The organism is Mesobacillus jeotgali, assembly GCF_014856545.2.
Lineage (GTDB): Bacteria > Bacillota > Bacilli > Bacillales > Cytobacillaceae > Mesobacillus.
In genome coordinates, this window is the sequence record NZ_CP109811.1 from 360,344 (window position 1) to 475,686 (window position 115,343).

Here is a 115,343-nt window from a genome sequence, read left to right on the forward strand (position 1 = left end):
AAAATCAATTTCATTGGCATCCGTCTCGATAGCGGCGACCTTGCTTACCTTTCAAAGGAAGCCCGGAAAATGCTTGATGAAGCCGGCTTTAAGGATGCAAAAATCGTTGCATCCAGCGACCTGGACGAGTATACGATCATGAACCTGAAAGCACAGGGTGCAAAAATCGATACTTGGGGAGTCGGCACCAAGCTGATCACTGCTTACGAACAAGCTGCCCTAGGTGCTGTTTATAAAATCGTCTCAGTAGAGAGGGGCGACGGTACGATGGAGGATACCATCAAGATTTCCTCCAATCCAGAAAAAGTAACGACGCCAGGCATTAAAAACGTATACAGGATCATCAACAAAGCCAATAATCGCTCTGAAGGGGACTACATCACGCTTGAGGGTGAAAATCCGCAGCAGGAAAAACGCCTGAAGATGTTCCACCCTGTCCATACCTTTATCAGCAAATTCGTCACCAATTTCGACGCGCGGGATCTGCATCACGATATTTTCAAGGAGGGCAAGCTTGTGTACACCCAGCCGAGCCTGGAAGAAGTCCGAAAGCATTCTAAATACTGCCTTGGCGTTCTTTGGGAAGAATACACACGTATGCTTAATCCCGAAGAATATCCAGTCGACCTCAGCCAGAAATGCTGGGACAACAAAATGCGCAATATAGAAGAAGTGAAAGAGAAGGTCATGGAGATGACTGGAGAGAAGATGGAATAGTGAGGGCTGCTTTCCTTTGGGGGAAGGCAGTTTTTCTCTTTTTAATAATAATTACCTGTTTTTTACCAAAGGAATTATCATAATTGCAAAGAATTATTAAGGAACGAATCTTTTCTAAGGGTGTTGCCGTGTGAATGACCAGTGTAGCGCAGTAGATTATGAACAGTTCATACCAAGGGAAACAGGCTTCATATTTAAGTTCATAAAAAAAGATAACCAATTCATCCATACTTTTATTGAAGGTAAGCTCATAGAAAAGGTAGGTCTTTGTCCGGATTTAGTCATAGGAAGGTCGTTGATGGAATTTTTGCCGCCTGACCAGGTAAAACGTAAAGAGGTTTTTTACGAAAAGGCTTGGAATGGTGAGCAGGTTAACTATGAGGGAAGTATTGGCGGGATTCATTATTTGGCGGTTCTGAATCCAATCCGTATAAATGGTGAGACGGTTGAGGTCATTGGGACAACCATCGATATAACGAAGGAAAAAATAAGGGAGAAGCAGGCCCAGCAAATGGAGAAGCTTTCTGTAGTAGGGGAGCTGGCAGCAGGGATTGCGCATGAAATCAGGAATCCGCTCACCTCGCTAAAAGGTTTTGCTAAAATCGTCAAAGAAAGCGTAACGGATCAAAAGTTAATTCCTTATCTAGATATCATGCTCGATGAAATGGACCGCATCAATCAAATCGTCAATGAATTCATGTTCATTGCCAAACCGAATGAGAATGTTCATTTTCAATTTATGAATTTCAGTAAGCTGATTACCGATTGCATTCACTTCATGGAACCCCAGGCCAATCTTAAAAGTATTAAAATAGAGTTTGATGTTAAAGTGGAAATTATTTTGGATTGTGACCGGAACCAGATGAAGCAGGTGCTGATCAACCTTCTCCAGAATGCGATTGAGGCGACAGAGGACAATGGCCATTTTATCAGCGTAAGCCTTGATGAAGCGGGAGGGGAATCGGTCATGGTCACCATTCGTGATAAGGGCTGCGGAATACCAGAATCCCGGTTGAAGCGCCTGTTTGAACCTTTTTATTCAACGAAGGAAAAGGGTACAGGATTGGGTTTACTTACCTGCAAACGGATCATCGACCTTCACCAGGGAAGCATTGATATTGAAAGCCAGCCTGAGGAAGGCACGGTCATACGTATTTTGTTACCTCGAGTCCAAAATACAGGTACATTGTTGATCGCAGAATAGACGGAGCCATGCTTCTTTTTGAAGCATGGCATTTTTGCTGTCGTTCGCCGGGGGTTATCTGTTAAAATGAAAGAATATACCCCAAAGTTCCCCCACATTTTCTCACTGAAAGGAGCCACCTCGTTATGCTGCAAAAAGCCCATGAATTATTGCAAAATCATTTTGGTTATTCCTCATTCCGATTGGGACAGGAACAGGCAATCTCATCTGTGCTTGAAGGAAAAAACACGGTCTGCGTCATGCCGACTGGAGGCGGTAAATCGATCGTCTATCAAATCCCGGCACTCGTGCTGCCTGGGACAACCATCGTCATTTCTCCGCTGATCTCCCTGATGAAGGACCAGGTCGATACGCTCACGCAGCTTGGCATTCCGGCAACATATATCAATAGCTCGCTGACTGCGGGTGAAGCTGCCGCTCGAATGGATGACGCCAGGAACGGAAAGTACAAGCTATTGTACATCGCGCCCGAACGGCTGGGATCCTGGGAATTCATCGATGACCTGCAGGACATGGAAATACCGCTGATCGCCGTCGATGAAGCACACTGTATTTCGCAGTGGGGACATGATTTCCGGCCGAGCTATCTGCAGATTTCTGATCTGGCCGATCGATTGCCGCGCAAGCCGATTGTGCTCGCCTTGACGGCAACAGCAACTCCTAAAGTACGGGAAGACATTTGCGCGTCTTTAAAAATAAACCCTGAGAATACAGTGATTACCGGGTTTGAGCGCAGTAACCTCAGTTTTTCTGTGGTAAAAGGGCAGGACCGCCAGGCGTATCTAAGGGATTTTATCAAAAAGAACGAAAAGGAAGCCGGCATCATTTATGCGGCGACAAGGAAAATCGTCGATCAGCAGTATGAATGGCTGCAGAAGGAAGGATTCGTTGCGGCGCGCTACCACGCAGGTATGAACGATGAAGACCGGAACAACGAACAGGAACGTTTTTTACAGGATGAAGCGACTGTGATGGTTGCGACATCGGCATTCGGAATGGGAATCGATAAAAGCAATATCCGCTATGTTCTCCACTTCCAGCTGCCGAAGAATATGGAGAGCTACTATCAGGAAGCTGGCCGTGCCGGTCGTGACGGCCTGGACAGCGAATGTACCGTGCTTTATTCGTCGCAGGATGTCCAGGTTCAGCGTTTTTTGATTGACCAGTCCGCCGATCGCGAACGAATAGGGCCCGAGCTGGAAAAATTGCAGCAGATGGTCGGTTACTGCCATACCGAGGAATGCCTGCAATCCTATATCCTGCATTATTTTGGCGAGACAGAGACAGAGCCTTGCGGACGCTGCGGCAATTGTACGGATTCCCGTGAAACAGAGGATGTCACCAAGGACGCGCAAATGGTCCTGTCATGCATCATCCGGATGGGCCAGAAATACGGCAAGGCGATGACGGCCAATGTTTTGACCGGCTCCAGAAATAACAAAGTCATTGAGTTCCGCCTTGATAAATTGCCGACTTACGGTCTGATGAAGGATCGGAATGCCAAGCAGGTCAATGACTTGATTGAGTTTTTGATTTCTCAGGAGCTGATTGGCGTCGAGCATGGGACCTACCCGACGATTTATGTGCCGGAAAAAGGGAAGGACGTTTTGCTCGGCAAGACAAAGGTTTTCAGGAAGGAAGCGGTGCGGGTCAAGCAGGTTTCCAACGATGATCCATTGTTTGAAGAGCTGCGTGAGTTGCGTAGAGAGGTTGCCGCTGCGGAAAAAGTGGCGCCATTTATGATTTTCTCCGATTCCTCTCTGAAAGATATGTGCCTGAAGCTGCCGCTGACGGATGCGGAGTTTCTAAATGTGGCTGGTGTCGGGGAACACAAGCTGCAGAAATATGGAGCTCCATTCATACAGCGGATTATCGAGTTCTGCGAGGAGCATCCTGAGCGCCAGCCTGTGAAGAATGCCGTGGCGGAACCGGTGAGGAAACCGGCGAAAAAAGCCGTCGGGGATTCCCATCTTGAAACCTACAAACTGCATCAGGAGAAACTGTCTGTAGCTCAGATTGCCGCGAAGCGCGAGCTGGTCGAGAGCACGGTCGAAAATCACCTGATCCAGTGCATCCAGCAGGGAATGGAAGTTGACTATGGGTTGCTGATTCCTGCTGAACATATTGAGGACCTCGAGCAAGCCGTGGAAGAAGCCGGACGTGACAGGCTCAAGCCAATAAAAGAATTGCTGCCGGATGAAGTCAGCTATTTTATGATCAAAGCATTTCTGTATATGTCGAAAAAGAAGGTCCATTAAGAAGAAGAGACGAAGCCCGCGGGCTTCGTCTTTTTCTGCTTCAATGTACCTGTAAAATGGTATTTTTTCAGAATGTCGTCAAATACTCGATTTAATGTACCCACAAAAGAGCATCCCTCGAGGTTATCTTCACAGAACCAGTATGAATGTGCCTGTGGATAGTGTTTTGTGCCCGTGAAAGAGAAAAACGAGAGAGCACTGTCACAAGAAGGGGAACCATGTGCCCGTGAAAGAGGAAAACGCAAGAGCACTGTCACAAGAAGGGGAACCATGTGCCCGTGAAAGAGGAAAACGCAAGAGCACTGTCCACCTTACTTTCCCACCTTTGCCTGATATAAAGGTCATGAGAGCACGGTCACAAGAAGGCTGAACTTATGCCCGTGAAAGAAGAAATTGCAAGAGCACGGTCACAAGAAGGGTGAACTTGTGGCCGTGAAAGAGGAAATCGTTAGAGCACGGTCACAAGAATGGGAAACATCTCCAGTTTATCATCACATAACCTTCTCTATTTTCCATCTCCGGTTGAGATTGAATATAAAAACTAAAAAAATACTTTTCTGAAAAATTAAAAATGGTAAAATATAACTAGTGTCAAAAAAGACTAGAATTCGAGATTGGGAGAAAAGTAGTTTGTTGTTGTATCTTTGCAGCGTAATAGTTCAATAAAATACAGTCCATCAGGAGGCTTCATGGTTTATTTTAAAAAGGCAATCGAGCAGTTTGTGTTATGGGTCGTCTGCGTATTTTTGTTTATTGGGATATTGTTTTTGCCGGCTAAGACGAATTTTGAGACGGGGCAGGGTGGACAGTTCAAATCCGCGAGCTACGATTATGAATTGGACACGCATATCAAGAATATCAAGGGTTTCTATGCATTTATAAAGGAGAACCCTGACCTCGGGGAGTTTGTCCCGGGCCAGTCGTATGGAAATCGGATAGCGGGCAAGGCGTGGAAGAGCTTGCTTTTGATTGTTCCAACCCTGATTTTGGCTTATATTCTAGGAGTCTTGAAAGGAATCTTTGATTTCAGGATGCAAAGGAAAAAGCTGAACTTTTTAGGGAATGGGACGACGTGGCTCTTCATCTCGATGCCGGATCTCTTTTTTATCATCGTCACCCAGCTTGGTTTGATGTATTTATATGAAAAAGGTCTGTTTTTCCATGTTACATTATACGGAAGTGAAAAGCTGGAAACCTATGTGGTTGGGATTCTATTTCTGTTGATTTATCCAGTGTTCTACCTTGCGAACATCACTAATGTAAGTCTGCAGGAGCAACAAGGGAACGATTACATTCGGACTGCGCAGTCAAAAGGAACCGCAGGCTTGAAAATCCTGTTCATACATATCTTGAAAAATTCGTTTCCGAGAATTTTGGCTCATTCGAATACCATCACACTTTATGTGTTATCGAACCTATTTATTGTTGAAAAATTAATGAATTTCCAAGGAGCGGCTGATGGCCTGTATGACGCGGTGCTGAGGGGCACAGGCTTCACGATTGGTCTGGAAATCATGGTGGACGGTATTTCGGCAGTCGGTTATACGGTCTTTTTTGCATCAATCATTTTGGTTTCGAATCTGGTCACACAGATTTTCAAAAGTCTTGTCACCCCGGCTTCACAGGAGATGAATCATGAATAAATCACTGATATTTGGCTTGATCATATTGTCTTTTCTAATGGTCATTACATTTATAGCACCATATCTTCCGTTCGTGGATACTTCATTAAAAGATACGGTCATGAGGCAAAAGGAAGGTGGAGGCTTTGAACTTCCTCCGTTTGCGCCATCGGCGGATTTTCCGATTGGATCGGACCATAACGGTGTTGACCTATTAAGCAGGCTGCTGCTGGGGACGAAAGAAACACTGTTAACCATTCTTGCAATCGTCCTGATCCGGTATATCATTGCGCTTCCCTTGGCGATGGCGAGTTTTTATTCGCGATTCTTTCACAGAATCTTGATCCTCTGGAACCGCTTGTTTTCATTCATGCCTCCGATTTTCTTTGTCATCTTAATCATCGGGACCCCGTTTATCCTTTTTTCGGATAATCGATACCTGTGGATTTTGATTGTGCTGGCCATGATTGAAGTGGGCAGGGTAGCGGATATTTTTTATCAGGGGATGGTGGAAATTTCAAAAAGGCCTTATGTGGAAGCAGGAATTGTCGCGGGCTCGTCGCCGCTGACAATGTTGAAAAACTACTACTGGCCGCCACTCCGGCCTTCTTTCATCGTCCAGTTTTTCTCGGATTTGGGGAGAACGCTGTTTCTTATCGGCCAGCTCGGAATCATCGAAATCTTTTTAAGTGTCGAATTCGTTTCCCAGCTTAGTGGAGGGTATAAGACATTGAACACTTCCAATGTGTGGCCAACCTACTTTGTGGATATCACTCAACATATCTGGTCGCATCCGTGGCTTCCAATCACCGGAACCCTTGCCATCGGTTTGACTATTTTTGCTTTTTCAATGACCAGCAGCGGCTTGCAGCAGTATTATGATAAAAAGTATAAAAGAACTTAGGTGAGGGGAGAAGTGGACAGACACTTCTCCTCCTTTGTTTAAAAATGGGTGATTTAGTTTATCTATTTATGTAACCTTTTGAACGGTTCTCCTGACAAATAGATAAAGAGTTTATTCAACAGGAGGTTCGGAAGATGAAAAAGTTATGGATGATATTGCTGCTTGGGCTGCTGATCACTGGTTGTGGAACGGGAAACCAGGTTTCGAATAATGATGAGGATAAGGGAGGTGCCGGAATCGTGGCGGGAGAAATGGCTGCAAGTTTGACAGAGGAAAGCCCGCTGATTTTTCAATATGAAGTGAAGAATCAGACGGAGGAAGAAGTGACTCTAGAATTTACGAGTTCACAAAGATACGATTATTCGGTTAAAACGAAAGATGGCAGTGAGGTGTTTTTGTTCTCAAGTGTTGCGGCCTTTTTACAGGTACTGGGAGAAGAGAAGTTGAAGCAGGGGGATTCGCTGACATATGAAATAAACCTCCATGAATTGTCGCTTGAAAAAGGAGAATATATTCTTACTGCGTGGATGACACCTAAGAACGGGAAGAAGTACGAAGTGACGAAGGAATTCACGGTACAGTAAAAATAATGTACAGAAAGCGGATGGATTTTTCCTCCGCTTTTTTCATCTCAGAAATTCAAATAAGGCAATGACAATCGAAATCGTACTGATTCCCGTTCCGACAATCCACTTGATCAATTGTACCTGGCTTTTGCTTAAGCTTTTTTCCATATCCGGGGCTGTGACAAAGTCTTTTTCGTTTAAGATCTGTTCCATTAAAGTTCGTACATCATTGTTGTCCAGCTGGTTCTGGATTGTTTCCTGGAAGTTTTCCTGCAGGCTTTCCAATTCCTCGATTTTCATCTCTAATTCTTTTATTTTAAGCTCGATTTCCTTCATGCTCATCACCCCCCTTTAACAAATATCCTATTCATAAATTGAATTGAAGAGATGGTAGTTTACCTAAGTGGCTGCCCAATTTCATCTAGAGTGGGCAGGTTACCCAAACCATTTGCCCAATCTCACATAGGGTGTTAGAGGGACATAATAAACACACTTATTGAGAGGGGACAATTTACATGTATATGTATTCACATAATATGCCTTATTATCATGATTCCAGATCATATGAAACTGGCGCTGCCGGAACTCTGGCTGCTGGTTTATTAGGGGCTGGGATAGGTTATCTGGGAGGACAATTGCTTAATGGTCCTGGGTATGGATATCCAGGAGGAGGCGGTTTTGGAGGGTACGGTTATCCGGGTGGCCCGGGATATGGAGGTTACGGGTTCCAGGGTGGCCCGGGATATGGCTACCAAGGAGGTCCAGGGTATGGATTCCAGGGCTCTCCAGGTTACGGAGCTTATGGTTACCAGGGAACACCGGGCATTGGCGGATATGGATACCAGTCGACACCGTGGTCTGGAGGGTATTGACCACAGGGTTGGTAATATTTTTTGAAAAGGAGCAAAACGGCTCGGTCGTTTTGCTTCAGTATTTTGAAAACAGGTTGATGCGTTTCGCAATCCCCCAGGCAATATGATAAAATCTGACTTAGCTAATTCACAGCAAAGGACTTGAAATGATGAGTAAAACAATCCCGGTTAAAAAGAACGATTTTATAGATGTAGTATTTGAAGATTTGACGCATGACGGAGCGGGTGTGGCCAAGGTTGATGGCTACCCGATTTTTGTCCAGGGCGGACTACCTGGCGAAAAGGCAAACATCAAAGTGACCAAGGTGAACAAGGGTTATGGCTTTGGCCGCCTGATGGAGATTCTTGAAAGAAGCACCTTCCGTGTTGAGTGTCCGGCTGAGGATGCCCATAAATACGGTGGCTGCCAGCTGCAGCATATCAGCTATGAGGGGCAGCTGAAGTATAAGGAAAACCAGGTGAAGCAAGTGCTGACACGGATTGGCAAGCTTGAGGATGTTGTGGTTCATCCGATTTTGGGAATGGACAACCCCTGGCATTACCGGAACAAAGCACAGGTGCCAGTTGGCGAAAAGGACGGGAAGCTGATCGCAGGCTTCTTCAAGCCGCGCAGCCATGAAATTGTCGATACAGACGAGAGCCTGCTCCATCTTCACGAAATCAATGAGGCGATCAAGATGGTAAAAGAAATCGCCAGCGAGCTGGGCATTCAACCTTATAATGAGGAAAAACATAAAGGTGTGCTTCGCCACATCATGGCCCGTTACGGAAGACAAACCGGGGAGCTGATGGTTGTGATTGTGACCAGGACAAATGAGATTCCTCAGCAAAATAAGCTGGTGAATGAAATCGTCGCAAGGCTGCCTAAGGTAAAATCAATCGTCCATAATATTAACTCGAAGAAAACGAATGTGATCATGGGAGACAAAACAGAGATCCTCTGGGGCAGCGAGGTCATCTATGACTATATCGGTGACATCAAGTTCGCTATTTCCGCACGCTCGTTCTATCAGGTGAATCCTGAACAGACAAAGGTGCTCTACGACAAAGCGCTTGAATACACTGAGCTTACTGGCGAAGAGTCCGTTATTGACGCCTACTGCGGCATCGGCACGATCTCGTTATTTTTAGCGCAAAAAGCAAAGAAGGTATTCGGCGTCGAAATCGTCCCCGAAGCCATTGAAGACGCAAAGCGAAACGCCGAACTGAACGGCATCACCAACGCCGAATTCGCAGTAGGGGAAGCCGAAAGAGTTATCCCGGCATGGTATGAAGAAGGAAACTCAGCAGATGTGCTAGTAGTTGACCCGCCGCGCAAAGGCTGCGACGAAGCGCTGCTGCAAACCATCATCGACATGAAACCAAAGCAGGTTGTGTACGTATCATGTAACCCGGCCACATTAGCCAGGGATTTGCGGTTCCTAGAAGATGGCGGGTATAAGACAGTTGAAGTACAGCCAGTTGACATGTTCCCGCAGACGACGCATTGTGAAGCTGTTGCGAAGATTGTATTAGCATAAGCAGGAGAGCCTTATCCTTTGTCGGATAAGGCTTTGTTTTATTTCCATCTTTTGGTGTGTTATATTGGTATGGTCTTAAAAGCCCTTGAAGGAAAGGGTTGAATGGGAGTGAAATGGATTGGATAGTATAATTTTTGATTTAGATGGAACCATCTGGGATCCAATAGACACTGTACTTAGTGCCTGGAATAACGTTATAAGAAAAAGTAATCTCATAAATGTTGAATTAACCCGGAAAGACTTTGAAGGTACGATGGGTTTACAGATGAATGAAATAAGCAAGAAACTCTTCCCTGCCTTAAATAATAAAGAACGGGAAAAATTAATAATAGATTGTTGCGAAGTAGAACAATCTATCTTAGGAAAAAATGGAGGGGTTCTTTTTCACAATGTAGAGAATGTCCTAAAAGAGCTTTCTCAAAAATACAAACTATACATCGTCAGTAACTGCCAAGATGGTTATATAGAAGCTTTTTATAAGTTTCATAGGCTTGATAAGTATTTTTTAGACTTCGAAAATCCAGGTAGAACGGGTCTATCAAAAGGTGAAAATATTAAATTAGTTATTGAGAGAAATAACTTATTGAATCCAGTTTATGTGGGTGACACACAAGGTGACTTGGAAGCAGCCAGATTTGCTAATATTCCCTTTATTTATGCTGAATATGGATTTGGCCAAGTAAGTGAATATGATATGAAGGTTAAGAGTTTTGAAGAACTTTTAAGAGTATTCTAGTGGATGATGAGCAAATATTTGAAGGTAAACATTATTTAAATCTGTACATAAAGGAAGGTTAAAATATGAGGGGAATCCCTTTTATTGTTTTAATATTGGCTTTGCTGGTCATGGTTGGAGGCTGCTCACAGACTGAAGGGAAGAGCGATTCGTCACCAACAAACGAGGAAGAAAATCAAACTGTCTACACTGAATTAGATGACGATAATGGAGAGGAAGCGCAATCGTCTGAAACAGATGTTGCTTCAGATGAACAACTCTCAGAAAATATGAATATCGATGAGTACCTGAATGCGCACTACAAGATTGATGGGACGCATTATGAAACGGACGTATGGGAAAGCGACTCAGGAATGACCAATTATACAGTTAAATTGCTGCCAGATACGGAAGAGTATAGTCAGGAAATCAATAAAAAACTCCAAGATGGACATAGGGAAAATTATGAGGAAACTGAAATGATGTTCGATATGGCTAAACAAATCATGGATGAAGTGCCGGAAGTTAAAGATAAGAGTCGCGTGGATTCAGTCAGTTGGATCTCCTATGATGGCAAATTCAAAGTCATACTGATCCAGGATTTTGTAAACAGTGAAAATCAGTCTGACGGGGAGGCGCTTTCTAAATATACAAGTAATCAAATTGAATACGCTCGAGTTTGGCTGCAACTGGCACCCAATCAGGAAATCGATGAATTGATTGTCCGGCACATTCCAGCGGGGGAGAAACTGAATCCTGACGATGAAACAAGTGCCAGTTATCCTGAGGATGTCATCCAGTTGGCAGGTTCTCGTTTGGTGGATGGTTCCGTGACTTATAGTGATAATGGAGACGGCACGATCAATGTGTACAATATCCCTTTGCGCTGGGATGGTCAATATCCTGCAGGGAAAGATTTTTATGAAAAAATCATTCAAAAAACAAAACTCGTCCATATTGATACTGGGGACGATCAAAAGGTCATTCGGCTAATCAAATTGCTGAATGTCCATTAAGCTAAATCGGTCATTGTGTATACAGCCTGTAATATGGAAGTGAGTGGGATTATATGAGAGTAATCGGAATCGATTTATCAGGGCCAAGAAATCATAAGGATACAGTTCTCACTATTTTTAAACAAGAGGGAAGACATCTGCAATTAATTAAGTGGGTAAATCATTTAAGTGATCAGGACATATTGCGAGAGGTTTTTGAACAAAGTCAGTTGGATGAGTTGGTTATCGGGATTGATGCTCCATTATCCTATGAGGACGGGGGAGGAGATAGAAAAGGTGATCGGGAACTAAGAAAATTCATTGTGAATTTAGGGATGAAATCTGGGTCAATCATGCCGCCAACCTTAAATAGAATGGTGTATTTAACATTAAGGGGAATAAAACTTAGTAGAGAAATTGAAAATTTAAACTCCGCGTATCCAATTTCTTTAGTGGAAGTCCATCCAGGCGCTGTAATTGGATCGAGACTGTCCAAACACAATATTGGATATGTGTTGGCTTACAAACAAGAACAATCAGCTAGAAGTTATATTCGGAATTGGTTTATGGAGCAGGGGCTTACACAATTACCTATTGAAATTGAAGCAGAGAGCCATTCTATCGATGCATGTGCCGCTGCGTTAGGTGCATGGCATTGGAAGGATCCTTCGTATAATGCAAAGTGGATATTCCCCGCTTGTCATCCGCTGCATCCTTATGACTACTGCTGTTAAGTAGGAGTTGGACGAAAGTATTGGAAATACACTTCAACCATAGTCGTCACAAATAATTGTTTTATTTACCTTCGGACTAATGTTCGGGGTATTTTTTATACTCAAAGCTATTTTTCACCCAGATCTAAGAAATTATAATAACTCCCCAGTAGGAAATACTGTAAAAATAAAATGTAAAATGGGGGACAAAATTATGCCTGAATTGCCAGAGATGGAAACATATAAAACATTACTGGGGTCATTGATAGGCGGGCAAAAAATTTCGCATGTTGAGATTGGGCGGGAAAAGTCTATTAACATACCGGTTGACGGGTTCACTATGCAAGTATCAAATCAAGCCATAAAAACGATTACTAGAAGAGCAAAATATTTAATATTTCAATTACAGGATGGAAAATGTTTATTATTGCACCTGATGCTTGGCGGATGGATGTTTTTTGGCAAAGAGGAAGATAAACCAGACAGGACCATTCAGGTAAAGCTTTCATTCGGGGAACAACATTTATTTTTCATTGGACTGCGATTGGGCTACCTGCACCTTTTATCAGCTGAAGAGGTCGACGAAGAGTTGAAAAAACTGGGACCTGAAGTGCTTGATCCTGATTTTACATTGGATGCCTTTCATCAATTAATGGAAAAAAGAAGAGGAACAATTAAAACAACATTAATCAATCAAGAAGTGCTGGCTGGAATAGGGAATGGGTATTCTGATGAAATACTCTGGCATGCAGAGATTCGCCCTGATAAAAAAATTAATGATCTTGAAAATCAACAATTATCACGGCTATATCATTCGATTCAATTCATCCTTAAAAGAGGAATTCAACAAGGTGGTTATATGGAAGACCCGCTATATAAAGGAGATGAAAAAACAGGAGGGTATCAATTTTATGTTTATGACAGAGAAGGTAAAGAATGTTCTCGCTGCAATGCTTCCATTATAAAAAGTGAAATCTCTTCACGGAAGACTTACTTTTGTCCTAATTGCCAGCAATAAATGATAATCCTGTAACATCCCAGGGTAGCCAAATAAATACTGCACATCGTGAAACTCTTGCAAGGATTGTACTTGCATACATATGAAAGCCTTATCCTTTGTTGGATAAGGCTTTTTTGTATCCCAAGACATAAAACTGCTCACTTTGATTTGTAGAAGGACTTGAGGGGATGGAGTTTTAATTCCACCCTTTTTGAAAAAATTAAAAATAACTTCAAATCTTATCCTTCCTCTACGCTTTCGCCACGATTTTATTCTAAGGCAGGTGTGGAATTTCCCCGTGAATTCTGGCTTTTATACAAATAGTCCAATCCTCTTATTAAAAATATCCATAAGATATTGTGTTCTCAATAAAAAATAAGGGAGTGAGATTATTGAGAGATAAAGAGAATCACAATAAGGATTTTTCGGCGAATATTAGCAATTGTTCAAACAGAAACGTAGTACCAGACGTGAATTTTGATGCAAGGATAAGCAAGGTACCTGTAGTTTTAGCTGAAATTGAAGTTAGTACCTCAGTTAAAGCTGACATTACTTTTCCGGAAGATGTACTAGAAATCAAGGATATAAAAAAACGAGTAGTCCTCGTTCAATGTCGCCTTCTGGTGCCAACCAATCAGCTGTTCATTAAAGGATATGTAGAAAAAAATATCAGATACGCTGCTGCACCAACGGGATGGAAGCGGAAGTCTATAGACTCAAATATCCGATCTCTTACCGTGAAAGCTCCTTTTGAGTGTGCCACTCCAATTAGGGAGTTCATAACTCGTCCAGTAGACGTTCGGTTTAACGAGCGCAGGGAATTTGATTTCTTGCTTACCGAACCTTTATCGGAAGGCTATCCAGAAAAAGATGAGCTGCTAACGAGCGACCCTTCGAGATATCAGCAAGCCAGTACCCAACACTATAATGAACTTCCATACTGTGATTTGGTCTCCAGTAATATTGTAGAGTACGATGAAGCAACAGACAGGATGCCTTTACAAGAGGGAGCAATATTTGAAGGAACCTTTAGGAACATCGTGGAAAAGATGATCGTCAAGTTTACAATCAAGCTTCTTCAGAAGCAACAAGTTCCAATAGGTGGAGGAGCTCCGGGACCGACTGGGCCAACAGGGCCAACCGGACCGACGGGACCGACCGGGGGAATCGGGCCTATCGGGGACACCGGAGCGACTGGAGCAACAGGACCAACAGGGCCGACTGGACCAACGGGACCAACAGGACCGACCGGACCAACAGGGCCAACCGGACCAACGGGACCGACCGGACCAACAGGACCAACAGGACCGACGGGACCAACCGGACCAACCGGACCAACCGGACCAACAGGGCCGACGGGGCCGACGGGACCAACAGGACCAACAGGGCCAACAGGGCCGACGGGCCAACGGACCAACCGGACCGACGGACCAACAGGGCCAACAGGGCCAACCGGACCAACAGGACCAACGGACCGACCGGACCGACGGGACCAACAGGACCAACAGGACCGACCGGACCAACGGGACCAACGGGGCCAACAGGGCCGACGGGGCCAACGGACCAACAGGACCGACCGGACCAACAGGGCCAACAGGGCCAACAGGACCAACAGGGCCGACTGGACCAACGGGACCAACGGGCCAACAGGACCAACAGGGCCGACGGGGCCAACGGGACCAACAGGACCAACCGGACCGACCGGACCAACAGGGCCAACCGGACCAACGGGACCAACGGACCAACCGGACCAACAGGGCCAACAGGACCAACAGGGCCGACCGGACCGACGGGACCAACCGACCAACAGGACCAACAGGACCGACCGGACCAACGGGGCCAACAGGACCAACAGGGCCAACCGGACCAACAGGACCAACGGACCGACCGGACCGACAGGACCAACAGGGCCAACAGGGCCAACCGACCAACAGGACCAACGGGACCGACCGGACCGACAGGACCAACGGACCAACGGGGCCAACAGGACCAACAGGGCCGACTGACCAACGGGACCAACCGGACCGACCGACCAACAGGACCAACAGGACCAACAGGGCCAACAGGACCAACAGGACCAACAGGACCAACAGGACCAACTGGACCAACAGGGCCAACAGGGCCGACGGGGCCAACGGACCAACCGGACCGACCGGACCAACAGGGCCAACAGGGCCAACGGGACCAACAGGACCGACCGACCAACAGGACCAACAGGACCAACAGGACCAACAGGACCACAGGACCAACAGGGCCAACCGGGCCGACGGGGCCAACGGACCAACAGGACCGACCGGACCAACAGGGCCAACAGGGCCAACCGACCAACTGGACCGACCGGACCAACAGGACCAACAGGACCGACGGGACCAACAGGACCAACAGGACCGACGGGACCAACAGGACCAACCGGACCAACAGGGCCAACCGGACCAACAGGGCCGACCGGACCAACCGGACCAACAGGGCCAACAGGGCCAACAGGACCAACAGGACCAACAGGGCCAACAGGACCAACGGGGCCGACCGGACCGACAGGACCGACCGGACCGACAGGACCAACAGGGCCAACAGGGCCAACAGGACCAACGGGGCCGACTGGACCGACAGGACCAACAGGACCGACGGGACCAACAGGACCAACAGGACCAACAGGACCAACAGGACCAACAGGACCAACGGGACCAACGGGACCAACAGGACCAACAGGACCCCAAGGACCAACAGGAGAATGTGATTGTCCGGATATTGGATGTATTTGTACAGAACAAATAAGAAATCTTTTAGAACAAATTGTAGAAATTAATAATGATGGTGACGAAAATAATGATATTTCTATAAATATTAGAACTGAAAATGACGCTAGTACTGGAGCAGGATTCCCAGTTGAGATCATTGGTAATGGTGCAGTAAGACTTGAAGGTCCAGGAGGTCAACTTGTTGCTATAGTAAATATTTGCGAAATTGTTGCCATTATACTTCAACAGGGTACGTTTACATCTAACGGCCTAGAATTCCTACCGTTACCAGAGCCGGAGCCTCCATTAGGTTGTGAAGAGGAATGTGAAGCAGCAATTAGAACAGCACTAAGTTCTATCCTAAATCAAGCAACTTCTATTAATGCCGGTGGAACTACTTTTACTGGTACGGTTGAGGGAGTATTTGTTGGTGCACTTAATTTAGGTGATGATATAGCAATAGCGACTTGTCATATAGGATATATTAGTTAAGGGTTAAGGGTTAAGGGTTAAGGGCTATGTTAAACTTGCTTGATGATTTCTCTCGTCGCTTGCTTCGCTTTCACTGGAGGCGTGGAGGTCTTCAAGTTCATTGACTCCCCTCGCGCCTTCCGCTTTAATCAACGTAGTTTTAGAACAACAATGAGTTCTGACATAGCCAAAAATTTAGAGGGAAGAGTTTAATCTTTCCTCTATTTTGTTTTTTTATAAACGTTTGTATTTATACAATTCGAAAGAAAAATATTAAAAGATTAATTTTTAAATAGGCTGGCTCAAACCTAGAGCAATTGTACACATTTAATGATTTTGGGATCAGTTATTATTTGAAATAAACCGTTCATATAAAATGTTAATCTTAACCCTTAAAGAATTAATAAAAGAAACATTTAATTAGTGAAACATAAAGTAAATTATACTGCTTTCTTTAAAATCAAAATCACTTACCTCAAAAGGAATACCTTTCATGGTAATTTGGAGGTGTTTGCTATTGTTCCAAGAACTCAGAGCAAATGAATTCAATAAACGGTTAGCACGTCTTCCTTATGCTGAAAAGCAACACTTAACTCAAGCAAGGAAAAGCAAGAAACAACAGCTCCATATTGTCTATGCAATGACCCTTGTAGCGATTTCGGGAGGAGTAAAAGTCATAATCGAACACGCAAATAAACTGACCAAAGCAGGAGCTAAAGTAACGTTGGTATCCCATTTCCAGAAGCCGAGCTGGTTTCCGATTGAAGCGGATTATATCCAAGTTCCCTTTGATCTTGACCTGGCAAAAGGGATTCCAAATTGTGATGTGATTGTCGCGACTTATTGGGACCATATTCAGGCATGCATTGAAACGGGAATTGCCCCTGTTGTTTATTTTGAACAGGGAGATTTTCATCTTTTTGACTATGAAACAATGAATTCCACGCTCAAAAACTTCATTCACAAGCAATTTGATATCGTTCCGTTCTTATTCACAGTTTCTAATCAAGCATCAGAATTGATCGGGGATGTTTATAGGAGAGAAGCAGAGGTTTTTCCGAATGCAGTAGATGACAAAATCTTCTCAGTTCATGGAGAAAAGGTGATTGGAGAACGTCCGTATATATTGATGGTGGGCGGTGAAAGCTCCTCATTTAAGCGGATACCAGATATTATTGAAGCTTATGAAAAGGTAAAAAAAGAGGTGGATATTGACCTTTATTGGATCACTCCAGAACAGCCATCTGACAAGATGAAAACCAGTGTCGCAAAGGTTTTTGTCAATCCTCCTCAACAAATGATCGGTAATTTATATAGAGGTGCGGATTTGTACGCATGCGGATCGTCTTATGAAAACTTCCCGCTTCCGCCTTTAGAGGCGATGGCATGTGGGTGCCCCGTTGTGACCACTAATAATCGGGGATCCCTGGAATATGCAGCTCATCAAAAAAATGCGTATATATGCAATATGAAGGACCCAGAGGATATGGCTGCCAAGATTCTCGAGGTTTTAAAAAATGATGAGATAAAAGAGAGTTTAATAGCAAATGGATTAACAACGGCAAAACAGTACCATTGGGATACCATCATCCAGGACATCTACGCATATTATAAACAGATTGCATCCCACGACATAGAGGGAATGCATGATGACTGGGAGATGGCTGTCCAGCCTGAGGATTTTATAAATCCCGGGGATTATGATAAATTGAGAAAGTTTTTAAGAGTGACGAATGCCGATCTGGTTAAAGTGCCTGTCCTTCATGAGATAGAGAAAGTACCTCGAATAGCCAGGTGGGAGGTAATGGCTCGCCGAAAAAATGGAGAGCAGGGCCTGACAGAGGATTGTTTTTGTCCTGTGAACGCGGTAAATAAGCTGCAGTTGCTGAATTACCCCGGTTACAGTTCATTTTTAGTAAAGGATTATGAAAAAGGGCTGGAAGAATTCCAGTCTCAATACGAACAGGGGAATGCGGTGGAAAAGGCTGTTGCAGCCAGATGGATGATCCTGTCTCTCATGAGGCTGCAGAGGAAGCAAGAGGCTAAGAAAAGATTGAAGAGTTTAAAGAAGCTTTATCCTTACAATGCTGATTTTTACTTGCTGGCAATGTTAGTCACCGATGAAGAAAATGAGAAGGATTCCAATCTTGAATATCTTAAAGTACTCGGAGATGCAGCGTCTTACCCGGAATTCTTCTTTGATATTCAAAACTATTAAAGTGCTAAGCCCTGCAGGAATTGCTGTGACCTGCAGGTTTTACTCAATCTATTATGGGGTGTTTAGATGATTAGTGTAATTCTGCCCGTATATAATGGGGAAAAGTTTTTGAAGGATACACTAGAAAGTTTATTGGTTCAAACGGTAAAAGATTTAGAGATTATTATAATAAATGACGGTTCTACGGATCAAAGTGAGCAAGTGATCAAATCATTCGATGATAAAAGAATCCGCTATTTCAAGCAGGAAAATAAGGGGGTGGCCTCCGCTTTCAATGTTGGTCTAACCCACTCGAAGGGTGAGTTCATTACCTTTCATGGTGCCGATGATCTATCTTTGCCGAATCGATTTGAACGATTGCTAGAAGGGCTTTGTGATAAAAATATCGGCTATTCCCATTCTGATATGCTGCTGATTAGTGAAACAGGTCAGCCTTTTGGTTATTGGCAATCCTTTAATATTTCTCCTGATGATATTTATCCCTTTTTTCTAAACGTCGGTACGCCTTTCAATAATGCCAGCATTCTTTTCAGGAAGGAAGCGGTAGAAGGCATCCTGTACGATGAATCTATTAAAGTAGGCTCTGACACAGATTATATTGTAAAGGTGGCACAGGGCAAATGGATTCCTTACCATATTCCTGAACCATTGTACCTGTACCGAAGGCATCAAACGAATGTTACGAACCAAAAAAGCCAGGAGGTACTTTCAAGGCATGTCAAACTGAATATTACGGATGAACACCTTGAAGCACTTGGCGAATTAAACGCAAGGGGCGAAGCAGACTATCAAAAATTATTTGCGGCTAAATTGATTGCAGGGATAGCACTTTCAAGACGCTGGATGATGAATGAAGCTTACGCATTATTCTACGAAGCCATTCCTTTGATTAAAACGGACCGGGAACGGGTCTTCTATGAAGCGATGAAGGGGCTGATCGAGAAAGACTACCAGCGGACAGTGAATCATTTTACTAAAATTCAAAAGCGTAATCATTTAGATGAAAACTACCTAGGGGAAGCCTTGCTTTCGATGAAAAAGTATGACGAAGCGTACCGGCATTTCATGAAGGCTCTCGAAATGGAACCCTCGTATCGTTCACCTATGCAGAACATTAAAGCAGTCGGGATGCTGAAAAGCCTGAATGTCATTGATAAACATATGTACAGATATAAATAACCCCCAAGTGGTAAGGGGGTTTTTTGCTGCTTATTTTACGCCAATGCCTTTATAGGCCATGCCTAGAGTTTCGATTTCTTTTTTATCAAGGACATTCCTTCCATCCAGAACAAGCTTGCAATTGTCAAAGCGTTTAAAGTCAAAGTGTTTAAACTCATCATGGAACGCTTGCAGGATGATGATATCAATTTCATCTGGTTTTATTTTTGAAAAAGGCATTACATTGAATGATGCGATCTCCTCGTCAGTATATAAAGGGTCTTCCACATAAATAATCGCATTTTTTTGCTTAAGTTTTTCGATGAGCAGCAGAGTCGATGACTTGGTATGTTCTTTTACATTTTCTCGAAAGGAAAGGCCAAGGATCAGGACTTTTTGCTGCTCCAATGTATGGATACTTTCCTCAATGCCCTTTACGGCATAACTGGCCATATTATCATTGATTTCTCTTGATAGCGTCACCAGGCCATTTTCCAAACCATTGTTAATAAAGAAGTAAGGATATACTGGAATGCAATGCCCTCCTACTCCGATACCTGGTAAATGGAGGTGGGAAAAAGGTTCGCTGTTGGCGGCTTTGATCACTTCTTTTATATTTACGCCTAATTGGTCTGCATAAACGGCCAGTTCATTCACTAATGCGATATTCACATCCCGGTAAACACTTTCGGCCACCTTGGTGAACTCAGCTGTTTCCAGACTGCTGACCTGTAAAATATCACAATTTAGAGCGTTCTTATAAAATTCTGTCGCCAGCTTAAGACTTTTCTCATCGAGTCCGCCAATCACTTTCGGGTAAGCGGCCAAATCTTCGATAATTCGATTGGAATAAACCCTTTCCGGACTATAACCCAGATAAAAATCAGTTCCCATTGTTAAGCCTGAAATTTCTTCAATTCTTTTGCCAAATCGATTCCTTGTATCACCTGTAGGCAAAGTCGTTTCAAAGATGACCAGGGTTCCCTTTTTAATTCCTTTCCCTATTTCCTCTACAGCGGAATCAATATATTGATAGAGTACCTCATCTCGGTCATTAATTAATACTGGCACTATAACAATGACGATTTCTGATTTCGATACAGCTTCTGCTGTGTTAGTGGTGGCCATAAGGGTCTGTTTTTTATGAGCCTCCTCTACCAGGCTTTCCAGCCCTGGCTCATTACTGATATGGGAAATTCCTTTATTCACTGTTTCAATTACCTCTTCTTTAATATCCGCTCCAAACACCCGGTAATGACCGCTGTTTGCAAAAACGGCAGCAAGTGTCAGGCCGATCTTGCCTAATCCCACAACCGTTATATTTTTCATAATCACAGCTCCTTTAAATGACTAATTAAACATGGCTGAATGCCATCACTTTTTATATTATGCATACCATGCGGGAGGAGTACTTTTAACTTGCAGGCAGATGAAGGGGACGGGATAGAATCTGGTGCCGCAATTAAGAAAAGGCTCAATAACGTTTAACTTTTTGCAGATATTTTCATAGCTTAATATGAGGATTTTCGTATGAGCATAGTTTGAAAGTTCGTTTAAGAAAAGAGGGATTAATTTGAGCATTCCTGAAAGTGCGGCTATTGGGAAGAATGTTGTCATAGAAGACAATGTCCATATCGGAGAGAATGTGACGATAGGCCATAATACGGTCATATTGGAGGGCACCTATATTGGTGATCACGTAGCAATCGGATCGAACTGCGTCTTAGGAGTTAAACCAGCAGGCAATAAAAAAATGAGGAAATCGGACGGTTCCCTGCAGCCGTTACGGATACAATCCTATACCCGAATTGGCAGCCTCGTGTCAATCTATTCCAATACAGAGATACATGAGCATGTTTTTATCGGAGACCATGCCAGCATCAGGGAAAATTCGTCAATCGGCAGCGGTTCCGTGATTGGCAGAGGTGCGATCGTTGAATTGAATACGAGTATCGGGAAGAATGTCACCGTCCAGACTCTTGCGTATGTAACAGGTGACACCATTTTAGAGGATAATGTATTCCTTGGTCCCTGTGTTTCGATGTCCAATGATAAATACATGGGTGCGAGGAAATTCACTTTAAAGGGTCCCCATGTTAAAAATGGAGCAAAAATCGGCAATAACGCTTCACTGCTTCCAGGCATTACGGTAGGAGAACAAGCTATTGTAGGGGCTGGCTCTGTCGTCACAAAGGATGTTGCCGGCCATACCGTTTCTGCAGGGGTGCCTGCAAAAGAAATGACTCCCCGAGGTACGGAGGGGGGAGGGATTTCATGAGGATTCCAATGGTGGATTTAAAGAAGGAATATGAACTATATGGTGAACCGATTAAACAGTCTGTACTAAAGGTCTTGGAAAGCGGATCCTATATCCTGGGTGAGAGGGGAAAGCAATTTGAAGACGAACTTGCCAAGTACCTAGGCTGCCGGTATGCAGCAGGAGTAGCAAATGGGACGGATGCCTTGCTGCTAGCGCTCGAGGCCCTTGGAATCGGAGCAGGCGATGAAGTGATCACGACACCTTTTACCTTTTATGCGACGGGGGAAATGATTGCACGAGCGGGTGCTGAACCTGTTTTTGTGGATATAGAACCGGAAACGTATAATATAGACCCTGATAAAATTGAAGCGGCCATTACGGAAAAAACGAAAGCCATCATTGTCGTCCATTTGTTTGGAAAAGCTGCAGAAATGGATGCGATCATGAAGATTGCTTCCTCTTATAATCTTAAAGTCATTGAGGATGCCTGTCAGGCAATAGGGACGGAGCATGAAGGGAAAAAGGCAGGTACTATTGGAGATATTGGCTGTTTTTCATTTTTTCCGTCAAAGAATCTTGGCGCATTTGGCGATGCTGGGATGACGGTGACAAATGATAAGGATATAAACGATAAAATATGCCAGCTTCGGAATCATGGAAGCAAGGAAAGGTATATCCATTGTGATATCGGAGTCAATAGCAGGCTGGACGAAATCCAGGCTGCGGTCCTGATTGAAAAAATCAAGCTCCTGGATCTGTTTTTGTTTAAGAGGATGGGAATTGCCAACACTTATACTCGCGAATTAAAGGAGCTGGTGAAGACTCCTCCTTCCCGAAGTGACAGGGAGCATACCTACCATCAGTATTGTATTGAGAGCGATAACCGCGATAAACTGTCTTCTCATTTAAACGATATGGGCATTGCTACTGGAATCTACTATCCTGTCCCGCTTCACTTGCAGAAAGCTTTTAGCTATTTGAACTACAAAGAAGGCGATTTTCCTGTTGCTGAAAAAGCTGCAAAAAAAATACTTGCCCTGCCGATTAATCCGACCATGACTGTCTCGGACCAGGAGTTCATTATCTCCGAGATAAAAAAAGTGGCAGGTGCATCCCGGTGAAATTGATCCGTATAGGTGTTGTTGGGACAGGAAAGATGGGGACGTACCATTGCCAAAAGTTGAAACAGATGAAAAATGTCGAGTTTACAGGGATTTACGATAAGGACCTTGAAAAAGCTGGGAAGCTAGCCGGCCAGTTAAATGTAAGGGCTTTTGACAGCTACCAGGATTTATTGGAAAATGTGGAAGCAGTAGTGATTGCAGCTCCTACAATGCTCCATTTCGCATTAGTGAAAGAAGCGATTCTAGCAGATAAGCATATATTAGTAGAAAAACCTATCACCGTTTCCATAGAGGAAGCGAATAACATAAAGAGCTTGCTTAGCAATAAGGAGCTGATCTTCCAGGTAGGCCATATCGAGAGATTTAATCCTGTCATCCAGCAGCTTTCCAAATGCCTGGACAGAGATAAAATGATCAGCGTTGAAGCAAAGCGCTTGGGGCTCTCTAACAGGATTAAGGATAGCGATGTTGTTCTGGATGTAATGATTCATGATATAGATATCATTTTAAGCTTAGTGGATAGTCCGATTTCCCGTATTGCTGCCGAGGGGGTCCGCGGCTCAAAGGTAAATCATTTTGATACCGTGACAGCCCTGATTTCTTTTGAAAACGGAGTGATCGCCACCCTGACAGCCAGCAATGCCTCACATGAAAAGGAAAGGACACTAACAATTCTAGAAAAAGAAAAGGTAATCAGAACAGATTATCTGACTAGAAGGCAAAGAATTGTAAAAAACGGTACAGCTTCAAAAGAACATCCATTTGAAATAGAATCTGAGATTCTGATTTTGACAACCCCGTTGGCAGATCCGTTGCAGCAAGAATTGGAACATTTTGCAGCGTGCATAAGAAATGGAGTCCATCCGTTGGTTGGCGTGCAGCAAGGGTATGCGGCCGTCGAGGTAGCTCTTGAAATCAAAGGATTACTTGAAAAAAAATAACCGACAGAAAAAGTTTTACTTCGAACAAGATGGAAGTAAAGCTTTTTTGCGTGACAAAAAAATCCCCGCATTGGTTAAGAACGGGAATCAATACGCTTCTATCGTATAGATGAACCTCTCACTCTAACATTCCACTAGCTTTTCCTAAGTACGCGGATGCCTTTGATATACCAATCAAGCAAATGTCCAAAATCCAAAGCCACTTTCTTTTGCTTGGCCAGCTCAACACAAATCAGGTTAGCTGGTATCCCTGCAGAGACAAGAGCGACATCAAATTCATAATTACTCGCTTGATCGAGTACTTCTGGCACAGAGGAAATATCGGGTACCGGGATGGTGCCAACAATGGAATGATAGCCTTTGGCATTCAAAAACTCCTTGCCGTCGGCTGCCCGATTTCCAATCAAGAGGACTCGATAATGACTTAACAGGTGATGGTAGCAGTTGGTTTCTTCGTTCATTTTGTAATTGATCTGGGAACTTGTGAAGCATGTCTGATTTAAAGGAAGTTTAATCTCTTTTGCCAGATTATTGAATAGCCGCTGGTAGGTAGGATATCTTGCTTCGGGAATGCCGACTATATCCGCTTCCTGCAGATTCTCTAGCAAGAGCTGCCTTTTTTCATGATCTGGAACCTTGAAACCGCCTAACGCATACTGTAATTTACCATTTTTATTAATCTCTTCTGAAGAAACGAGGATGTCGTGGGCCAAAGCAAGGACCTCCCCATCGCCTAAACGGATAACGCTTAACCCTGTTTTCTCGTCCAAAGCTTTCAGCACTCGGGCATATACCTCTGCAGGCGTTTTTAAAGAAATGATCTCTTTAGAAAGCTGATTTAACCCCGCTTCAATGATGTCCTCAATATTGAAGGGGAGATACTGGCCATCCTCCAGATGCTTCTTTACAAGGGCTTCACCGCCTCTATACATTGCTTCTGCAGCAAGTGTGCCAATATCCCAGGTACCGGGATACCCCACTTTAAAAATGCTTTCCCATTGCTCTTTCGTAAATGAATAGGCCAAAACGCAATCTCCTTTCAATTATGATTCTTAACATTATATTGGCGTGTTGCCGCAAAGGTTCTGCTGAAAGTCCAAACAAGACATTGTGATGCTTCATATGTAAATAGTAAGGTGTTTATTTTGGAAATCCAGGAGGGTTAAAATGAAGGTTTTAATAACTGGAGGTGCTGGTTTTATCGGCTCACATATTGTGTATGCGCTGAAGGACAAAGGCTATGAAACAGTAGTAGTGGATAATCTTTCTTCCGGAAAAAAGGATTTTCTGCATCCAGGGGCGGCGTTTTATTCATTGAATATACTGGATGAAAGTTTAGGGTCTATTTTTGAAAAGGAGAGGCCGGATGCAGTCATCCATCTTGCAGCACAGATCAGTGTTCAGAAATCAACCGGTAACTCCAGACTGGACGCTGAGACCAATATTTTGGGTACGTTAAAAATACTGGAGCTATGTAAAAAACATGATTGTAAATTGATTTATTCCTCGTCGGCAGCTGTTTATGGAAACCCCGTCTATTTGCCTGTGGATGAACGCCACCCTGTTAAACCTCTATCAAACTATGGCATTTCAAAATACACGCCGGAAATGTATATCTCCCTTTATTCCCAACAGTATGATGTAGATTATACGATCCTGCGCTATGCGAATGTGTATGGAGCCAGACAGGATGCAGAGGGAGAAGGAGGGGTCATTTCGATTTTTATAAAAAAAATGCTCAATAATGAACCCCCAGTAATCTTTGGAAATGGTGAACAAACAAGGGACTTTATTTATGTAGAAGACGTTGCTGCAGCAAATCTCGCTGCCTTGGAAATGGATTGTCGCGGCGTATTCAATATTAGCAGCAATCACGAAATGACCATTAACTCGCTCGTGGATGAAATCAATCGTATATTGAATACCAAGCTGGCGCCTATCCATAAAAAATTCCGGACCGGCGATATCCTCCATAGCTGCCTGAATAACCAATTGGCCAAAAAGAAACTGGGGTGGGAACCTAAGTTTTCTTTGAAAGAGGGATTGAAAAAGACGATTGACAGCTGTAAGTGATTCGTTATGATATGTAATTTATTCGGAATGAAGAAGAAGTAAGGGGGCAGCCTTACTTCTTTTCCTTTTTACTCTTCAAAAAATCGTTGAAAAACTTTTCGTTGAATAAAATCTGCTCGTCATGGGGGCGGTATTTTTTCGCCATTTTATTATACTTTATAGATTTTTGGACATTCCCCAGTTCCCAATGGCATACGCAAAGCTGAAGATTTGGATACCATGTAGAATAAGCCTGGTTCTGGAAGCCGGCTGTGTCTTTATTTATCTGTGTGGCGGTAGTATACCAGTAAATAGCTGTTTGATAATTTTTTTTGGCCTTGAAAATATCACCGATCCGGCAGCACGGTTCTGGCCGGGGTGCATCGAAAGACAGCGACTTCAACAAAGCTTCCATTTCTTCGTCCTTTTCGCCTCTATGGGCATGGCAATCAGCCAGATTCATACACGCTCTTATGTTGTCTTCCACCCAGCCTTTTTTACCTCCAAGGAACTCGTTGTAATAAATGATCGCTTTTTCATATTGCCTATGATCACGCAGCTCATTGGCATAATAGTACAGATCCCTTGGTGAAAAGTCCTCACCTCTTTTAATTCGCTTTTCATATATTCTTAAGTTCCTGTCTGATTGGCCGGTCGAGTTTTTTTCATCCTTTTTATGCTCTATGGATATATCAGAGGATAAAATATTGCCGCTTACTTCAAGATATTCATGTACAGGTCCTATCCATTTGAAATTTTTATTCCTCTTCACCAGACGGTTCCTTCTGTAGTGGAAAGTCGGGTTCCCATATTCATCCCTGAGGATGACATATTTCATGGAGACAGCATCAATATCCGGATTTAGAGAGGCTTTCAGCTTTTTGAATTTTTGCTGGTCGTCCGGCAGCAAAATGTCATCAGCATCGAGCCAAAGGATGTAATCCATTGAGGCATTGCTGAAGGCAAAGTTCCGGGCTGCGGAAAAGTCGTCAATCCATTCAAAATCGAGCACTTTATCAGTGTACTGCCTGGCTATTTCCTTCGTCCTGTCAGTTGACCCGGTATCGACAATGACAATTTCATCGCAGATTTCCTGTACACTTTTGAGGCAGTTCTCCAATACTTCTTCTTCATTTTTAACAATCATACAGAGACTGATGGTGGCCATTGTTATCCCTCCCGTAAAAGAGTTTCTTCACATTTTATGTAAAGGGATAAATATGTGAAACCCGTTCGAATGCGGATGTGGGATATTGGTCTCCGGGCAATGCTTTATTTTAATTAGCCTTGTGGAATGCTATTTGTTGTAAAGTAAGTGAGAAGTTAAAATTACCATTTATGATCAGTTTGATAAAAAGTGCTAAAGCATGGTATAAGTGTAAATGGGGCAGGTATATTCTGCTTTTTAATTTTGGGATATGAGGTTGGCCTGGTGTCCCATGATGAGAGGAATTGAACGATTATGAAAGAAAATTTCTGGCGTGATTTACCACGGCCATTTTTTATATTGGCACCAATGGAAGAAGTAACGGATGTTGTTTTTCGTCATGTAGTGAGTGAGGCGGCGAGACCGGATGTGTTTTTTACAGAGTTTACGAACTCTGAGAGTTACTGTCACCCGGATGGGATCAAGAGTGTGCGCGGACGTTTGACTTTTACGGAGGATGAACAGCCAATTGTCGCCCATATTTGGGGGGACAAGCCAGAAAACTTCCGGCAGATGAGTATTGGTATGGCGGAAATGGGCTTTAAGGGTCTGGATATCAATATGGGCTGTCCGGTACCCAACGTGGTGCAGAACGGAAAAGGAAGTGGCCTGATCCGTCGTCCGGACGTTGCAGCTGAATTAATTCAGGCAGCAAAAGCAGGAGGATTGCCTGTAAGTGTAAAAACAAGGCTTGGCTTTACGGAAGTAGACGAATGGCAGAGCTGGCTGAAACACATATTGGAACAAGACATTGTCAATCTTTCCATTCATCTGCGTACAAGGGATGAAATGAGCAAAGTAGATGCGCATTGGGAACTGATTCCGGAGATCAAGAAACTTCGTGATGAGGTAGCACCAAATACCCTTTTGACGATCAATGGTGATATCCCTGACCGTCAGACAGGCTTGGAGTTGGTTGAGAAATATGGTGTAGATGGAGTTATGATTGGCCGAGGCATTTTCCATAATCCATTTGCCTTTGAAAAGGAGCCGAAACAACATAGCAGTGAGGAATTGCTTGATCTCTTAAGACTGCATATGGATCTCCATGATAAGTATTCACATTTAGAGCTGCGGCCGTTCACGGCTCTGCATCGCTTTTTCAAAATCTATGTCAAAGGTTTCCACGGGGCGAGTACATTAAGAAATCAATTAATGAACACAAAGTCAACAGACGAAGTACGTGAATTGCTTGAGCAATTTGCTTCTAAGAATTCTGATGGTATGGGTGAACAGTAAAAGATATTTGGAAGCTTTAAAGATTGAGGTCTCTATTCTGGAGGCCTCTATTTTTTGTGAACGGAAGTTCCTTAATCATGGCCCGCTCCTAAATTGGTAATTCAAAATGCCTGACTCAAAGAAGGAAATTAGAAGGACAAGGAGTCTACCCGTGCTCCTGGAATTAGGCTATTTTATCCAGTTTTTTAATTTATTCAAATAATTCTAATTATTCATGATATTTCGTTTCTGGAAATATATAATTAACCCATCCAATGGAAATTGATGGGAGGAATGGTATTTTGAAGAAGAAGTTTATTTTACTCGTAGTTCTGTCGTCGGCAATGTTGGTAGGTTCTATTCCGGTTAGCTCTGTGCTCGCGCAGCCAGTTGATTCAAGTGTGGCTGGCAATGGACAAGCTTTCAAGGAGTGGAATGAGAAAGCGAGTGTTCCTTTGTTCGTCAAGGAACGATTCTCTGAGAAGTTCACTTCCAGCACAGCTTCTAATGCGTTAAATTATCTGAAGAAAAACCAAGACAAAACTGGAATTCCTCATCCTGATCAAAACCTCAAGGTAAAGAGCACTGAAAAAGATGAACTAGGTATGACTCACGTTCGCTTTAATCAATCTGTAAATGGTGTAAATGTTGAAGGCGCCGAGGTTATTGTTCATTTTAATAAGAATAATGAAATCGTGTCTGTCAATGGAAGAACCAATCAGACCATTACAGCAGATTCAGTCGACACAAATGCCTCATTAAGCAGCGATGAAGCTTTGAGCGCGGCATTGGCTTCTGTCAATGCACCTGAGGAACTGACATACGAACCAACTTCTGAGCTTGTTGTCCTGCCTTTTGAGGGTAAAAATTACACAGCTTATAAGGTGAATGTCAACTTCATGGGAGAGGAGCCTGGCAACTGGTTCGTTTTTGTGGATGCCAAAACGGGAGAGGTAATTGATCAGTATAATGGCTTAATGCATACTGATGAACAAACGCAAAAAGGTTCAGGGAAGGGTGTACATGGCGAACACAGGGAGCTGCACATTACCCAGGTAAAGGAACCCAATGCTGGAACTAAATTTGCGTTGGCAGATTATTCTCATGAGAATCTTGGAGGCATCATAACCTATGATGCTAAAAATGATTATAGCTTCAGCAACGATAAAGTGCATATGGGGAACTCGGCAGCTTTTATCAGCGATTATGATCGAGCGGCTGTCGATGCACACTATAATTCCGAAAAAGTTTATGATTATTTCTTGAATGAACATGGCCGAAATTCCCTTGATGGGAATGGTATGGCAATCATCTCCAGAGTGCACTATGGAAACAATTACAACAATGCTTCCTGGAATGGGCGCTGGATGACTTATGGTGATGGTGACGGAAAATTCATGATTTCCCTTTCAGCTGGTCTTGACGTTGCAGCTCACGAGATGACGCATGGTGTAATTTCTCATTCGGCGAATTTGGTCTATCGTAATCAATCAGGGGCACTAAACGAATCTTTTGCCGATGTATTTGGTGCGCTGGTTGATGACAGCGATTGGGAAATGGGTGAGGATATTATGGCACCAGAGGCTAAGGCTAACGGTTCAACCGTATTGCGCAGCTTAAGCAATCCTAATGGTGTTATCGTCAGCAATGAGCAAAGGAGGGCATACAGCACAAATGGCGGAGTCTATCCAGACCACATGGATGAGTTTTATCATATGCCAACTTCGGTAGACGGAGGCGGAGTCCATGTTAATTCATCGATTACAAACCATGCCGCATACTTGATTGCTCAAGACCTTGGAAGAGAAAAATTAGGGAAGATTTATTATCGTGCTTTAACGGTTTACTTAACTTCCAATTCCGATTTCAGCGATGCACGACAGGCGATTGTCCAGTCAGCAATCGATCTTTATGGTGAAGGCAGTGAGGAAGAGGCAGCCGTTCATTCAGGGTTCGATGAAGTGGGAATCTATTAATCAATTTAAATGGTAACTTGAAATCCCTCAGGCTGTGTGTTTGAGGGATTTTTTATGGTTCTAACGAGCAAACAAAAAAGAAAGCTGTTTGAGATTTTCTTTTCCTAAAAAGGGACCTTTACTGGGTAGAATTATCTATTAACAGGTAAATGTAATATGATGTATCATTAACTGAGTATTTAGATAGTTAAGACTTTTGATATGTTAGAAGTTTTATATTGTAATATATCATTTTAACGTCTATAATACACTGAACAAGGACAGTTGTGTTTCTGCGGAGGACAACTATTATTCATTCTTTATTCTAATAGTTAACTATTCAATTTTGTTGGCCTCTTGAAACCGATGTTGAAAAGTAGGATGGCAGAGAGATTGCATGAGGGGGAGAAGACGATGAAAGATTTACTGAGGAAGTGGAATCAAGTAAGTCTGGTAAAACAAATTATCGCAGGTTTGATCATTGGTGTGGTCTTGGCATTAACGATTCCGGAGCTTGCAAAGCCGGTTGCTATTTTAGGGTCTTTGTTTGTAGGTGCCCTGAAAGCAGTTGCTCCAGTGCTAGTATTATTTTTGGTAATGTCGGCGATTGTCCAGCACAAACGCGGGCATAAAACAAACATGAAGAGTATTATTTCTTTATATCTTTTAGGAACATTTGCAGCCGGACTTATTGCGGTTATTGCTAGTTTTATGTTCCCGGTGAGCTTGAAGCTTACAGCTGGCGCCGAGGGCATGACGCCTCCTGGAAGTGTGGTGGAGGTCCTCAAAACCCTATTGCTCAACATTGTTGACAACCCGGTTAACGCTATTATAAATGCTAATTATATCGGTATTTTGGCCTGGGCAACCCTGATCGGTTTTGCTCTAAAGAGTGCAGCTGATTCAACAAAAACGGTGATTGGTAATTTAGCGGATGCTATGTCCAAAATCGTTGCCTGGGTGATAAAATTTGCGCCGCTAGGAATCATGGGTCTTGTATTTGAATCTATTACGACAAACGGATTAAGTTCTTTGCTTGGCTATGGAAAATTGCTTGCTGTACTGATTGGCTGCATGCTTGTTGTAGGACTGGTAGTCAATCCGTTCATCGTGTTCACATTAATCAGGCAAAATCCATATCCGCTTGTATTTAAATGTTTAAAAGAAAGTGGCATTACTGCCTTCTTTACACGCAGTTCCGCTTCAAATATCCCAGTGAATATTAAAATATGTGAAGAATTAGGCCTGGATAAGGACTCCTATTCTGTTTCCATTCCATTAGGAGCGACCATCAATATGGCTGGAGCAGCTGTGACCATCTCGGTTATGACACTGGCTGCAGTTCATACGCTTGACATTCCAGTGGATTTCCAGACTGCTGTCATTCTAAGTGTTTTGGCTGCAGTCAGTGCGGCCGGCGCTTCAGGTGTAGCTGGTGGTTCCCTGCTGCTGATCCCGCTCGCATCCAGCTTGTTCGGCATCCCGAATGATGTCGCCATGCAAGTGGTCGCAGTAGGATTCATCATTGGTGTTTTACAAGATTCCTTTGAAACAGCCCTTAATTCATCCACAGACGTCCTGTTCACTGCAGCCGTCGAATTCAAGAAATGGCGTCAAGAAGGCAAAGTGATTGAAATTAAAAAGGCGTCATAATATGACTGATATTTAAATGTACCAGTAAGCAGGAATCGTATAGGTTCCTGCTTGATTTTTTACAGGCAGAATCAGAGGTCCTTGATGTTCTGCTGATGATGAATCCTGATTAGTAAAACAGGCCACTAATAGAGTTCACAAAATTGTCGATAAGTTCTAAGGAAACAGAATTTAATTGATACATAGTATGGTATTATTTTTCGTAGGTACACACTCCTTATCTTCTAAATATTGTCCTCATAATCAGTGACTTCGTAAGGTCCACAATGAACTCTCTTAAATTTTTCTATTCTTCAACTTGTCTGTTTTTAACATCCCTTACCTTTTCTTAATGTCATTCCATTTTTATAATATATTTTTCAAACGCGAAGGGAGTGGTTTGCCATGTAGACTGCCAAAACCTGTTTTTTTAAGTCTGAAGCGTTTTCAATTTTTATATTTCAAGGAGGGAAAATTAATGGGTCATGACATATATGGATTGAATAAAGCAAGGGAAGAAATTGCTTATGCACGTTTTAGCATGGGGAATCATAATGCACTCCTGCTGTATCGTTTCCTTGATGCCTACCAGTTCTATGCGGGAGTCAGTGGGTCAGGTAAGAGTTCGGTCTTTTCGCTGCAACAAGTGGAAAAGGCTATGAAGGGCTATAAAAAATTCTTTAAGACTGCTTCACCTTCGGAAAGTGATTGTACATCCTGGGATCAAAAACAAATCTTCCTCTTTATACAAAGCTGTTTGGAAACGGCACAGAAAGAAAAAAGTGTAGAAGTGTATTTTGGCTAGCCAGTTCATCATCTAATCCAGCCTCACGTTCCCCAATATTCCATCCTCTTTTGCCTTCAAACATAAAAGATTCCAATTATAGATACTAAATTCCTTGTCTCTTTCATAGGTATTAATGTTGATAGTTTAATCATTTTTATTTTTACGAAAGGGGAAAGAAAATGGACAAGGATATTGCAAAGGTTGGAAAATGCCCGTTTACGCACGGGGGTGCTACTAGTCATAAATCTAGTGGGACGACGAATCGGGACTGGTGGCCAAACCAGTTACAATTGAATATTCTCCATCAGCATGACAGAAAATCCAATCCTATGGGAGAAGATTTTAATTATAATGAAGAGTTTAAAAAGCTGGACTATGATGCTCTTAAGCAGGACCTGAATGATCTCATGACAACAAGCCAAGACTGGTGGCCGGCTGACTATGGACATTATGGGCCATTATTCATCCGGATGGCCTGGCACTCTGCAGGCACCTATCGTATTGGTGACGGCAGGGGAGGCGGCGGAACGGGTTCGCAGCGCTTCGCACCGCTTAATAGCTGGCCTGATAACGGCAACCTTGATAAGGCACGCCGACTGCTATGGCCGGTTAAGCAGAAGTATGGCAATAAGATTTCCTGGGCAGATTTGATTTTGCTGGCAGGCAATGTGGCCATTGAGTCAATGGGCGGCAAGACGATCGGCTTTGGCGCAGGAAGGCCGGATATCTGGCATCCGGAAGAAGACACATACTGGGGCGTTGAGTCAGAATGGCTTGGCGATAAACGGTACACTGGCGACCGTGAGCTGGAGAATCCGCTTGCTGCCGTGCAAATGGGTCTGATTTATGTGAATCCTGAAGGCCCGAATGGCAAGCCGGATCCACTCGCAGCGGCTCGGGACATTCGCGAAACCTTTGCGCGGATGGGAATGAATGATGAGGAAACAGTAGCTCTGATTGCTGGCGGCCATACTTTTGGAAAAGCCCATGGTGCAGGGGACGCAGCCAAGGTTGGTCCTGAACCTGAAGCGGCTCCGATTGAAGAAATGGGCTTAGGCTGGAAAAATGCATATGGCAGCGGCAAGGGACGTGATACGATCACAAGCGGCCTTGAAGGAGCATGGACAGCAACTCCGACACAGTGGGATAATGGCTACTTTGATTTATTGTTTGGATACGAATGGTGGCTGACGAAGAGTCCGGCAGGTGCCTATCAATGGCTGGCTGTAGATCCAGCTGAGAAGGACCTTGCACCAGATGCAGAAGATTCCTCTGTAAAAGTTCCAACCATGATGCTTACAACTGATATTGCTTTACGCCATGATCCGGCATACGAAAAAATCTCCCGCCGATTCCATCAGAATCCGGATGAGTTTGCCGATGCATTTGCGAAAGCATGGTTCAAATTATTGCATCGTGACATGGGTCCTAAATCAAGATATAAAGGCCCGGAAGTCCCGGAAGAAGACTTTGTCTGGCAGGATCCTGTTCCAGCTGCGGAATATGAATTAACGGAAGCAGAAGCGGAAAAGATCAAGGAATTGATTCTGGACTCCGAGCTTACAATCGGCGAGTTGGTTACGACTGCATGGGCGTCAGCAAGTACTTTCCGCGGCTCTGATTTCCGCGGTGGAGCGAATGGTGCCCGCATTCGTCTGGCTCCGCAAAAGGATTGGGAAGTCAATGAGCCGGAGCAGCTTTCAAAGGTGCTTGGTGTCCTCGAAGACATTCAAAGTCAGCTCGATCAGAAAGTCAGTCTTGCCGACTTAATTGTACTGGGGGGCAGTGCTGCGATCGAGAAAGCCGCCAGAAACGCAGGCTTTGATGTAACCGTTCCTTTTGCTCCTGGACGCGGGGATGCGTCTGAAGAGCAAACAGATGCAGAAGGCTTTGCGGTGCTGGAGCCTTATGCTGACGGGTTCCGCAACTATCAGAAGAAACAGTATGGTGTGAGTCCGGAAGAGCTTTTGCTGGACAAGGCGCAGCTATTAAACCTAAGTGCACCAGAAATGACTGCATTGATTGGCGGAATGCGTGTCCTCGGTACGAACCATGGCGGGACAAAACACGGCGTATTTACTGACCGCATCGGCACACTGACGAATGATTTCTTTGTGAATCTATTGGATATGGGGATTGAGTGGAAGCCCGCTGACAGTGCTGTCTATGAGGGACGTGACCGCAAGACAGGTGATGTTGTTCGGACAGCCACCAGAGTCGACCTCGTTTTCGGTTCAAACTCACAGCTGCGTGCGATTGCAGAAGTGTATGCGCAGGACGATAACAAAGAAAAATTTGTGCGGGACTTTATTTCGGCATGGGTCAAGGTCATGAATGCAGACCGTTTCGACCTGAGTGAACAGGCTCGCAGCACTTCGGAATTGGTGCTGAAGCATTGATAAATAGTTTGGTAGATAGCAGATCAATAAAATGGTCTGCTATTTATTTTTTCTGGCACTTTCGGTGTACGGATTGTGCAGCAAAAGTTTTGTCCAGTTGATGGTTAAGGCCTTTTTATCCCCCTTACTAGCTGCTTTCCCTTTCTTAAACCATCCTTCTGTAAAAAAAGAATCAATCCCGTGGGTGTGATTTTTCTTATTGAATTCTTTTAAAAAGTGTGAAAAAATAATGAGGTCATCTGATGACCATATGACATAATGGTTTGCAAACAAAACTATGAAACTATGAAAACTCAATAAGAGCAACTAGGGGGAAGGGTACAGATGTTATTGCTGATTGCGTTAAGTGCGATTATCGCGCCGTTTTTATTCCTTGTGATCATGCGGATGCCGGCAGCGAAGGGGATGGCGTTGAGTGCAGTGATCGTCATTTTGTTAGCGCTTACTACTTGGGGGATGGAAGGACAAGTGGTACTGGCATCGATTTTTCAAGGGATACATAAAACACTGACGATTCTTTGGATTTTATTTGGTGCATTGGTGTTGTTAAACACGCTTCGAAATACAGGAGCGGTTGTACGGATTAACCAGGGATTTCAAAGTATCTCTGGTGACATGCGAGTGCAGGTCATTATCGTTGCCTTCTTATTTGGTTCACTAATTGAAGGAGCAGCAGGTTTTGGAACGCCTGCGATGGTTACCGGGCCGTTAATGCTGGCTTTAGGGTTCCAGCCGATTGCTGCTGCAACGATTGCCTTGATTGCTGATAGTACCGCGGTCATGTTCGGAGCGGTTGGGACGCCAGTGGCAGTAGGATTGAGCAATATTCCGGGTGCCGATACACCTTTTTTCCATGACATTGCGGTTACCGTGACGAGTCTTGATCTATTAGCAGGTTCGTTCATTCCGTTCATTTTAATGGTGGTTTTAACAGTGTTTTTTGGAAGCGGTATCAGGGATGCCTTGCCGATGCTTCCATGGACTCTGATGATTGGCTTTATCTACACAGGCAGTGCGTTACTGGTAGCCACTCTTTTTGGGCATGAGTTTGTTTCGATCCTGGCTTCGCTCATCACCCTGGCTGTTGCGACTGTGACTGCCAAGAAAGGATTCTTGCTTCCGAAGACGGAATGGAAAGCTGCAATGCGGAAAGATTTTGTTGTTTCGACTGAAAAGTCAAAGATGGGCATTGTGACAGCCTGGTCGCCATATGTTGTCGTCGTTCTGTTATTGCTGCTCACACGAATTGTTCCGGCGCTGAAAGAATTTACAAGGACAGCGATTGACTTTACCTGGAGCAATATTTTAGGAGTTGAGGGCGTGACATCGGCCTGGGAATTCTTGTATTCTCCTGGGACTATCCTTACTGCTGCAGCAGTTTTAGCGTTCTTATTCCAGCGAAAATCGTACCAGGCCTTTACCAATGCATCGAAAGAATCGTTATCCACGATGAAAATGACATCAATTGCCTTAATAGCGACGCTTTCTATGGTTCAAGTATTCGTTAACTCAGGGTTGAATCTCAATGAACTAGTCAGTATGCCACAGTATATTGCGGAATCCTTTGCTGGCTCGCTTGGTTCTATCTGGATTTTCGTTGCTCCATTCCTCGGTGAGTTAGGAGCCTTCATTACTGGAAGTGCAACGGTTTCGACGCTGACGTTTTCGCCGATCCAGTTCAATGTGGCGGATGCCGTTGGTCTTGAGTCGAATATCGTGCTGGCGGTCCAGCTCATTGGAGCGGCTGCAGGAAACATGATTTGTGTGCATAATGTCGTTGCCGCAAGTGCGGTTGTTGGGGTTTCCGGCAAAGAAGGCGAAATCATTCGTAAAACACTTGCGCCTGCAATTCTTTATGGAATCCTTGCTGGAGTTTCTGGATTTATCTTTTTAAATATTCTATAAGTAAGGCTTTTTCCTTAAACATTGTTGCTGTGTACTAGCAGCCACAATTAATGCGAAAGCAGTCTTAAATATCCAAAAGGTCCCACTATCTTTCGGAGAGCTAAATTCTCTGTATAATATAAAGGAATAGATGGGAGTGAACGGCATGCCATATAAACGAGTGAAAGTGAAAAAGGTGTATGAACAAGTTGCAGATTCAATAATTGAGTTGATTAAAACGGGTGAGTTAAAGCCCGGTGATAAATTAGATTCTGTTGAAAAGCTGGCGAAAAGCTTTGACGTGGGGAGTTCAACGATACGGGAAGCATTAAGTGGTTTAAGGACTATGGGACTGGTGACTATGCGCCAGGGCGAAGGGACATTCGTGAATACCTTCGACCCATCGAAGTTCCAATTGCCCGTTACCAGCGCATTCTTAATGAAGCTTGAAGACGTGAAGGAATTGTATGAGGTCCGAAAGATCCTGGAAAGCGGCACGGCGGCTCATGCAGCAGCTGTGCACCAGGAGGAAGACTTGATTGCGATGGAAAAGGCTTTGATCGTTATGGAGCATGCCAATGGAAATGAGGATCTTGCTTCAACAGCGGACCTTGATTTCCACGTTGCGATCGCGAATGCAACACATAATAAGTTGTTGATCAATCTGATGAGCAGCGTCTCGGCGCTGAATTCACAAACCATTCAGGAAACCCGCAAGGTGCTCCTGTATTCCGAAAACATTGTTGATGACTTGCAATCCGAGCATCGACGGATTTTTGAAGCAATTAAAAATCGACAGCCAGACGAGGCGCGCCAGGCCATGCTTGAGCATTTACAGAATGTTCAGGACCGGCTATTCAAGTACATTGAGTAGTTAGCGCAGTAGTCGGGTGACTTTTACCAGAGGTGGACAAATATGAAAGTTTCCTTATTTAGTACGTGTCTAAGCGATATTCTTTTTGCGGATGTGGCGAAAAATACGCTTGAGATTCTAGAGAGAGTTGGATGTGAAGTCGATTATCCGATGGAACAGACATGCTGCGGGCAGCCTGCCTATAACAGCGGGTATTTGGAAGAGGCGAAAGCTGCGATGAGGCAAATGATGAAAGCTTTTCGTCATTCAGAATATGTCGTTGGACCATCAGGATCTTGCGTGAGTATGCTGAAGGAATATCCGCATATTTTTAAAGGTGACCCTGAGTGGGAAGAAGAAGCGAAGGTCTTTGCCGCCAAATGCTATGAAATTACCGAGTTCCTTGTGGATGTAATGGGCATTACCGATTTGGGCTCGACTTTTAAAGGAAGAGTGACCTTTCATTCCTCCTGCCATATGAAACGCCTGCTTGGGGTAAAAGAACAGCCGAAAATCCTGCTGCGCAATGTGAAGGGTGTTGAATTGGTCGACTTGCCATGGGAAGAGGATTGCTGCGGCTTTGGCGGAACGTTTGCCGTTAAAAATTCTGTGATTTCGCAGGAGATGGTGAGTGAAAAATCCCGCCATGTATCAGAGACGCAAGCGGAGTATTTGGTTGGCGCTGATATGGGATGCCTGATGAATATTGGCGGCCGCCTGGAGCGTGAAGGCAAAAAAGTAAAGATCATTCACATCACGGATATTTTAAATACTCACTAAGGAACGGAGGGAAAAGAGATGAGCATCAAAATTGGTAAGGTTCCTTATAAAGAGCGAATCCAAAAAGGGATCAAAGATGATTTTATGCGGCAGGCTGTTTCCTCCGCGCAGGGAAGATTCCGGACTGGACGGATCACACAGGCTGAGGAGCTTGGGAACTGGGAGGACTGGCGCAATTTGGGGGAGGAAATCCGCACCCATACGCTGGAAAACCTGGATTACTATCTGCAGCAGCTGAGTGAGCAAGTATCCAGACGCGGCGGGCATGTATTTTTTGCCGAGACAGCGGAAGAAGCCAATCAGTACGTTAAAGACATTATTTTAAAGAAGCAAGCGAAAAAAGTAGTAAAGGCAAAATCGATGGTCACCGAGGAAATCGGCTTGAATAAGGCGCTTGAGGAAGTCGGCGCTGAAGTGGTTGAATCCGATCTTGGCGAGTGGATTCTGCAATTGGACGAAGATCCGCCGTCCCATATCGTGACCCCTGCGCTGCATAAAAATAAACAGCAAATCCGCGAGACTTTTGCGAAGAAAAAAGGCTATACCGGTTCAGATACGCCCGAAGAACTGGCCGCCTTTGCCCGTGAACAGCTGCGTCAGGACTTTTTAGCTGCAGATGTCGGCGTGACAGGCTGCAACTTTGCGATCGCGGAGTCAGGGTCGATCACGCTTGTCACAAATGAGGGAAACGCTGAAATGGTGACAGCTCTTCCGGATACCGTGATTACGGTAATGGGCATGGAGCGAATCGTGCCGACATGGGAGGAAATGGAGGTCCTTGTCAGCTTATTGACGCGCGCAGCGGTTGGCCAGAAGCTAACAAGCTACATTACAGCTCTTACTGGAGCACGTCTTGATGATGAGGTTGATGGTCCAGAGGAATTCCACCTGGTTGTTGTCGATAATGGCCGCTCTAAGATACTCGGAACTGAGTTCCAGTCAGCCTTGCATTGCATTCGCTGTGCAGCCTGCATCAATGCCTGCCCTGTTTATCGCCATATCGGAGGACATGCGTATAACTCGATTTATCCAGGTCCAATTGGTGCGGTCATCACTCCGCTGCTAGAAGGTTATGACGATCATAAAGAGCTTCCGTATGCATCCACCTTGTGCGCGGCCTGTACCGAAGCCTGCCCTGTAAAAATTCCATTGCATGAGCATCTGATCCGCCATCGCCAGATCATTGTGGAAAAAAATATGGCCCCAACAGCTGAAAAGTTGATGATGAAAGGTTTTGCGGCATGGGGTTCTAATCCGGCAATTTATAATATGAGTGCAAAAATGGCCAAACCGGCACTCGGACCATGGACTAAAGACGGAATGATTGAAAATGGACCAGGACCATTGAAGGCATGGACCGAAGTTCGAGATTTTTATGCGCCACAAGGACAATCGTTCCGTTCGTGGTTCAAGCAAAGACAGAAAGACGGTGAATCCAAATGAGCACCCAAAATCGAGAAGCCTTTTTAGATAAGCTGGCGTCCAGGCTTGGAAGGGAGCGGCGGACAGAAGGAGTGGAGCGGCCGCAATGGAATGTCACTCCGCAGGATGAAGTGTTCAAAGGCATGAGCCAGGATGAGTTGGTCGAAGTGCTTGAAAAGCATTGCAAGGTCATCCACACTACTTTTAAACGGACCGATCGTGCCGGACTGACCAGGGTGCTGAACGAAACGCTTCATGCCTATGAAGGGAAGAAGATCGTCACATCCAAAGACGCACGCCATCAGGAATATGGAGTCACGAAGTTCTTTGAAGAGCAGGGCGACCAGTTGGATGTTCATGTGTGGGATGCCACTCTTGGCAAGGAAAATCAAAAAATCGCGGAACGAGCCGATGTTGGGCTTGTGTTCAGTGACATCACGCTAGCCGAGTCGGGCACCGTGACATCCTTCAATACGAAAGATAATGGCCGTTCGATCAGCCTGCTGCCGCGGACATTTATTGCCATCATCCCGAAAAGCACCCTCGTGCCCCGGATGACCCAGGCAGCCAGACATATCCATCAAGCCCAGGCCGGAGGCGAAGACGTCCCATCCTACGTCAGCTTCATCACCGGCCCAAGCAACAGCGCAGACATTGAAATGAACCTGATCGTCGGCGTTCATGGGCCCATGAAAGCTACTTATATAGTGGTGGATTAGGAGAGGGCATAGATTAGGTTGCCATCTTCTATTCTGTTATAATCCTGTTGATATTTTATGAGATATGTGGTAACATTTCGTTAATTTCATAAACGAATCGAGAGATTTTGATTAACTTTATTTACACAAATATAAGCTTTAGCATGCCGGTTAAATATCTATTTGGCTGAATGAAAAAGCATTTTATTAAAAATAATAAAGTTGAAAATAAGTAAATCGATGTATTCCTTTTTAGAGAGTTACTTAAGGGATGCATCGATTTTTTGTTTAGGGGGGAAGAGTATATGAAAAAGTCGAAGGGTTCCATTGAATCTGATATTAGCAAGGCAATTACTCAATGGGAAAAGGATTATCTTGGCCGCGGCTCTGTATCTGTTAAGACAGACATACTGAGGGACATGGTTATTGTCAACTTGCAGGGTGTGTTGACGCCGGCTGAATATTCCGTGTGTGAAACTAAAGATGGCATGCTTACGATCAAAAAGACACGTTCGGAGTTAGTAGAATCAGGCTTGGAGATTCTTAAGGAGATCATCTTTACGATCAGCGGCGGAGAAGTGAAAAGCTTTCATACAGATATAAGTTCTCGTACTGGAGAACGGGTAATGGTATTTAAATTGCATCACGATCTTGAGAAAAATATTATGTGATAAAAAATCAATAAAGGGAGATCTTTAATAGCCATTAGGCCAGTTGAAGATAAACCGACAATTCAATTCAGTGGTTTAGCCGCTTGATTCTGGAATTGTCGGTTTTTTTATGGGCTTTTTTCGTCAAACATTGCTGCTCGCTCACGAATGAATGCAATCCGATCGGAAGTCTCTGAAAAAAAGTCCTGCAAATTCTTGTTCGTAAATCAGCAGCCATGCTAAACCATCCATGTAGAAAAATAAAAAGGGAGGAAGTTGAATGAACGAAACAATACTTCAAAATTTATTATCACCTGTTGTGTTGTTTTTTGTGTTAGGGATTATTGCGGCCGTCGTTAAATCTGATTTAAAGTTTCCAAATGGTTTAAGTGAAGGTTTGAGTATCTACTTATTAATTGCGATTGGAATTAAAGGAGGAATAGAGCTTTCGCATTACTCGATTGAATCTGTACTGGCACCAATCATGGGGGCATTATTTTTAGGAATCATGATCCCTATTATTACGCTGCTTTTCATGAGAGTAATAAAAATGGATTTGGAAAATTCCATAGGGCTGGCCGCCACCTATGGGTCGATAAGTATCGTTACCTATGGAGCGGCTATTGTATTCCTTGAAAAGAGCGGTACAACGTATGAAGGGTTTATGAATGCATTGGTTGTACTAATGGAAAGCCCGGCCATTTTAGTATCTTTACTGCTGCTGAAAATAGCTGAGAACAAAAAAGGTTTAGCGATGTATTCTACCCGGAATCTAGGAATAATCCCTGCATCGGCAAACTTAATAGATAAGGAAGTGCTAAGGGAAAGTATTTTTGGAAAAAGCATCCTGCTTCTTGTTGGCAGCTTGTTGATAGGCTGGGCACTTGGTGAAAATGCAGTCCCGATGGTTAAACCATTATTCATAGATTTATACAGCAGTGTATTGATTCTATTCCTTCTAAATATGGGGTTGATTGCAGGACAGCGCCTGCCAGAGGTGAAAAAGCATGGCCTGAAACTGTTGATATTCGGCTTATTCACTCCCCTGTTATTTGGCAGTTTGGGGGTGCTGGTAGGACACTTCGTTGGCTTATCTTTAGGAGGAGTCACATTAATGGGAGTTTTAGCCGGAAGTGCTTCATACATTGCTGCACCCGCTGCTCTTAAAACCTCTGTTCCAGAAGCTAATCCATCTATATATCTGGGTTTATCTTTGGGAGTCACTTTTCCCTTTAACTTAATATTTGGAATACCCGCCTATTATGAAATGGCTAAATGGATACAATAAAGGAGAGAAAATCATGTCAACATTAACAATTTCAGCGACAAAAAAAACGATGATTATCACTGGTTTTAACCAGGGTATTTATCCTTTGCTTCCAGCTATAACGAATAAAAGTAAAAAGGATTTGATGGTCCTTAACAGTTTTGGTGCAGTAATTTCCCAGCCCTATGGCTGCTTGATCCGAAATATTATCCTGGCAATATACAATGAAAATGTAGAAGAAATCTATCTGATTGGTGAAATAGGAAGTCGAGAAGTGAAACCAAATAAGGACGAAATGCTGCGGAAGATCAAGGAGGCTGGGACTTCATCAGATATAATCAATACAATCAACTATATTGATGCAGTCGATCATGATGTAATCAATTGGTTAATAGGATCACAAAATGTTGAGGATGTCCTTAAGAAGAATAAAGATTTAATTGAAGGCCACCCCTTAATTCCTAAGTCTATACCTGTCCATGCTTATATTGCCAATTCAGCGACCGGCGAATATTACCCAGTCTCAGAATAACGTGGATTTTTTTTGAAAAGCGCACTTCGCCGAGGTGCGCCTTTTGAGGCTTTAGCCTTCAAATCGGAAACCGAAATAGGTATAGTATGTATTAAAAGTCGTACTGAAATGAGTAGTCAACGAGATGGATAAGATATGGAATGGCAGCGCCTATAGTAAAAAAGTAATCATGTAGTTATAAAAAACGAGGACCAATCCGGAGCAGGACACATAAGAAAGCAGGTCATTAAAATGAAAACTGAAAAAGAAAAGATGCTCGCCGGGGAAATGTACAACCCTGCAGACCCAGTATTGGTTAAAGAGCGCGAGGAAGCCAGGCGAAAAGTGAGAATCTATAACTCAACTCTAGAAACGGAAGGCGAAAAGCGGACGAAATTATTAAAAGAATTGCTCGGTTCCACAGGTGAAACCGTCGTAATGGAGCCGATTATACGGTTCGACTATGGCTATAACACCCATGTCGGTGAGAACTTCTTTGCCAATTTTGACTGTACGATCCTTGATGTTTGTGAAGTCCGCTTTGGTGACAATTGTATGCTCGCTCCGGGCGTCCAAATCTATACCGCCACTCATCCGCTGCATCCAGATGAAAGGAATTCAGGCCGGGAATACGCAAAACCGATCACGTTTGGAAATAATGTCTGGATTGGAGGAAGTGCCATCATAAACCCGGGAGTCACGGTGGGCAACAATGTCGTGATTGCATCAGGAGCAGTCGTGATAAAGGATGTGCCAGACAATGCAGTGGTTGGCGGCAATCCGGCCAGAGTGATTAAACAGATTGAACTATGATTAGCGCTATTCCGATGTGGTTGGTTGGGAGGGCTCGTCTTGCCTTCGGATTGAAATTCGGCAAGAACGAATATATGCCTGTACATAAATACACTCGGACTGTGATTGGAGGAAACGTTTATGAAGGAACCCGTCGTCATTGTCGGGGCTGGGCTTTCTGGGCTTCGTGCAGCCGATTTGCTTTTATCAAAAGGAATAAAATGCAAGGTGCTGGAGGCGCGGAGCCGAATTGGGGGCAGGGTTTTAAGTATGGCAGCCAAAACCAGGCCGGAGATTGGCCGATTCGATTTGGGCCCGACCTGGTTCTGGCCGAATCACGAGCCTGTTATCACCAAGTTGGTGAAAGAACTCGGATTGCCCACCATTGAACAGCATACCGCAGGAGCCATGCTTTTCGAGCAATCGAAAACTGGTCCAGTACAGCGACATGTATTGCCAGAGGGCGCAGTTGAAAGGTCGATGCGGCTGGAAGGAGGGATCCAGTCCCTTATCGATGCTATCGCATCCTCACTTCCGCCGGAGACAATTGAACTGGATACACGGGTGAACGCAATCCAAATGGATGAAGCTGGTGAAGCCATAATAGAAGCAGAGCAAATTGATGGAAAAAAGAAAATCATCCGTGCAGAAGCTGTCATCCTGGCATTGCCGCCTAGAATCGTGGCGGAAAGGATTACTTTTTCACCAACACTTCCTGATGGACTTATGGCCAGTCTGAAAGACAAGCCGACTTGGATGGCGGGACAGGCCAAGCTAGTAGCGGTTTACGAGCGGCCATTCTGGAGGGAGGATGGTCTTTCCGGCCAGGTCACCAGCTGGGCCGGTCCTTTGCAGGAAATTCATGATGCTTCGCCTGATAACGGTTTTGGCGCACTGTTTGGATTTTTCGGGCTACCGGCAAAAATGCGAGTAGAACTGGGGAAAGATAGAGTTATCCAGTTGGTCCTCGACCAATTGACAAGGCTTTTTGGACCGACGGCTGGAATGCCAATTGAACTGCTTTACAAAGACTGGTCCATCGATCCTGATACTGCTGTGAAAGAAGATGCACAGCCGCTAAAAAGCTTCCCGGAATATGGCCTGCCGGAAGGAAAGAGTTCGTGGGGAAAGAGGGTTATTTTTGCGGGTACAGAAACAGCACCAGGGCATGGCGGTCATCTTGAGGGCGCACTCCGGTCAGCGGAAGTGGCTGCTTCTGAAGTAATGGGAATTATTAAAGGACATTATTGATAGAGTTACGGCTTTTCTCTCAGTATCATTCTGGAAAATAGATAAAAACGGCGCCAGTTTGACCGTTAATTAAAGTGTTTATAAATATACCCTTGTGCGGCGATTTCGTTATGAATCAGGGGTGAATATAGAAGCTAAAGGGAGTCTTATGTGGAGCTATTGGAGTACATAAGGGTGTCTTTAGGTGCTAAAGAGGGTCTTTTGTGGAGAGGTTGAGGTACATAAGGGTGTCTTTAGGTGCTAAAGGGGGTCTTATGCGGTGAGGTTGAGGTACATAAGGGTGTCTTTAGGTGCTAAAGGGAGTCTTATGTGGGGAGATTGGAGTACATAAGGGTGTCTTTAGGTGCTAAAGGGGGTCTTATGCGGTGAGGTTGAGGTACATAAGGGTGCATTTAAGGGTTAAACAGTGTCTTTACGCTTCTAAGAGAAAACCACTTTATAAATGGTTCATTTTACCTGTTAATGATATAGTAATAGCTAACTAACTTGAGAGGAAGCTGTAATGAATGAGTTGTAATGCGTGCGTGGTCGGGAAATTGCAGTTTGAAGTCAGGGTCGAAGGAGAGCGGAATTTGGCTATCTATCCTGAAGTGGTTCGTCATATGGAGCGGAACGGTAAATTAATCCGGGCGGAGGGTGATTCACTGTTTGTAAAAGAACCGGGAATGAGAGATTTCCTTGATTTTTGCCATAATCACATGGAGCCGAATGCAATCTTTTTTCGGCTGGATGAAGGCAGCTGGCGTCCGCTTGAGGAGGCGAAGGAAACTCTCGAGAGTGAATGGATTGATGAGGTGATCCGCAAAGAGCTGGTTACCTGCCATGCTCAGCCGATTGTTGATACTAAAGGAGAAATATATGCCCATGAGATGCTGGCCCGATTTTACCGTGAAGATGGATCGGTGATTTATCCTGGTGAAATCTTCGGTGCTGCCAGGAAGCGTGACCGGTTATATGCGCTTGACCGGATTTGCAGAATGGCCGCTGTCAGAGCAGCCTCTTTTACTGACAAGAAGGCCTTCATCAATTTCATTCCCACGTCCATCTATTCTCCGGAGTTCTGTTTGAAGTCGACAACAATGCTTGCTGATCGGTTGGGAGTCGATTCCGGCAGGCTAGTGTTTGAGGTGGTCGAAACAGAAAGTGTAGAGGACACGGACCATCTGAAGAGAATTCTTTCTTTTTACAAAGAAAAGGGGTTTCGCTATGCGCTCGATGACGTTGGGGAAGGGTATAGCACCTTGGAGCTGCTTTCGGATTTGCAGCCGCATTACATGAAATTGGATATGAAGTATGTCCAGGGAGTTGCCGCCGATCCTCAAAAACAGCAGACTGCTTCCGCGTTTTTAGCCGAAGCGAAGAAGCTGGGGTCTGTTCCGCTTGCAGAGGGAATTGAGGATGAGGAAGATTTTGAGTGGCTAAAGGCGAATGGATATCAGCTGTTTCAGGGGTACTTGTTTGGGAAGCCGGCTCCGATTGAACAATTAGTTTAAAGTAAAAAAGAAACCGTTTACTTCGGTTTCTTTTTTCTATATATTCTTGGCCGAATTCAGGGAACGCGTTGCTCCCCAAGCCTCTTTCATTTCTTTTATGGCTGCTGTCAGGAGCTCAATGTCCTTTAGAATTTGCGCTTTGATGACTGTGTCAGCACTTGATTGATACTCGTTTTTTAGTTGAATAAGTTCTCTTTGTAATAGAAAAAGCGTCAGCATCTTCATCTCCCCTTTGATGAAAAGAACTATCTTTCTCTTTATATAGTACTAAATACCCAAATCGGCGTTTTTAAAACATGAAATCGGATATTAATTCCAGATTAATTTAATTTATCGGCGAAAAACAAAATATATCGACCACATTTTAAGATATATCAGCGGATTTTTGATTTTATCGACCACATTTGAGAATATATCGATCACTTTTCGTATTTTATCGACCACATTTGAAGTATGCTGACCTGATTCTTCGTTGGGTGGGGGAAGCGAACCAATTCTTGTTCAGGATTAGATAAAATACAAAATGAAAAATAGTTGAAAAAGCGAGGAAGATGATTTACTATCAATTCATAACACGATATATTGTGTTATGAAATGGTTTCTATAACTAAATATTGAAATTTACCGATAAGTATGGTGTCTGAACAAGACTTAATAGGGAATCTGGTGAGAATCCAGAACTGTTCCCGCAACTGTAAGTGCTGACGAAATAAGGATGAACCACTGTCTAAAAAATAGATGGGAAGGCCTTAAACTAGGGTGAAGCACAAGTCAGGAGACCTGCCATATTTATTCGTGTTATCTTCTTCGGGAATAGGGAAGGTATACGGGGATAAATTGACAGTCTCATTCTGCTTTTTGCGGCTCCATATGAGTTGTTAATACATCAACGTTACTTAAACCCATCTTTCGAGATGGGTTTTTCTCATTTTTCAGGGAGGTTTTCAGAGAGGAGTCAGGAATGGAAGGATTATCAGCAAATGTATCAAGGACATTCCAGAACAGGCTCGTTCTGCCGCCGGATACAAACCATCTAGGAACGATTTTTGGCGGAACGGTATTGTCCTATATTGATGAGATTGCCGCTATTGCAGCTATGAAGCACAGCAGGAGGGCCGTCGTCACTGCTTCGATTGACTCGGTTAATTTTCTGTCTTCCGCTGTAGTGGGCGATATTTTAACACTTGAAGCAGTCGTCATCTCAACAGGCAGAACGTCCATGGAAGTGTTCGTGAAAGTGGAAAGTGAAAACTTGAAAGCTTGCAGGAAAACGTTAACTACCACCTCGATTCTGACCATGGTTGCAAAGGATGACAATGGTGCACCTGTCCCGGTGGAGAAGGTCATTCCAGAGAATGAGTTTGAATGGGAGCTCTTTAAGACTGCCGATATAAGAAGGAAGCACAGGCTGGAAATGAGAAAAAGTAAGCAAGCAGGAGGAATAGGAAATGAGCATTCAAGTAAGGGATGAGAAAGCTGCAAAATGGATTGAAGAAATTGAACAATCATTCCCCCGATTGGATTTTTCACAGTTCAAAGAGAAGGTGGACCGGGCTCTTGAGGTGAAAAATATGACAGCGGACCAGGTTGAGAACATGCTCATTTTGACCGCAGTGGAACGGATCGACCGGAATGAACCTGATTGGACCTATGCTGCAGCGCGGTTTTACCTGAAAAAATTGTACATGCTGAGTTCAGGCTTTAGGAGAGAAGCTGGCTACGGTTCATTTTATGAGTTAATCAATAGGTTGATAGAAATAGGGATCTATGATCGTCTAATCATAGAATCCTACTCCCGTGAAGAAATAGAGTATCTTGAAAAAGTGATTGATCCAGAGAGAGACAAGCTATTTACATATATAGGGCTTTTAACCATGGCAGAAAGATACCTGGCGCGCACACAAAATGGCGATTTTGCCGAACTGCCTCAAGAGCGGTTCATGATCATTGCCATGACGCTGCTGGCTGAAGAACCAAAGGAAAAAAGGCTTGAACTAGTGGAAGAGGCATACTGGGCGATTTCAAATCTCTATATGACAGTGGCCACTCCGACGCTCTCGAATGCCGGCAAAAGCTATGGCCAATTATCAAGCTGTTTTATAGACACTGTTGCAGATGATTTAAGGAGTATTTACGATTCGAATACAGATATATCTACCTTAAGCAAAAATGGCGGCGGCATAGGCGTTTATCTTGGTAAGATCCGAAGCCGGGGCAGTGATATCAAAGGCTTTAAAGGAATCAGTTCAGGTGTCATTCCGTGGATGAAGCAGCTGAATAACACAGCGGTTTCTGTTGATCAATTAGGACAGCGCCAGGGTGCGATTGCCGTGTACCTTGATGTCTGGCATAAAGATATCTTCCCGTTCCTTGATGCAAAACTGAACAATGGAGATGAGCGCCAGAGGACACATGATTTGTTTTCGGGCATATGTATCCCAGATTTATTTATGGAGCAAGTAGAAAAACGCGGCGACTGGTACCTGTTTGATCCGCATGAAGTCAGGAGTGTCATGGGGTATTCTCTTGAAGATTATTTCGATGAGGAAAAGGGTGCAGGATCCTTCCGGGAAAAATATTGGGCTTGTGTCAACCATCCCGGTTTATCACATAAAGTGGTCCCTGCCATCGAAATCTTTAAATCCATCATGATCTCTCAGCTTGAAACCGGCACTCCTTATATGTTTTACAGGGATCAGGTGAACAGGCTTAATGCCAATCACCACAAAGGGATGATTTATTGCAGCAACCTTTGCACGGAAATCACCCAAAATATGAGTCCGACCCTTTTGGAAGAGGAAAAAGTCGAAGACGGAAAGATCTTAATTTATAAAAAGCCAGGTGATTTTGTCGTCTGTAACTTGTCATCAATCTCTTTGGCGAAAAGCGTAGTGGATTCTGTACTTGAGAGAGTAATTAAAATTCAGGTCAGGATGCTTGATAATGTCATCGATATCAATGAGATCCCTGTGTTGCAGGCACAGATAACCAACAAGAATTATAGAGGCATCGGCCTGGGGACATTCGGCTGGCACCACCTGCTCGCCCTTAAAGGAATCAAATGGGAAAGTGAAGAGGCAGTCGAGTATTGTGATACTCTCTATGAAACTATTGCCTATTTAACGATCAGCGCAAGCCTCGATCTGGCAAAAGAAAAAGGGGTATACCCTTATTTTGAAGGTTCCGATTGGTCGACAGGCCAGTTTTTCGAGAAGAGACAATATGCCGGTGAAAGATGGGGGAAACTCGCTGAGGAAGTAAAACAGCACGGAATCAGGAACGGCTACTTAATGGCAGTGGCGCCAAACTCCTCAACCTCGATTCTTGCGGGTTCAACAGCAAGCATAGACCCGATTTTCCGGCTTGAATATTCCGAGGAAAAGAAAGATTACAAGATTCCGGTCACCGCACCAGACCTGTCAGCCGAAACGATGTGGTTCTATAAGACAGCCTACAACCTGGACCAGCATTGGAGCATCAGGCAGAATGCGCGGCGTCAGCGCCATATCGATCAATCAATCTCGTTTAATTTTTATGTAACAAATACAATCAAGGCAAAGGCACTGCTGGAGCTGCATATGGATGCCTGGAAGTCTGGACTGAAAACCACTTATTATGTCCGCTCCACATCAAGCAGTGAGTTTGATGATTGTGAAAGCTGCCATAGTTAAGAGGGGGACGGAAAACCATGAATCATTTGATGAAAAGAACACTTGTTGATGTCGATGCTCCCAATGCTTCGACCGGGATTATAAATGGCCAAAGTTCCAATATACTGAACTGGGATGATGTCCGCTTCCCGTGGGCCTATCCAAAATATAAGAGAATGCTGGGCAATTTCTGGACCCCTTTTGAGATCAATATGTCAAAGGACATCAAGCAATTTTCGATGCTTTCCGAAAAAGAACAGGATGCCTTTTTAAAAATCATCGGGCTCCTGGCACTCCTTGACAGCATACAAACAGACTACGCCGGTAAAGTTGCCGATTATCTCACCGACTCCAGCTTAAATGCGCTGATGATCATTTTGGCACAGCAGGAAGTCATCCATAATCATTCCTACAGCTATGTGCTTTCAAGCATCGTATCCAAGTCGAAGCAGCAGGAAGTGTTCGACTATTGGCGGACAGAACCAATCCTGCGCAAGCGGAATGAATTTATCACGGACGGCTATAAAGGTTTTGCGGAAAATCCCAGCATTGAAAATCTATTGCATTCCATAGTCTATGATGTCATCCTAGAAGGCCTGTTTTTCTATTCAGGCTTCGCGTTCTTTTATAATCTTGCGCGGAACCAGAAAATGGTTGGCACCAGCACGATGATTAACTACATCAACCGTGATGAACAGCTGCATGTGGGGTTATTCGAAAAGATTTTCAAAGAAATTCTGCATGAAAATCCCGAGTTCAATACAGAATCCTTGAGGGATTTCGGTACGGCAGCCTTCCGGGAAGCGGCAGTGTTGGAGATGGAGTGGGCTGATTATATTATTGGCAACCAAATCGACGGCCTGCTCATGTCAGATCTGGAAGCCTATATAAAGTTCATGGCAAACAAACGTGCAGAGCAACTCGGCTTTACAGCACCCTTCGAAGGACACCGGACCAATCCATTAAGATGGATTATCGCCTATCAGGAAGTGGACCTGGGCAAGACTGATTTCTTTGAGCAAAAATCAAGACAGTATACGAAAACTTCCGATGAGAATGGGTTTGATGAGCTTTAAGACTGCCATCGGAACAACAAGCCATTGCGTTGATCCCAGAAGGATTAACGCTCTTTTTGTAGAATATCCTTATTCAACATAAGAATCGTTAAAATTATATGGAGGTATAGTTATGTGGGTAATATTAGGGGTTATTGCAATAGTAGTAACTTTTATAAATCTCTATATGTATACAGCAGGAAAGGATTATAAGCTTGCTATGGCCATGGGATTATCTTTTACAGCATTAACACTTTGTGCAGAGTACAGTCTTGTATCGAACTGGGTAGAAGTGGAAGATTGGGCAGCTTTAGAGGATGTAGTACCTGGTATGGAAAGGGCATTATGGTTTTTGACAATTGTTTCTATCTTACTAAATATAGCACCTATACTTTTGGAACGTAAAGGTGAACGGGGGCGTTGATCTAGGAAGGATTAACCGCCTTTTGTAGAATTCCTTATTGAACGGTGCTGGTTAGTTCAATAAGAAATCATAAAAGTAATAAAAATTTACATAAAATAAGATTAAACGGAGGTTGAGATGCGAAAAGTTTATCTAGATAGAACAGAATTAACCGGAGCCATAAATGTAAATTTAAAAGATACTGAGGTTATACCAGCAGGTACAACAATTTATCCTATGAGTGTTTATCATAAAAATGAGGAGTATCAAAAATATGCTAACGATTATGATATTCAATTTATCTTTGACGATGATATTCCACAATTAGAATTTTATACGGTTCCATATGTAGATATTATGGCAAAAGATAGTATAGGTGGATTCATCGGAACTGTTGGTCAACAATGTGATTTGGAAAGTGACGCACCAATTTGTTATATCAATAGGAATTTAGAGTGCTTGATAATATCTGAAAACGGAGAAGGTTTTCTGCGTAATATAGAATCATGGAAAGACAACTTGAAACCATATGATAAAATAACCGTTTATCATTCTAAAGCAGAGGCAGGAATGGAACTGGAATTTATCGATTTGTCTGTCTGATAGTCCTCTATTATTTTATAAATTCATATTGAACTCTAACGGGTGCAAGAGTACAGAAGCAACACATTTTGCGTTGCTTCTTCGCTTTGTTAAAAGTATTTCTGGTAAAACTCCTGTCTGAGCCTTCCGCTTAGTTGAGCATAAATCCTAGTGGTTTCGCTTTTCTCGTGACCTAAAAGGCTTTGAATGACTTCTACTGGTGCTCCATTGTTTAATAAATGAGTGGCGTAGCTGTGTCTGAGTTGGTGAGGATGAATCTCCTTATTTATTCCGGCACGGGCTGAGATTTTCTTTATGTAATACCTCAACTGAGCAATACTCATCCTGTGTGGCTGTCGCTCCGTTACAAAAATAGCTGGATCATTATCTTGGCGGCTATCTATGTATCGCTTAAGCCATAACTCGGCTCGAATATTAAAATACACTTCACGTTCCTTGTCCCCCTTTCCCCTGACAATTGCTGAACGGTTAGACCAATTAATGCAATTGCGATCTAGAGCAGCGATTTCTCCGATTCTGCAGCCAGTTGAAAACGTAAATTCAAAAAGTGCCTTTTCCATAGGACTTAGACGGCTTCACGTAAAAGTTCAATCTCCCTTTCCGTTAGAAACTTTGGAATTCTCTTGCCTGCTTTAGGTTCCTTGATCTTTGCTGCTGGATTAAGGGGTATATGCCCTTCCTCGTGACACCAGCGAAACAATGACTTCATAAATCGAATTCTGTGGGCCAAACTTGAGGGTTTTAAGTCCTTGCCTTGAGTAACGAGATATTTCTTTAATCCTTCTGTGTCGAAACTATCAATATGCGGATCATTAAAATAACCAATGAGCAGCTTTGCTTGAATTGCATATGCTTTTAATGTATAAGGTGAAAAGCCTTCTATACGTTTATCAGCTTCATAGGATTTCCACGCAGATGATAATAACAAACTAATCCCTCCCGTTTAATTGGATACTAAAAGGGATTATTGCCTGTTTTATAGAAATTAAGACTCAAGGTATTAATAGTATAATAAGATTTATTCCAAGAATATTAATGTAAGGATAACTAGATAGGTAAGGAGATTTGGTAATGACCTACTGGGAAACGAAAACAATTAGTACCGCACGCGGAAACTTTGAGGTCTTTGTAAAAGGAGAGGGCAATCCAATTTGCGTCACTCATCATTATTCAGAGTTTAATCATACGGGTGATTACTTTGCAGATTCTTTGACAGAGAATAATACGGTCTACCTTGTGAATTTAAAACAAGCCGGTAATTCAAGTAAGGCTAATGAGGCTCATGAGTTGAGTATGTTTGATGCTGTATACGACCTTGAAGCAATCCGAGAGGCGTTGGGTTATGCCAAATGGACCTTTGCCGGACACTCGACAGGAGGTATGATAGGGGTCATCTACGGTATTCATTTTTCAACGTCTCTTACTTCACTAATAATTGTGGGGGCAGCTGCTAGGAAATATGCTAATTCATCCTCTGAATGTATCTATCATCCAGACCATCCAAACTTTGACCGAATGCAGCAACTTATTGAGACTTTAAAACGCTCTGATTTAACACCTAGTGAAAGGGAGCGCTTCTCTAAAGAGAGAACGAAACTGTCTCTATTTCACCCGGATAAGTATGATGAATACTTTTCTTTAGGCATACATAAAAAGATGTCTGCGCCTAGAATGAACTTTTTTATTAGGGAAGAAATGATCTTTGATGTAACCCGTGAGTTAGAAAAAATCTCAACAAATACTTTAATACTGAGTGGCCGATACGATGTACAATGCCCGCTTTCTTTCTCCGTAGAAATGAATGAGTTAATACCAAAGTCACAACTATTTGTTTTTAATGAAAGCAATCATTACCCCTTCCTTGAAGAAAAGTCGTTGTTTAGACAAGTCATCTTAACTTACTTAAAAGAAAAGGTGTCTTATTGAACTAAAGGAGCAGTTTAGTTAAAGAAGGAAAACCAAACAAATTTGTTGAAATTAATAATTAAAATTATTAGGTTGAAGGGATTTGGAGAATTGGACTTAGAAATCCTAAGAAAAGCAATTGAAGGCGGTAATGTAGAGGAAGCAGAAAGTAAATTAGAGGAAGTAGGGATAAATAAATACGAAAATGCCGTGCCCCTTCTGATTGAATACTTTAAAAGCACGGATAATCATAGGCTAAGAAATTCAATTGCAATTACACTTAGTGATATTGGAAGTAAAAAAGCAATAAACCCTATAATAGAAATGTTAAATGACCCTAAAACTTTGGGGTATCGAGGTACATTGTTATATGCATTGAAACCTTTTGATTGTTCTGCACACCTAGAAACGCTGGTCTACCATCTGTTGACTGGAAACTTCGAAGTCCAAGCGAATTCATATCAACTAATTGAAGAAAATATTAAATCAGATATAACCGATGAAGTATTATTAAAATGTATTTTAAAGATAAAGAAAGAACTTGATGAAATTGAACGACAACAAGATATACTCACAGATGCCTTAGAAATGTTATTCTCCGTTAAAGAAATATAATACTGCGACTCCAACCATATTGAACTAACGGTGCGTTGATCCAGAAGGATTAACGGCCTTTTTTGTTGAATTCCTTATTGAACAAACGAAGCAGGATAGTTGAACAAAGGTTGAAACAATATGAGCTTGGGAATTATATAAGAAGGAATTAAATTTAAGTTGTGTGGGGTTAATTGAATGGGGAAAGACTTTTATGCGGGTATATTTGTTTTGGCTGTTGGTATTTTTGCAATATATATGTTTTTTCACGCAACAAGGGAACGGTTCTTTAACGACAAGACTTATGATAGTGTCAGGCATATAACTCCATTACCTGTATCTTTTAATTTTTGGTTCATTAAAATTTTGTTTCTTATCGGAGGACTTTTATGTATTGCTGCTGGGATATGGGGAATTAGCATTCCGTTTCTTTAAAAGTCTTATTCAACGAAGATGCAGTTTAGCTGAACAAGGATAATCGCATAATAATATCGGAGGTGTTGGGATGATTACGGTTATGCAAACCGAAAGTTATCTAAAAAATAAGATTGGTGAAGATACCGATGATATAAAAAAGGTTTGGGAAACATTTAAGATTTTTTGCAAAGAGCCAGTTGAGGGAGAAGAGGATAAAGAAATCCTATTTCAATGTGGTGTTTATGATTTTACAGGAGAAGAACTATTTCACCTTGATTTTGTCCGTCAGTTTACTGTTTATGAAGAAGATGAATATTCTCGAATGGAACAACTCCACTGTGAATTTTTATTTAGACCAACAGATGAATTAAGTAAGTTAGGAACAGAAGAATGGTCAATGGATTATGATGAAGTAGATGACTTTTTTAATCAAATAGAAGACCTTCAGGAGTTTAAAATACCTTCGAATTTAAAGCCGATAAAATTAGAAATATATCAGGAAGAAGTTTAGACCCTTCTTCACTTCCGAGTGCGTTGGTCCAAGCAGGATTAACGTTCTTTTTGTTGAATTCCTTATTGAACAAACGATGTAGTTTAGCATTCCTGTAGATCGCTATTTTTGAGCTTTGAAAAAAATAGGGCTCCTCAGTAAGATATGAGTAAGACACGACTCTAACTCAAACTTAGGAGGAACCCTTACTATGAAGTTTAAAATGCAGGACAAACAAAATCAACTAATAGAAAGAATTACAGATACACATCTTGTGGTTGGTGTGGATATTGCACAACAGTTTCACGTAGCCAGAGCAGTGAATTTCCGTGGGATTGTCGTAGGAGATCCAATCACTTTTCCAAACAACGAAGAGGGATTTTCGTCCCTGTTAATCTGGATTAATAACCTTAAAAGATTACATAAACTTGAGGCTGCCATAGTTGGTATGGAACCTACCGGTCATTACTGGATTAACCTTTCTAAATGGCTGATGAAACAAGATATTGAGGTAGTGACAGTTAACCCTCATTTGGTGAAAAGAAATAAAGAAAACCGTGATAATACCCAATCAAAGAGTGATAAAAAAGACGCTCTTGTAATAGCTGATATGGTGAAGAACGGTTACTACGCTTTTGTAAGGAATACTTCTGAGTCGTTTGAAAAGCTCAGGGTACTCATGTCAAATCGGGATGTCATTGTTAAGAGGCTTGTAAGCTCGATTAATCAATTGAATCGCTGGGTGGATATTGTCTTCCCCGAGCTTAGGCAAGTATTTAAAGACATCACTGCTAAAGGAGCCATCGCAACACTTCGGCTTTTCCCATCTCCAATGGAACTAGATTCCATGAAGCCTGAAGAAATCGTGGCCGGATGGAAGTCACTCATGAAGCGGCAGCCTGGCTTGAAGAAAGCCTATTTACTACTCAATGTAGCTAGGAAATCAGTTGGTACAAGACAAGCATTAGATGCTTATAAATTTCATCTTGAGCAATTACTCGAAGAGTATGACCTTTCAATTCAACAACTTGAAAGAGTTGAACTGGCAATTAAGGATGAACTTCCTAAAATTCCTTTCGCAAATAAGTTGCTTATGATTAAGGGAATTAGTGAAATTTCGTTAGCTGGTATATTAGGGGAAGCGGGAGATTTAAGTGGTTTTTCACACGGAAACTCTTTACTTCGCCATGCAGGGCTCCATCTCGCTGAAGCTAGTTCAGGAAAGTGGAAAGGGCAAATTGTCATTTCCAAGCGTGGGAGATCTAGGCTTAGGCGTTTCCTATACTTGGCCACTATGAGCCTGGTGATGAACAACCCGGAATTTAAGGCCATTCACTCCAACAATGTTAAAGTCAAGAAAATGAAAAAGATGAAATCTATTATGAAATTAGTTGGTAAGTTGGCCAGAATATTTGTAGGAATAGCACGTAAAAATGAATCGTATTGTGCCAGGAAAGTACAACCATTTACGGAGTTGGCAGCGTAGGTAAATCAATCGTTAGTTCTCGAAGAGAAACCTCTTATCGAGTGTTGGCTTATTCGCAGGATTTCAAATATGTACGGAGTACCAGATTTCTTCAACAAAAGGGCACTGACCCATCAGGTTAGCAAAACTGGCCTCCACCCCTTGGATAGGCATGACGAAGGAATGAGAGGGCATTTGACCCGTTGAGACATGGGAGGGAAAGCCTCCAGGGGCGGCGTGGAGAAGTACATTATATGGTAGAATATGGAGTATAATCCTACTCCTCTATTTAACTATGTCTTCACGTAGCCATTTGTCCAGAATCTACTCCTATCAATTTAGCACTATATATCCATGGAGGATGAAATCCTGCGAATAAGCGAGTATTCGTGAGAAAATCGTATTAAACTGAGGGAGTTGAAGAAGGATTGATATATATTATTGACGGTTATTGTTTATATGGAGGTTTATAAAATGGTTCCAACTAAGAATGATTTAATAATTAGTTCCCATTACTCCCTTTTAGGGTCCATACCACAAAAATTAAGGGGACTAACAGTTAAATTAGAAAATGAGACTTTATATTGGAGAGCTTATTTTGACGGTGAACCAACTGAGGAAGAAAAAGGAATGTTAAGTGTTGCCTGTACGGAAGTGCTAGCTGATTTCCCCATAATTAACGCCGTTAGTGAAGAATATCTAAATTACAGATACCCTTTAAAAATGCAAGGATTACAATTCTGGGTATTTTTAAGATGGGAACAGGATTGATCCCTATTAAGCTAAAGATGCAGGTTAGTTCGAATTTACACTAAATTAAAGGGGGAATATAATATGATAGCTCTTGGGTACATTATACCAACTATAATAGCAATTTTTTTTGTTGGATTTTTCGCACCGTTAGTTGGAATTGTGGTTGGTTTTTTCATCAATATTATTGTATTACAAATAAGAATTTCAAAAAAATAGACATCCTTATGAATAGGTTAGAGGCTGTTGAAAATGTAAATTAGTGAAATTCTTCACTTAAACATAAGGGTGCTAATGTTAAAGAAAAAAATGCACAATAAAATGTTTATTAACTTACCAAACTAGCTGTCATTTTGAGTGGGAAATACTTTGCGAATAGAACTGATAATACAAAAAGCCTTACCGTTTTGATATGCTCCCCTTTAGGTAGACAGATTAAAAAATATAATCTGTTTACCTAAAGGGGAGCATATCATTTTTAATAACGGATAAGGCTTTTTGTTTGTGCATCTACTAGGCAGTAGTTGCCGCCTTTTTCTGTGTACTTGTTGCTTCTGATGTTTTTCTCTGATAGTAATACCAGTTTAAGATGATCGACAATACATAGAAGCCGATGAAGATAAAGAATGCTGGCACATAACCACCGGAAATATTGACGGACCATCCGAACAGCTTTGGAATCAGGAAGGATCCGTAAGCTGCGAAGGCTGCGGTGAAACCTAGTACTGGTGCAGCTTCTTTTGGTACGAAGATTCCAGGGATCATCTGGAATGTTGAACCAGAACCGATTCCGGCAGCAATGAACAGGACCAGGAATGATACAAGGAAGCCGGCGAACTGCTTAGTGCCAAGGAAGTAAATGACGCTTCCGGCACCGGCCATCATCACAACCAGGACGATGGATGTCAGCTTCGCGCCACCCATTTTATCAGCCAGCCATCCGCCGACAGGACGTGATGCTGCAGCAAGGAATGCACCTAAGAATGCTAATGAGATATATTCAGGAAACTGAGATTTCAACAATAGCGGGAATGCCGCTGAGTATCCAATGAAAGAACCGAATGTTGCAACATAAAGCCATGTCATGATCCATGTGTGCTTTCTTTTTACAATGACGAATTGATCAGAGAATGATTGCTTTGTTCCAGGCAGGTTATCCATGCCGAACCATGCTGCGATCGTAACAATCGCGATTGGGACAAGCCAGATGAATGCTGCGTTTTGCAGCCATACCTGCTGGCCGTTAGATAATTGCTGTCCATCTCCAGCGACAAAAGCGAAAGTTCCAGTAGTTATGATCAATGGTGTTACGAATTGTACGACTGATACACCCATGTTACCTAAACCGCCGTTAATGCCTAGCGCGGTTCCACGTGCTTTTTTCGGGAAGAAGAAGCTGATGTTGGATGAAGAACTCGAGAAGTTACCGCCACCCAGGCCAGAAAGTGCTGCTAGTAAAAGCATGACAGAATATGGTGTGTCAGGATTCTGGACTGCAAAACCTATTCCGATTGCCGGAATCGCCAGTACAGCTGTTGACAGGACCGTCCAGTTACGGCCACCCATCATTCCAACGCCAAAGGTATAAACAAATCGTAAAGTTGCACCAACAAGACCAGGCATTGCAGCCAATGTGAAAAGCTGCTGATCAGTAAAACTAAAGCCAATATCATTTAAGCGAATTGCGACTACAGACCAAATTTGCCAGACAATGAACGCGAGCATCAAGGAAGGAACAGAGATCCATAAGTTCCGCTGGGCATGTTTTTTGCCTTCGGATTGCCAAAAACCATCGTCTTCAGGATTCCATTTATTTATACGAGCCATTTTAATTCCTCCAAATATTTTTGAGTGTTTACAAGATTAATAAACCATTTATATCACACATCAGTTGTGACGAACCTCACATCTGAGAACACCATCACAATTCTGTCAAAAAGTCTTGAACATTCTTTGACAGAGGGTGATAAAAGTCAGTACCCATAGGGGTTTTACCTAGTGTAAACACGCTATTTTCTAGTGCGAAGACTGGTGCAAGCACAAGAGAGTATGGAGAGAGTAGCCTCTGCAGTACTTCAAAATATTGTCATAGACACCTCACAAAGTTGAAACGTTCATTCTCCGATTTTGTGATTTAATAGTATATAGATTGTGAAATAGTGAGCAAAACAGACGGAGGTAAAGTTAATGAATTATCCACATTTGTTTTCGGTCGGAAAAATAGGCAGTGTAACACTCAAGAATAAGATTGTGATGCCTGCAATGGGAACCGGATTGGCCAGTTCGGATGGAGAATTGACGGAGCAGCAAATTCGTTATTATGAGGAAAGAGCTAAGGGAGGAACTGGCTTAATCATCACTGAATTTACGACAGTTGACTTTGAATTGGGTAGAGCGGCAGCCAACCAGCTAAGGTTCGATGATGACCGTTTTATTCCGGGATTCCGCAGGCTTGCAGACGCAGTCCATACTTATGGTGCGAGGGTGTTTGTCCAGCTTCACCATGCCGGCAGAGAATCCAGCTCCTATTTGACAGGAGGAAAGCAAATTGTCGCTCCCAGCCCGGTTACCTGTGAAGCAATTGGCGAAGAACCAAGGGAATTATCAACTTCTGAGGTAAAGGATATCATCGGCAAGTTTGTTGAGGGGGCAGCCCGCTGCCAGGCTGCTGGCATAGATGGAGTAGAGCTTCACGGTGCGCATGGTTATTTGATCAACCAGTTTTTAAGCCCGAATACCAATCTTCGTAAAGACGAGTATGGCGGCAGCTTTGAAAAGAGGATGCGATTCGTTGAAGAGATTATCCAGGGAATCAAACAGCAGTGTGGAGCGGACTACCCCGTTACTGTAAGGCTCAGCGTCGATGAATTTGAAGAAGGTGGCATGGACCTTTCTTTAAGCCGTAAAGTCAGCCGCTACCTGGAGAAAATAGGAGTCGATGGCATCCATGCAAGTTCAGGAAACTACAATACGATGGAGAAGGTCATCGAATCTCCTCTTTTTGAAGAAGGCTGGAGAGTTTACCTGGCAGAGGAAATCAAGAAAGAAGTCAATATTCCGGTTTTTGCGGTAGGGAATATCCGCGATCCTCAATTTGTGGAATCCATTTTGGCTGCTGGCAGAGCAGACTTTGTCGCCATTGGCCGCGGCCATATTGCAGACCCTGATTGGGTGCGGAAGGTTGCCGATGGCAGGGAGAAAGAAATCAGAATGTGTATTTCCTGCCTGCACTGCGTTTATACGAAGGGACATATTGAGTGTTCAGTCAATGTCAGGGCAGGACGGGAGATTGAATTTTTGGAAATGAAAAAAATCAATGAGAAGCGTCATGTGGTGATTGTCGGTGGCGGTCCGGGCGGGATGGAAGCAGCAAGGGTTTTAGCCATAAGAGGTTTTGATGTGACTCTTATTGAAAAGAATGGCAAGCTCGGCGGGCAACTGAATCTTGTTACAGACCCGGTCTATAAAAAGAAAATGGCAAGATACGTTAGATACCTCATCAATGAAATGGACCGGCTGAAAATTGATATCCGCTTGAATTTAGAGGCTTCTGTCGGGTTGATTAAATTAATGAACCCGGATGTGGTTCTGCTGGCGACAGGCGGTACCCCGCGTGTCCCGGCTTTTGAGGGTCTTGAGCTTCCACATGTAAGCAATTATCGCGATGTCAAAGTTGAAAACAGCATTTTTACCGGCCAAAAAATTGCAGTTATCGGTAGCGGGATGGTTTGCCACAGTACTTCCCGCAGACTTTCAGAGCAAGGAAATGACGTAACACTCATTGAAATCCTCACAGAATCAGCCAGAAAAATAAGCCCGCAGACCAGAATGAAACTGATGGAAAAGCTAAAAACGGTAGGCATCCAAGTCATTACCGGCCACAGCGTCAGCGAAATCACGGCTGAAGGAGTCATTTTAAAAGAGGACAAAACTGGCGAAACCAAAGCGATAGAGGTGGACCAGATTGTCATAGCCATGGGAGTGCAGGCTTATAACCCGCTGGAACAATATTTGAGGGAAATCATGAAGAATGTTTATGTAATTGGGGATGCAGCAGGCAATACATCTTTAGCAGATGCCACAAGAGAGGGATTTGAACTTGCCTGTGCACTGGGATAAGAAACTGGCTAGCATAATATATTAAGGTGTTTATAAAAAAGGGCAAAGCTTTGTGATGAGCGTTTGCCCTTCTTTATTTGGTTATTCGTACGGTAATAAATTCTTTATTCTCTATTTATGCTGACAGGATATAAATATGGAACTTCCGGTTCTTCAGTAATCTCCCATTTAGAGACTTTAACAAGCGGGATAGGGGTGTCCATGTATGAACCAGTCTCAATTACACCTTCTATTTTGATCCAGGTGTCTTTTTCGATCGTCGCTGCATCCGGGAACTCAGATAAAAATCCGATGATGCTGGCATCTGCAACACAGTGGGTGACCAGGAAGCGTGATACGACCAGCTGGTTTTCTGCAAAGCCTTCCTCTTTATAAACAAAGCCGTATAGGCTTACCTTCCGGCCTTGGAACTTGTCGATGTCGGAGCTGATTTCCTCATAGTAAGATGAATAGATACTGTCATTGAAGATAATGGTCCCTGTTTCTAACTCTTCTATCTTTTTATTGTACTCTTCATCTGTCATTTGATTTTCGTAACCTGTGGCAGTCTCGGTGCCTTCGGGTATGTCAGTACCTTGCTCAGCCTGATAATCACTCTCCTCTGTTGATTGGCCAGCTTCGCCAGTTCCCTGGCTGTCTTCCTGTTCTTTCGTTTCACTTGTTGTCTGGCTGCCCTGACTGCTTTTACTTGAGCCGGCAATCGACAGCATCGCTCCCTTTTTATCGGCGATCGCGGAGTCAAGAACCTTTGCAGGCAGGAAAAAGCCTGTCAGTAAAGGCAGTACGATGATTGAGTAGGATAACAGTTTTTTTACTGAAAAAGGTGATGTGCCATGGTCATGAAAATGGTTATGGTGATCATCATGAGAGCAGCATTCACCCACATGACTGCAGGAGTCGTGGTCATGTGCCCCTTTTACTGTCCAGACGCGGGTAATCTGGATGAAAAACAGGATCAAAAATAGGAACGCGGCTGCCTGGCTTAATAGCAAATACTTTGGGTTAATGAATAAATAAATCTTTCCTGTAAAATGCAGCATATAAATCAAGATGGAAAATCCGAGCAGGATCAGGGCTCTTGCCGCCTGCTGTACATGGAATTGCATGGACAATACCTCCTATAGCATGCTGCCAAACAGCATGAGAATAGTGAATACAGTCCCAGCGACGAGCGCGAGAACGGTCATGACAAATTTAAATCGGAATACGCTCATCATGATCAGCGTATTTTTCAAGTCAATCATCGGCCCAAAAATCAGGAAACCAAGGATTGAGGTTGAAGGAAAGATACTGCTGAAGGAAGCCCCAATGAAGGCATCTGCCTCAGAGCAAAGGGACAGGAAGAACGCTAGTCCCATCATGACAGCCAGTGAGGAAGCGGCACCACTGCCAATTTCCAATAATGTTTTTGCCGGCATATAGGTCTGAACCAAAGCGGCCAGGAATGCGCCGATGATTAGATATTTGGCCATATCGAAAAACTCGTCAATTGAATGCTGGAGCATGGACCAGAACTTTTCGAGGAAGGACTGTTTTCCAGAATGGCTATGCACGTGCAATGAGGTGCTTTTTTTGAACTGCGTTCCTTTGAAAATCATTCCAACCATGAAGGCGACAATGATCGCGATGGCAAAACCCAATCCCATTCGAAGCGCAGCGATTTTAAAATCGTTGCCAAAAGCCATATATGTAGACGCAATGACAATCGGGTTGATGAGGGGGCCCGTCAACATAAAACCAATGGCAGCGGCTATTGGGACTCCTTTGCCAACTAGCCTGCGGATGATTGGAACGATTCCGCATTCGCAGGCAGGAAAAAGAGCGCCAACACTGCAGCTCATGACAATCGCCAAATATTTGTTCTTAGGAATCCACCTGCTTATATGTTCCTCGGTGACAAAAATCTGAATCATCCCCGCAATCAGCACCCCAATCAGAACGAATGGGAAGGCTTCTATTAAAATGCTGAGAAATATCGTATTCAGATTCAGAATGGAAGAGGGGATTTCCAACTCACTCTGAAACCCCATCCCAAGGCTTAGCAGCATGAGAAACGCCAGAATGACAGCAAAACCTGTAATGTCCAATAAATTAGACCGGATTAATCGTATCATTTTCTCCTCCTGGATACTTTTACTAGATTGTACTGCTTGAATAAATAAAATATGTACAATCTAGTAAAAAAGACTATTAGTTTAACACTTTTTCCAGCGTCTTCAGATTTTTTCGCATCAGGCTGAAATAGTCCTCTTGGTTCTTCATATCTTCAACCGAGATGGACTCAAGATTATACAGGGTAACTGTCTCGGCACCAATTTCGCTTTGAATAATTTCTGCCACGCGTGACGAAACATTCTGTTCAAATGCAATGTATTTTAAATTATGTTCTTTTGCTTCCTCAATTAACTTTGTTAATTCCCGTTGTGAAGGCTCCTGTGTGGGAGAAAGTCCATTGACAGCGATCTGGATGATTCCATATCTATTTGACCAGTATCCATACGCTTCATGGGCGACAAGCAGATGTTTGTTTTCAGCCTGATTAATCGTAGTTTTAAATTCATTGTCCAATTCCTTTAGGTCTTTCTCAAGCTGCGCAAAATTCTGTTCAAATTCCTGTTCGTGCTCTGGCATCTGTTGAACTAGGGAATCTTTGATATTGGAAGCTAGTTTGATAGACAGGATAGGATCGAGCCATACATGTGGATCTAAGTTTTTAGCATGATGATCCTCGTCCGAGTGAGAGGCTTCTTCGTCATTGTGCTCTTCATCAGAGTGAGCAGCTTCTTCGTTATGATGTTCTTTATCAGAATGAGCGGCTTCCTCGTCATGGTGTTCTTCATCGGAGTGAGCGGCTTCTTCGTCATGATGTTCTTCTTCAGAATGAGTGGCTTGCTCGTCGTGTTGTTCTTCTTCAGAGTGAGAGGCTTCTTCGTCATGGTGCTCTTCTTCGGAATGAGAGGCTTCTTCATCATGGTGCTCTTCATCAGAATGAGCGGCTTCTTCGTCTTGGTGCTCTTCATCAGAATGAGCGGCTTCCTCGTCATGGTGTCCTTCTTCGGAATGAGCATCTTCCCCTTCATGGGAATGATCATGGGAAGTCTCAATCATTTCCGCATTTTCTGCTGCTTTTACAATCATGACCTTTTCATCTTTCAAGGCTTTCTCTGCTTTTTCTGTAAATCCTTCGATTCCAGCTCCGGAATAAATGAATAAATCAGCTTCAGCAAGCTTCATCATATCCTTCGTGCTTGGTTCGAAACTGTGGGCATCTACATTCGGTGGATAGATACTTTCCACATCCACGAATTCCCCGCCGATTTTTTTTGCAAAATCCTGAAGAGGGTAGATGGTTGTATAGACCGTAAGCTTAGTAGCTTCTGAAATTTCTTTGGTGGCGGATTCCTTGCTAGAAGAACATCCGGCTAGTGTCAAACCCACTAATAGCAGTAAACCCAGTGATAGTTTAGTAATTTTCATAGTGATCTCCTTAATGATATTTTCATTAATCGAAATGATTCCGATTTAAAGTGTAAAACAGAAATTTATATTTGTAAATGATTTTAGGAATCATTACGATTTAATTTCTCTAGAATAGAGTCTGCTTTGCTCCTGAAGAGGGTGACCAGTTAAGTATTTACTTTTCTAAATAATTGACAAGCAGGAAAGAAGCGACTAGTATCTAACTCAAATCGTAATGATTACGATTAAAGGTGTCTAATAGATTAGTATGCCGAACCAAAGACATGTATGAGAAGAAAAAAATAAACAATTGAGGTGTAGAAATGAACAGGAAAATCCCTGTAACTGTATTGAGCGGCTACCTTGGTTCAGGCAAGACCACATTACTGAATCATATATTGAACAATCGGGAGAATAAAAAATTGCGGTGATCGTAAATGATATGAGTGAAGTGAATGTGGACGCAGCTCTGATTAAACAAGGAGGCTTTGCAAAAACTCAAGAGAAGCTGGTCGAGCTTCAAAACGGCTGCATCTGCTGTACTCTAAGAGAGGATCTTATGATTGAGGTGGAGCGTCTTGCCAGGGCTGGGAATGTTGACTATATCGTTATTGAATCATCTGGGATTTCGGAGCCGATACCAGTAGCCCAGACATTTACATACGTGGACGAAGAGCTGGATATTAATTTATCGGACTGGTGTAATCTCGACACCATGGTAACAGTTGTGGATGCGAACAGGTTTTGGCATGATTTCTCTTCTGGTGAGAGCCTCCTGGACAGAAAGGAAGGGACTGATGAGAATGATACACGAGAGGTCGTCGACTTATTGATTGATCAGATAGAGTTCGCCAATGTCATTCTTTTAAACAAAGGCTCTGTTAAAGGTAAATGTTGATATTTGAAACCACCTCGATATCTTAGTATAATTAGCATAAGAACAGACATTCGGGGAGGTGGCAAGGTTGAGCAAAGCGTTCAGTAATCTATTAAAACATATCGGGAATTTATCACACACAGAAAAAGAGCGAGTGTTTCAATGGGTAAAACGCTATGTTGAACCTTCATCCTCCGTTGGTGGTCGTCTAATTAATGAAATGCGAGAAACTCGTTTTAAAGAAGGATTTGAATGTCCTCATTGTGCATCTGGACACATTGTTAGGTTCGGCAAATACAATGGTCGCCAACGTTATCGTTGCAAATGTTGTAGTAAGACCTTTACTGATACAACGAATACAGTTCTTTACCGTACTCGTAAAGGTGATGAATGGATTACATTTGTTGACTGTATGTTCAAAGGCTATTCCCTGCGAAAATCTGCCGAAATCGTAGGGGTTACTTGGGTTACGCTTTTTTATTGGAGACACAAACTGTTAAGTGCATTAAAACAAATGGATTTTAAACAATTTGACGGTATCGTTGAAGTTGACGAGACCTATTTCCTATACTCTCAAAAAGGACATCGTGGGATTACTGAACGTAAACCTCGCAAGCGAGGCGGTAAATCAAAACATAGAGGAATAAGCCACGAACAAGTATGTGTTCTTGTTGCAAGAGACCGCACTAAAGCAACTGTCTCTAAAGTTGCTTGTATGGGGCGTGTTGTCAAAACCAAAGTTGATAGTATGATTGGTTCTAAACTAACATCTGATAATGTACTCGTTACAGATGCGTGGAGAGCCTATAAGACGTATGCAAAAGAAAAAGGTTTAGAGCATTACAGAATCAAATCAAATGATGGAAAACACGTTATAAAAGGCTTGTACCATATTCAAAATGTCAATGGTCTGCATTCACGAATGAAAAGGTGGATAGACCGTTTTAAAGGTGTGGCTACGAAATACCTTGATAATTACCTTGCTTGGTTCTTGTTTGTAGATAGCCGTAGTAACGAAAGCACAAAACACAATGTAAAAGAATTTCTTTTATCATCATTTGTATTTGAAATGACGGATACTTATGATAGTTTGCGTTTATCTAAATTCATTGTGTAACGGATGGTGAACACAAGTGAAACTTCCTAATGGAGTAACTGGTTTTTATGATTCAAAAGTCAATAAACCCCCACAAGTAGACGGGAAACAGTTCAAGCAATTATGCTTCGACTTTGCTTCTCGTAACAGTGGGAAAGTAATAGATTTTATTACGCCTCAATACCCATCAAATTTTTATTACGCTCACGTTGAGATTGTAGGTAATCAGTTTTATATTCTTCTTAATGAACATTATCCTTATCTTGCATTCGCCTCCATAGTTGAATTTGGAAACATAAAATTTATCAACAGACCTGTTCCCTATGAGAAATTTTCATCTTTCTATCGAGTAATAGGTACAGGTGAACTAAACGTTCCTTTAAATCAAAAACTTTTAAAGCAAACGGAATTAAATAGTGCTGAATTGGAACAAATTGCTTATTGGAAGCCTGAAACGGTAGGGCAGATAATCTTTAACTATTGGGATTGACTAATAAGGAACTCCTCAAAAATTGGAGTTCCAATTATTTTATTTAAAATCAACATTATAATTTAACAGAGCCTAAACAAAAAGGATTTGGTGGATGCTGATGTGTACCTTGAGCTGAAAGCAGTTTTGCAGAAGCTGAATCCGGGGGCAAGAATCATTGAATGCAGTCACTCCAGGGTAAGAATGGAGGATGTGCTCAATACTGGACTGTTCAATTTCGAAGAGGCCAGCCAGGGAGCAGGATGGATAAAGGAACTGAATGAAGAACATGTCCCTGAGACGGAGGAATATGGAATATCTTCATTTGTTCACAGGAGAAAGCTTCCATTCCATCCGGAGAGATGGAAGAAGTGGCTTGAGGATTGGCCTGAAGATATTGTGAGGGCAAAAGGCTTCTTCTGGCTGGCAACTCGTAATGATGTAGCAGGATTAATATCCCAGGCGGGGCCTTCCATTGTTTTTGAGGCTTCGGGAGAGTGGATAGACGCATACCCGGAGGATGAGAAAAATCAAATCCTTAAGGAAGAGCCTGAATTATTGGCAAAATGGGATATTGAATTCGGGGATAGAATGACGGAGCTGGTTTTTATTGGTGTGAAGATGGATGTGTATGAGATTATTGGTAAATTGGATCAGTGTCTGCTGACGGAAGCAGAAATGATGATGGATTGGCGTCAATTCCCAGACCATCTTCCGCCTTTTGCTTTACCGGTCGAGAGTGGAAGCTAAGCTGCTGTTCGGCAGTGTACTGCTGATAACAGGACGTAAGTTTCTTAAGAGGGATATTAAAAACGAAGTTATTCTTTAGGTTGCGTTCACTGGGTATATGTGATTAAATATCTGTATATTATTTTCTAAATCGTAATGATTACGATTATCTCTGAAAGAAAGGAGTGAGTTTATTGGCTAAAAAATCAAAGGTTGTAAAAGAAAAAAAGCGCCAGGAGCTGGTGTTGAAATATGCTGACCTGCGCAGGGAACTAAAAGAAAAAGGTGATTACGAAGCGCTGAGGAAGCTTCCGCGTGATTCCGCACCGACTCGCTTGAAAAATCGCTGTGAAGTGACGGGCAGACCCCGTGGATACCTCCGTAAATTTAAAATGTCACGTATTGCTTTCCGTGAATACGCCCATAAAGGCCAGATTCCGGGCGTGAAAAAATCCAGCTGGTAAAAAGATTGGAGGAATTTACGATGAAGGAAAATATTCATCCCGATTATCATAAAGTAGTATTCATGGATACAAACAGCGGCTTTAAGTTTTTAACAGGATCGACTAAGACATCGAACCAGACAATCCAATGGGAAGATGGCAACACATACCCGCTTATTAAAGTAGAAGTAAGCTCTGATACCCATCCATTTTATACCGGTGTCCAAAAGTTCTCTGACCGTGGAGGCCGAACTGAGAGATTTATGAAGAGGTATAGTTTAAAGGAAAAATAGAATGGTATTCAGGTGAGGTGTACGTATGAATTCGCATTTAATGGAGATTCTCTCGAGGGAAATTATAAAATCACTTCCAATTGAACAAAGAGAGGTCTATGAATATGTTGTACAACTGGAGGACCAACTGGCTCAACAAGCTGAGACCTCAGAAGAATTCATGGCACTCTTGGTGAAGCATTCACCTCACAGGCAGGCAGCAAGGCATTTCAATTTAACATTCGGGCAGCTGATGGCGGTAATGAGAGAAGCAGAAAACTTCATCAATCAGCAGATGGTGAGAAAATTGAAAAATGTAACATGGTTAGATCTCACAAAACAAGTCAATTCGAGAAAAAAGGTCGTAAATGACAAGAAAAAATATTTTTATTTCTCGGTTAATGAAGTTCATTCGTGATTTTTTTTGTTTGTCAAATCGTAATGATTTCGATTTATATGCGAGGAGGGTATCACTGTGTACGAATGGATTATTATAGGCGGAGGCATACAAGGATGTACGATCGCCACCTTTTTGGTAAAAAACAAAAAGATTTTGCCAAGCAATCTCTGTATTATTGATCCGCATGAAAAACCTTTATCCAATTGGACGAGAAATACTGGGTTAATTGGTATGAAGTTTCTTCGTTCTCCATTCGTGCATCACCTTGATGCCGATCCGTTCAGCTTAATCAGTTTTACACAGAAAAAGAACTTCAAGGATAACGAGTTTTACGGTCAATACAAGCGTCCGTCCCTAAAGATATTTAACGACCACAGTCATCATTTATTTCAAGAGATAGCTTTGGAACAATCCTGGCACCAGGGCTATGTCAATGACATCGAGAAAGGGAAGGAACACTGGCGTGTCCATACATTAGACGGTAAAAGCCTGGCTGGCAGGAACATTGTATTAGCACTCAGCGTAAACGACCAGCTGTTTATTCCTGAATGGGCAGAATCCCTTCATGAAGAATCAGACCAAGTGTTTCATATCTTCGATAAAACTGCCTGTATTCAGGAGCTGAAGCCTTCAATTGCCGTAGTTGGAGGAGGAATCACTTCTGCGCATCTGGTAATCAGACTAGCAGCTTTGTATCCGGGATCGGTCACTTTAATCAAAAGGCATCCCTTCAGAGTTTTTGATTTTGATAGCGACCCGGGATGGCTGGGACCAAAGAAACAAACTGCCTATCGTCAGATCAGCGATTATGATAAACGCAGGGATGTTATTATCGGTGCCAGGAACAGAGGGTCGCTGACTGCTGAACTGTTCCAGAAGCTAAAGAAGCTTGAAAATGAACATAAGATTAAGGTAGTGGACGGTGAAGTAAAAGCAGCAGTTAAAAGGGACGGGGAAGAGATCAGCCTTATACTTGAGCAAGAAGAGGTTAACGTGAAATCTATCGTTTTTGCCACAGGATTCAAGCCCGGGCGCCCTGGCGGAGGGTGGCTGGACAAGGCAATAGAAAAGTTTGGTCTCCCATGTGCCCGATGTGGTTATCCAATTGTCAGTTCAACGCTCGAATGGTGTCCTCACTTATACGTAACGGGATCTCTTGCCGAATTGGAGATCGGCCCCATTGCCCGGAATATATCCGGTGCACGCCAGGCAGCCGAAAGAATCGTTCAGAGTATATAAACAAAAATTAGGAGGAAAGAAAGATGAGAGTCAAAATTACGCTTGCATGTACGGAAACAGGAGACAGAAATTACATTACTACCAAAAATAAAAGGAATAATCCGGACCGGATTGAATTAAAAAAGTATTGCCCGCGTTTGAAGAGATACACACTGCACAGAGAGACGAAATAGACTGGTATTCAGCATTAATTTAAAATCACATAATTTCCAAAGGAGGGCATATCTAAAAGCCCTCCTTTTTATAGTCCTTTTTCTGCATGCGCAGCTGCTTTATGGGTGATACCAAAATCGAAGGAATCCCTATTTTCCAATAACTGCATTGTGACAGACTCAGGAGTTCCTTCCTGAGAACATTCTGGTCCCATGCTTAATAAGATCAATGCGTATATATAACAGTTCCGTTTTACCTTTCTGAAACTTATTAAAGGTCCACCCGTACTAATGGGTAGGAAAGGGTGATGAATATGAAAAAATATTTGTTGTTTGCAGGAAGTTTTATCATAGCTTTTATCGTGTTGCAGATAGTGTCTGGTCTGCTGTTAACCGCTTTTTATTCGCCTGAAATCCCATCGGAAACGGTAAATTTACCTTCGCAGGTCGAGTTTGGGAATACAAACTCAATCCCATTGGTGATTTCTGTATTGTCATTGGGAATAGCCTTTGCTGTAACCAGATTCTTTAGCAAAAGCAAGAAATCTTATTGAGGTGGTGGAGCTTCCCGTTCTAAAACTGCCTCTAGATGCTATCGAAGGTGAAAACTATAGGCTTTTTTAACATTTAATGTTAGACTGCAATAGTTAATCGGGAATACTAACGGTACAGCTTTTTATAGGAGGATTTTAAATGCTTAACAATGATATAATGATCCGTTTGCGGTACGCATTGGATATCAAAGATACTGATATGGTAGAGATATTCGAGCTTGGCGGCGTGAACGTGACGAAGGACGATGTCCGAATGATTCTGCAGAGGATAGATGAAGACGAATACGGCGAAGAGATTGTCCCAGAGGGGTACATAAGAGTCAACAATGCAATGATGGAGCAGTTCTTGAATGGCATGGTTACTTTTAAAAGGGGGAAGCGTCCTGGGGAGACTGGTGCTCCGCCGCTAACTGGGGAGACAGTGAATAATCAGCTTTTGAAGAAAGTGAAGATCGCCCTGTCGCTCACGAGCGAGGATATGCTCGAGATTTTTGACCTTGCGGGAGTCCGTGTGTCTAAGGGTGAGCTCGGTGCGATTCTGAGAAAAGAAGGGCATAAGAATTACCGTGAATGCGGCGATAAATTCGCGCGGAATTTCCTGAAGGGCTTGGCCTTGAAATTCCGTGGGTAGAAATCTTAAGAGACGGTTCTCATGAAGCATGAGAGCCGTCTTCTTGTTTTGTAAGCTGGATTTCTTTGATTTTCTGACGCTGCTCATCTGGCCACCAGGCTCCGCAATCATCGGAGACAACACAGGCTGCACATTTTTCAAGGTCGTAGACTTTCATCCCGCTGATGGGCGGGGAATAGAGGTGGAGAGTGACGAGTCCGTCTGGACCGTCTGCCTGCATTTTATGGACACCTTTTTTAGGCGCGAAAAAGAGTTGTCCTTGCTGATGGTACTCTTTGAAAAGCTCTTTCGGCAGTTTGTTGTTTTTGACCTCGTAGACGGAGTTGATGGAAGTCCCGTTAAGGACGTGAATCCATCCATGGGAATCGCCATGGTCATGGGGGGCGCATTCTAAATCTGACCAGTTCATCACCAGCAGCTCGATATCCTCACTTTTGTACAAAAGTTTTCGGTAGTAAGGCTTTCCAGAAGAAGATTGAAGTAACGGCTCCAATTCATCTACAGACATATTGAGCTCCGCCAGTGCCTCCTTCATCTCGTCTCTGGAGGGACTTTTTAATGAATCCAACGCTTTTTTTGCCTGAGGCTTCAAAGTCATGGGCACTCCCACCTTCTTCATTTTTTTAAAATGGTACTCGCCAGTAAGCGTGCAAGACCGCCATTGACAATGGCCACTCCTATAATAATTATGATTCCGCCAATGGCACTTATGAGGATAAATTTTTCATGTAAAAGAAAGATGGCGGCAATCAGGGTAGCAAGCGGCTCAAGGTACAAGAACATTGACACCTTCGAGGCATCCAATACCTCCAACGCTTTTCCCCAATACCAATATCCAATTCCAGACACGAATATCGCAAGGAACAAAAGATGTGCCCACTCTGTCTGTGTCAGCAAGGGCAGAGATTCCCAGCCTTTGTTGCGGATGATAAAAGGAAGAGTGAGCATAAAGCCGATCAAGCTCATGTAACATGTCACCAAAAGAGCGGGATACGGGATTTGCAGCCTTTTTAACAGGATGGAATAAACCGCCCAGTTCAGGGTGCTCAATATCATCAGGATGAAGCCGATGTTCAGCACGAACTCGAAGGAATGCCCGCTGCGAGTGGTAGTGACAAGAAAGACGCCTGCTATGGCGACCACCATTCCTATCGCTTTTTTCACATCCATCTTTTCATGCAAAAAGAGGACCGAAGGATGACTGTGAAAATTGGAGAAAATGAAATCAGCCAGCCGGCAGACGAGGCATCGATCGTTAACAAGGCCGTTGCCTGCAGGACCTGGTGAATAAATACACCAAGTATTCCGAGGACGATCAAATGAGGGATGTATCTGATCGAAATCCGCAAAGTATAACGATTCAGCAGTAAAATCAACAATAAAAAAAAAAGCCCCGATGCCAAAGCGCAGCACAAGGAGGGAATACGGATCCAGCTTTCCCAGTACAGCTTTCGCTGAAACAAAGGAAACTCCCCAAAAACTGATCGATAATAAGGCATAAATAGAAGCAGTGAGCTTGGCACGAAACGGAATCATTGCATGGAATCCTTTCTGATGGACAAGTTTTCTACCATCCTATGCTTGTCCTCGAGAAAGAAGAATCATGAAAAATTATCCAGTAATATTTACAAAATAATGTAAACCTGAGATAATAAAGCAAATGATTGAGGAGGGAAAGTAAGTTTATGGAACCAACATCTAATTGCTAATTATTAATTTAATTAATAAGGATTTTGTACAGAGTGTAAAAAGCCTATTTGCATAGGTTTATTTCGTTATGCTCTTTATGGGATCACAGCAATTAGAAGATAACTTACTTTACTGAATCGTAATAGTGTTTTTTGGCATGGGCTTATTTGGTCTGCTGAAAATGTTGATTCAAGACTGTAGGGATTTCTACGGTCTTTTTTGTTTATATATTAAGAAAAGATTTTTACTTCGAGAAGTGTCCAGCTCCAACGCCTAGCCAGTTTTCATCCTTGCTTGTGCTTCTCAGAGTATCTTGCGAGAAGCGTTAGCTTTGAGCAGCTCGAGTCGCTTCGGTCCGCCCAATGAAGTCAAAGAACGACTTCATCGGTCGGCCCTCCAGCGCTTGTCGGGGCTGACCAAGGCGCTTCCGCTTTTCTTATAATAGTAAATAGGTTCTTCTTTGTGCTGTCCATAAAAAGCGTAGCTTCATTATGGATGAAAGAAGGAATTGATATGTTAGAACTTAAAGTGCATGGAATTAAAAAATATATGGAATCGACACTTGTCGTGAACAGTTTTACATTGGAAGCATTTGAAGGGGATAAGATTGGAATTGTCGGGGCGAATGGCAGCGGGAAAAGTACGATTCTCAAAGTGATTGCGGGAATAGAACCAATGCATTATTATCCTGGCTACCCGCAGACCTCGAGCCCTGGATATGATGAGGGGCTGATTCACAGGCCTCGCGGAGCGTCGTTCGCTTATCTTGAGCAAATGCCTTCGTATCCGGCTGGCCTGAAAGTGATCGACGTGTTGAACCTGGCTTTTGAAGAGGTTCATAATATTGAAAAACAGATGCGTGAAATCGAGGCACAGATGCAGGTTTTAGAGGGTGGTGCCTTGGAAAAAGCGCTCAATAAATATAGTGATTTGGTGAATCTATATGAAGCAAAGGGCGGTTATGATCAGGAGGAGAAGCTAAGCAAGGTTTGCACCGGACTTAAGTTTACCGAGGATTTTTTACAGAGGGATTTCGATTTGCTTAGCGGCGGGGAGAAGACGACGGTAGGTCTCGGGAAAATCCTGATCCACCAGCCGGATATCCTGCTGCTCGATGAGCCGACGAATCACCTTGATATGGAATCAATCGAATGGCTGGAAGGCTTTTTGAAAAATTATAAGGGAATCGTGCTGATTGTCTCGCATGATCGTTATTTCCTCGATAACGTTGTCAATAAAATCGTCGAGATCGAGGATATGGAAACGATCAGCTGCCGAGGGAACTATTCCAGTTTTATCAGTCAAAAGGAAGAGAATATGAGGGTGCAATACGAGCAGTTCCGCGAGCAGCAAAAGAAGGTCAATAACATGGAGAAGCAGGTGACGAGCCTGCGTGACTGGGCGCTGAGGGCGGACAATAACAAATTCTTCAGGCGCGCGGCCAGCATCCAGAAGAAGCTTGATAAGCTGGATCGCATTGAGAAACCGATTTTTGAGCGAGGGAATATGCGTTTAAGTTTTAACGATGCGGTGAGGTCCGGGAATGAAACGATTAAGGCGGTTGGTGTTTCTAAGCGTTATGAGGATAAGGTGATTTTTGACGGCGCTGATCTGATGGTTCATTACGGCGAGCGGGTCGGTCTTGTTGGTCCGAATGGCAGCGGAAAGACGACTTTCCTGAAAATGCTTCTCGGGGAGGAGCAGCCGGATTCGGGTGTGGTTGAGTTAGGTGCGAATGTGATGGCCGCTTATCTCCCTCAGAAGATTGATTTTAAAAATGAAGAGCTGACGGTGCTTGAGTGCTTCCGTGAGGATATCTCGATTGTGGAGGGAAAAGCGCGCGAGTATCTGGCGAAGTTCATGTTTTATAAAAAAAGTGTCTTCAAGAAAGTGAAATTCCTGTCCGGAGGCGAGCGAATCAGGCTGAAGCTGGCGATGCTGATGTTCCAGGATATCAACCTGCTGATTTTGGATGAGCCGACGAATCATCTGGATATTGATTCGATTGAGACGTTTGAAGCCGCCCTGGAGGATTTTAAAGGGACAATCTTCTTCATTTCGCACGACCGTTATTTTATCAATAAAATCGGCGAGCGCGTGATTGCGGTTGAGGATTGTGGGCTGAAGAGCTATGAGGGGAATTATGATGATTATAAAAGGGAGAGAGCGTTGCTAGAAGTGGTGCCGAATGTGAAGGAGAAAAAGGAAAAGGCGCAGCGAATGGCGCAACCAGACCCAGGGGGTGGGCTGCTGAAGAAGATAGAAGGCCTGGAAAAAGAAATCACGGAGCTTGATTTGGTGATGGGGGTCAAGCAGGATTATGAAGAGCTGGATCAGCTGTATAGCAGGAAGCAGCAATTGAATAATGAGCTTGAGCTGGCGATGGAAATGTGGTTGAGTGAAGGGGAGTGAGGGAGAGGAAGCATGGATATTTATTCATGCTTCCTTTTTTGTTTGGTGGTGGTGAAAAAACACTATAAACAAGTTGGAAAAATAAGAATTTTTAACCGATAAAGGGAATATTTATGGTATAAATATAGGTAAAAAGTTCTAGGAGGAATGAGGATGACTTTATATGGAGGGTTGGTTTTAGTTCATGTAATTGCAGCCGTTGTTGGTTTAGGAGCGAGCTTTGGAATGCCTGTAGTCGCCAAGTTTGGTGCTAAGTCAGTAACGAACGCAAAAGTGTGTTTTGAGATTAATAAGAAAATAGAGATGTTTGCAAAGGTTGGTTCGCTTACCTTGTTAGCGAGCGGAATTTTGATGGCCATCGTCAATCCGGTGCTTTGGTCACAGGGATGGTTCATCGGTTCATTGATTATATACGTACTGATTCAGCCTGTTGTCGCAGCAATGCTGCCAAAAACAATCGAAAAGCAAGTAGACATCGTGATGAACAACGGTGACGGTGAACTGCCAGCCGAATATCATCAGTTGGATAAAAAAGCTGCCAAGCTGAACGGCATCGCACATGTCGCAGCTGTAGTGCTCATCGTGCTAATGTCAACAAAACCTTTCTAGGAGGAAACGAAATGCAAGCTAAGCCAATGTTCTATGATGGAAACGGAGAAAACAAACAGACGGCGGGAGCTGCTGGCCAGCCACAGGCCGCTAGTGTTGTAATCACTGAAGAAATGAGGAAGTCCATCGGCGGCAATCCTTATGTGTTTGTGAAGTAGGTTGATAGGAAGAGAGAGAGTGCTAGCCTTTTAGGCTGGTGCTTTTTTGTTTTTAAGACAGTTTTGGGTCATCGGGCTTAGAAACCGGAGGGATTATGACAGGTTTGAGGTCATGGGGCCAAAAGCTGTCAAGAAACCGGAGGAATTGTGACAGGTTTGAGGTCATGAGGCCAGAAGCTGTCAAGAAACCGAAGGAATTGTGACAGGTTTGAGGGCATGAGGCCAAAAGCTGTCAAGAAAACAGAGGAACTATGACAACTTTGAGGTCATGAGGCCAAAAGCTGTCAAGAAACCAAAGGAATTAAGACAGGTTTGGCGGTAAGCAAGGCAAAGCTGTCAAGATTCAGCAGGAATCCAGACAGGTTTGGCATAACCTGAATCAAAGCTGTCAAACAAGATGATCATCACAAGCTTGTTTCGCAATCACATAGGTTTTTTTCACTAAAACTAGGAAATAGTAAGAAAAAGGAAGGTGAGATGAATGAATGTTATAAGCGTGAATGGAAAAATAGATAAAGCCAAGCTCGCCAAGGAGCTGCTGATTCCCGTTGTCGGAGGGATGGTGACGGGGATGATTGCGACGCGGCGAGCGAAGGAGAAGTACAGCAAGCTGGAGAAGCCGGACTATGCGCCGCCTTCATGGGTGTTTCCTGTTATGTGGACGGGCTTGTATGCGTCGATGGGGCTTGCGAATTACCGGGTTTCGATGAAAAAGAAACCTACCGCCACCGCGGAAACTCTCTATGATATCCAGCTTGGATTGAACTTTCTCTGGTCGTTCTTATTTTTTAAATGGAATCTTCGAGGAACGGCATTTGCGGAAATCGGCCTGCTGCTGGGCATGATCACGTTGACGACTTACCAGTACTATCAAAAGGATAAAATCGCCGGGCGGTTGATGCTGCCGTATATTGCCTGGGTCGCTTATGCACTTCAGCTTAACTACAGCATGTGGGATTTAAATAAAAAGAAAATGTAAAACTTTTACTGAATTTATGCAACTTTTCCAATCTATCCTCCGTCAAAACTAGTAGACTGCCAATCCTTCTAAAAATTGGTTGAATAAAAGTTTGCTAGAGCGGGAATACTATAACCAACAACATATTAACAACGGAGGTAGATTAAGATGAAACAGATTAAGGAATTCATGAATGAAGAGGGCTTTGAATTGAAAGGTTATATTTCACAGTTATTTGAACAGGCTTCCGATAAAACTGATAAGAAAAAACGCTGATCGCGGTTAAAGCTGATCAGCGTTTTTTCATTTGCGTCAAAACTTCATCAATTTTTGCGTGGTCCTCAGGTGATTCATCGATATGCTTCCACAAGAGTTTACCGTCAGCTGAATAAAGCCAGGTTCCTCCCTGGATGTAGACGTCCTGTGTTTTCATCGATTTCATGACGAATGCTTTTTGTTTTTCATCTTTAGGGATAAAATTCTTGACCTGGCCAGTCACAAATCCGAAGCCGGCTTTCACAAGCAGCTTCCATTTTGGCATCGTTTTATGGCCCATTCCGCGATACGCTTGTCGCGAAGGATCACCTAAAATCGGAAAAGGAAATGGGCCGAACTGGTCAACGAACTGCTTGATAAAAGACCCTTTTGAAGGGGCGACAGCAATGACCTGGTAGCCTGTGGATTCAACTTCAGTTATTCGCTCGCGCAACTGCGCAAGATATTCCCGGCAGATTGGTCAGCCAAGGTGGCGGACGAATACGACCATCGTCGGCTTCCCCTGGATCGCTGTTTTCAACGTCAGTGTTTTTTCAGGATCGATTGTTTCTAATATATAGTCCATCTCGAAACCTCCTTTTCCTCACTATATAAGACTTCACCCCCTAAGGAAAGAATTAACATTCCTTAACAAACCTTTTCAATTAATTTACAACTCCTTAAAACCCTATTAATAACAGTCTAGTAATCTTGTACTTGTAGCAACGGACATAATATTAGGGGGAATTAAGGAATGAAGAGTTTTAAAAAGTTAGCGATGTTTACGATGCTTGCTGGTGTAATGGCTTTCGGAACGGCTTGTTCGGACGGAGAAAGCAACGCGGAAGCGACAAATGGTTCTAATGAAACTGAAACTCAACTTGAAGGCAGCGTTGTGATCGACGGTTCTGGAACAGTCTATCCATTCATGGCAAAAATGGCTGAGAACTATATGGATAAGCAGGAAGATGTATCTGTAGAAGTTAGCCGCTCCGGGACTTCCGCTGGTTTCAAGAAATTCCTCGTTGAAGACGGTACAGACTACAATGATGCATCACGCCAGATCAAAGACGAAGAAAAGGCAAAAGCTGAAGAGCTTGGCATTGATGTGAAAGAAATGAAAGTCGCTTTGGATGGCCTGACAATTGTCATCAATAAGGACAATGACTGGGCAAAAGAACTGACGAAAGAAGAAATCATCGACATCTTCCTGGCTGAAGGCGGCAAAAAGAAATGGTCTGATGTTCGTCCGGACTTTCCAGCTGAAGCTATTAACACATACGGCCCTAATGAAAACCATGGAACATATGAATTCATGTTTGAGAACATTCTTGATGAAAAAGATCTTGTTGAAAACATCAACCTGCAGCAGGATTACTCTACACTGGTTGACCTCGTTTCAAAGGATAAGAATGCGATCGGCTTTTTCGGATATGGCTATTATGCGAACAACAAAGATAAATTAGCAGCAGTAAAAGTTGATTTCGGTAACGGCCCTGTTGAACCTTCTCTTGAAACCATCAAGGAAGATGGCGACTACGGTCCATTCACACGCCCGGTGTTCACATACCTGAACGTCAACATGGCTAAAGAGAAGGTCCAAGTACTTGATTACGCCATCTACACGATGGAAAATGCCCAGGATGTTGCTGCTGAAACAGGCTTTGCACCATTGACAGATGAAGACATTCAGGCAACATTGGCTGAACTGCAAGAATTGAAATAAGCGAAATGAGAGGATGGGGATCTCCCCATTCTTTTTTTACGCAAAAAAATAACAGTGATTTACACTGTTATCGACGGTCTAATGTCGCTATGAATTTCTGGCGCTTTTTCGCGGTTTTAAGGATTCCTTCGATGGCTTCCAGCAGGGAAACTCTTTCCTCGTCTTTTTTTGCATTCAGCAACCTAAGTTTAAGCTCCACAAGTTTTTGCTTTTCCTCTACTGTCAGGCTTTCCCTCATCTTTTCATCCTCCTTATGCTGTTTCATATAAGTCTAGATGAAGTGTGTTAAAGAAGTTGAGGGATTTTATTAACTTTTCGACAGTCTTTACTTATTGGCAACCTTCCGGATCAATCCCATGACCAGACGCACAAGGAGGAAGGTAGAGGCAATGGAAACGAAGCTATGGATTGAAGTCCAATTCTTCTTATATTTGATCAGCTTCGTGTTCCGTTCAAGCCAATACTCGGCAGCGGCGGATGGGGCTGAGAACAATAGGGATTTGAGTAAAATAGAAATAATACCCGAGTGCCTGGTAACCTGATTAAAATAAACGCATACAACCGGAAAAATCAAATAGCTGAAAATGACGCTGACATCAAAGGTCTTAAATAAGGAAACTGGGTATTTCAGATACCCTTTCTTGACGAGCAAATTATCGAGGATGGAGGCGATATAGCTTTTCAAAAAGAAGATGAGCAGCCAGTCTCTGACAGGCGGTTTTCTAACCAGTCTGTAAAACGCCAGGATGCCGAAGGCTAGCAGGGCTCTCAGTGTGTTTTCTTCTGTTTTCCTCTTCATGGAGGCACCCTCCTCGGTCGTAAACTTGCCGAACTGGCGATTAACTATATGTATCTTGCCTTTTTTCGCGGTAATTATTCCATGACTGTCAACTGGGCCTATTGGCTATACTAAAACTGATTTCCTTTATTTGTAAAAGAAGAGGCGGAGTTATGGTCAATACAATTTATGGGTTAATTTGGGCAGGGATATTAATAAAATGGGGAGACTGGAAGAATTGGAGGAAGTACTATCCGACCGTTCTCTTCTTTATCCTTGGCGATTTTCTCTACATGTACTTATTGTCGGATCATTATCCAATGTGGAAGTATTCTCCATCACCTGGTGACAATGATATGGGGATCACCAATACGCATATTTCTTTTTCCATTATGGCGATTAAATATCCGGCGACATGCCTGGCGTATTTAGCTCATTTTCCAACTCATGGTCTTTGGAAAAAGGTCCTTTATTATCTGGCATGGGTGATTGTCTATTTTGCGAATGAGCTGGTGGATATTCATTTTCAGTTGATCAAATATTTTAATGGCTGGAATCTCTGGTGGTCAGCGCTGTTCAATTCGGTTATGTTTCTCATCTTAAAACTGCATTTCCATAACCCGCTGTTTGCCTGGATTGCCTCTGCTGTTTTTGTTTTGTTTTTATGGAACCAGTTCGATGTGCCGTCAACAGTCTTTCGTTAAAAGTTCTATAGAGTAAATATGCCTGATCCTATGTAAGGAATCAGGCAGTGTTATTTTTTCGATTTTAGACTGTTGGTGAATCTGTGAAAGGTAGGCAGCCAGATTGCTCAGCTTCCTGCTGATCAAGTCGGTCTGCTGAATGGGACCTAAAGGCTAAAGTATACGTGGTAGTATTAATTGGATATTGCAAATCGTGAACTATTTGGTTGTGCTGTACCTATTTTTTATCCAGACAAATAAGTCGGTCATTAATTTGGCAAAAATCAGTACAGATAAATAGCTAAGGAATAAGTGAAAGTAGTTAATCGACCCATACATTCTAAATAATCCTAGTCCGACAAGCATAGGTTTGAAAATAAAAGACAAAATGACTGCTGTAAAAATCGAATGCAAATAATATTTTTTATTGCTGTCCATGGTCGATTGATATACGAATATAAAAGTTATTGGGATAAGGCTGGAGTCGAGTGTAATCCCGGGTAAAGCCGGAATCACCGGAAAAGGATAATTCCAATAACCCATATTTCTCCCAAATAAATCGTGGTATCCGAATGACATATGGATACTGTAGCCATAAAAGAGAATTTGAAATAGCTTGTTTTTATTAACTTTCAAAAAGAGAATCACGAGAGGTGCCACTAGGAATAAGACCATCAGCCAATACTCAAAAGAGGTATATAAAGCATAATCCCACCAATACTGATTTAATGCCTTTTGCCCTTCCTTACCCATCTCGACAATTTTATCAAAGCGTGAAAGACGAATATCTTCCAAATTAATCACCCTTTTAGATCCGGCTTTGCATACATATCTATAGATTGTCATGTTCAATAATTTCGTATGCACTGTGTAAGGATGTGGAAAAATATTATCCAAAAATGAGTAAGTTCATCATTATGCGGGAAAAGAGAAAGATAATCATAGGAACTTTGAGATTCTCACTATTAGGAGGTATTGTTATGCCGTTTAACTATACGGAAGAAGATGGCCGGTTTGTTGCAAAGGATTCAGATGGACTCGAAGTAGGGGAAGTCACATATACTCGTGACGGAGATGAGGTCCTTGTCATTAACCATACGGGTGTCGACCCTGCCAACCGCGGCCAGGGAGTAGCGGAGGAACTGGTTCACCAAGTTGTAGAGAAGGCGAAGAATGAAGGCTTGAAGGTGGAGCCGGTTTGTTCCTTTGCGCAAAAAGAATTTGAGAGAAAAGATGAATATAAAGAAGTTCTAAAACAATAGCTAGAATGCCTTTGAGTTTAGCTCAAAGGCTTTTTCCCCTGGGTTGACATGAAAATACCCTGCGTGATAAAATTATCTCGAATTCAAGATATTATGTTTTTTTCGCAGTCATTAAGGATAAAGTAAGAATAGATATTTTTTGTATTGATATCTCGGTTTCGAGATAAAGGGGGAGTTAATTTGAACGAATTAAGAGGGATTCACCATGTTACCGCCATTACCAGCAGTGCGGAAAAGAACTATGAGTTTTTCACATATGTGCTAGGGATGCGCCTTGTAAAAAAGACCGTCAACCAGGATGATATCCGAACTTATCACTTATTTTTCGCGGACGATAAAGGATCTGCAGGCACGGATATGACATTCTTTGATTTCCCAGGGATTCCTAAGGGGTCACACGGAACGGACGAGATTTATAAAACCGGATTCAGGGTGCCGACTGATGAAGCGCTGGAATACTGGGTGAAGCGTTTTGATAAATACGACGTCAAGCATACTGGTATTAAAGAACTTTTCGGCAAAAAGACGATTTCATTCGTCGATTTTGATGATCAGCAATACATGCTGGTTTCCGATGAACACAATGAAGGTGTTGCATCAGGAACACCTTGGCAAAATGGTCCGGTACCGTTGGAGTACGCAATCACAGGACTTGGGCCGCTCCATATTCGGATCTCGCGTTTCGATTATTTTAAAGAGGTACTGGAAAAAGTCATGCATATGCGTGAAGTTGGGCAGGAAGGTTCCCTCCATCTATTTGAAATGGGTGAAGGCGGGAACGGCGCGCAGGTTATTGTGGAGGACAATAAAGTGCTGCCTGCAGGACGCCAGGGATTCGGCACCGTGCATCATGCCGCATTCCGTGTTGCCGACACATCGGTTCTCTATGAGTGGATCGATCATATGAAGGCTGCTGGATTCGGCACATCCGGTTATGTCGACCGATTCTTCTTTGAATCCTTGTATGCGCGAGTGGCACCAGGAATCTTGTTCGAATGGGCAACAGACGGACCAGGCTTCATGGGTGACGAACCATATGAAACACTTGGTGAAAAGCTTTCATTGCCGCCATTCCTGGAATCGAAGCGGGAGCAGATCGAGGACTTTGTGCGGCCGATTGATACTGTCCGCAGCACGCGTAATATTGAAAAAGAGTATCTGTAAGCGAGTTTGTCATAGAAGATTAGTGGAAATACCTTAATGTAGTATAAAATAAGGGAGGCAATCAATATGGTCAAATTAGCCGTGATTTTTTATAGCATGGGCGGAACGAATGTGCAGCTTTCGAAATGGGCTGCAGAAGGCGCAAAAGAAGCCGGAGCAGAAGTGAAGGTTTTTAAAGTGAAGGAACTGGCGCCTGAATCAGCGATTGAAGGAAATGAAGCATGGAAAGCAACTGTTGAAGCCACAAAGGATATTCCTGAAGTGACTCCAGACGATCTTGAATGGGCAGACGCGATTATTTTCAGCGTTCCTACACGTTTCGGAAACATGCCATCTCAGATGAAGCAATTTCTTGATACGACTGGCGGCCTCTGGGCACAAGGCAAGCTGGTGAACAAAGTCGTGAGCGCCATGTCCTCCGCGCAAAACCCGCATGGCGGACAAGAAGCGACCATCCTATCACTATACACAACAATGTACCACTGGGGTGCAATCGTCGCAGCCCCTGGCTACAGTGACCCAGTAACATTCGCAGCCGGCGGCAATCCATACGGAACGAGCGTAACAGTCGACCAGGACGGCAACATGATTGAAGACGTCGAAGCAGCGGTAAAGTACCAGGCGAAGCGGACTGTGACAGTTGCTGGTTGGGTTAAGAACGGAAATCAATAAGAATGCATTTGCAGCCTAACTCCTTTTGTGGAGTTAGGCTGTTTTTTATGGGGCGAAATGTTTAATTTTGATCATGGACGAAGGATGAAATGTCTAATATTAGGGGGTTAATAAGACATTTCGAATGAGAGAACAGAAGAAAGTGTCTTATAGAGGGGGTCTATCGGCCAAACGGGAGACGGAATCCCGAGGAAGTGTCCGATAGAAGAGGTCTATCGGCCAAACGGAGGGTGGAACGACGAGGAAGTGTCCGATAGAAGAGGTCTATCGGCCAAACGGAGGGAGGAACGACGAGGAAGTGTCCGATAGAAGAGGTCTATCGGCCAAACGGGAGGGGGATCACGAGGAAGTGTCCGATAGCTTCGTTACCTGGAAACCGGCGTGAAAACAAAAAGCCCAATCCACACAAGGATTGAGCTTCTCAATGATTATTTCAAAAATCCTGGCTGTTCATAGCTTGGGTTCGGGTATTTATAAAATCCTTCACCTGTGGCTACACCCAGTTTTCCTTTGTCGATGTACTCCGTTTTCAACAGGTTTGCGAGTTCTTTAAACTGCGGAACTCCGGCTTCACCCTTAGCGTTGGCGATGTTGTATGCTGTGGTGATGCCGACGATGTCTAAAATCGCGAATGGTCCCTTTGGTGCTCCAGTTGCGATCATCCATGTCTTATCGATGGTTTCAGGGTCGGCGACTTCCTTCATTAGCAACATTTGACCTGCTTCAAGGAATGGGACCAATAACGAGTTCAGGATATAACCGGGCTGCTCTTTGTATAGTGGCAAGGCAACCATTCCGATGGCTTTCGCGAATTCCAGCAGGTCGTTAAATACGGCCTTGTCAGTGCCAGGATGCATCATGACTTCGGCGGTGTTATTTTTCCAGATTTCATTCGCGAAGTGAAGAGCAAGGAATTTTTCCGGACGACCTGTTGCTTCTGCAAATTGGCTTGGCAGCAACGTAGAAGTGTTCGTCGCGAATACCGTCTTCTCAGGTGCGACTTGTCCTAATTTACCGTAAAAATCAGTCTTGATATCGACAACCTCGGGCACTGCTTCAATGACGAGGTCAGCGTCAGCAACCGCCTGCGAGAGGTCACTGTAAAACGAAAGTCGGTTGTAAGCGGCATCGAGGTCCTGCTCAGATGCTCCAAGATCCTCCTGGTAACGCGGCTTCAGCTTTGTGATCCGCTCCTTCGCGCGCTCGAGCGCTTCATCGTTAATATCGTAGACTGAAACGTTGAATCCATGGTAAGCAGTTTGGAAAGCAATCTGGCTTCCTAAAACGCCGCTTCCGGCGACAGTAATGTTTTTATAATTCATGGCAATTCTCCTTTCTACAATATTTATTTACCCTCATTTATTATTCTTAAAAAGTATTTTTCTTACACGGAGACAAAACACAATTACTGGTTTGGATTTTATCATATTGGGGATGGAGGAATGGCAGAAGTGCTTATTGAAGAGGCTTAACAGACATTTTGAAAAGCGGAAGAGGTGGAAATGTCTATAAAAAGAGGTTTCTTGGACATTTTGAGAAGCGGAAGAGGTGGAAATGTCTATAAAAAGGTGTTTCATAGACATTTTGGGAAGCGGGGAGCAAGGAAATGTCCATAAAATAAGGTTTAATAGACATTTCAGGTCGCAGTTGAACATGAAATGTCCATTATCCTTACCTTCATTCATGTTGCTGGTGGCCTCGCAAAATTTGCGAAAAACACCTGGTCTAAAATCCCCTCCTCAGAAAAGTCCCCTAACCAATACCATCAAACGTATCTCCGTAAATATGACCCGATAATGATCCATGCGCCACCATACAGTCCGCCGATCAGGATGCCTGCGAGCAGCGGGTTCAAAGGAACCATTCCAAAAAGATATACAATTACAATAGGTGTTTGAAGGATGAAGAGCAGTGAGCTGTATCGAGGTGTGCTGGTGTGGTGCAGGATGGCGTACCCAAGTGGAAGGGCTCCAATATGGATGGCGAGGCTGCCGATGCCTGTGCTGATATTGATGAAGTCAAGCAATGCTCCGAATCCAATCAGGCCGTGAAAAATGAAGCCGGCTGTGCCGATGCCGAACAGCCCAAGTCCGAGAGCGGAAAGGAGGAAGCCTATTTTCCAAACCCAACCACCGGCGGAGGGATCCTGATTCCTGAAGGCAAAAAGGCCATGCAATAAAAACCAGGAGGATATCAATAACATTAGGTTGTTTACGTAATAGGCAAGGTGACTGGTGTCATGAAGGATTGCATCTGCACCGGCTGTCAGGTCTAGATAGCCTTGCCAAATCCAGTTTGCCCCCATGAGAAAACCGCCAATAATCGCAGCATTAGCAGCAAAGCGAAGCTGGCTTTCTTTACAGTTTGATGAAACTGTCATATGTTATCACTCCCCAGATGATGTAAAATAAATATATGGATGGTACTGGGTATATATTCCTTTATGTAAAATCGCAGCTTTCCATTCTTATGGAAGGGTATATTAAGGGAAAACAGTAAATAAAGGAGGTAACCCAAATGACGAATAATCAAGCGGGCTGGAATATCGATAATAGCTATTCACGCCTGCCTAAAATATTTTATAGTCTGCAAAATCCCACACCTGTAAAAGATCCTGAATTGGTGATCTTCAATGAGTCTCTTGCGGAAGAGCTTGGTCTGAACCCGGAAGCCTTACAGGCTGATGGAGGAGCAGCTCTGTTTGGAGGCAACGAGATCCCAGAAGGCGGGACACCGCTTGCTCAAGCCTATGCAGGTCATCAATTCGGCCATTTCACTATGCTTGGGGACGGGAGGGCAGTTCTGTTGGGAGAGCAGATTACTCCTGATGGTGAGAGGTTTGACATCCAGCTGAAAGGTTCAGGGCGGACGCCATACTCTCGTGGAGGAGACGGGCGCGCAGGACTCGGGCCGATGCTGCGTGAGTTTATCATCAGCGAAGCGATGGTTGGTTTGGGGATTCCGACTACCAGAAGTCTGGCAGTGACGACAACGGGAGAGCAAATCATCCGTGAAACAATGCAGACCGGAGCAATTCTGACCCGTGTGGGAGCAAGCCATCTCAGGGTGGGAACATTCCAATTTGCCGCAAACTGGGGTAAGACCGAGGACCTGAGGGCACTGGCTGATTATGCGATCGAGCGCCATTATCCCAAAGTCGAAGGGGAAGATAACCGCTATCTTTCCTTTTTGAGGAAAGTAATCAAGCGCCAGGCAGCACTGATTGCAAAATGGCAGCATGTTGGTTTTATCCACGGGGTCATGAACACTGATAACATGACCATCAGCGGCGAGAGTATTGACTATGGACCATGTGCTTTCATGGATACGTACGACCCGGCGACCGTTTTCAGTTCGATTGATCGGGATGGGCGCTACGCCTATGGGAATCAGCCGTATATCGGCGGCTGGAATCTTTCTCGTTTTGCGGAGGCCTTATTGCCTTTGCTGCATGAAGATGAGGACGAGGCGGTAAAAATGGCGGAGGAAGCTCTTTCTGAATTCCCGGAAATGTTTGAGTCGGAATTCATATTCGGAATGAGGCTGAAGTTGGGTATTTTTAATGAGGAAAAAGATGATAAAGCGCTTATTTCTGGCCTGCTTAATCTAATGCATAAGCATAAGGCCGACTTTACGAATACGTTTAAAGCTTTGACATTTAATCAGCTGGAAGGATGGGAGTTATTCCAGAATGAGGAGTTCAAGAAATGGCATGAAGAGTGGCAGGCAAGACTTGGACGCCAGGAGCAGTCGAAGGAAGATGTGCATGAGCTGATGCGCGATAATAATCCGGGTGTGATACCTCGAAATCATAGGGTAGAGGAAGCACTCGTGGCTGCAGTGAATGGCGACATGAGTGTCATGGTCAAATTGCTCGAAGTCCTCGCCAACCCATATGAGCACTCAGCTGAGCAGGCCGAATTCTGCAAGCCTGCCCCGCCAGCGGCAAGACCTTATCGCACATTTTGCGGGACTTGATTTGCCTTGTCATCACGATCATGACGGACAAAAAAACCGGTGGAATTGCGAAAAAGTGTCCGTCATTCGAGTCATGATGGACAAAAGCGCCAGGGAAACCCGAAAAAGTGTCCATCATCAGGGTCATGACGGCCAAAACCTCGATGAAATACTAAAAAAGGCAGTCCCTGAGCTATTCTTGCTCTCAGGACTGCCTTTTTATTATTTTCCTTCTGCTGCAGCTTCTTTCTGATCTTTCTCAAAGAAAAGAATCAAGGCTGGCAGCAGCATGCCGCGCACGAGGAAGGTGTCGATCAGGATTCCGACTGCGACGATGAAGCCGAAGACGAACAGATCGGCGATCGGCATCGTGGTCAGGGCGGCGAATGTCGCGGCCAGGATGACGCCGGCTGATGAAATCACTCCGCCGGTATTGCGGATCGCGATTTCTAGGGCATCTTTGACTTTGTGTGCCTTGCGCTCTTCCATGAATCGGGAGGCGAGGATGATGTTATAATCGATTCCCAATGCCACCAAGAAGATGAAGGCGTAGACTGGAACGCGCGAGCTTAGGGCTTCGAAGCCGAATAAGACGTCGACGAGGAAGATGCCCAGTCCCAGCGCAGATAAGTAAGATAACAGGATGGTTCCCATCATGTAGATGGACATCTTGATCGAACGAGTGAGAGCGTACAATAGAACCAGGATCAACACCGTTTCCAGAAGGACGATTTTTACGATATCGTGGTTATTGATTTCCCGCTCGTCCAAAAGCTTTGCTGTGACTCCGCTATAATATGCTTCTCCATCAATCGCAAGCTCCTCCAATAGCTCAGGAGTTTTCGAGCGCAAATTCCCGATAAAATCAATCGCTTCTATAGAGTACGGATTCATTGATAACGCTACGCTAAGCTTCATTGCATGTGCATCTTCGGATAGTGCGGACATCCGGACGGAGGCTATCTCGTCATAGCTTTGCCACTGATCAACGATGGCTTTAGTATCTTCCTCGGTAAAAGAATCCTCACTGACAACCAGCAAAGTCGTTGGTGCCAGTTCCCCTTTGTCATAGCGTGCCTCGACGATTTCATAGCCAACTCGTGAAGGCAGGTCCTCAGGGAATTTTTTTACCGTATCAAACTCAAAGTCGAGATTGAAGACATTGAATGCTGTAAGAACTAAAAATACAGCAACGATCCCGCCTGAGATTCCCGGTTTGTTAACCACGAACCTGGCGACCGGTCCCCAGATGCCGTGCTTGACTTCGATTTCCTGGCCGTATTTAGGCACCTTCGGCCAGAATGCTTTGCGGCCAAATAAGGTGAACAGCGCCGGCAGCAGAGTAACTGAAGCAATCATGATAAAGAACATGGCAGTCCCGAATACAGGCGCGAAGTTCAGGTAATCACGGAAATCGGCGAAAAACAGGATGAGCATGGCGGCGAGAACAGTGCCTCCTGCGAAAAACACAGGCTCAGCTGTTGCGCGCATCGCATATTTCATCGCTTCATATTTACTTTCATATTTGTTCAGTTCCTCGCGATAGCGGGAGAAGACGAACAAGGAATAGTCAATGACCGCTGCAAAAAGCAGGATACTCATGATGGATGAAGTCTGGCTGCTGACCTCCAGGCCGCCTGCACCCATCAGTGCCACACTTTGATTCACGACCTGATAGACGATGACAGTCGCGAGCAGTGGGATGATCGCAAGCAGCGGCGAACGATAAATGACAATCAATAAGATCAAAATAATCAGAACGGTAGCAATCAACAGGACAAAGTCAGCTTGTTCGAACAGCTTGACGGTGTCCCCGGCAATCCCGGCTGGACCGGTAATGTAAAACTCTGTGCTTTCAAGGTCTTCGGCAATCTCGTTGCCAGTTTCCAGAGCCTTGTCATTGATTTCAGAGTACTGGCTGTTTCCAAGCCCTTTTTCGAGCTCCATTGGCACAATCATCGTCGAACCGTCTTCTGAGATGAATCCTCCTAAAGCTTGAGGAGGAAGGGCGTTGATATCAACAATGGTTTCGATACCGTCAATATCCTCAGCGATGATTCCATTGAGGATTTGCTTGACTTCATCCAGGTTGATGTCGCCGTTTTTATTGTGGAAAACGAGGATTCCTGGTGTTCCTTGTTCGTTCGGGAAAAGTTTTTCCGTCTTTTTCTCAGCGATTATCGATTGTGCTTCATCAGGAAGCGATTGGAAATTGGTTGTTTTATATTCACTAAGCATTGGCCCTGCACTTAAACCAACCATGAGGACCAGCCAGGCAATAAGCGTGATCCACATTCCACGCTTTGTTGAAACCCAATCCGTGATTGGGTGCAATAGCTTTTCCACTAGTAAACCTCCCTAATAAGATTCCATACTAATCTTACCATTCTATTTCTCTATAAAAGAAGGCGTTTCTGTTAAAGATGATCAACGCATATAAGAGTCATACCATTTATCCCAATCGGGACCGAGCGAGTAGGTGACTGCCTTTGACTCAAGCTTTGGACAGTCTTTGACGCAGATGCCTCCGACGATGAATCTCAGAGATGGATTCATCTGCAGTGTTGAAGAAATCCAATCCTCGACCTTGCGAATCGGGGCCGGGTTGGTCATGGATATTGCGACAACACTGATGTCTTTCATTTTAATCAAATCTGCTAATCCCTCAAGCGGAGTATTCGGTCCCAAATAGATGACGTCATGGCCTTTCTTTTTTAAAAAAAGGCTGAAGACCATCAAACCGATCTGATGCTGCTCTCCTTCTGGACAGAACGCCAGCACTTTCTGGAGTGCTGGATTAACAGGAAGGACTCTCAAGAACTGTGTGCAGCGGTTGATGATGAACTGTGAAGCAAAATGCTCCTGGGCAACCGAGATGGATCCATTCTCCCATTCATCACCAACCTTATACAAAACCTGGACTAATATATGGTGGAACACCTCTTCATAGTCATACAGAGAAAAAGCGAGGTCGGCAATCTGGTTTGCCTCCTGGGTATCAAGGTTGACCAGGGCTTTGTAAAGCTTTTCTTTTAGCTCACCGTACTTGTCATTTTGTGATGGAGGCGGGGTGGAAGCGGGAGGGGACTCCTGCAGCATCCTGACCGCGTCACTGATTTTCATATTTTTTTCATGTACTTGAGTCTTGATCCACTTAAGTGTTTCGAGGTCCTTTTCGCTATATAAACGGTGACCGCCCTCCGTCCTGGTAGGAGATACGACATTGTACCGGTTTTCCCAGGCCCTGATCGTGACGGCGGGTATATCCAAAATTTCTGATACTTGCTTGATGCTATACAAATTTTTCACCTCCACTCACCATTATAGATAAGTTATACAAGTGTTACACAATAAAAAAGCTGTTAAATCAACACTTTAACAAAATTATATAAAATGTTTGCTTAATTTGTATAGGTTTTGTATAATTAATCTCGTAAAGTTATACAAAAATTATACAATGGGTGGTGTCAAAATGAAAACGTTGAATTTGGTATCATTAGTATTGCTTATTGTCGGCGGTTTAAATTGGCTATTGGTTGGATTATTTGAATGGGATTTGGTCGGAGGACTTTTCGGCGGCATGGACAGCCCGATCGCAAAAGTGGTCTATATCCTTGTAGGGCTCGCAGCCATTTACAGCATTACGCTTTTATCTAAAGTGAATAAATAGGGGAAGGGGCGTACAGAAGCTGATCTGTACGCCTTTTGCATGCATCTTGAATTAAATCCCTGATATCGCTATTCTATAAGAAGTAATCGTCGAAACAGGGGGAGCAAGCAGTGGATAAAAGAGAAATTGAATATAAAATCGTCGAATTGAAAGATGAGTATTTGCAGCTTCAGCATAATCTCGAAAAATTAGAATCTGTAAAAGGAAACCTGCATCCGCTGGAGAAGAGGCTTGCCGCGATTGAAGAGGAATTAAGCTCTTTGAACACAATGCTTCGTAATTTATAGAAAGATGAGCCTGTTCGGAAAAGGAATCAGGCTTTTCTTTTTGGGAGAAGGCCGGGTTTAGAGTATCAAAAATTTGAAAAAATTACATTTTATCCTTCACCAAAGCCAATCACTACCGCAAACAAAAATTATTAATCAAACGTTTGATTAAACATATTTTTCCATCTTCCAGTTATAGGGCTACCCTGGAATATTGAAAAAATGAAAGGCATGAGCCCAGGTCCTATGCCTGACTCATGCCTTTATTAATACCGTGAATCTATTAATTTACTTCTATTTTTCGGCCTTCACGAGCAGAGGTCCTGACTGCGTCCAATACTTTTTGAGTGGCATGTCCATGCTCGAAATCTGCTAGATAAGGATGCTTTTCGCCAGAAACCAGTGTTTCGTGGAGCGCATCCAAAGCCCTTTGGAAGCCATTATAATAGCGTGCTGCAATCTGCGGCATAGTTGAAGGTGCTTCAAGAGCGGGTGCCAGCTCGACTTCTTGAAGTGCTGAATTCCCTTCAGAAAGCAGGAGTTTGTTGTCATCCAGCATCACAAGTGTGCCTTCTGTACCGTAAACCTCAAGGCGCCAGGTGTGCTCAGTTTGGCGTGCTGCAGAGAGGAGTTCAAGTGTAACTGTAGCCCCGTTTTCCAAAGAACCAATAATCTGGAAAGCATCGTCCGCTGTTCGATGTTCAGTATTCCCGTGGTCATCAGTTTGAGTAGGGATATGAATGGGCAACTGGGCAAACACTTCCTTAAAGGTGCTGTTCATCCACCATTGAAGGGCGTCGGTCATATGGGAGCCGATCGCGCCTAGCATTCCGCCGCCCTTTTCCTCTTGGCCAAGCCAGCCGCGAGGTTTTGAAATTAAGCCGGTATAATTCGCAAAGGAGCACTGGTATCGGGCATGCATTATCTCACCGAGTTTTCCGCTCTCCATGATTTCTTTTACCTTTGTACGAGCCGGAAGGAACCGGAACTCGTGGTTGATCAGTCCAAGCCTACCAGCCTTGTCTCTTTCTGAAATCATTTCTTCTGTTTCGGCAACATCCAAAGCCATTGGTTTCTCACACACAACATGTACGCCTTTTTCGAAAACGGCAGCAACCATTTCCTTATGTAAATGGACTGCAGAAGCAACTACCACTAAATCGAGCTTCTCCTGCTCAAGCATCTGACGCCAGTCGGTATAGATATTTTCAATCCCGCTGGCCTTCCTAGCTTCCTCCACATTGCCCCTTGATACACTGGAGATAGCCACTACCTCAAATCCTTCATGGTGTTCCATCATCGGTGCATGAACTTTCGCGCCAAAACCTGTACCGATTATGCCTGCTCTAAACTTTCCCATAAACCCAACTCCTGTCCAGAATTTAGTTTAATAGTAAATCCGGAAGGGAGGAATGTAAATGAATATAGTATAATGATGGAAAATACAAGGTGAGGCGGGAGTTATTTTGAACATAGGGGATTTACTATTTCAGGTTATTTCTTTCATTTTCATGATAGGTATTGTAGCGGCTGTTTTTTATGCTGTCAGGTCACTTATAATAAAGCAGCCGGACAATCAGAAGAGCATGGAACAAAAACTTGACCGAATAATTGAGCTGCTGGAGAAGGACAATAAAGAGTAAAACAAGTCGCTAGCTGCGTGGTATAATAGGAACTTAGGTTTTAACGAATTTTACATATAATTGCACGGATGCCTGAAAAGCCTCCGCCTGGCGATCATATATGGAGGTATGAAAGATGAATAAGCGATGGACGATCGATAAAATTAAAGAGTTTGTGGAGAAAAATTCAGAGAGTAAGATCTTAACGACAGAGTATCACGGTTTTTCGCAAAAATTAGAATTCGAATGCGAATGCGGCAATAAATTTGAAAAAACATTCAAGAAATTCAAGGATAATCACCAGCGGAAATGCGAAGTGTGTCAGCCGCCAAAAGCGTCACGTTGATAATTGATAATTCACGAGAATTGAAAAGGAAGAGCTGAGATAAGTTCGAGCTCTTCCTGAGTTACTCTTACCCTTCGCCCACATAGGTGTTAATGACGTTTCGATTTATCACTGCATTTCTTGATAATCGAACTTCCTTCATCAGCGATCCATCTTCCGATTCAGGGTTAATCAAATTCAGATTATCTACATATCCTGGCGGTGTTACTTCCAAAAGCACATAACCCCCGAGCTTCAAAGTTTCTCGTGGTTCTTCCCAAATGACAATCCCTTCTTCGTTGGTCATTCCAATCATTTTTACCTCATCCGTGAATTGGCCTGTTGTGCTGTCCCAATAATCTTCCCACGACAAATCTGCGATATCAATCCCAGAAAGCTCTCTGGCAAGGATAAAGGTAATATTTCCTGGCTGACCGTCTCTTGGCCCGCCAATAATTTCTTTGGTGACGTTAATATTATCTTCAGGTACTGTTGGGACGGCTGTGCCAATCGTGAAGTTTGTTCGCAATGTCAGGTCTTCTTCTGGCGGAAAATCAGGGTCTGTACTCATAGAGACAAAGTATCTAGCACTAAAATTTTGCGTTGTCTGGAAAAGTGTCGCTGTATATAAATTGAATGCTGTTGTCTCCGGGCCAATGATGACTTGCCCTTCACCAAGGATGCGGTTGCTTCCTGATTGTTCTACCCGCACATAATAGGTGGTTGGTACAAGGATTGGGGTGTATTCGACCAGATTCTCGACGTTAATCATAACTTCCTGCGCGCTCGTAAAAACCTCCTGAGTTGGGTAGATTAATTCGATTTCTGGAACAGCAGAAACTGTTAATTGTGCAAACGCAGTAAAGCTGCCATCAACTGTTTCAGCGGTAATTACTGCAAAACCTGGTGAAATAGCCGTAACCAATCCTGTTTCTGACACGTTGGCAACATTCGTGTCTGATGAACTCCAAATCACATCTTTAGTTGTCGCGTTTTCAGGCGACACAGTTGCGGTTAATTGCAGGGTACTGCCGACAAAAAGAGTCGATGTTGCCGGTTGGACGCTGACTCCGGTTACTGGAACTGCTGGTTCTGGTATTGGGTCGACTGAGATAAGTAACTCAGCCGTTAAATTTGTATTTTCCACTTCTCCAATCAATGTATAGGAAGCAGCTGGATCCAATGGGATGACAAATGTTGTTCCGACCAGATCTCCTGAGGCTGCTTGCCAGGATACCGGCACGTTCATGGTTGAGCCATTGCTCAACACGACTGAAACGGTTTCAGGAAGAACTACAACTTGCCCCCTGACAGCGGTAATTGGCTGGGGATCTATTATAGTCTGAATACTAGAGACTGTTACAGAAGTTGAAGCTGTAAATCCTCCCTCATCACTGATAGCAGTGATGATCGCTGTCCCTTCAGAGGTAGCTGTCACCACCCCCTGATCATTGACAGTAGCTACAGCTGTATTACTGCTTTCCCAGGAGATTCCCTGGTTATTGGCGTTTTCAGGAAGTATGGTTGCGGTTAATTGTCCTTGTTCACCAACGAGCAGTACCAATGGTTCGGAATCAATCCTTATTCCTGCGACAGGTATATCGCTTGCTACATACTCCAGTGTTTCTGTCACAAATTTTTGTCTTCCGATTAAACGGATTTGTTTAGCTGGTGTGATAAACCCTGGAATGTCTTCTCCTCTAATAGCCACATCCCCACTCGGATCGGTTGCAAAGGTAGCAACTCCATTAACGGTGCGGACGACCGTGATCACATCTTCTCTTATTAAAGATACATTGACTTCATCAGGATGAGGGACACCCTTAGGCCATAAGACAGTGACTGAAAGAATGACCTGCCCAGGTTCTGTGCCAGGATCAGGCCTGCCTCGATCTACATACCTAGTTATTTCACTTGTTCTCAACGTGACAATATCCGTCCCACCCTGGTCATTGTCAACCTCGAGTCTTATTAAACTATCTGTAACTTCTACTAAAACTCCTGTGACTGGTTCGGCCTGAGAGGAAGTGTAAACTTCCAACCGCCTTCCAATAAGGTTCTGCAGTGGCTCAGTAAGTGGGTCATCTTCTTCGCATCCGCCTTCTGTAGCAGGTACAAAGCCGATAATATCTCTTATCTGATAAACGCCAACCAATGGTGCCTCTCCTGGTTCTTCATGTTCCGATGAAATTTGCATTCTGGCAATTTCATCTGTTACCTCAATCAGTCTTCCAGTTATATTGGGTCTCCTTGCTCCAGGGGGACTTGCAGGGAGGATTAATTGGATTCTTTGATTGAGTGAGGCTCTTAATTGCGCGATTAATTCTCCATTTCCGCAATCTTCTGAGGGCGGGCGATAATTTTCCAGCTGACCGATTCTCTCCTCGTGCTCATTAACAAGTTCAATTAAACTATCGAGTGTTTCTTTTATACACTCAATTTCACGATCCCATTTTCCTCTATCTTTTTTTAGCAATATCCTTCACTCCTTTCGGTATTCTGTTTACATAATATGTGTTGGATTGTAAGACCGTAAGTGCATGTACCTAGATATTATTGTTTCGTTGCACCAACCTGTAACGAGTGGGCAGGGGGGGTACTATTTTTATTGCAATTGGACCAAAATGATGCAAGAATCACTATTAGTAAAAGAAGCCTCAACCACAGCAGGATTCACGCTTCTTCTTGTTGAAGTAAACGAAGACAAACATACAGGAGCAACCAGGCTATGAAGAGATATATGCTGAAAAAGAATTTCAGGGGATTGAAAAGAGGCACACAATTTTATTTGATTGCTGAGTCTGAATTTATTGGTGTTAAAGAGTATGTGCTGAGAACAAAAGACTTATCGACCAGAATTGCCATCAGTGAGAGTGAGATGCGCGGGAATTTTATTCTATTGAATTAGGGGAGAAAGAACATGTACTTGCTATTATCCATTCTGTTAAGTATGGTTCTGGGCTACTTACTATTTGTCTTGGGGCCGATTGTGGGCGGGATTGCTGCTTTTGGAATCATAGTGGGCAGTTTATTCATAGGGATTTACTTGCTGAATGATATCCGCAAAAGGCTGGCGAGCGATTCTCCTGTTGAAAAAGAGGTTCAAAAGCAGCAGGTGACAGAAGTTGTTCCGGAGCACTTAAAGAGTCCAGGTGATTATAAAAAGTATCTGGAAGGCAAAGAGAGGGGATTTTAAATGCAGTTCACAGCAATAGTAGTTTTTGCGATTGTCTGGGGTGGTTTGATGATCTATTTCCTGACGCCTTTTCACGGTAAAATCGAAAGAAACCCTAATGATCCGTTCACCAAAGCATTGCAGGAAAGCATGACCAGGTTGATTTTACATAAAAAAGCCATTCTTGCCTTTCTATTATTATTGGTTACGCTAATGAGTATAAGATCATATTTTATATCGGCTGAAGAGTATGCCCGGCTCCACGCAATAACCAGGGAGTCGGGGAATCCTGCTATTTATATGGTCAGTGTGGTCTTGTATGCGGCATTATTGTATCTTTTACTGGCAGTCAGGTGGGCCTTGAAATCAGCAAAGTGATTGGAGAGAATTGTTGTGAAAGAAATTATTTTAAAATCCCTGGCAAAAATAGAAGAAGATTATGATGTGAAAATTCTTTATGCTGTTGAATCCGGCAGCAGGGCATGGGAGTTTCCGTCGAAGGACAGTGATTATGACGTCCGATTCATCTATGTACATAAAAAAGAAGATTATCTGACGATTGACCAGATGGGCATCGGCAAGAAAAGAGATGTGATTGAATTGCCGATTAACGATTTGCTGGATATAACAGGCTGGGAACTGACCAAAGCCCTGAAATTATTCAGAAAATCGAATCCGCCGCTGATGGAATGGCTGCGTTCAGGAATCGTATACTATCAGGCTTTTTCGACCATTGACCAGATGAAGGAGCTCAGCAAAGAAGTTTTTGCGCCGAACTCCTGTCTGCATCATTATTTGAATATGGCGAGCAATAATTTCAGGGAGTACCTGCAGGGAGATCAAGTCAAAATCAAGAAATACTTTTATGTCCTAAGGCCAGTTCTGGCTGCAAAATGGATCGAGAAATACAATGAGTTTCCGCCGCTTGAATTTCCAGCGTTATTAGAGGACCTGCTTCCGGAAGGTGAATTGAAGAAAGAGATTCACACCTTGCTGCAAAGGAAAATCAGCGGTGATGAACTGGATTATGAACCGAAAATTGAAGTCATCAACGAATTCCTGAACGAGGAGATTGCACGCCTGAAAGAATATACCTCAACACTGAATGTTGAATTGCCAGATTTCACACCTCAGCTTGACCAGCTTTTCAGAAATACGTTGGAAGAAGTGTGGGTTTAGTGATTAGGAGAAAAAATAAGGGGGACTACATATGTCAAAAGGAAATAAAGAACTGACGAGAGAACGGCAGGAAGAACTGCTAGGGACGTTGAGCGCCCGTTTTGAGAAAAATATGGTCCGTCATGAAGGCCTTGAATGGGCTGAAGTCCAGGCTAAGCTCGAGAGCAATCATGAAAAATTGTGGTCGCTCAATGAAATGGAAGCAACTGGCGGAGAGCCGGATGTCGTTGGCCTTGATTCAGAGACTGGTGAGTACATTTTTTTTGATTGTTCGTCGGAAAGCCCTAAAGGCCGCAGAAGTGTTTGTTACGACCGTGAAGCGCTGGAGGCGAGGAAAAAACACAAGCCGGAAAATAGCGTGATGGATATGGCAAATGCGATGGGCATTGAGCTTTTAACGGAGGAACAATATCGCGAGCTGCAGAAGCTTGGGAATTTTGACTTGAAAACGTCCAGCTGGGTGCAGACACCTGAGAATATCAGAAAGCTTGGCGGGGCGCTCTTTTGTGACCGCCGCTACGATACGGTCTTTGTCTATCACAATGGGGCCGATTCCTACTATGGAGCAAGAGGATTCCGTGGGTCGCTAAGGGTATAGATTTGTATGCCTTAAATAAGGCATTTTCAATGTAAGAGGAGAAAGTGAAGTTTGCTGGTAAAAGAAAAGCCGTTACGGAAGTATCTCCGGAACGGCTTTGTCTATTATTTATCAGAATCTGCAACTTTAACGATCGCTTTTCCGAGATTTGCCCCTTTAAACAAATCCAAAAATGCTTCAATTGTATTCTCAAAGCCTTCTGTAACCGTTTCTTCATACTTCAATTTACCTTCCAAAAGCCAGCTCGCCAATTCTTTGGCACCTTCGCCAAAGCGGGACGAGTAGTTTCCGACTGTGAACCCTTGCATCAAAGAACTAGTCTTAATTAAGTAACCCTGTACACGAGGTCCTACATCTGGCTCTGACTGGTTATACGCTGAGATCGCTCCGCAGACAGGAATCCTCGCGAAGTTGTTCAAAAGAGGGAAAATCGCATCGGAAATCTCTCCGCCGACGTTCTCAAAATAGACATCGATTCCATCAAGACATGCCTCTTTTAGAGAGGAGCTTACATCCTGTGTATTGTAGTTTATTGCTGCATCAAATCCAAGATCATCTAGAAGATAACGTACCTTCTCAGCGGTGCCAGCAATACCAACTACCCTTGCACCTTTGATTTTTGCAATTTGACCCACAATAGAACCGACAGCTCCCGCCGCACCGGAAACAACGACAGTTTCACCTGCTTTTGGCTTGCCGATATCTAATAAACCGAAATATGCTGTAAGACCAGTCATGCCTAATACACTTAAGTATGCCGATACTGGTGCCAGATTCGGGTCGATTTTACGGACCGTATTTTCTTTTGCGATGGAGAACTCCTGCCAGCCTAATGAGCCAATAACGAAATCGCCCACTTCAAAAAGATCTGACTGGGACTCAACCACTTTTCCGATTACGCCGCTTGAAATAGCCTCGTTCAATTTGAACGGCGGGATATAGGATTTGGTGTCATTCATGCGCCCGCGTAAATAAGGATCAACCGAAATATAAATAGTCTGCAAAAGTATTTCTCCTTTTGCCGGTTTTTCTATAGGTACTTCTACAAATTCAAAATGGTCATATGTAGGAACTCCGGTTGGTCTCTTTTTTAGCTGTATTTGCTTTTGAATAGTAATCACCCTTCCTAAATATTCTATAGCCTTAATATACAGGAGAGAAGGGTGTATTCAAATTCATTTGATTTGTTAGGGTGGTATACATAAGAACAGAGCCAATAAATTCTATATAAGATATTAGGCATTTTTTTATTCCTGATTTCCTGCTAATCATTCTATGTTTTACATCTCCTCCTCTTGGGAAGATGAAACTATTAGTTCATATTGATAGGAGGAGTCGGAAATGGCTAAAACGATTTTTATAACAGGCGCCGGGAGCGGGCTTGGCCGCGGGGCTTCACTAGGGCTTGCGAAAAAAGGACACCGGGTGATTGCGACGACTGAGCTGACTTCGCAAAAGACGGATCTGATGCGGGAGGCCGAGGATCAGGGACTTGATATGGAAGTATTCAAGCTTGATATAACGAATGAGCGGGATCGTGAGCAAATCAAGGAGTATGATTTTGATGTGTTTGTTGCGAATGCAGCGATCAATGAAGGCGGTCCGCTGGCTGAGGTGCCGATGGACCGGATCCGTGCGCTTTTTGAAGTGAATGTATTCTCTACGCTGGAAACTGTGCAAATCGCGGCTCGAAAGCTAGTAGATAAGGGAAGCGGAAAAATCATCTTCATGAGCTCGATGGCAGGTATTTCAGCGACACCGTATGTCGGGCCATATACGGCTACGAAGCATGCGGTTGAGGGGATCGCCCAAACAATGAAGTCGGAGTTGGAAAAGCACAATGTAAAAGTGGCGACGATTAACCCGGGCGCATTCGAAACAGGATTCAACAAGCGGGCGGCTGAGGAAAAGTGGAAATGGTACGATGAGGAGAAGAATTTTACCCGGAAAGAGGACATGGAAAAGCAGGAGGAAGGATTAAAGAACCAATTCGATCCTGAGGATATGATTGCGAAAATGGTAGAAATCATCCCTGCCGATCAACATAAGTTCCGGAATGTTTACCCGGAGGAGACGGAAAAGCAGCTGAAAAAGACGCAAGAAGAAAGATGGACGATGGAAATCTAGCATGATAGATAAGAGGCCTGGTATTCGATGAGTGCCAGGCTTCTTTCTGTGCGGCTTCCTTAAATTTTACGTGTAGAGGCTTTTGGTTGTGGTATAGCTTTAATAGACGAAAAATCGCAAGGAGGGGAAAGCATGGCGAAAAAATCAAATGAGCGGATAAAAAGACAGGATGTCGGTGAAAAGCAGACCTGGGATTTAAGTGATCTTTTTGAATCGAAGAGTGATTGGGAAAACGAGCTGAAGGGTGTCAAGGAGGATTTGCCGGAAGTCACTAAATATAAGGGGAAGCTTGGCAATAGTGCAGGCGAGCTGCTCCAATGCCTTGAGGCGAAGGAGAAGCTGTTGGAGCGTTTTAACCTTGTTTCGATGTATGCCAATCTGCGGCTATCAGTCGACCATACCGATTCGGAAAGGCAGAAGGATGGTGCCAGGGTAAGCGATGCTCAATCGACTGTCAATTCAGAGCTTACGTTCGTAGAAACAGAAATCATCAAGCTTCCTGAAGGAAAAGTAGAACAATTTTTAGAAGAAGAGCCAGGATTGGATCCCTTCAAAATGTACTTGAGGAATTTACAGGAGCGCAAGCCTCACGCACTCGGAGAGGAAACAGAGGAAACGCTCGCTGCTCTTGGGTCACTGTTCAGTTCTCCGTACAATATTTACAACCGGGGGAAATTGTCTGACATGCAGTTTGATCCGTTTATCGATGAAGAGGGAAATGAAATTCCTCTTTCTTTTGCTCTTTATTCAGGCAAATACGTGTCTTCGCCGTCGGCAGCTGTGCGCCGCAACTCTTATGAATCTTTTAACAAGACATTGAACCAATATAAGCACACATTTGCAGCCACATATGCCACCCAGGTGAATCAGGAGGTGGCGATGGCTAAGCTTAGGAATTATGACTCTGCCACCGATATGCTTCTGCATGATCAGCAGGTCACCAGGGAGATGTATGATAACCAGCTGGACATCATCCAGGAAGAGCTGGCTCCGCATATGAGGCGTTATGCTAAATTGAAAAAACGCGTCTTAGGTCTGGATAAGATGACGAATGCGGACCTTAAAGCGCCGCTGGATCCAGAGTATAAAATAGAGACCAGCTATGACGAGGCAGCTGAAACGGTCCAGGAAGCACTCGAAATCATGGGGCCGGAGTACAGCGAAATGATCAAGACGGCGCTGTCCGAGAGATGGGTTGATTATGCTGACAATGTCGGGAAGAGCACGGGTGCTTTTTGCTCGAGTCCATATGGAGCGCATCCATACATCCTGATGACCTGGCCGGATACGATGCGCGGTGCGTTCACGCTTGCTCATGAATTGGGTCATGCCGGACACTTTTACTTGGCAGGAAAGAATCAGAGAATGGTTAATACCCGGCCGTCGAGATATTTTATCGAGGCACCATCGACGATGAATGAGATGCTGCTCGGAAACCACTTGTTGTCGAATACGGAGGACAAGCGGAAAAGGCGCTGGGTCATTCTCCAGCTATTGGGGACGTACTATCATAATTTTGTCACCCATCTGCTTGAAGGAGAACTTCAGCGCAGGGTTTACAAACTGGCCGAAGATGGCGAGCCGTTGACCGCTGACTTATTGTCGAGGTTAAAGCGGGAGGTCCTTGAAAACTTCTGGGGAGATTCCGTTGAAATGGATGAAGGAGCAGGACTGACCTGGATGCACCAGCCGCACTATTACATGGGCTTGTATCCATATACGTATTCAGCAGGATTAACAGTCTCGACGCTGGTTTCAAGGCGAATCCTTGACGAGGGCAAGCCGGCAGTGGAAAACTGGCTCGACGTATTGAGGGCCGGCGGGACACTGAAGCCACTAGACTTAATTAAAAAAGCTGGAGTCGATATGTCTGAGCCAGAACCAATCCGCGAAGCAGTCACCTACGTCGGTGAACTGATCACAGAGCTGGAAGAAAGTTTTGAAGAGTAATTTTTTTATAAGGAAACGGCCGGATCCAATGTCAGGATTCGGCCGGGGCATACATAATTATTCGGTAGTGATAAATGCATCAATACCCTGGCTCTCGATTTCATTGACGCGAGTTTCGGCATTTTCACGGTTTGAAAAAGCACCGGCTTGTACCCGATACCAGGTCTGGCCGGAGAGAGCGGTTTCTGCTACATAGCTTTCAATCCCTTTGGAGTCCAGTTCTGCCACTCGCCGCTCGGCATTCACTCTCTGCTGGAAGGAACCAGCGATGACTTTAAAGGCAGCGTCCCCGCGAGTTGGCGTTCCAGTCGCTGTAAGGTTGAACGCTTTTGCAATGCCATTCGCATGTCCTTGTGCCACATTGCGCCGCCAGGATTCCTGCTTCATAAGCTCTGCGTCCTGGGCATTGTCGATAAAGCCGTTCTCGGATAGCATCGCATCCATTTTGGATTCGCGAAGTACATGGAAATCGGCTTTTTTCTTACCGCGGTCATCGAGCTGATTCAGCTTCATCACTTCACTGTGGATGATATCACGGTATCTAGCGGTTGCTGAATTATCCGATAAGCTGCTGTGTATATAATCCTCGTATCCACTGGCAGAGCCGTTGAAGGAATTGATGTGGATTGACAAATAAAAGTCAGCGCCCCAGGCGTTGGCCTCATCCGTCCTCTGGCTCAAATTTTTCGTTATATCGCTTGTCCGACTCATCCTTACATCAATATTTTCATAGTTATTCTCAAGGATGGAGCGGATTTTAAGCGCGATATCCAGGGTCAAATCTTTCTCCAATAGACCATTTCCCTGCGCTCCAGAATCCGAGCCGCCATGGCCTGGATCTAAATAAAGTTTCATATAACCTCCTCCTTTTAGTTAGTCTTAATAGAATATGCCGGAGAAAAGGAATGGTAAGGGTACATGTCCCGACTGGGAAAAGTTGTCTATAATTTGACGGAACATTTTTTGATTTGAATCGTAAAACAAATAAGACTTATTATCTGAGGTGACAGAATGGAAACGAAAATACAGACATCACAAAATGTTGAAATAGAGAGGACCCCGGAAGCGGATTTCAAAAAGATATTGAATATCATCGGGGTATTCATCTTTGCCGGATTGGCGCTGACGAGTGTGACCAACCCGATGCCAGCAAAATACCTCAAGGAATATTTGCTGTTCATCGGAGGAAGTGCCGTGATTTATTACTTCTTGCTGAACATCTACTTCATTGGGGAAACATGGCGAAAAGTGTTTTATGCAAGTCTGGCCGTGCTCGGAATCGGCAGCCTAACGATGGCGATTTATCTGTTTATTTATTCATCACATTAGCAACAGAAACTCCCTGCTCTGGGGAGTTTTTATTATACGAAAAAGTGCTTGTTTAGTCGCTGAATAACTTATTCAGAATTTTCATAATATATTTACTTCAATAAATTTTGAAAGCGTTACCATTCCTAACAGGCTAGTCAGGGCGCGGTTTTTAACTGTTCACATAATCATGTAACATCCTTGAAACAATTCCGGATGTTTGTTAGGTTTAATAACCGTAAGCCCCATGAGGGCAGGAAAAACTTGGACGGCATAATTAACATAAGAATTTTTTTCTGTGTGGTTCGGCTGGTTAGCTCTTATACATTTATATTTGAGAATTAAATTTCATTCTTCAACGTTAGCCGATTTCGATTGTCCAGCTTCAGCGCCTAGCTCCTCGAGACGTTTCGGTCCGCCCAATGAAGTCAAAGACCGACTTCACCGGTCGGCCCTCCAACGCTTGTCGGAGCTGACCGAGGCGCTTGCGCTTTTCAAACCACTATGTTACTTATTTCGTTTAGGGAAAACGAAAAGGAGAGATTTGGTGAGTATTGAAGTATTTATTTCTTTAGCAATTTATTTTATTGCAATGATCCTGATCGGATTGTATGCATACCGCAAAACGTCTGATCTATCAGACTATATGCTTGGCGGCCGTGGACTTGGACCTTCGGTAACAGCGCTGTCAGCTGGAGCATCTGACATGAGTGGCTGGATGTTGATGGGCTTGCCTGGCGCAATGTACACGTCAGGTATTTCCAGTGCCTGGATCGCTGTTGGATTATCGATTGGTGCCTATTTGAACTACCTCATCTTAGCTCCAAGACTTCGAACGTATACGGAGTTGGCAAATGATTCAATCACAATCCCCGATTTCCTTGAAAACCGCTTTTCAGATCATACGAAAATCCTTAAGTCTGTATCTGCAGTCGTTATTATCATTTTCTTCACGCTGTACACTTCAGCGGGTCTAGTTTCAGGCGGTACTTTGTTCGAGTCGGCATTCGGGCTTGATTATCGTATGGGCTTGTTCGTGACAGCTGGTGTTGTTATCGTTTATACACTTTTCGGCGGTTTCCTTGCTGTTAGTTTGACTGACTTTGTTCAAGGTATCATCATGTTCCTTGCGCTTGTTTTGGTGCCGGTGGTTGCTTTTACAGAGCTTGGCGGACCTGGAAACGTGATGGATACTGTTGGAGCCATTGACCCAACATTAATGGATCTTTTCAAAGGGACGACATTCCTTGGAATCGTTTCGCTATTGGCATGGGGTCTTGGTTACTTCGGCCAGCCGCATATCATTGTCCGCTTTATGGCGATTAAGTCAATGGAGGACCTTAAGCCTGCCCGCAGAATTGCGATGACATGGATGGTCGTTTCGATCATCGGTGCTTTGGCAGTCGGTCTTGTCGGGATTGCTTATGTAGAGTTGAACAACGTAACGCTTGAAAATCCAGAAACAGTCTTTATCATGTTTGCGAACATCCTGTTCAACCCATTTATCACAGGATTCCTGCTCGCTGCGATCTTGGCTGCGATCATGAGTACAATTTCTTCCCAGCTGCTTGTTACTTCAAGTGCATTGACGGAGGACTTTTACAAAGCGTTCTTCCGCCGCGAAGCAAGTGACAAGGAATTGGTATTCGTCGGCCGTGCAGCCGTATTGCTTGTTGCATTAGTGGGTATCGCGCTGTCTTATACACCTAATGACACAATTCTTTCATTGGTCGGTAATGCATGGGCTGGATTCGGTGCAGCATTTGGACCAGTCATGATCCTGAGCCTGTACTGGAAGCAGATGAATCGTTGGGGTGCGCTTGCCGGTATCGTCGTCGGTGCACTTACCGTAATCATCTGGATCAGCATTGATGGTTTATCAGAATTCATGTATGAAATGATTCCTGGATTCTTCTTGAGCTTAATTGCCGTCATTGTTGTAAGTAAAATAACAACCGGACCAGGCAAAGCTGTAAAGGAAGAGTTTAAAGAAATGGAAGACATTATGTCTGAGTAATATAGAAGAAAAGGGCTGCCAGTAGAATTGCTGGCAGCCCTTTATTTAAATTTTTCCTGCTTTCTCACATAGCTTTCGATGAACCTGAAGCAAGTGCCGGAAATCTTATGAAATCAGTCAATACAATTTGAGGATAAATCTGTAAGGATGGAGAATACTACCTTTTGTAAAAATACAGAGGTTAATCATGCCTCTATTGGAAAAAGGAGTGATTCTCATGATGAAGAAGTTTGGTGCAGTTCTTTTGGCAGCGATGATGGTGATATCAATTGCGAATCCTGGATTTGCTGCGGGCAATCCAGGAAATAAAAAGGATATTGTCGATACGGCAGTAGCAGCAGGAAATTTTAAAATTCTAGCAGCTGCGCTCGAGAAAGCAGGTCTGGTTGAAACGTTGAAAGGCGAAGGGCCGTTCACAGTTTTTGCGCCAACAGATGAAGCATTCAACAAGCTTCTCAAGGACCTGGGCATTACAGCAGACGAGTTGCTGGCAAGACAGGATCTGAAGGATATCCTGCTGTACCATGTGCTTCCTGGCAAAGTCATGTCGGGTGACCTGAAGGAAGGTATGAAGGCACAGACACTGGCAAAGAAAAATGTCACCATCTCACTTGACCCGGTTCAAGTAAATGACGCGAACGTCGTAACTCCTGACATTGAAGCGTCTAATGGTGTCATCCATGTAATCGATAAAGTTTTGCTGCCAAAATAAGTGTTCATGACTGGATCCTGTGAGGGTTCAGTCTTTTTCTTTTACATGTTCTCAAAGTTCACCTCCATAGACATAAATTTTTAAAAACGTTATAATTAATTCGGTTTTCGAAATATGTTGTACAACTTAGAAGGTGAATGTATGCAGAAAGAAAAGTTATGGACGAAGGATTTCATTTCGATTTCGCTTGTGAATTTCGTGATGATGCTTTCTATGTATCTATTGATTGTAACGATGGCATCGTATGCCACAGATGCGTATGATGCGTCATCTAGTATGGCCGGCCTGGCTTCGAGTATTTTCATCATCGGGGTCCTTTTTGCCAGATTGTATGCCGGCAAAGAGGTTGCGAGAATTGGCAGCAAGAGGATGTTGATTGGCGGGATAGTGTTTTTCGTTGTGATTACTGCTCTTTATCTCATCCCCTCCAATATTTATGTCCTTCTGGCTGTCCGTTTTCTCCATGGTGTCGGCATTGGGTTTGCGTCAACCGCGACGGGAACGATTGTGGCGCAGGTGGTTCCTGCCAGCAGGAAGGGCGAAGGAATCAGCTACTTCAGTTTGAGCGTGATTTTATCGACGGCGATTGGTCCGCTGATCGGCCTGCCGATGATCAGCCAATTTGGCTACGAAAGCATGTTCATTTTCTCACTCGTTGTTGGAATGCTCTGTTTGCCGGTTGCCCTTATGGTAAAGGAACCAGTTGTGGATAATACGGCTGAAGGTGCCGGCAGCAAGGGATTCAGTTTGGGGAAATACCTGGAGCCCAATGCATTGCCAGTCTCCATTGTTATGTTCGTCATTGCGCTCGCATACTCTGGGACGCTCTCATTCATCGCGTCATTCGCGAAAGAAGCAGACCTGACAGAAGCGGGGAGCATGTACTTTTTCGTATACGCCATGGCTGTCTTGTTTTCAAGGCCGTTCACGGGGAAGCTGATGGACGCCAAAGGTGCCAATTTCGTTGCTTATCCGGCAATGATTGCTTTTGCGTTAGGCATGTTGGTTTTAAGCCAGGCGAATTCAGGGGCTTTGTTCCTTTTAGCTGCCGCGCTCATCGGGTTAGGGTATGGAAACTTTCAATCTGTCGCCCAGACGGTTGCCATCAAAATGACTCCGCCGCATCGAATGGGCCTCGCCACCTCGACCTTTTTCATCATGATGGATATTGGGATAGGTGTCGGCCCATTCCTGCTTGGCTACATGGTGCCGGACTATGGATACCGCGGGCTGTACCTGGCGATGGTGCCGCTGATCATCATCGGTGTCTTTACCTATTACGCACTCCATGGAAAAAAAGAAAAGAGCCTTACACAACAGAATGCCTAAACAGGAACCTCGCCGGGAATGGTGAGGTTTTTGTTTTTAGTTGAAAAGATGGCTTTTGAATTCCCGTGTGGAGAACGATGGATGCCGCTTTTTTCAGATCCAGCTCCATTAGCAGCTTCAAAAGGGCACTTATCGCTATTTCACACAAAATAAATAGACTGAAGACATGCTCATTTTTAGTGAGTTTGTCCACAGTCTGAGTTATTGCTGTATCTTGGCGCGCCTTTTGTTTACATATTCGGTGCGTAGTTTGTATTTTTCTCGACGTCGGTTTCCTCTGCCAATTCTTCCATTTCCATATGGGTTTGCGGGAAACCGTTGGCCTGCCATTCGGCGCGCATGGCTGAATCTAGCATGGTAAGTCCTCTTTCAGCTGGATCTAAACCAGCATCGACACTCTCCATCTGGTCGATTTTCTCGCTGTTCCTCATGTCTGTATCCTCAAGAAAGCGAATCGCATCGCGCTGGCTCTTTCGGTAAGCGGCTGTCAGCAGAACGGCGCCGCCAGCTGAAAGCAAAGAAGCCAGTACAAAATTCTTGGTCGATTTCTTCATCGTCATTTCCCTCCAATCGAATGTAACTCCTCTTGAAATCTATATTCCCGTTTTGTGTGACTTTAACGAGTCCAGTTATTTACATTTTTGTTTCAGGAGGAAATGCCTTGTGACGAAGTACATCGGTAGCTATTTATCTTCCATCATCTTGCGATCGAGGTGTTCAAGTATCATTTTCCAGGCTGAATCATGCCGGCTTTTGGATTTTTCATGTAGAAATCCTTTGTGTGTCAGGCTCAGATAAGTACCATTGCCCCTTGGTTCAAGCTCGATTGTCACCACAGTTTCGGCGCCCTCCGTTCCTCCTGCACCGGTTACCCAGGTGAATTCGATCAGGCGGTCAGGAATTAACCGCAGAAATCTTCCGTAATGCGGATGGCGCTGCTCAACTAGGTCTTCTTCCGTTTTAAAAACGGTCTCGAAGAAAAACACAGAGTTGATTTCAGCTTTCATGATCAGCGTTCCGGGAGCGGCAAACCATTCATCGAACTTCTCTGTCCAGGCTGCAAAAAGGACCTCAGCCGATGACTCCATTAAACGCTCCACTTTAAAACCATGTGGTCTTGCTGAAAGGTCGGGAACAGTAATAGGTTCCATATTAATCTCTCCTTATGTAGTGGGATACCTTTCTTTTAAAAAAGTGACAGACTGATTGATGAGTGCTTTCAAAACTTCCACATCAATATCCGCTACTTTGTTTATGTACACACAAGCTTTCCCGGAGGTATGTTTGCCGAAGTCTTTTAGCAAAGCCTCTCTTTCTGTGTCACCAGTGGCAAAATACAGGCTGATCTTCGCTTTCCGTGGCGAGAAACCTACAAGTGGCGCGTCTCCTTCGTGGCCGGAGTCATACTTGTAGTGATAGGATCCAAACCCGATGATGCTAGGTCCCCACATTTTCGCCGGATAACCTGCTGTTTCTGTGAAAATATCCAATAACCTGTAAGCATCCTCACGCTTCTTGGGACTGTCGACGGTTTCGATGAACTCAATGACACTACTGTCATTTTCTTTTGTTTTCAGTTCGTACATATTGGATTTCTCCTCTCAGGGATTTTGCGGTTTTAACAGAAGCTTTTCCTGTATTAGTACTTTCTAGAACAGCCTTACAAAATCCTCTGCCACAATTCGTTCAAAGCTTTTCAACAGAATTGTGACTTATGTCACAACGCAGTATTCTTTTGATGGAAATTTGATATGTTAATAGTGTAATAATAATAAATAACTTATTGGAGTGAAGAACATGTTTGCAAAGTGGTTAAGAGAAAACAATGTTGCTGCTGGTCTATTGGCTGTTATTAGAATATGGCTTGGGTACAACTGGATGACTGCTGGATGGGGCAAGTTGACTGGTGAAGGCTTCGACGCTTCTGGCTATTTGAAAAATGCGGTGGCGAACCCAGTTAAAGGTCCAGACGGAAACGCGGTTTACGGCTGGTACGTGAACTTCCTTGAAAGCTTCGCGATCCCGAACGTGGATATATTTAACTTCATTGTTCCGCTTGGAGAATTCCTGGTAGGTCTTGGTTTGATCCTTGGAACACTGACAACTGCTGCAATGTTCTTTGGTCTAGTTATGAACTTCAGCTTCTTCCTGGCAGGAACTGTATCTCACAACCCAACAGACATCTTCTTCGGCTTCATCATCCTGTTCGCAGGCTACAACGCAGGTAAATACGGTCTAGACCGCTGGGTAGTACCATTCATCCGCAAAACTGTTTTCAAGCGCGGAGAAGAAGTCACACGCAACGCAGCTTAACTTGAATTAAATCCCCCTTTAATATAGTTGGCTGCCGGCTAATCCCGGCAGCTATTTTTATTTTCCGGAAAATAAATCCTCCAGTTGATCCCAGTGGTCAGCTATCCAGGCATTTTCTTCACGGAATCGTTTGAGGGGAGTGGAGTCTCCCGGTTTTTCAACCCGAAGCCAGTCTGCTTCTCTCCACCAGGTCAGTTTAATTGAACGTACCAATTTTTCAGGCGGCAAGGGTTTGAACTGACGATAGCCGCTGACAAATGCGGAAACACACTCATGCCGTATTTTATTTTTATGAAGGCAGCAGGACAGAATAGGCCTGGAAATATCGAAATCGGTATAAACGACACTCATCCGGTCAAAATCAAGAATGGATGCTACCTCATTTTCGTTGAATAAGATATTATCCGCGAATAAGTCCCAATGGGCCCACCCTATTTCACATTCAGAAAATAAATCCGTGTCATTCTCCTCGAGAATCCTTCTTTGCGTTTCCAATCTCTTAATCGTTTTGCCGCACTCCAACTCAATGGCTTTCTTCCATCGATCAGTCCAGTTTTCCAACATTTCTGGTTTGGATTGAATATCCCAATGCAGCGGTTCCAAAGCGATATGTTCCTCGAGCAGTACATGCATGTTCCCGGTGGTTTTCCCGAGACTGTACATTTGTGAAGGATTTGCGCTGCCAGGGGGAAGGGTGAGTCCTTTATTGAACCCTGTCAGAACGAATCGTTCACCGCCCTCAGTATTCAAGATGAATTTTTCGTTGCGTGAAAATAACTCAGGACAGGGGAGGCCTTCATCAAACAATTTTTGTTGAATTTGAAGCGCTTTTTCCAGTCCTGGAATCCTGTGGTCAGGATATCTTTGCTTATTATATTGCTTCACAAAAAAATCACCGGCATCCGTTTTTATCTGCCACTTCAAGTTCTTGAAACCTAAATGAATTTGATTATAGCCCTGAATCTCCAATCCAAATAAATGGCTGATGGTTTCGAAGATTTCCTCCTGTATTTCAGTATGAACGATCATTTTAATCTCCCTTAGTATCGATTTAAGCTTAATTCGAGAGCAGAGGGAGGAAATCCTGTTTAGGCCAAAATAAAAAGCATAGGAATGAGATCGAGACCAGTGAAAAAGTCTAATTAAAGGTCCCTTTTCTCACTTATTCTGTTTTTATCCATGAAAAAACCCCCTGAATGGTATAATGGGTACGACCAAATACCGACCATTAGGGGGTTTTTCTTGTGCTTCGACTAGAGCCAAAGCAATCAAGTTTTCACTCCGTATTATACGATAAAATACCAGAAAATCATATTCTTAAGAAGATTACTACTGTTGTAGATTTCAGTTTTATTAATGAACTACTGATCGATAGCTATTCCAAACGGTTTGGACGTCCTGCAAAAGAACCTGAGTTGATGTGTAAACTTCTATTTCTACAACATCTATATAATTATTCCGATGAACAAATCAAGGCGGAGGCAGAATTAAATCTTGCTTATCTGTATTTTCTTGGCCTCAATCCGGAAGATACCCTCCCTGATAAAAGTCTTCTTTCCAAATTCAGGACCCACCGTCTAGGAGAATCCACATTAGACGAAATCATTACTGAGATTGCACGACAATGTGTGGAACAAGGGATCCTTGAAGGGAAGAGTGTGAGCATTGATGCCACCCATATTGAAGCAAATACAATAAAGAAGACACCTGAAAGATTAATGAAGCATATCGCCAAGAAAATCGTTGGTGCCTATGAAATTGAATCGGGTCACTCCTTGGAAAATATACCGGAGGTACCAGATTACCAGGACATTCCGGATCACCATGAAGCCAAGAAGGTCATGAAACAATACTTGGAAACCGTCATTGATGAAGCAGAAAAAAACATTTCAGGCCATGAACAGGAAACCCAGCAGATGATCCAGAAAGCGAAAGACATCCTCAGTGACCCGAAATTCATGAATCAAAAAGGCATTCGATCACTTATAGATGAAGATGCGAGGGTTGGACGAAAAAGTAAAACCCAGGATTTTTATGGCTATAAAACAGAGTTCGTTATGACAACGGATGAGCGAATTATCACTTCAGTCCGAACATCAGATGGCGCTTATATGGATGGCGGTTACGCAAAAGAAATGTTAAAAGATACCCTTAAATCAGGTATGAACATCGATGAAGTTTATGGAGATAAGGCCTATTTCAGAAAATACATTCTCGATGACATACAGGAACTTAATGCCCGACCATACATACCAGTTAGCTCCCTAGTATACAGGCTGGATGAAAGTGAATTTACCTATAATAAAGATTCGGATGAATGGCAGTGCAGCCAGGGGAATACAACACTAAATAAAAAACGCTATAAATCAAAGAGAAAAGATGGTGTCAGAGAGGGCTATAAGTATTACTTCGAGATCAACCAATGTAAGGCCTGTCCCTTGCATGATGAGTGTGCAAAGACCAGCGCGAGAAGAATCTTGGTCGTTGGATTGAACACCTCTGAATTTTATGAAATATCCCAGTATCAAAAAACTGAGGAATTTAAGAAAAAGTATAAAAAGCGAGCAACCATCGAAGGGAAAAATGCGGAGCTTAAAAGGTTTCATGGCCTATCCCGAGCCAGGGGGTATGGTCTTTTAAGTGTGTCTGTACAATCAAAATTAGCCGCAATAGCAGTAAATTTAAAGAGGATAGCGGCGATCGCTTCCTCTTTTTTACTGCTTATTTCGGTGAAATCTATGTAAATTGGAGTTCATTTCAAATGAGCTAACAAAAGGGAAAGAAAAAAGAGTGGTTTTTCACTGGTCTCGAATGAGATCCTATGCTTAAGTGTTGATACTCTTATGATTAATACCTATGGTTATGTTTTTTAGGAGCGCAATGTACCCTTATGCAGAGGTAAAGCGGCATATAAGGGCACATTTAGGTTGAAAATGTACCCTTATGCAGAGGTAAAGCGGCATATAAGGGCACATTTAGGTTGAAAATGTACCCTTATGCAGAGGTAAAACGGCCTATAAGGGCACATTTAGGTTGAAAATGCCTTCAATGCTATCTTCCAAAGAAACCGTCCATTGCATTACGGAAGTCTTCGAACATGCCGTCTCTGTTTCTGTCGGTGCGGATGTCATCGGCGAATGTTCCCATTCTGTTGTAGGCATCACGGTCAACTGAAACGTAGACTTTATCGATTCTGTTATTTGCCTGGCGCACTCTTTGTTCAATCTGCATCTCCAGCTGGCCATTTTTGCCGTTCATGGTGTTACCAGCTGCGTTTCCATTCATGTCTGTATTGCCAATTCCATTCATGTTTCCATTGCCGTTATTATTATCATTGCCAAGTACATTGTTGCGATTTGTGTTGCCAGCGTTTTGGCGGTCGCCATTTCCTGCGTCACCTTTGCCGTCAATGATTCCGTCATTTCCTGCACGGTTGTCACTCTGATCCACTCGTCCATTCTCGGTAAAAGTCCTGCCGTTTCCATCCAGGGCACCATTGATTTCTGCATTTCCTTCGTTCTCCGAGTCCGCAAGTCGAACAGCGACATATGCATTGTTTTCCGAGATGATGACTCGTGCGTCGTCTACTTCCGGCATTTGCTCAATCTGGCGCTCGGCACGATCAGCCAGCTGGAGTCTGTTGCCTTCAGTTGCCGGTCCGCGTCTAACCTGGGAGATTTCTACCTGCTGGTCACGGTTATTGTCAGCAGCATTGTTATTCGCTCCGCACCCGGCTAAACCCATTGTAAAAACAGCACAGCCTGCAATGATGATTGATTTTTTCATCCTGATCACTCCTAGTTGGTATTG

The 115,343-nt window shown here is 43.5% G+C and carries 110 protein-coding genes, 8 pseudogenes and 1 riboswitch (1 of these 119 cut by a window edge); of the genes and pseudogenes, 88 read left to right on the top strand and 30 right to left on the bottom strand.

Going from position 1 to position 115,343, the window contains the following annotated elements; all coding sequences use genetic code 11:
• The 6 genes from FOF60_RS01820 to FOF60_RS01845 all read left to right on the top strand — a co-directional run.
• Positions 1 to 717 carry the 3' end of a nicotinate phosphoribosyltransferase gene (locus FOF60_RS01820; protein ID WP_192473490.1) on the top strand. It extends 762 nt beyond the left edge of the window, so the window shows 717 of its 1,479 coding nt (coding positions 763–1,479); its start codon lies off the left edge, out of view; it ends in the stop codon at positions 715 to 717.
• A 130-nt stretch (positions 718 to 847) separates the two neighbouring features.
• On the top strand, positions 848 to 1,921 hold the full coding sequence (locus tag FOF60_RS01825) for an ATP-binding protein (protein WP_192473491.1): 1,074 nt from the start codon (positions 848 to 850) through the stop codon (positions 1,919 to 1,921).
• A gap of 125 nt (positions 1,922 to 2,046) precedes the next feature.
• Positions 2,047 to 4,179 carry a DNA helicase RecQ gene (gene recQ, locus FOF60_RS01830; protein ID WP_192473492.1) on the top strand — a complete coding sequence of 711 codons (2,133 nt, stop codon included), beginning with the start codon at positions 2,047 to 2,049 and terminating at the stop codon, positions 4,177 to 4,179.
• A gap of 689 nt (positions 4,180 to 4,868) precedes the next feature.
• Positions 4,869 to 5,822 carry an ABC transporter permease subunit gene (locus tag FOF60_RS01835; RefSeq protein WP_192473493.1) on the top strand — a complete coding sequence of 318 codons (954 nt, stop codon included), beginning with the start codon at positions 4,869 to 4,871 and terminating at the stop codon, positions 5,820 to 5,822.
• On the top strand, positions 5,815 to 6,705 hold the full coding sequence (locus FOF60_RS01840) for an ABC transporter permease subunit (protein WP_192473494.1): 891 nt from the start codon (positions 5,815 to 5,817) through the stop codon (positions 6,703 to 6,705). Before FOF60_RS01835 ends, FOF60_RS01840 begins: the two co-directional genes overlap by 8 nt.
• 134 nt (positions 6,706 to 6,839) lie before the next feature.
• Entirely contained in the window at positions 6,840 to 7,289 is a 450-nt protein-coding gene (locus FOF60_RS01845) for a BsuPI-related putative proteinase inhibitor (RefSeq protein WP_192473495.1), read from the top strand.
• Positions 7,290 to 7,331: 42 nt separating this feature from the next.
• On the opposite strand, the gene FOF60_RS01850 is transcribed toward FOF60_RS01845, so the two are convergent.
• A complete protein-coding gene (locus FOF60_RS01850; protein ID WP_192473496.1) occupies positions 7,332 to 7,607 on the bottom strand; it encodes a hypothetical protein in 276 nt (91 codons plus the stop codon).
• A 179-nt stretch (positions 7,608 to 7,786) separates the two neighbouring features.
• Here FOF60_RS01850 and FOF60_RS01855 point away from each other — a divergent pair, with 179 nt between their 5' ends.
• The 12 genes and pseudogenes from FOF60_RS01855 to FOF60_RS01900 all read left to right on the top strand — a co-directional run bounded on the left by FOF60_RS01855 (position 7,787) and on the right by FOF60_RS01900 (position 19,692).
• A complete protein-coding gene (locus tag FOF60_RS01855) occupies positions 7,787 to 8,143 on the top strand; it encodes a hypothetical protein (protein ID WP_192473497.1) in 357 nt (118 codons plus the stop codon).
• 149 nt (positions 8,144 to 8,292) lie between these two features.
• A complete protein-coding gene (rlmD, locus tag FOF60_RS01860; protein WP_192473505.1) occupies positions 8,293 to 9,663 on the top strand; it encodes a 23S rRNA (uracil(1939)-C(5))-methyltransferase RlmD in 1,371 nt (456 codons plus the stop codon).
• Between the two features lie 118 nt (positions 9,664 to 9,781).
• Entirely contained in the window at positions 9,782 to 10,399 is a 618-nt protein-coding gene (locus tag FOF60_RS01865) for an HAD family hydrolase (RefSeq protein WP_192473498.1), read from the top strand.
• A gap of 65 nt (positions 10,400 to 10,464) precedes the next feature.
• Positions 10,465 to 11,394, top strand: a complete 930-nt coding sequence (locus tag FOF60_RS24495) for a hypothetical protein (protein ID WP_413632787.1) — start codon at positions 10,465 to 10,467, stop codon at positions 11,392 to 11,394.
• 53 nt (positions 11,395 to 11,447) lie between these two features.
• Positions 11,448 to 12,107, top strand: coding sequence for a DUF429 domain-containing protein (locus FOF60_RS01875; protein ID WP_192473499.1), 660 nt, complete (start codon positions 11,448 to 11,450; stop codon positions 12,105 to 12,107).
• Between the two features lie 193 nt (positions 12,108 to 12,300).
• Complete coding sequence (mutM, locus tag FOF60_RS01880) at positions 12,301 to 13,104, top strand: bifunctional DNA-formamidopyrimidine glycosylase/DNA-(apurinic or apyrimidinic site) lyase (RefSeq protein ID WP_192473506.1); 804 nt, start codon at positions 12,301 to 12,303, stop codon at positions 13,102 to 13,104.
• Between the two features lie 452 nt (positions 13,105 to 13,556).
• Positions 13,557 to 14,126: pseudogene (locus FOF60_RS24500) on the top strand (CsxC family protein); the annotation flags it as partial.
• Positions 14,127 to 14,192: 66 nt separating this feature from the next.
• A pseudogene (locus FOF60_RS24505) lies at positions 14,193 to 14,694 on the top strand (hypothetical protein); the annotation flags it as partial.
• 228 nt (positions 14,695 to 14,922) lie between these two features.
• Positions 14,923 to 15,208 (top strand): annotated as a pseudogene (locus FOF60_RS24510) (hypothetical protein); the annotation flags it as partial.
• 173 nt (positions 15,209 to 15,381) lie between these two features.
• Positions 15,382 to 15,815: pseudogene (locus FOF60_RS24515) on the top strand (hypothetical protein); the annotation flags it as partial.
• 997 nt (positions 15,816 to 16,812) lie between these two features.
• Positions 16,813 to 18,513, top strand: a complete 1,701-nt coding sequence (locus FOF60_RS01895; protein WP_192473379.1) for a glycosyltransferase family 4 protein — start codon at positions 16,813 to 16,815, stop codon at positions 18,511 to 18,513.
• 66 nt (positions 18,514 to 18,579) lie between these two features.
• Positions 18,580 to 19,692 carry a glycosyltransferase gene (locus tag FOF60_RS01900; RefSeq protein WP_192473378.1) on the top strand — a complete coding sequence of 371 codons (1,113 nt, stop codon included), beginning with the start codon at positions 18,580 to 18,582 and terminating at the stop codon, positions 19,690 to 19,692.
• A gap of 30 nt (positions 19,693 to 19,722) precedes the next feature.
• On the opposite strand, the gene FOF60_RS01905 is transcribed toward FOF60_RS01900, so the two are convergent.
• Complete coding sequence (locus tag FOF60_RS01905) at positions 19,723 to 21,000, bottom strand: nucleotide sugar dehydrogenase (RefSeq protein ID WP_192473377.1); 1,278 nt, start codon at positions 20,998 to 21,000, stop codon at positions 19,723 to 19,725.
• A gap of 244 nt (positions 21,001 to 21,244) precedes the next feature.
• On the opposite strand from FOF60_RS01905, the gene FOF60_RS01910 reads away from it, so the two are divergent.
• Genes FOF60_RS01910 through FOF60_RS01920 form a run of 3 tightly spaced genes read left to right on the top strand, consistent with a single transcriptional unit; the run spans position 21,245 to position 23,996 of the window.
• On the top strand, positions 21,245 to 21,949 hold the full coding sequence (locus FOF60_RS01910) for a DapH/DapD/GlmU-related protein (RefSeq protein WP_192473376.1): 705 nt from the start codon (positions 21,245 to 21,247) through the stop codon (positions 21,947 to 21,949).
• Positions 21,946 to 23,052, top strand: a complete 1,107-nt coding sequence (locus tag FOF60_RS01915; protein WP_192473375.1) for a DegT/DnrJ/EryC1/StrS family aminotransferase — start codon at positions 21,946 to 21,948, stop codon at positions 23,050 to 23,052. Before FOF60_RS01910 ends, FOF60_RS01915 begins: the two co-directional genes overlap by 4 nt.
• Complete coding sequence (locus FOF60_RS01920; protein ID WP_192473374.1) at positions 23,049 to 23,996, top strand: Gfo/Idh/MocA family protein; 948 nt, start codon at positions 23,049 to 23,051, stop codon at positions 23,994 to 23,996. Before FOF60_RS01915 ends, FOF60_RS01920 begins: the two co-directional genes overlap by 4 nt.
• Before the next feature lie 134 nt (positions 23,997 to 24,130).
• Here the strand turns inward: FOF60_RS01920 and FOF60_RS01925 are convergent, their stop codons facing one another.
• Positions 24,131 to 25,021 carry a GT-D fold domain-containing protein gene (locus FOF60_RS01925; RefSeq protein ID WP_192473373.1) on the bottom strand — a complete coding sequence of 297 codons (891 nt, stop codon included), beginning with the start codon at positions 25,019 to 25,021 and terminating at the stop codon, positions 24,131 to 24,133.
• A 142-nt stretch (positions 25,022 to 25,163) separates the two neighbouring features.
• Here FOF60_RS01925 and FOF60_RS01930 point away from each other — a divergent pair, with 142 nt between their 5' ends.
• Positions 25,164 to 26,069 carry an NAD-dependent epimerase/dehydratase family protein gene (locus tag FOF60_RS01930; protein WP_192473372.1) on the top strand — a complete coding sequence of 302 codons (906 nt, stop codon included), beginning with the start codon at positions 25,164 to 25,166 and terminating at the stop codon, positions 26,067 to 26,069.
• Between the two features lie 52 nt (positions 26,070 to 26,121).
• On the opposite strand, the gene FOF60_RS01935 is transcribed toward FOF60_RS01930, so the two are convergent.
• Entirely contained in the window at positions 26,122 to 27,216 is a 1,095-nt protein-coding gene (locus FOF60_RS01935; protein ID WP_192473371.1) for a tetratricopeptide repeat-containing glycosyltransferase family 2 protein, read from the bottom strand.
• 294 nt (positions 27,217 to 27,510) lie between these two features.
• On the opposite strand from FOF60_RS01935, the gene FOF60_RS01940 reads away from it, so the two are divergent.
• The 16 genes from FOF60_RS01940 to FOF60_RS02015 all read left to right on the top strand — a co-directional run bounded on the left by FOF60_RS01940 (position 27,511) and on the right by FOF60_RS02015 (position 46,847).
• On the top strand, positions 27,511 to 28,494 hold the full coding sequence (locus tag FOF60_RS01940) for a tRNA dihydrouridine synthase (protein ID WP_192473370.1): 984 nt from the start codon (positions 27,511 to 27,513) through the stop codon (positions 28,492 to 28,494).
• A gap of 281 nt (positions 28,495 to 28,775) precedes the next feature.
• Positions 28,776 to 30,449, top strand: a complete 1,674-nt coding sequence (locus FOF60_RS01945; protein ID WP_192473369.1) for a M4 family metallopeptidase — start codon at positions 28,776 to 28,778, stop codon at positions 30,447 to 30,449.
• A gap of 393 nt (positions 30,450 to 30,842) precedes the next feature.
• A complete protein-coding gene (sstT, locus tag FOF60_RS01950; RefSeq protein ID WP_192473368.1) occupies positions 30,843 to 32,081 on the top strand; it encodes a serine/threonine transporter SstT in 1,239 nt (412 codons plus the stop codon).
• A 457-nt stretch (positions 32,082 to 32,538) separates the two neighbouring features.
• On the top strand, positions 32,539 to 32,865 hold the full coding sequence (locus tag FOF60_RS01955; protein WP_192473367.1) for a hypothetical protein: 327 nt from the start codon (positions 32,539 to 32,541) through the stop codon (positions 32,863 to 32,865).
• A gap of 161 nt (positions 32,866 to 33,026) precedes the next feature.
• Positions 33,027 to 35,246, top strand: coding sequence for a catalase/peroxidase HPI (gene katG / locus FOF60_RS01960; RefSeq protein ID WP_192473366.1), 2,220 nt, complete (start codon positions 33,027 to 33,029; stop codon positions 35,244 to 35,246).
• A gap of 324 nt (positions 35,247 to 35,570) precedes the next feature.
• Entirely contained in the window at positions 35,571 to 37,151 is a 1,581-nt protein-coding gene (locus tag FOF60_RS01965; RefSeq protein WP_192473365.1) for an L-lactate permease, read from the top strand.
• Between the two features lie 145 nt (positions 37,152 to 37,296).
• A complete protein-coding gene (locus FOF60_RS01970) occupies positions 37,297 to 38,004 on the top strand; it encodes a FadR/GntR family transcriptional regulator (RefSeq protein WP_192473364.1) in 708 nt (235 codons plus the stop codon).
• A 42-nt stretch (positions 38,005 to 38,046) separates the two neighbouring features.
• Positions 38,047 to 38,763 carry a (Fe-S)-binding protein gene (locus FOF60_RS01975; protein WP_192473363.1) on the top strand — a complete coding sequence of 239 codons (717 nt, stop codon included), beginning with the start codon at positions 38,047 to 38,049 and terminating at the stop codon, positions 38,761 to 38,763.
• A gap of 18 nt (positions 38,764 to 38,781) precedes the next feature.
• Positions 38,782 to 40,206, top strand: a complete 1,425-nt coding sequence (locus FOF60_RS01980) for a LutB/LldF family L-lactate oxidation iron-sulfur protein (protein ID WP_192473362.1) — start codon at positions 38,782 to 38,784, stop codon at positions 40,204 to 40,206.
• The gene (locus FOF60_RS01985) at positions 40,203 to 40,904 is read left to right on the top strand and encodes a LutC/YkgG family protein (RefSeq protein ID WP_192473361.1); all 702 of its coding nucleotides are present in this window, start codon (positions 40,203 to 40,205) and stop codon (positions 40,902 to 40,904) included. The genes FOF60_RS01980 and FOF60_RS01985 overlap by 4 nt, the downstream gene beginning before the upstream one ends.
• A 284-nt stretch (positions 40,905 to 41,188) precedes the next feature.
• On the top strand, positions 41,189 to 41,554 hold the full coding sequence (locus tag FOF60_RS01990; RefSeq protein WP_192473360.1) for a Na-translocating system protein MpsC family protein: 366 nt from the start codon (positions 41,189 to 41,191) through the stop codon (positions 41,552 to 41,554).
• A 259-nt stretch (positions 41,555 to 41,813) separates the two neighbouring features.
• Positions 41,814 to 42,821 carry a sodium-dependent bicarbonate transport family permease gene (locus FOF60_RS01995; protein ID WP_192473359.1) on the top strand — a complete coding sequence of 336 codons (1,008 nt, stop codon included), beginning with the start codon at positions 41,814 to 41,816 and terminating at the stop codon, positions 42,819 to 42,821.
• A 13-nt stretch (positions 42,822 to 42,834) separates the two neighbouring features.
• Complete coding sequence (locus FOF60_RS02000; RefSeq protein WP_192473358.1) at positions 42,835 to 43,332, top strand: carbonic anhydrase; 498 nt, start codon at positions 42,835 to 42,837, stop codon at positions 43,330 to 43,332.
• A 231-nt stretch (positions 43,333 to 43,563) separates the two neighbouring features.
• Positions 43,564 to 44,124, top strand: coding sequence for a sugar O-acetyltransferase (locus FOF60_RS02005; RefSeq protein ID WP_192473357.1), 561 nt, complete (start codon positions 43,564 to 43,566; stop codon positions 44,122 to 44,124).
• Between the two features lie 120 nt (positions 44,125 to 44,244).
• A complete protein-coding gene (locus FOF60_RS02010) occupies positions 44,245 to 45,354 on the top strand; it encodes a flavin monoamine oxidase family protein (protein WP_192473356.1) in 1,110 nt (369 codons plus the stop codon).
• A 506-nt stretch (positions 45,355 to 45,860) separates the two neighbouring features.
• Complete coding sequence (locus tag FOF60_RS02015; protein WP_192473355.1) at positions 45,861 to 46,847, top strand: EAL domain-containing protein; 987 nt, start codon at positions 45,861 to 45,863, stop codon at positions 46,845 to 46,847.
• A 36-nt stretch (positions 46,848 to 46,883) separates the two neighbouring features.
• On the opposite strand, the gene FOF60_RS02020 is transcribed toward FOF60_RS02015, so the two are convergent.
• Positions 46,884 to 47,066, bottom strand: coding sequence for a hypothetical protein (locus FOF60_RS02020; RefSeq protein ID WP_192473354.1), 183 nt, complete (start codon positions 47,064 to 47,066; stop codon positions 46,884 to 46,886).
• Between the two features lie 398 nt (positions 47,067 to 47,464).
• Positions 47,465 to 47,650, top strand: a riboswitch (cobalamin riboswitch).
• 158 nt (positions 47,651 to 47,808) lie between these two features.
• Here FOF60_RS02020 and FOF60_RS02025 point away from each other — a divergent pair.
• From FOF60_RS02025 to FOF60_RS02045, 5 genes are all read left to right on the top strand, one after another.
• On the top strand, positions 47,809 to 48,318 hold the full coding sequence (locus FOF60_RS02025; protein ID WP_192473353.1) for an acyl-CoA thioesterase: 510 nt from the start codon (positions 47,809 to 47,811) through the stop codon (positions 48,316 to 48,318).
• Positions 48,296 to 50,518: a ribonucleoside-diphosphate reductase subunit alpha gene (locus FOF60_RS02030; RefSeq protein ID WP_192473352.1), complete on the top strand. Its 2,223-nt coding sequence runs from the start codon at positions 48,296 to 48,298 to the stop codon at positions 50,516 to 50,518. The genes FOF60_RS02025 and FOF60_RS02030 overlap by 23 nt, the downstream gene beginning before the upstream one ends.
• Positions 50,519 to 50,535: 17 nt before the next feature.
• Positions 50,536 to 51,573 (top strand): ribonucleotide-diphosphate reductase subunit beta, encoded by a 1,038-nt coding sequence (locus FOF60_RS02035; RefSeq protein WP_192473351.1) that lies wholly within the window; start codon positions 50,536 to 50,538, stop codon positions 51,571 to 51,573.
• A gap of 112 nt (positions 51,574 to 51,685) precedes the next feature.
• Positions 51,686 to 51,976: a hypothetical protein gene (locus FOF60_RS02040; protein WP_192473350.1), complete on the top strand. Its 291-nt coding sequence runs from the start codon at positions 51,686 to 51,688 to the stop codon at positions 51,974 to 51,976.
• Positions 51,977 to 52,093: 117 nt separating this feature from the next.
• On the top strand, positions 52,094 to 52,558 hold the full coding sequence (locus tag FOF60_RS02045; protein WP_192473349.1) for a hypothetical protein: 465 nt from the start codon (positions 52,094 to 52,096) through the stop codon (positions 52,556 to 52,558).
• An 89-nt stretch (positions 52,559 to 52,647) separates the two neighbouring features.
• On the opposite strand, the pseudogene FOF60_RS02050 reads toward FOF60_RS02045, so the two are convergent.
• Positions 52,648 to 53,486 (bottom strand): annotated as a pseudogene (locus tag FOF60_RS02050) (tyrosine-type recombinase/integrase).
• 143 nt (positions 53,487 to 53,629) lie between these two features.
• On the opposite strand from FOF60_RS02050, the gene FOF60_RS02055 reads away from it, so the two are divergent.
• From FOF60_RS02055 to FOF60_RS02080, 6 genes are all read left to right on the top strand, one after another.
• A complete protein-coding gene (locus tag FOF60_RS02055; RefSeq protein WP_264647629.1) occupies positions 53,630 to 54,484 on the top strand; it encodes an alpha/beta fold hydrolase in 855 nt (284 codons plus the stop codon).
• 42 nt (positions 54,485 to 54,526) lie between these two features.
• Positions 54,527 to 55,078: a HEAT repeat domain-containing protein gene (locus FOF60_RS02060; protein ID WP_192472974.1), complete on the top strand. Its 552-nt coding sequence runs from the start codon at positions 54,527 to 54,529 to the stop codon at positions 55,076 to 55,078.
• 177 nt (positions 55,079 to 55,255) lie between these two features.
• Positions 55,256 to 55,492 carry a hypothetical protein gene (locus FOF60_RS02065; RefSeq protein ID WP_192472975.1) on the top strand — a complete coding sequence of 79 codons (237 nt, stop codon included), beginning with the start codon at positions 55,256 to 55,258 and terminating at the stop codon, positions 55,490 to 55,492.
• Positions 55,493 to 55,562: 70 nt separating this feature from the next.
• Complete coding sequence (locus tag FOF60_RS02070; RefSeq protein ID WP_192472976.1) at positions 55,563 to 55,985, top strand: hypothetical protein; 423 nt, start codon at positions 55,563 to 55,565, stop codon at positions 55,983 to 55,985.
• Positions 55,986 to 56,175: 190 nt separating this feature from the next.
• Entirely contained in the window at positions 56,176 to 57,450 is a 1,275-nt protein-coding gene (locus tag FOF60_RS02075; RefSeq protein ID WP_192472977.1) for an IS110 family RNA-guided transposase, read from the top strand.
• 453 nt (positions 57,451 to 57,903) lie between these two features.
• On the top strand, positions 57,904 to 58,200 hold the full coding sequence (locus tag FOF60_RS02080) for a MafI2 family immunity protein (RefSeq protein WP_192472978.1): 297 nt from the start codon (positions 57,904 to 57,906) through the stop codon (positions 58,198 to 58,200).
• A 492-nt stretch (positions 58,201 to 58,692) separates the two neighbouring features.
• Here the strand turns inward: FOF60_RS02080 and FOF60_RS02085 are convergent, their stop codons facing one another.
• Positions 58,693 to 60,006, bottom strand: coding sequence for an MFS transporter (locus FOF60_RS02085; RefSeq protein WP_192472979.1), 1,314 nt, complete (start codon positions 60,004 to 60,006; stop codon positions 58,693 to 58,695).
• 360 nt (positions 60,007 to 60,366) lie between these two features.
• Between FOF60_RS02085 and FOF60_RS02090 the strand changes: the two genes are divergently transcribed.
• Positions 60,367 to 62,298, top strand: coding sequence for an oxidoreductase (locus tag FOF60_RS02090; RefSeq protein ID WP_192472980.1), 1,932 nt, complete (start codon positions 60,367 to 60,369; stop codon positions 62,296 to 62,298).
• A gap of 104 nt (positions 62,299 to 62,402) precedes the next feature.
• Here the strand turns inward: FOF60_RS02090 and FOF60_RS02095 are convergent, their stop codons facing one another.
• The 3 genes from FOF60_RS02095 to FOF60_RS02105 all read right to left on the bottom strand — a co-directional run bounded on the left by FOF60_RS02095 (position 62,403) and on the right by FOF60_RS02105 (position 65,775).
• Positions 62,403 to 63,404, bottom strand: a complete 1,002-nt coding sequence (locus FOF60_RS02095) for a TIGR03943 family putative permease subunit (protein ID WP_192472981.1) — start codon at positions 63,402 to 63,404, stop codon at positions 62,403 to 62,405.
• Positions 63,405 to 63,416: 12 nt separating this feature from the next.
• Complete coding sequence (locus tag FOF60_RS02100; protein WP_192472982.1) at positions 63,417 to 64,412, bottom strand: permease; 996 nt, start codon at positions 64,410 to 64,412, stop codon at positions 63,417 to 63,419.
• A gap of 76 nt (positions 64,413 to 64,488) precedes the next feature.
• Complete coding sequence (locus FOF60_RS02105; protein ID WP_192472983.1) at positions 64,489 to 65,775, bottom strand: metal ABC transporter solute-binding protein, Zn/Mn family; 1,287 nt, start codon at positions 65,773 to 65,775, stop codon at positions 64,489 to 64,491.
• Positions 65,776 to 66,080: 305 nt separating this feature from the next.
• Here FOF60_RS02105 and FOF60_RS02110 point away from each other — a divergent pair.
• From FOF60_RS02110 to FOF60_RS02160, 11 genes and pseudogenes are all read left to right on the top strand, one after another.
• Positions 66,081 to 66,631: pseudogene (locus tag FOF60_RS02110) on the top strand (GTP-binding protein); the annotation flags it as partial.
• A 91-nt stretch (positions 66,632 to 66,722) separates the two neighbouring features.
• The gene (locus tag FOF60_RS02115) at positions 66,723 to 67,751 is read left to right on the top strand and encodes an IS1595 family transposase (RefSeq protein ID WP_192472984.1); all 1,029 of its coding nucleotides are present in this window, start codon (positions 66,723 to 66,725) and stop codon (positions 67,749 to 67,751) included.
• 16 nt (positions 67,752 to 67,767) lie between these two features.
• A complete protein-coding gene (locus tag FOF60_RS02120) occupies positions 67,768 to 68,220 on the top strand; it encodes a hypothetical protein (RefSeq protein ID WP_025911866.1) in 453 nt (150 codons plus the stop codon).
• A gap of 72 nt (positions 68,221 to 68,292) precedes the next feature.
• Positions 68,293 to 68,949 (top strand): annotated as a pseudogene (locus tag FOF60_RS02125) (CobW family GTP-binding protein); the annotation flags it as partial.
• A 173-nt stretch (positions 68,950 to 69,122) separates the two neighbouring features.
• Positions 69,123 to 69,392: a 30S ribosomal protein S14 gene (gene rpsN / locus FOF60_RS02130; RefSeq protein WP_167832349.1), complete on the top strand. Its 270-nt coding sequence runs from the start codon at positions 69,123 to 69,125 to the stop codon at positions 69,390 to 69,392.
• 20 nt (positions 69,393 to 69,412) lie between these two features.
• Positions 69,413 to 69,664 carry a type B 50S ribosomal protein L31 gene (locus tag FOF60_RS02135; RefSeq protein WP_192472986.1) on the top strand — a complete coding sequence of 84 codons (252 nt, stop codon included), beginning with the start codon at positions 69,413 to 69,415 and terminating at the stop codon, positions 69,662 to 69,664.
• Positions 69,665 to 69,689: 25 nt separating this feature from the next.
• Positions 69,690 to 70,061, top strand: coding sequence for a hypothetical protein (locus FOF60_RS02140; protein WP_192472987.1), 372 nt, complete (start codon positions 69,690 to 69,692; stop codon positions 70,059 to 70,061).
• A 57-nt stretch (positions 70,062 to 70,118) separates the two neighbouring features.
• Positions 70,119 to 71,282, top strand: coding sequence for an FAD/NAD(P)-binding protein (locus tag FOF60_RS02145; protein ID WP_192472988.1), 1,164 nt, complete (start codon positions 70,119 to 70,121; stop codon positions 71,280 to 71,282).
• A 23-nt stretch (positions 71,283 to 71,305) separates the two neighbouring features.
• Positions 71,306 to 71,455, top strand: a complete 150-nt coding sequence (gene rpmG / locus FOF60_RS02150) for a 50S ribosomal protein L33 (protein WP_079504591.1) — start codon at positions 71,306 to 71,308, stop codon at positions 71,453 to 71,455.
• Positions 71,456 to 71,748: 293 nt separating this feature from the next.
• Positions 71,749 to 71,988: a hypothetical protein gene (locus FOF60_RS02155; protein WP_192472989.1), complete on the top strand. Its 240-nt coding sequence runs from the start codon at positions 71,749 to 71,751 to the stop codon at positions 71,986 to 71,988.
• A gap of 139 nt (positions 71,989 to 72,127) precedes the next feature.
• Positions 72,128 to 72,619 carry a YehS family protein gene (locus FOF60_RS02160; protein WP_192472990.1) on the top strand — a complete coding sequence of 164 codons (492 nt, stop codon included), beginning with the start codon at positions 72,128 to 72,130 and terminating at the stop codon, positions 72,617 to 72,619.
• Positions 72,620 to 72,638: 19 nt separating this feature from the next.
• Here FOF60_RS02160 and FOF60_RS02165 read toward each other — a convergent pair whose 3' ends face one another.
• The 3 genes from FOF60_RS02165 to FOF60_RS24380 are packed head-to-tail and all read right to left on the bottom strand — an operon-like array spanning position 72,639 to position 74,118.
• On the bottom strand, positions 72,639 to 73,217 hold the full coding sequence (locus FOF60_RS02165) for a cysteine dioxygenase (protein ID WP_192472991.1): 579 nt from the start codon (positions 73,215 to 73,217) through the stop codon (positions 72,639 to 72,641).
• A gap of 17 nt (positions 73,218 to 73,234) precedes the next feature.
• Positions 73,235 to 73,789, bottom strand: coding sequence for a DMT family transporter (locus FOF60_RS24375; protein ID WP_319801560.1), 555 nt, complete (start codon positions 73,787 to 73,789; stop codon positions 73,235 to 73,237).
• Positions 73,780 to 74,118 (bottom strand): EamA family transporter, encoded by a 339-nt coding sequence (locus FOF60_RS24380; RefSeq protein ID WP_319801580.1) that lies wholly within the window; start codon positions 74,116 to 74,118, stop codon positions 73,780 to 73,782. The genes FOF60_RS24375 and FOF60_RS24380 overlap by 10 nt, the downstream gene beginning before the upstream one ends.
• Positions 74,119 to 74,821: 703 nt before the next feature.
• Between FOF60_RS24380 and abc-f the strand changes: the two genes are divergently transcribed.
• From abc-f to FOF60_RS02190, 4 genes are all read left to right on the top strand, one after another.
• Positions 74,822 to 76,720 (top strand): ribosomal protection-like ABC-F family protein, encoded by a 1,899-nt coding sequence (gene abc-f, locus FOF60_RS02175; protein ID WP_192472992.1) that lies wholly within the window; start codon positions 74,822 to 74,824, stop codon positions 76,718 to 76,720.
• A gap of 153 nt (positions 76,721 to 76,873) precedes the next feature.
• Complete coding sequence (locus FOF60_RS02180) at positions 76,874 to 77,329, top strand: DUF2269 family protein (RefSeq protein ID WP_192472993.1); 456 nt, start codon at positions 76,874 to 76,876, stop codon at positions 77,327 to 77,329.
• Positions 77,330 to 77,340: 11 nt separating this feature from the next.
• Positions 77,341 to 77,487, top strand: coding sequence for a hypothetical protein (locus tag FOF60_RS02185; RefSeq protein ID WP_192472994.1), 147 nt, complete (start codon positions 77,341 to 77,343; stop codon positions 77,485 to 77,487).
• Positions 77,488 to 77,968: 481 nt separating this feature from the next.
• On the top strand, positions 77,969 to 78,466 hold the full coding sequence (locus FOF60_RS02190) for a TspO/MBR family protein (RefSeq protein WP_192472995.1): 498 nt from the start codon (positions 77,969 to 77,971) through the stop codon (positions 78,464 to 78,466).
• Positions 78,467 to 78,737: 271 nt separating this feature from the next.
• Here FOF60_RS02190 and FOF60_RS02195 read toward each other — a convergent pair whose 3' ends face one another.
• Positions 78,738 to 79,178 (bottom strand): peroxiredoxin-like family protein, encoded by a 441-nt coding sequence (locus FOF60_RS02195; RefSeq protein ID WP_192473033.1) that lies wholly within the window; start codon positions 79,176 to 79,178, stop codon positions 78,738 to 78,740.
• Between the two features lie 276 nt (positions 79,179 to 79,454).
• On the opposite strand from FOF60_RS02195, the gene FOF60_RS02200 reads away from it, so the two are divergent.
• A complete protein-coding gene (locus tag FOF60_RS02200; RefSeq protein ID WP_192472996.1) occupies positions 79,455 to 80,426 on the top strand; it encodes a PstS family phosphate ABC transporter substrate-binding protein in 972 nt (323 codons plus the stop codon).
• A gap of 67 nt (positions 80,427 to 80,493) precedes the next feature.
• Here the strand turns inward: FOF60_RS02200 and FOF60_RS02205 are convergent, their stop codons facing one another.
• Complete coding sequence (locus FOF60_RS02205) at positions 80,494 to 80,664, bottom strand: hypothetical protein (protein WP_192472997.1); 171 nt, start codon at positions 80,662 to 80,664, stop codon at positions 80,494 to 80,496.
• 87 nt (positions 80,665 to 80,751) lie between these two features.
• Positions 80,752 to 81,225 (bottom strand): CBO0543 family protein, encoded by a 474-nt coding sequence (locus FOF60_RS02210; RefSeq protein WP_192472998.1) that lies wholly within the window; start codon positions 81,223 to 81,225, stop codon positions 80,752 to 80,754.
• 152 nt (positions 81,226 to 81,377) lie between these two features.
• Between FOF60_RS02210 and FOF60_RS02215 the strand changes: the two genes are divergently transcribed.
• Positions 81,378 to 81,908, top strand: a complete 531-nt coding sequence (locus FOF60_RS02215; RefSeq protein ID WP_192472999.1) for a CBO0543 family protein — start codon at positions 81,378 to 81,380, stop codon at positions 81,906 to 81,908.
• 198 nt (positions 81,909 to 82,106) lie between these two features.
• Here the strand turns inward: FOF60_RS02215 and FOF60_RS02220 are convergent, their stop codons facing one another.
• On the bottom strand, positions 82,107 to 82,682 hold the full coding sequence (locus FOF60_RS02220) for a hypothetical protein (protein ID WP_192473035.1): 576 nt from the start codon (positions 82,680 to 82,682) through the stop codon (positions 82,107 to 82,109).
• A gap of 185 nt (positions 82,683 to 82,867) precedes the next feature.
• Between FOF60_RS02220 and FOF60_RS02225 the strand changes: the two genes are divergently transcribed.
• From FOF60_RS02225 to wrbA, 3 genes are all read left to right on the top strand, one after another.
• Entirely contained in the window at positions 82,868 to 83,149 is a 282-nt protein-coding gene (locus tag FOF60_RS02225; protein WP_192473000.1) for a GNAT family N-acetyltransferase, read from the top strand.
• 180 nt (positions 83,150 to 83,329) lie between these two features.
• The gene (locus FOF60_RS02230) at positions 83,330 to 84,313 is read left to right on the top strand and encodes a ring-cleaving dioxygenase (RefSeq protein ID WP_192473001.1); all 984 of its coding nucleotides are present in this window, start codon (positions 83,330 to 83,332) and stop codon (positions 84,311 to 84,313) included.
• A gap of 60 nt (positions 84,314 to 84,373) precedes the next feature.
• Positions 84,374 to 84,985: an NAD(P)H:quinone oxidoreductase gene (gene wrbA, locus FOF60_RS02235; RefSeq protein ID WP_192473036.1), complete on the top strand. Its 612-nt coding sequence runs from the start codon at positions 84,374 to 84,376 to the stop codon at positions 84,983 to 84,985.
• Positions 84,986 to 85,413: 428 nt separating this feature from the next.
• Here the strand turns inward: wrbA and FOF60_RS02240 are convergent, their stop codons facing one another.
• Together FOF60_RS02240 and FOF60_RS02245 are read right to left on the bottom strand one after the other, a co-directional pair.
• Positions 85,414 to 86,307 (bottom strand): 3-hydroxyacyl-CoA dehydrogenase, encoded by an 894-nt coding sequence (locus tag FOF60_RS02240; RefSeq protein ID WP_192473002.1) that lies wholly within the window; start codon positions 86,305 to 86,307, stop codon positions 85,414 to 85,416.
• A 443-nt stretch (positions 86,308 to 86,750) separates the two neighbouring features.
• Positions 86,751 to 87,365, bottom strand: coding sequence for a hypothetical protein (locus FOF60_RS02245; protein WP_192473003.1), 615 nt, complete (start codon positions 87,363 to 87,365; stop codon positions 86,751 to 86,753).
• 137 nt (positions 87,366 to 87,502) lie between these two features.
• Here FOF60_RS02245 and FOF60_RS02250 point away from each other — a divergent pair, with 137 nt between their 5' ends.
• A complete protein-coding gene (locus tag FOF60_RS02250; protein ID WP_192473004.1) occupies positions 87,503 to 88,963 on the top strand; it encodes a protein adenylyltransferase SelO in 1,461 nt (486 codons plus the stop codon).
• Positions 88,964 to 89,164: 201 nt separating this feature from the next.
• On the opposite strand, the gene FOF60_RS02255 is transcribed toward FOF60_RS02250, so the two are convergent.
• Positions 89,165 to 91,288 carry an MMPL family transporter gene (locus FOF60_RS02255; protein WP_192473005.1) on the bottom strand — a complete coding sequence of 708 codons (2,124 nt, stop codon included), beginning with the start codon at positions 91,286 to 91,288 and terminating at the stop codon, positions 89,165 to 89,167.
• Positions 91,289 to 91,369: 81 nt separating this feature from the next.
• Positions 91,370 to 92,242, bottom strand: coding sequence for a MerR family transcriptional regulator (locus tag FOF60_RS02260; protein WP_192473006.1), 873 nt, complete (start codon positions 92,240 to 92,242; stop codon positions 91,370 to 91,372).
• Between the two features lie 172 nt (positions 92,243 to 92,414).
• On the opposite strand from FOF60_RS02260, the gene FOF60_RS02265 reads away from it, so the two are divergent.
• Entirely contained in the window at positions 92,415 to 92,612 is a 198-nt protein-coding gene (locus FOF60_RS02265; protein WP_023626156.1) for a DUF378 domain-containing protein, read from the top strand.
• 110 nt (positions 92,613 to 92,722) lie between these two features.
• The gene (locus tag FOF60_RS02270; RefSeq protein WP_192473007.1) at positions 92,723 to 92,899 is read left to right on the top strand and encodes an SE1832 family protein; all 177 of its coding nucleotides are present in this window, start codon (positions 92,723 to 92,725) and stop codon (positions 92,897 to 92,899) included.
• Between the two features lie 262 nt (positions 92,900 to 93,161).
• On the opposite strand, the gene FOF60_RS02275 is transcribed toward FOF60_RS02270, so the two are convergent.
• Positions 93,162 to 94,238 (bottom strand): Gfo/Idh/MocA family protein, encoded by a 1,077-nt coding sequence (locus tag FOF60_RS02275; RefSeq protein ID WP_192473008.1) that lies wholly within the window; start codon positions 94,236 to 94,238, stop codon positions 93,162 to 93,164.
• A 106-nt stretch (positions 94,239 to 94,344) separates the two neighbouring features.
• Here FOF60_RS02275 and FOF60_RS02280 point away from each other — a divergent pair, with 106 nt between their 5' ends.
• Together FOF60_RS02280 and FOF60_RS02285 are read left to right on the top strand one after the other, a co-directional pair.
• Positions 94,345 to 94,521 (top strand): DUF4083 family protein, encoded by a 177-nt coding sequence (locus FOF60_RS02280; protein WP_192473009.1) that lies wholly within the window; start codon positions 94,345 to 94,347, stop codon positions 94,519 to 94,521.
• 115 nt (positions 94,522 to 94,636) lie between these two features.
• Positions 94,637 to 94,846, top strand: a complete 210-nt coding sequence (locus FOF60_RS02285) for a hypothetical protein (RefSeq protein ID WP_192473010.1) — start codon at positions 94,637 to 94,639, stop codon at positions 94,844 to 94,846.
• 67 nt (positions 94,847 to 94,913) lie between these two features.
• Here the strand turns inward: FOF60_RS02285 and FOF60_RS02290 are convergent, their stop codons facing one another.
• Entirely contained in the window at positions 94,914 to 97,301 is a 2,388-nt protein-coding gene (locus FOF60_RS02290; protein ID WP_192473011.1) for an Ig-like domain-containing protein, read from the bottom strand.
• A 252-nt stretch (positions 97,302 to 97,553) separates the two neighbouring features.
• Between FOF60_RS02290 and FOF60_RS02295 the strand changes: the two genes are divergently transcribed.
• The 5 genes from FOF60_RS02295 to FOF60_RS02315 are packed head-to-tail and all read left to right on the top strand — an operon-like array spanning position 97,554 to position 99,777.
• Complete coding sequence (locus tag FOF60_RS02295) at positions 97,554 to 97,733, top strand: hypothetical protein (protein WP_192473012.1); 180 nt, start codon at positions 97,554 to 97,556, stop codon at positions 97,731 to 97,733.
• Between the two features lie 12 nt (positions 97,734 to 97,745).
• On the top strand, positions 97,746 to 98,021 hold the full coding sequence (locus tag FOF60_RS02300; protein ID WP_192473013.1) for a hypothetical protein: 276 nt from the start codon (positions 97,746 to 97,748) through the stop codon (positions 98,019 to 98,021).
• Positions 98,022 to 98,378 carry a hypothetical protein gene (locus FOF60_RS02305; RefSeq protein WP_192473014.1) on the top strand — a complete coding sequence of 119 codons (357 nt, stop codon included), beginning with the start codon at positions 98,022 to 98,024 and terminating at the stop codon, positions 98,376 to 98,378.
• 15 nt (positions 98,379 to 98,393) lie between these two features.
• Positions 98,394 to 99,179 (top strand): nucleotidyltransferase domain-containing protein, encoded by a 786-nt coding sequence (locus FOF60_RS02310; RefSeq protein ID WP_192473015.1) that lies wholly within the window; start codon positions 98,394 to 98,396, stop codon positions 99,177 to 99,179.
• Between the two features lie 31 nt (positions 99,180 to 99,210).
• Positions 99,211 to 99,777 carry a DUF4256 domain-containing protein gene (locus tag FOF60_RS02315; protein ID WP_192473016.1) on the top strand — a complete coding sequence of 189 codons (567 nt, stop codon included), beginning with the start codon at positions 99,211 to 99,213 and terminating at the stop codon, positions 99,775 to 99,777.
• Positions 99,778 to 99,881: 104 nt separating this feature from the next.
• Here FOF60_RS02315 and FOF60_RS02320 read toward each other — a convergent pair whose 3' ends face one another.
• Positions 99,882 to 100,889, bottom strand: a complete 1,008-nt coding sequence (locus FOF60_RS02320; RefSeq protein ID WP_413632877.1) for an NADP-dependent oxidoreductase — start codon at positions 100,887 to 100,889, stop codon at positions 99,882 to 99,884.
• A 229-nt stretch (positions 100,890 to 101,118) separates the two neighbouring features.
• On the opposite strand from FOF60_RS02320, the gene FOF60_RS02325 reads away from it, so the two are divergent.
• Both FOF60_RS02325 and pepF read left to right on the top strand, forming a co-directional pair.
• Positions 101,119 to 101,904: an SDR family oxidoreductase gene (locus FOF60_RS02325; RefSeq protein ID WP_192473018.1), complete on the top strand. Its 786-nt coding sequence runs from the start codon at positions 101,119 to 101,121 to the stop codon at positions 101,902 to 101,904.
• A 132-nt stretch (positions 101,905 to 102,036) separates the two neighbouring features.
• Entirely contained in the window at positions 102,037 to 103,854 is a 1,818-nt protein-coding gene (pepF, locus tag FOF60_RS02330; protein WP_192473019.1) for an oligoendopeptidase F, read from the top strand.
• Positions 103,855 to 103,911: 57 nt separating this feature from the next.
• Here pepF and FOF60_RS02335 read toward each other — a convergent pair whose 3' ends face one another.
• Positions 103,912 to 104,709, bottom strand: a complete 798-nt coding sequence (locus FOF60_RS02335; RefSeq protein WP_192473020.1) for an N-acetylmuramoyl-L-alanine amidase — start codon at positions 104,707 to 104,709, stop codon at positions 103,912 to 103,914.
• A 156-nt stretch (positions 104,710 to 104,865) separates the two neighbouring features.
• On the opposite strand from FOF60_RS02335, the gene FOF60_RS02340 reads away from it, so the two are divergent.
• The 4 genes from FOF60_RS02340 to FOF60_RS02355 all read left to right on the top strand — a co-directional run bounded on the left by FOF60_RS02340 (position 104,866) and on the right by FOF60_RS02355 (position 109,220).
• A complete protein-coding gene (locus FOF60_RS02340) occupies positions 104,866 to 105,183 on the top strand; it encodes a hypothetical protein (RefSeq protein ID WP_225650367.1) in 318 nt (105 codons plus the stop codon).
• Positions 105,184 to 105,709: 526 nt separating this feature from the next.
• Complete coding sequence (putP, locus tag FOF60_RS02345; RefSeq protein ID WP_192473022.1) at positions 105,710 to 107,179, top strand: sodium/proline symporter PutP; 1,470 nt, start codon at positions 105,710 to 105,712, stop codon at positions 107,177 to 107,179.
• Between the two features lie 217 nt (positions 107,180 to 107,396).
• Positions 107,397 to 107,891, top strand: a complete 495-nt coding sequence (locus tag FOF60_RS02350; protein WP_192473023.1) for a fasciclin domain-containing protein — start codon at positions 107,397 to 107,399, stop codon at positions 107,889 to 107,891.
• A 141-nt stretch (positions 107,892 to 108,032) separates the two neighbouring features.
• Complete coding sequence (locus FOF60_RS02355) at positions 108,033 to 109,220, top strand: MFS transporter (protein ID WP_192473024.1); 1,188 nt, start codon at positions 108,033 to 108,035, stop codon at positions 109,218 to 109,220.
• A 230-nt stretch (positions 109,221 to 109,450) separates the two neighbouring features.
• On the opposite strand, the gene FOF60_RS02360 is transcribed toward FOF60_RS02355, so the two are convergent.
• The 3 genes from FOF60_RS02360 to FOF60_RS02370 form a co-directional block, all read right to left on the bottom strand.
• A complete protein-coding gene (locus tag FOF60_RS02360) occupies positions 109,451 to 109,774 on the bottom strand; it encodes a hypothetical protein (protein WP_192473025.1) in 324 nt (107 codons plus the stop codon).
• A gap of 129 nt (positions 109,775 to 109,903) precedes the next feature.
• On the bottom strand, positions 109,904 to 110,371 hold the full coding sequence (locus FOF60_RS02365) for an SRPBCC family protein (RefSeq protein WP_192473026.1): 468 nt from the start codon (positions 110,369 to 110,371) through the stop codon (positions 109,904 to 109,906).
• Positions 110,372 to 110,383: 12 nt separating this feature from the next.
• A complete protein-coding gene (locus FOF60_RS02370) occupies positions 110,384 to 110,806 on the bottom strand; it encodes a DUF1801 domain-containing protein (protein ID WP_192473028.1) in 423 nt (140 codons plus the stop codon).
• 211 nt (positions 110,807 to 111,017) lie between these two features.
• On the opposite strand from FOF60_RS02370, the gene FOF60_RS02375 reads away from it, so the two are divergent.
• Positions 111,018 to 111,533 (top strand): DoxX family protein, encoded by a 516-nt coding sequence (locus tag FOF60_RS02375; protein WP_192473030.1) that lies wholly within the window; start codon positions 111,018 to 111,020, stop codon positions 111,531 to 111,533.
• A 57-nt stretch (positions 111,534 to 111,590) separates the two neighbouring features.
• Here FOF60_RS02375 and FOF60_RS02380 read toward each other — a convergent pair whose 3' ends face one another.
• A complete protein-coding gene (locus FOF60_RS02380; protein WP_192473031.1) occupies positions 111,591 to 112,562 on the bottom strand; it encodes a phosphotransferase in 972 nt (323 codons plus the stop codon).
• 215 nt (positions 112,563 to 112,777) lie between these two features.
• Here FOF60_RS02380 and FOF60_RS02385 point away from each other — a divergent pair.
• Positions 112,778 to 114,250: pseudogene (locus FOF60_RS02385) on the top strand (IS1182 family transposase); the annotation flags it as partial.
• 334 nt (positions 114,251 to 114,584) lie between these two features.
• Here FOF60_RS02385 and FOF60_RS02390 read toward each other — a convergent pair.
• Complete coding sequence (locus tag FOF60_RS02390) at positions 114,585 to 115,319, bottom strand: YhcN/YlaJ family sporulation lipoprotein (RefSeq protein ID WP_192473801.1); 735 nt, start codon at positions 115,317 to 115,319, stop codon at positions 114,585 to 114,587.
• Positions 115,320 to 115,343 lie beyond the last annotated feature (24 nt).

Coding starts and splice junctions, on each gene's coding strand:
- recQ (WP_192473492.1), top strand. CDS start 2,047: ATGCTGCAAAAAGCCCATGAATTATTGCAAAATCATTTTGGTTATTCC.
- FOF60_RS01835 (WP_192473493.1), top strand. CDS start 4,869: ATGGTTTATTTTAAAAAGGCAATCGAGCAGTTTGTGTTATGGGTCGTC.
- FOF60_RS01840 (WP_192473494.1), top strand. CDS start 5,815: ATGAATAAATCACTGATATTTGGCTTGATCATATTGTCTTTTCTAATG.
- FOF60_RS01845 (WP_192473495.1), top strand. CDS start 6,840: ATGAAAAAGTTATGGATGATATTGCTGCTTGGGCTGCTGATCACTGGT.
- FOF60_RS01850 (WP_192473496.1), bottom strand. CDS start 7,607: ATGAAGGAAATCGAGCTTAAAATAAAAGAATTAGAGATGAAAATCGAG.
- FOF60_RS01855 (WP_192473497.1), top strand. CDS start 7,787: ATGTATATGTATTCACATAATATGCCTTATTATCATGATTCCAGATCA.
- rlmD (WP_192473505.1), top strand. CDS start 8,293: ATGAGTAAAACAATCCCGGTTAAAAAGAACGATTTTATAGATGTAGTA.
- FOF60_RS24495 (WP_413632787.1), top strand. CDS start 10,465: ATGAGGGGAATCCCTTTTATTGTTTTAATATTGGCTTTGCTGGTCATG.
- FOF60_RS01875 (WP_192473499.1), top strand. CDS start 11,448: ATGAGAGTAATCGGAATCGATTTATCAGGGCCAAGAAATCATAAGGAT.
- mutM (WP_192473506.1), top strand. CDS start 12,301: ATGCCTGAATTGCCAGAGATGGAAACATATAAAACATTACTGGGGTCA.
- FOF60_RS01900 (WP_192473378.1), top strand. CDS start 18,580: ATGATTAGTGTAATTCTGCCCGTATATAATGGGGAAAAGTTTTTGAAG.
- FOF60_RS01905 (WP_192473377.1), bottom strand. CDS start 21,000: ATGAAAAATATAACGGTTGTGGGATTAGGCAAGATCGGCCTGACACTT.
- FOF60_RS01915 (WP_192473375.1), top strand. CDS start 21,946: ATGAGGATTCCAATGGTGGATTTAAAGAAGGAATATGAACTATATGGT.
- FOF60_RS01930 (WP_192473372.1), top strand. CDS start 25,164: ATGAAGGTTTTAATAACTGGAGGTGCTGGTTTTATCGGCTCACATATT.
- FOF60_RS01935 (WP_192473371.1), bottom strand. CDS start 27,216: ATGGCCACCATCAGTCTCTGTATGATTGTTAAAAATGAAGAAGAAGTA.
- FOF60_RS01940 (WP_192473370.1), top strand. CDS start 27,511: ATGAAAGAAAATTTCTGGCGTGATTTACCACGGCCATTTTTTATATTG.
- sstT (WP_192473368.1), top strand. CDS start 30,843: ATGAAAGATTTACTGAGGAAGTGGAATCAAGTAAGTCTGGTAAAACAA.
- FOF60_RS01955 (WP_192473367.1), top strand. CDS start 32,539: ATGGGTCATGACATATATGGATTGAATAAAGCAAGGGAAGAAATTGCT.
- katG (WP_192473366.1), top strand. CDS start 33,027: ATGGACAAGGATATTGCAAAGGTTGGAAAATGCCCGTTTACGCACGGG.
- FOF60_RS01965 (WP_192473365.1), top strand. CDS start 35,571: ATGTTATTGCTGATTGCGTTAAGTGCGATTATCGCGCCGTTTTTATTC.
- FOF60_RS01970 (WP_192473364.1), top strand. CDS start 37,297: ATGCCATATAAACGAGTGAAAGTGAAAAAGGTGTATGAACAAGTTGCA.
- FOF60_RS01975 (WP_192473363.1), top strand. CDS start 38,047: ATGAAAGTTTCCTTATTTAGTACGTGTCTAAGCGATATTCTTTTTGCG.
- FOF60_RS01980 (WP_192473362.1), top strand. CDS start 38,782: ATGAGCATCAAAATTGGTAAGGTTCCTTATAAAGAGCGAATCCAAAAA.
- FOF60_RS01985 (WP_192473361.1), top strand. CDS start 40,203: ATGAGCACCCAAAATCGAGAAGCCTTTTTAGATAAGCTGGCGTCCAGG.
- FOF60_RS01990 (WP_192473360.1), top strand. CDS start 41,189: ATGAAAAAGTCGAAGGGTTCCATTGAATCTGATATTAGCAAGGCAATT.
- FOF60_RS01995 (WP_192473359.1), top strand. CDS start 41,814: ATGAACGAAACAATACTTCAAAATTTATTATCACCTGTTGTGTTGTTT.
- FOF60_RS02000 (WP_192473358.1), top strand. CDS start 42,835: ATGTCAACATTAACAATTTCAGCGACAAAAAAAACGATGATTATCACT.
- FOF60_RS02005 (WP_192473357.1), top strand. CDS start 43,564: ATGAAAACTGAAAAAGAAAAGATGCTCGCCGGGGAAATGTACAACCCT.
- FOF60_RS02010 (WP_192473356.1), top strand. CDS start 44,245: ATGAAGGAACCCGTCGTCATTGTCGGGGCTGGGCTTTCTGGGCTTCGT.
- FOF60_RS02015 (WP_192473355.1), top strand. CDS start 45,861: ATGAGTTGTAATGCGTGCGTGGTCGGGAAATTGCAGTTTGAAGTCAGG.
- FOF60_RS02020 (WP_192473354.1), bottom strand. CDS start 47,066: ATGCTGACGCTTTTTCTATTACAAAGAGAACTTATTCAACTAAAAAAC.
- FOF60_RS02025 (WP_192473353.1), top strand. CDS start 47,809: ATGGAAGGATTATCAGCAAATGTATCAAGGACATTCCAGAACAGGCTC.
- FOF60_RS02030 (WP_192473352.1), top strand. CDS start 48,296: ATGAGCATTCAAGTAAGGGATGAGAAAGCTGCAAAATGGATTGAAGAA.
- FOF60_RS02035 (WP_192473351.1), top strand. CDS start 50,536: ATGAATCATTTGATGAAAAGAACACTTGTTGATGTCGATGCTCCCAAT.
- FOF60_RS02040 (WP_192473350.1), top strand. CDS start 51,686: ATGTGGGTAATATTAGGGGTTATTGCAATAGTAGTAACTTTTATAAAT.
- FOF60_RS02045 (WP_192473349.1), top strand. CDS start 52,094: ATGCGAAAAGTTTATCTAGATAGAACAGAATTAACCGGAGCCATAAAT.
- FOF60_RS02055 (WP_264647629.1), top strand. CDS start 53,630: ATGACCTACTGGGAAACGAAAACAATTAGTACCGCACGCGGAAACTTT.
- FOF60_RS02065 (WP_192472975.1), top strand. CDS start 55,256: ATGGGGAAAGACTTTTATGCGGGTATATTTGTTTTGGCTGTTGGTATT.
- FOF60_RS02070 (WP_192472976.1), top strand. CDS start 55,563: ATGATTACGGTTATGCAAACCGAAAGTTATCTAAAAAATAAGATTGGT.
- FOF60_RS02075 (WP_192472977.1), top strand. CDS start 56,176: ATGAAGTTTAAAATGCAGGACAAACAAAATCAACTAATAGAAAGAATT.
- FOF60_RS02080 (WP_192472978.1), top strand. CDS start 57,904: ATGGTTCCAACTAAGAATGATTTAATAATTAGTTCCCATTACTCCCTT.
- FOF60_RS02085 (WP_192472979.1), bottom strand. CDS start 60,006: ATGGCTCGTATAAATAAATGGAATCCTGAAGACGATGGTTTTTGGCAA.
- FOF60_RS02090 (WP_192472980.1), top strand. CDS start 60,367: ATGAATTATCCACATTTGTTTTCGGTCGGAAAAATAGGCAGTGTAACA.
- FOF60_RS02095 (WP_192472981.1), bottom strand. CDS start 63,404: ATGCAATTCCATGTACAGCAGGCGGCAAGAGCCCTGATCCTGCTCGGA.
- FOF60_RS02100 (WP_192472982.1), bottom strand. CDS start 64,412: ATGATACGATTAATCCGGTCTAATTTATTGGACATTACAGGTTTTGCT.
- FOF60_RS02105 (WP_192472983.1), bottom strand. CDS start 65,775: ATGAAAATTACTAAACTATCACTGGGTTTACTGCTATTAGTGGGTTTG.
- FOF60_RS02135 (WP_192472986.1), top strand. CDS start 69,413: ATGAAGGAAAATATTCATCCCGATTATCATAAAGTAGTATTCATGGAT.
- FOF60_RS02140 (WP_192472987.1), top strand. CDS start 69,690: ATGAATTCGCATTTAATGGAGATTCTCTCGAGGGAAATTATAAAATCA.
- rpmG (WP_079504591.1), top strand. CDS start 71,306: ATGAGAGTCAAAATTACGCTTGCATGTACGGAAACAGGAGACAGAAAT.
- FOF60_RS02155 (WP_192472989.1), top strand. CDS start 71,749: ATGAAAAAATATTTGTTGTTTGCAGGAAGTTTTATCATAGCTTTTATC.
- FOF60_RS02160 (WP_192472990.1), top strand. CDS start 72,128: ATGCTTAACAATGATATAATGATCCGTTTGCGGTACGCATTGGATATC.
- FOF60_RS02165 (WP_192472991.1), bottom strand. CDS start 73,217: ATGACTTTGAAGCCTCAGGCAAAAAAAGCGTTGGATTCATTAAAAAGT.
- FOF60_RS24375 (WP_319801560.1), bottom strand. CDS start 73,789: ATGGATGTGAAAAAAGCGATAGGAATGGTGGTCGCCATAGCAGGCGTC.
- FOF60_RS24380 (WP_319801580.1), bottom strand. CDS start 74,118: ATGCCTTATTATCGATCAGTTTTTGGGGAGTTTCCTTTGTTTCAGCGA.
- abc-f (WP_192472992.1), top strand. CDS start 74,822: ATGTTAGAACTTAAAGTGCATGGAATTAAAAAATATATGGAATCGACA.
- FOF60_RS02180 (WP_192472993.1), top strand. CDS start 76,874: ATGACTTTATATGGAGGGTTGGTTTTAGTTCATGTAATTGCAGCCGTT.
- FOF60_RS02185 (WP_192472994.1), top strand. CDS start 77,341: ATGCAAGCTAAGCCAATGTTCTATGATGGAAACGGAGAAAACAAACAG.
- FOF60_RS02190 (WP_192472995.1), top strand. CDS start 77,969: ATGAATGTTATAAGCGTGAATGGAAAAATAGATAAAGCCAAGCTCGCC.
- FOF60_RS02200 (WP_192472996.1), top strand. CDS start 79,455: ATGAAGAGTTTTAAAAAGTTAGCGATGTTTACGATGCTTGCTGGTGTA.
- FOF60_RS02205 (WP_192472997.1), bottom strand. CDS start 80,664: ATGAGGGAAAGCCTGACAGTAGAGGAAAAGCAAAAACTTGTGGAGCTT.
- FOF60_RS02210 (WP_192472998.1), bottom strand. CDS start 81,225: ATGAAGAGGAAAACAGAAGAAAACACACTGAGAGCCCTGCTAGCCTTC.
- FOF60_RS02215 (WP_192472999.1), top strand. CDS start 81,378: ATGGTCAATACAATTTATGGGTTAATTTGGGCAGGGATATTAATAAAA.
- FOF60_RS02225 (WP_192473000.1), top strand. CDS start 82,868: ATGCCGTTTAACTATACGGAAGAAGATGGCCGGTTTGTTGCAAAGGAT.
- FOF60_RS02240 (WP_192473002.1), bottom strand. CDS start 86,307: ATGAATTATAAAAACATTACTGTCGCCGGAAGCGGCGTTTTAGGAAGC.
- FOF60_RS02245 (WP_192473003.1), bottom strand. CDS start 87,365: ATGACAGTTTCATCAAACTGTAAAGAAAGCCAGCTTCGCTTTGCTGCT.
- FOF60_RS02250 (WP_192473004.1), top strand. CDS start 87,503: ATGACGAATAATCAAGCGGGCTGGAATATCGATAATAGCTATTCACGC.
- FOF60_RS02265 (WP_023626156.1), top strand. CDS start 92,415: ATGAAAACGTTGAATTTGGTATCATTAGTATTGCTTATTGTCGGCGGT.
- FOF60_RS02275 (WP_192473008.1), bottom strand. CDS start 94,238: ATGGGAAAGTTTAGAGCAGGCATAATCGGTACAGGTTTTGGCGCGAAA.
- FOF60_RS02285 (WP_192473010.1), top strand. CDS start 94,637: ATGAATAAGCGATGGACGATCGATAAAATTAAAGAGTTTGTGGAGAAA.
- FOF60_RS02295 (WP_192473012.1), top strand. CDS start 97,554: ATGAAGAGATATATGCTGAAAAAGAATTTCAGGGGATTGAAAAGAGGC.
- FOF60_RS02300 (WP_192473013.1), top strand. CDS start 97,746: ATGTACTTGCTATTATCCATTCTGTTAAGTATGGTTCTGGGCTACTTA.
- FOF60_RS02305 (WP_192473014.1), top strand. CDS start 98,022: ATGCAGTTCACAGCAATAGTAGTTTTTGCGATTGTCTGGGGTGGTTTG.
- FOF60_RS02315 (WP_192473016.1), top strand. CDS start 99,211: ATGTCAAAAGGAAATAAAGAACTGACGAGAGAACGGCAGGAAGAACTG.
- FOF60_RS02325 (WP_192473018.1), top strand. CDS start 101,119: ATGGCTAAAACGATTTTTATAACAGGCGCCGGGAGCGGGCTTGGCCGC.
- pepF (WP_192473019.1), top strand. CDS start 102,037: ATGGCGAAAAAATCAAATGAGCGGATAAAAAGACAGGATGTCGGTGAA.
- FOF60_RS02335 (WP_192473020.1), bottom strand. CDS start 104,709: ATGAAACTTTATTTAGATCCAGGCCATGGCGGCTCGGATTCTGGAGCG.
- FOF60_RS02340 (WP_225650367.1), top strand. CDS start 104,866: ATGGAAACGAAAATACAGACATCACAAAATGTTGAAATAGAGAGGACC.
- FOF60_RS02350 (WP_192473023.1), top strand. CDS start 107,397: ATGATGAAGAAGTTTGGTGCAGTTCTTTTGGCAGCGATGATGGTGATA.
- FOF60_RS02355 (WP_192473024.1), top strand. CDS start 108,033: ATGCAGAAAGAAAAGTTATGGACGAAGGATTTCATTTCGATTTCGCTT.
- FOF60_RS02360 (WP_192473025.1), bottom strand. CDS start 109,774: ATGAAGAAATCGACCAAGAATTTTGTACTGGCTTCTTTGCTTTCAGCT.
- FOF60_RS02365 (WP_192473026.1), bottom strand. CDS start 110,371: ATGGAACCTATTACTGTTCCCGACCTTTCAGCAAGACCACATGGTTTT.
- FOF60_RS02370 (WP_192473028.1), bottom strand. CDS start 110,806: ATGTACGAACTGAAAACAAAAGAAAATGACAGTAGTGTCATTGAGTTC.
- FOF60_RS02375 (WP_192473030.1), top strand. CDS start 111,018: ATGTTTGCAAAGTGGTTAAGAGAAAACAATGTTGCTGCTGGTCTATTG.
- FOF60_RS02380 (WP_192473031.1), bottom strand. CDS start 112,562: ATGATCGTTCATACTGAAATACAGGAGGAAATCTTCGAAACCATCAGC.
- FOF60_RS02390 (WP_192473801.1), bottom strand. CDS start 115,319: ATGAAAAAATCAATCATCATTGCAGGCTGTGCTGTTTTTACAATGGGT.